This is a genomic window from Flavobacterium sp. (assembly GCF_041392085.1).
GTDB lineage: Bacteria > Bacteroidota > Bacteroidia > Flavobacteriales > Flavobacteriaceae > Flavobacterium.
This window is the reverse complement of the sequence record NZ_JAWKMW010000004.1, coordinates 461371-576713: the sequence shown is the minus strand read 5'-3', so window position 1 is coordinate 576713 and position 115343 is coordinate 461371. Positions and strand designations below refer to the sequence as shown.

Sequence of the window (115343 nt, the reverse complement as noted above, 5' to 3'; positions counted from 1 at the left end):
TCATAAAAATGGTTGGAGCTTGTTATTTACTTTGGATTGCTTATCAAGTATATAAAGCCCCGGCTTCCATTGATTTAAAATCTAATATCAACAATAAGAAATCGCTGCTTTCATTATTTAAACAAGGATTTGTAATGAATGTGCTTAACCCGAAAGTAACGTTGTTTTTCTTAGCTTTCTTTCCAGGTTTTGTTGATGAAAAATCGGAAAATGTAACGCAGCAAATTTATTTTCTTGGTTTTCTGTTTATGCTGCAAGCTTTTGTTATTTTTTCTTTGATCTGCTTTTTAGCAGACAAACTAACTGTTTTCCTAAGAAACAACAAGCATTTTGCTGTGTTTTTAAAATGGTTTCAAATCGTGGTTTTTATTTTTATCACAGTGCTGATTTTAATTTAAAAAAATCCTTTTCCGATTGTTATCAGAAAAGGAAATTTTGCAAACAAGTAACTTTCTTAAATTGCTTTCTTAATTATATCTAACCATTTTTCGGCCAATTGGTTGTCTCTAAAAAGTGTAATTTGAATTGGTTTTTCATATTCGAAATCATAGAATTTAATAGGAATTTTGGTTTTATCTGATTTTTTTTCTAAAACAACTTCTACTTTTGTTATCAACTCTTTTTTGGTAGAAGTTTGCGATTGTTCTATTTTTCGATGAATTTCACAATGACCAATTTCTTTTAAATCTGCAAAAGTTACTACTTCCGGTTTAGTATTTAAATCAATTAAGACAAACTTTTTGTTTCGTTCGTCAAGAGCTAAAACTTTGTTGTTGATGTTTTCTCGAATAGTGAAAGCTTTAGCATTTTCTTGATTGTATTGTTTCAATATTGTTTCAATTTTAGATGCATTGATATGCTGATTTCGTAATAAGAAAATGATGGGTAAGATAGTAATCAATACTAAACCTAACCCAATTATTGTGGTGGATGTTTCCATTTTTTGAGTTTAAAAATTGTACGTAAGCTGTAGATTTTGAGATACAGCAAAAATTTTGAATGAATAAAAAAGGATTATATCACCAAAAGAAATGATAAGGAAAGAGGAGTTTCGAAACTTTTTCACAACGATTGTGGTCTTGTCGCGATAAAAAAGAAGTAAATTTTGAAAGAAAAAATGTTCTATTTTCTTCACAAATAAAGGGTAAAAACGAAATTAAAAAAGAAGAGCTTTCTTTAACAACACTTTGAAACTGATGTTCTGCAATGGACTGCTTCGTACCAATCACTTTAATCGTTTCAATAGAATGAACGGTTTGCGAAGTAGAAGCGTTATTTTTTTCAAAAAAAGTACTGTCTTTCACACTCCAAAAAAAGAGTGCTAAAAGACTGGCTAACGCAATACTGTTTTTAAACCATTTCACGCTACAAATGTATCAATTACTTTGATTGAAAGTAATTGATATAATAAAAAAAACCATTCTGACTCAGAATGGTTTCAAGTAAAAATTTATGCTTTTTATTCTTGCGATAAATTTCGCAATTGTTTCAACTTGTCTTTCCACGTTTCCAATTCGTCTTTATGCTTTTCGATGTTTTTCAAAACTTCTTTCACAAGTGGATTGTCTTTTTTAGCATTGGTAAAAAACTGAATATTGTTTTCTAACTGAAAAATCTCAGATTGAATTTCATCAATTTTACGGATGATGAATATTTTTTCACTTTCTAATTTTCTGTTGTCATCAGCACCGGCTAATTGTTCAAGTTTGTTCGAGAAACGCATCATTTCACCTTCTTTTTTGCTCAAACTCAATTTTTCAAACAAAGCATCTAAAATTTTATTAAATTTTCCTTCAATATGTCTTCTTGAAAAAGGTACTTTTCCAAACGACTTCCATTGTTCTATATGAGCTTTAATAGCATCTAAATCGGTTTTATGATCACCAATCAATTCAAAGTCTTTCAAGGATTCTAAATATGCCTTTTTCTTGTCAAAAGCTTCAATCTCTTCCGAATTTGCTTCATTTCTGGATGCTTTCATTCGGTCAAAATAATGATTACAAGCGTCTTTGAATTCTTTCCAAACTTTATCGGAGTATTTACGGGGAACATGGCCAATGTGTTTCCACTCTTCCTGAATTTGTTTCATCAGTGGAGTAGTAGTAGCAAAATCCTCACTGGTACTCATTGTTTTAGCTTTTTCGACTAACGCTAATTTTTTTGTTAAGTTTTCGTTTTGCTCTTTTTTAATGTCTTTGTAAAAAGCATTTTTGTGAGCATTGAAATTGCGAACAGCGGTTTTAAATGCTGCCCATGTATCTTCATTCACTTCACTGGGGACTTTTCCTGCAGAAAAGAAATCGTTTCGTAATTTTTCAACTTTTTCAATATAACCTTGCCACTGAGCGTGTGCGGTTACCTCTACTTTGGCTAATTCTTCAATTTCTCCGATAATAGCTTTTTTGTTTTCTAAATTGGCTATTTCTTTTTCACGTTGATTGGCAAATAAACTTTCGCGTTTATCATGCATTTGTTTGGTTAATGCACTAAATTGATTCCAAATTTCCTCACGGTGTTCTCTGTCAACTGGACCAATTTCTTCTTTCCAAATACGGTGTAAATCCTGTAGTTCGCGGAAAGCTTTGGTTACATCTTCTTCGTTTACCAATTCTTCTACACGGGAAATGATTTTTTGTTTTTGCTCTAAATTGTGCTTAAAATCTAAATCCCTTGCTTCACGATCTAAATGCAAATAATCATAAAAATTTTCAACATGAAAATGATAATTGTTCCAAACATGGTTGTATTTGTCTCGCGGAATAGGTCCAATTGTTCTCCATTCATCACGCAATTCATTAAAGTGTTTTAAAGTATCTTTAATGTTTTCTTGCGGATTGATGAGGTTTTTAATTTCTTCAACAATGGCTAATCTTCTGTTCAAATTAGCTTGTAAATTGTTTTGTAAACTTTTAAAGTGAGCATTTTGCTTTCCTTTTATGAGTTTGTATAGCGAATCAAATTTTGACTTTAAGGGCAAATGGTATTCAAATTCTTCAGTAGAATCCGGATTTTCAGCTTCGAATTCATCTTTCTTTTCATCAATAAAATGATTGTATTTTGATAAAAATTCTTTCTTTATTTCTTCTACATGTTCCTTGATAGACATCACCTTTTCAACTACCGAAAGTTTTTCAAGTTCATCCACCAAAGTATCCATAGACATTGAGTGATAATCCAACATCGGAATAGAATGACGATCTTTTAAGGTTTCATCCTCGCTTTCTTCTGCATTGGTTTCATCAATTGCATTTAATGCTTTTTGATTTTCACTTTCTGTCACGGGGCTATCATCAGCCAATTCTTCATCCGAAATTTCTACAACAACTTCTTCCTCAACAGCATCTGGCGTTACCGTTTCAATTTCTTCCGAAACAGTTTGGGTTGTTTCATCACTTTCGTTTTGTAAAACGTTTTCTTGATTTCCATCTGTCTCTTGCTCCATTGGCGACAGGTTATCATTCTTTTCTTCTAACATCGAACAAATGTTTAAGGTTCATATAATAAAGGCGAAAGATAGTAAAGTGTTGGCAAAATTCAAAGAAATCATACTTTTAAAGTTATTTTAGTTTTTATGAAGTGAATGGTTCGGATTTTTTTCAGTAAGCAGTTATCGGTTGTCCGTTATCGGGTTACTGATAACTGACAACAGACAACGGTCACTTATTCCAAATTTTCCAACCTTTTTCTGCTTGTAATACCAACATTTGATAACCGTTTTTTGTTACCGCGTTATTTGTCTTGGCTCTTTTGAGAAATTCAGATTCTTCGGGGTTGTAAATCAAGTCGAATGCCAAGTGTTCACTAGTGAAAAACTCATAGGGTAGCGGTGGGCATTCTGCTAGGTTCGGATGCGTTCCCAAAGGAGTACAGTTGATAATGATTTGATAGTTGTCAAATGTAGTGGCATTGATGTATTTATAATCAAGAGCATCTTCTTTTCTGCTTCTTGAAACGAAAGTGTATAAAATACCCAATTTGTTCAATGCAAAGGCAATTGCTTTCGATGCTCCGCCGGTTCCTAATATCAACGCTTTTTGATGATGTGGTTGTAACAGTGGTTGTATAGATTTTTTAAAACCAAAATAATCAGTATTATATCCTTTTAGTTTACCTTTTTTGGTTAATTTTATACAATTTACAGCACCAATTTTTGAAGCATTTTTGTCTAATTGATCAAGATAAGGAATGATTTTTTCTTTATACGGAATGGTCACATTCAAACCTTTTAAATCCTTATTTTCTCTGTAAATTTTTGGAAATTGAGAGATGGTTTGAAGGTCAAAATTCTCATACGAACACTTTTCCAGCTTCTCTTTTTCAAATTTTTCCGTAAAGTATTTTTTTGAAAAGGAATAACTGATGTTTTTACCGATTAACCCAAAACGTTTATTTTTTTCTTGTTCGTTCTCCATACCATTCTAATCCTAGAACCAATAAAACGCCAACTAAAATATAAAATATTGCCCAAAAAGTGTCGGCTGTTAATTCGGGTAAATAACGTTTGTAGGTAGCCACGATATAATTACCGTTTCTATCCACAAGAAGGTTGCCATTCTGTGTGGCATAAATTTTATGTTTCCAAGGCCACACAACGCCTAATGAGCCGATAATAAACCCTAAAATGGAGGCGTAAGTAACTTTCTTAAAATGTTTAATCAGGTAACTCAGTAAGTTAGAAAATGTCACTAGACCCGTAACGGAGCCAAGTGTGAAGGAAGCTAATACTTTAAGCAAATGGATGCGAGCCGGATCATTTACAAAACCGAAGTCACCAACAAAAATATCCGCTATCGTATCATACAAAGAATTAACAGAATCTACTAAAAGTAGCACATAGTTTCCCATTAACATCATGATAAACGAACCGGATAAACCGGGTAAAGTCATCCCGGAAACACTGATGATGCCACACAGAAAGACAAAAAGCAGGTTTGAATTTTCGGTAGCCGGGTCAAAAAAGCTAATGCCAATGCCAAGTAAAGCTCCAATAATTAGAGCTGTTCGGGCAGTTTTACTCCAAGCTCCTTTAAAATCTTTGTTGATGTAGTAAATAGAACCAATAATCATTCCGAAAAAGCAAGCCCAAACTTGAATCTCGTATCGGGTGAGTAAAAAATCTAAAATTTTTGAAATACTGAAAAAACTGATGATGATTCCGAGAATCAATAAGGACAAAAACGGTCCGTTGATGTATCGGTATAAGCTTTTGAATCTTCCGGCGATTAAAAATTTAAAAGCCGTTTTGTTGACTCGTTTAAAAGAATAAATAAATTCTTCGTAAAAGCCTGCAACGAATGCGACAACGCCACCGGAAACACCCGGAATTTTATTAGCCAACCCCATTGCTATCCCTTTTAGGACAAGAAAAATTTTATCAGAAAGGGAACGTTGAACTCGCATTTATTTAGAGAATTTTACAGCTGCTTTTTCAAGAATAAAGATAGTTAAAAACCCAAAAACCATCAAAAGTATTGCCGTTATAAGTTGATTTTCACCTTCAAAATAATGAGGCAGAATACTTTTTTCCATAAAAGGTACTTCGTTTCCATGCGAGTCAATTCGGGTTGATAGCACTTTTTTCCAAGGCCATACTTTGTTTAAAGAGCCCAGCATAAAACCGGTGAGTAATGCCAATGTGGCATTTCTATGGTTGTCAAACATCCAATGCAATATTTTTGAAAACAACTTTAGTCCCAAAATAGCACCTATGGCAAATGTGCCTAAACGCAAAATAGCCTGCCCTAAAAGTTGCCAATTCAATGCCGTAATTGCTTCTCTAAATTGGTTTATTGTGCCAATTACAACAGCATAGGAGCCCATTAATAGCAAGATAAAAGCTCCGGAAACACCGGGTAAAATCATGGCAATAATGGCTATGAAACCGGAGACAAACAAATAGAAGTAACTTTCGGGTGAGGCAACCGGTTCGGCTATGGTGATGTAGTAGGAAATTATCGTTCCGATGATAAAAAAAAGCCAAGTAGTTAGGTTGAATTTTGTAATTTGTTTTCCAACAAAATAGATACTGGCAATGACTAACCCAAAGAAAAATGACCAAACTAAAATTGGTTGAGTTGCCAAGAGATGTGTAATTACTTTGGAAAGGGATAAAATACTAACGGCAATACCGGTTACAAGTGCAACCAGAAAGCTGCCATTAATTTGTTGCCAAGCGATTTTGAATCCGTTTTTTTTCCATGCAGAAAAAAAAGTTAAATCTACTTTGTTGATGGTATCTATTAACTCTTGATATATACCTGAAATAAAAGCAATTGTTCCGCCCGAAACACCCGGAACCACATCGGCAGCACCCATTGCCATCCCTTTGAGTGTAATCAGCAAATAATCAGGAAAAAGTTTTCTCATAAAAAAAATGCGTTCCGCTGTTGAAACGGAACGCAAATTAGGGAATTTTTTTATAATTGTATTCTTAATTAAACTAAGATTTTAAATATTTGGCAATTACATTTTGTACTATTTTTTTATCCCAAACCACCGGAAATAATTCTTCCAGTAATGTTCTGTTGTTGGCATTCAATTGCAAGCCGTTAGTAAGGTGAAATTTACCTTTTTCATTCTGTTGAAGCATATAGTACATCCCTGCCAATCGGTATTCTATTTGGTATTCGTCTGGAAAAAATGCTGCTGCTTGTTCTAACGTTTGGATAGCACTGTCAAATTCTCCCAAGAATTGAAGGATATCCACCCAAAACAGCCAAGTGTCTAAATGAGCATCGCCAAATTCAACGGCTTTTCGGTAGCCAAATTCAGCCTCTTCATAAAAATTCATGTTTCGATTAATGGTCGCATAGCGTTTCCAATACAATTGATTCTCATTGTCAATTGCTAGGGCTTTGTTAACGTAAAACAAGGCTTTTTGAAAGTTCTTTAACCGAATGTAAAAATCAGTAATGGCTATCCAACCTTTATCTAACAAAGGATCTTCGTGAACCGTTTGGTTGTAGAATTTAATGGCTTCTGCTTTGTTGCCCAACTTTTCATGGCATTTTCCAATCCGTAACAGAGCGTAGGAAGTAGGGTCTTCTAATTCAATGGTGCGTTCGTAGGCTTCAATTGCTTCTTCGTATCGTTTTAGTTTTTCCAAAGATTTGCCTTTTTCCATGAAAGCACCAATAAACTCTTCATCAATTAATGTGGCATAATCAAAGCATCGCAAGGCATTTTCATAGTTTTTGATACTATAGCTTAACCTTCCTTGTTGGTGCCAAGCGATTTCACTGTAAGGATTTTTTTCGATGTAATTTTCTAAGTAAGCAATTGCTTCTTGTTGCTGGTCTAAAAACTCAAAGCAATATACCACGTTATACAAAGCAGATTGGTCTTCAATATCTACTTCTAAACATTTGATAAAGTTGAGTTTAGCTAATTCTAAATTATCCATGAAGAGGTATTCCATCCCCATCAGATTATATACATCTGCATAATCATCTGTAAATTGTAATGCTTTTTCTAATTCTGTAATCGCTTTATCGTGTTGATCGCGTTTGGAATAGATGTTGGCTTTTTGGATGTAAATCTCTTCATTGTGGGGTTCAATGGCATACAACTCGTTGAGCATTTTTTCGGCTACATCAAGTTTGTCGTCATAAATCAACATTTCAATTTGAACCAGTTTTAATCCGGTAGACCTTGGATGTTGTTCGAGAGCTAATTTCAAGGCTTTTTTGGCCAGAGATGCTTTACCCATGTCAAGATAATGAAGAATAATTTCTTCAAACTCCTCTGAATCAAAAAAGAAAACTTTGTTGGTTTTCAGCATCGATTCAAACCTTGACAAGGATACGTTGTAATCGTCTTCTTCGTGACTTAAATGCATACTCGATTGTTTTAAAATTATCCTTCTCTAAATTAGGAAAGGATTGCTCTGATTCTATTTTGTTGACGAATTGTTGTAAACAATTTAATTAACAGGTTTTTAGTACTTAGTCCTTAGTGCCTAGTTCTTAGTTGTTAGTTCTTCTAAAGCCTCCAATAAAATGCTACAACCTTCTCTAATTTCTTCTTCAGAAATGGTTAAGGGCGGTGTAATTCGGATGGCTTTACCTTCAAACAGCAACCAAAAAAGAATTAATCCTTTGTCTTGGCATTTAAAAATTACTTCGTTTGTAATTTCAGGAGTTTCCACCATTGCGGCCAGCATTAAACCTTTTCCTCTTATTTCTTTTATCAAAGGATGTACCAAAAGTTGTCTGAACAGTTTTTCTTTTTCTAATGTTTGTGCCATGAGGTTGGTTTCAGTGACTTCCCGGAGGGTTGCCAGACAAGCGGCCGCTATGACAGGATGTCCGCCAAAAGTGGTAATATGGCCTAATTTTGGGTCGTGACTCAACAAGTCCATATACTCCGCTTTAGCTGTAAAAGCACCAACGGGCATTCCGCCACCCATTCCTTTTCCCATAATAACTACGTCAGGAACAACATTGTAGTTTTCAAAACCGAACATTTTACCGGTTCTGCCGAAACCGGGTTGAATTTCATCAATAATCAGCAACGCACCGACTTCTTCACAACGTTGCTTGATTTTAGTTAAAAAACCATTTTCAGGCTGAATAAAGCCTGCTCCACCTTGAATACTCTCTACGATTACTCCGGCGGTTTTGGTTGTAATTTTTTGAATGTCTTCTTCGTTGTTAAAGGTAATAAAATCAACGTCAGGAATAAGCGGTCTAAACACTTGTTTACGTTCTTCAAAACCCATGACGCTCATTGAACCCATGGTATTGCCATGGTAAGCATTGTAACAGGAAATCAATTGACTTCTGCCGGTTACTCTGCGGGCGAGTTTTAAAGCACCTTCGGTGGCTTCGGTTCCGGAGTTGACTAAATAGGTTTTGTTGAGGGTTTCCGGCATGTGGTGAGCCAACAATTTGCAAAATTCTACGGCAGGGTGTTGGGCATATTCGCCATACACCATCACGTGTGCATATTTGTCTAATTGGTCTTTGATGGCTTGATTTACTCTAGGGTGTTGATGGCCCAAACTGCAAGCCGAAACACCGGCCACAAAATCTAAGTATTTTTTGTTATTGGTATCGTAAATGTAACTTCCTTTGGCATACGAAACTTCCATCGCAAGTGGATAGGGGGAAGTTTGGGCTTGGTATTTAAGAAAATCTTGTTTCATGGTTTGTGATGAGATAGAAGATGGAAGATGGAAGTTTTTCAACCCGTAACTCGTAACTTTTCAACTCGCTATCCCTAACTATCTTTTTTATTTTCTTTTTCTTCTTCTTGACCTTCTAACGTTTCTTGTCGAACTTCCATAGGAACTGATTCTATTGCCTCTTCGGCTGCTTTTTCAATTTTCATTAGTTCGTCGTATTCGTTTTCTTCGGGTGGAAAAATATCGTCTTTGGATTTGATTCTTTCCTCGCCTCGCCAAATGAATCCCCTGAGTTTTCGGGCATTTTCCGGGAGTTCTGCTTCGGGATAAATTTCGCCTTCAATTTGTTTAAAGAATGTTATTGTATCAATTTGATTACCGTCTAGCGTCATGTTAATGCTGCTGCTTTTGCTCTTGTTGATGCCGATGAGTTCTTGGTTTTCATTTCGCATGTAGTAGATTACTTCGGTGTTTTTAACTACATCTACTTCATATAATTTGTTGTCTCTGAATTTACCGTAGAGATTTAATCCTTTTACCTGATTATACCCTGTGCCGATAGTGTCTTTTGAGGCAATGAATGTATTACCCAGTACTTTTAAAGAATCCAGTTTTTCGGTTTCTTTGTTGGAAATAAGATGCATAATATCGCCGGTCATTTGGTTGTCGTAATTCCACATGACCGGATTTTTGATGAGTTTGGTAAGGCCTGTTTTTTCATCGGAATGGAGTGAATCACATTTTCCGCTCATGTCAATTTTAAAAAAGCGAACGTTATTGAATGCTCTAACAACGCGGTTTTCCGGTTTTCCGGTGACGATTAGTTTTTTTCCGTGAATGTATAAAGTGTCTTGTTCCACTAAAGTCATGGCTACCGCTCTTTTGGTCATCATGAGTGAATCTTTTTCGCGGTAAACTTCGCCATAGTGGCCTTTTACGACGCTGTTGTTGATGGAGTCGGTTACTTTTACATTTCGGGTGGCCGAGGCAAATTCACGGTTTCTGTCGTAATACAAACTATCGCCTTCAATTAATCGGTTGTTGTATTTGATATAGGAGTTTTTGACAAAGTGTGAAAAGTTTTTCTTGGTGTCGTAAAACCCTTTTTCGGTATAGATATAATTTTCTTTGCTGGTGATGGTTGAAGGACCAAAGAGGTAGGCATGGCCTACTTTTTCGTAATAATCCAAATGATTGGTTTTGATGACATATTTGGGATTGGTAATGGTAACAGCATTGCGAAATTGATACATCTTTTTGGGAACCACATAAGTTCCGGCTTGGCTTACTAATGTATTTTCTTTGTCGGTAATTGTGCCACCTGTTCTGTAAAAAGCTACCTGTGCATCTCGGTCGAAATTAAGCACTTCTGTTTTTAAAGTAGAACTGGGCGAACTCATGATTACGTTTCCGGAAGCGTAGGCTTGTTTGTTTTCACCGTTGTATTCTGCATAGGTGCTGGTCATGGTGATGGTATCGCCTTGAATCATTCGCACATCGCCAAACGCTTTGATGTAATTTTCTTTTTTAAACAGATAAGCTTTGTTACAGTACAGTATTGCACCGTCGTGACTTACGCGAACTTTGCCGGTTAACAACACCGCATCGGGATATAATGCTTCGTCTACATCAAAAAAATCGGCATATTCAACAACTATTTCTTTGCTTTTCTGACTCCAACTTTGCTGTATACTAACCAAGCAGAAAAAAATAAACAGAATTGTTCTCAATTGTATTTTTTTGCCAAAATTACTAAAAATGAAGTAAGGACAAGAGGTGTTAAGAATTATTTAGGCTGAAAACAGCATTTTTATACTTTGGTCTCCTTTTTGTTTTCTAATAAAGGTTATTTTTGAAACAAGAATCAACTTTTTTATACATGCTTAGTTTACTGTTTATCTACTTTTTAGGAAGGCCTTTTTACACATTGGCTTTAAAACACAATCAAAAAGCTTGGCTTTTTTCCATTTTGGGTGTAGTGGTTTACTATGTGTCAAGTTTATTGTCAGGCGTTTTTCTTGGTGTTTTAAGTGTTTTGCTGTCGTTGGGATTAGAGCATATGTCTGATACTGTTTTAGGTCTTTTTACGATTCCGTTTGGACTATTAGGCTGTTGGGGATTTTATAAACTTTTGGAACACAAATGGAAGAATATGCTTCAAGTGGAAATTGAAACAATTGATGAAATTGGAAGAAATCCGGAGCAAGAATAAGGGTGCACTTTTTTAAGAGCGATTTTATAATTATCTAATCCAACCCTTATAAATTCACAAAGGGCATCATTTCGTCGCTAATTTGTTTGCGTAACGCATTTAATTTTATGGCATATTCTTCCATTTTCTTTTCCGAATCAGTTTTTGGAATCCATTTTTTTACTTCTACAGGTTTTCCGTTTTCGTCAACTGAGACAAACACAATGATGCAGTGGGTTTTTTTTTCAAATTTTTGAGTTGAAAAATTGCGTGAGAAGACATCCACCGCAATATGAATACTTGTTTTACGGGTATAGACTACAGTGGCTTCAATTTTAATGACTTCGCCAATACTGATGGGTTTATAAAAACGGATTCCGCCTACATAAACCGTTACGCAATAGGTTTCTGCCCAGCTTCTGGCACAGGTGTAGGCAGTTTGGTCAATCCATTTCATCACTACACCACCGTGCACTTTTCCACCAAAGTTTATATCTGTCGGTTCACTGATAAATTGAAAGGAAATTTTATTTGTCATAACAAGAAGTATTGAATGAAGGGTAACAACTATTGTCAAAATTACTAAAAACGCTTTAAACACAATGGTTCTTTGGATATATTTAAGGATATTATTTTGCCTGAAATGGATTGCTTAAAAAGACATCCTTTAATTTTATTCGGCAAGGTTTATGGATGAATTTAATTTTGGTATAGCATTGAAGTAGCTTGTTATGTTAAAAACAAAACACTATCATTGCTTTTATGAAGTGTTTTGACAGGATTTGACCACATTTGATAGGATTTGAATAGGTTTGAGTGCATTTGACGATTTCCTTGCGTTTTATAGGGGTTTTGTTCGATACTTGTTCGGGATTTGTTCGAACCGTGTTCGGAAAAAGGGGGTGTTTTCCGAACAAATACGGAAGCTCTTCCGAACAAATGTGGAAGAAAACCTAAAAATTACTGCTAACCTAGAGGCAATTACACAATTAAATAATAGAAACACAAAAAGGAGTCTTGTTCTTTTGAGAAATGAAAAAAGTTATATAAACTTGCGTATATTTACGAGTTGCCAACCATTTGAAAAACGAACTGAATTAAAAATGGAAATACAAAAAGACATTCAAAATATTATCGATTATTCACACAACTTTGCGGAAATAATGCTGAATAATGGAAAAGAATATTATCCTTTCGGAGCAAAAATTGACAATAACGGAGAATTAATAGCGGTTGGATACAATGACAACGAAACGGATTTTCCTGAAAGCCAAAAAATTATTAATGAACTGACAGCTGAATTTGAGCAAGAACTGAATAACGGACGAATAAGAGCATACGGATTGACTTATGATGTTAGAGTTCAAACAAATAGTTTAAAAGACAAAACAGACGCGATTCTGATTGACATTTATCATCGGAATTCAAATGATATACCGAAATACTATTTTACCTATTCTTGGAATGAAAAGAATGAATTGGTTTTTGGAGAAAGTTTTGGTATGAAAAAATAAAAACGGTTGGCAACAATGTATAACCGCAATTACGGCGGATTCGACTACGTCCGAATCCACTCGGAATTGTTAACTCTTGTGCATAAACTAAAAAATAGTAATTTTAAACCGTAACTGACGGTTATACTAATCCGTTACAAGCCATTATAAAACGACAGAGACCGAGCATAAAATGATAGACTATTTTGAATTACAATACGTTCTGACAAACCGAAAGATTAAGGAAGCTAGAATTAATCCTTTTCTGGGCTATGTTTTGGGTTTAACTGCATTTGTTTTGCTTTCAGAATACATTTTTCATAAGACAGAGTTTGCCAAATACTTAGTAATCTTAACTTGTCTAAGTTTACAACTTAAACTTTCTGAAAAGAACAGAACGGATTTTTTACTTTCAACTTTCGGAGATATAACAAAAATGAAAATAAGAATTATAGAGAACTTTATTTTTTGCATACCTTTTGTTTCCATTCTCATATACAAAAGTTTCTTCTTTGAAGCCAGTATCCTATTTTTGAGTTCGTCTATTCTTGCCTTGGTTTCTTTTCATACAAGTATTAATTTTACAATTCCAACGCCATTTTCCAAAAGTCCATTTGAATTTTCGACAGGTTTTCGAAAGACCGTTTTCTTAATGCCTGTTGCCTATGCTTTGACAGTTATTGCCATAAATGTTGACAATCTTAATTTGGGAATTTTCGCTTTTCTTTTGGTTTTCTTAACATCTTTAAGTTACTACCACAAGCCTGAACAAGAATATTATGTATGGATTTTCGCTGAAACACCAAAAAGGTTTTTAAAGAATAAAGTTTTTAACGCTATTAGAAACGCTTCTATTTTAGTAGCTCCAATTGTAATTAGTCTTTTGATATTTTACCCAAACGAGTTTGAATTAATTTTACTCTTTTTCATCATTGGACTTCTATTTCTTTGCACTATAATTTTGGCGAAATATTCAGCCTATCCAGGCGAGATGAACATACCCGAAGGAATTTTAATTGCGTTTAGCCTTTACTTTCCTCCTTTGTTATTAGCTAACATTCCTTTTTTTTACTCAAAGTCTATTAATAAGTTAAAATATTTATTGAATGATTAAAATTAATGGACTAAGCAAAAGTTACGGTAAAAACGAAGTTTTGAAAAATATTTCAATGGAGTTTTTAAATGGGAAAGCTTATGGAATTGTTGGCGAAAACGGAGCAGGAAAAACAACACTATTTAGATGTATTGCAGGTTTAGAAAGTTATAATGGAGAAATAATTTCCGACATTACCCCTCTAAAAAATCATTTAGGTTTGCTTCTGACAGACCCTTTCTTTTTCTCTAAGATAACCGGCAAAGAATACATCAGACTACTTTGTAATGCCCGAAGTAAGACAAATTTAGAAATTGACAGCAAGAATATTTTTGACTTGCCTCTCAATCAATACGCTTCAACTTACTCAACAGGGATGAAGAAGAAACTAGCAATCACCGCTATTCTCCTTCAAGAAAACGAATACTTTATCCTTGATGAACCTTTTAATGGTGTTGACATTCAGAGTAATATAATTTTGACTGAAATAATTTTAAAACTGAAAGAGCTTAATAAAGTAGTGCTAATTTCATCACATATTTTTTCAACTTTAAGCGATACTTGTGACGAAATACATCTTTTGAAGAAAGGAGAGCAAATCAAAACAGTTCAAAAACCAGAATTTAAAAATTTAGAACAAGAAATGAAAGAAATTACAATTGGAAATCGAATTGATAAACTTGAACTTAAATAAGAAAAACGGCTTGTAACAATGTATATAAAAAATAGGCGACAAATCAATAAAAACAAGAGTAATGGCTCACATAAAACTCTATGGTTAACCGAAAGTTAAGTGCTTATAAATCGCCTACTTTTCATATACTCACCGTTAAGCAAAATTGGCTACGCCTACGTGCGTTACGCAATGCTTCGCATCGCTCTCAACGCACTAAATTTTGCTTAACGTCAGACGTTTCACTTGAAAGGCGTTACGCCAACTTAGCTTAACAGCTTGTTTGCGTAATTCGCCTTTCGTGATTGCTCCTCGTTCTTTCATCAATAAATTGATGACGAACTACGCAAACACGCCTGACGTTAGCTGTGATATTATGACGACACTCACGACAAGAAACGAAATAGTTAAAACAAAGCGAATAATTGGCTCTGAACTGACTAAAATGCAGAAGGCGTTTTACGATGCAGAAATGTTACAATATTACAAGGACGACAATGAAGAACACCTTTATTGGGAACAATTTGACTGTATAATGAATGAAGAAATAGACTGTTCGACATTTAATAAAATAATCGGCATAGACCATTCAGACATTGACACTTTTACAAGTAAGTTAACAGAAAAACTAACGGAGTTGTTTAAGACAATAAATGTCACTGACTTCATCATAATATCGCATTTGAAACTTGATTTCTTTGGGAACAGAGACAACAATTTTAAACCATTAAAAGAAGCATATAAAAAGCTTGAAAAAATCGTTGGAGATAAAACTTTCAACGAAGCGTTTCAAATTCACATTGACAGTTTGCAAGACTTTATTGAGATTTTATTTTGGATAACACGTTGCGACCCAAGTGTAGCAGAATATATTTTCGTATTTGACAAAGACGAACAAATTCAGTTTCATTTATGCAAATATGGAAATCTACATTTGACAGAATTTAATAAAGAACAACTAACCGAAAACAAACTAAAAGAACTCGGATGGACAATTATTGAAGGACAGGAATTTGATAACTTTACTGAAAGCGGAAAAATTGAAGGACGGAGAATTAAACTATGACAAGAAATACCACAGCTAACACGGGTTTTGCGTCAGGCGGGCTGACGTGCAAACTTGGAGCTTAGTGCTTATAATGAACTTTAGTAATAAATTGAAACTTTGTGCTCCGAAACCCGCCCGAACGCAAAGCCCCAAACCGTTGTGTATAAATTAAAAGCAAATGAAAGAAAATTTACAATCAGAGTTAAGACCACATTTAGATATTGATGAATCATTATTATGGACCGGAAGACCTAAACAAGGTATCAAAGTAAAAGAAAGTGATGCTTTTATGATTCCATTTAGCCTAATGTGGGGTGGGTTTGCTATTTTTTGGGAGTCAACTGTGATTTTAACATCTGCCCCTTTCTTTTTTAAATTATGGGGAATCCCATTTGTTTTGGTTGGATTATATTTAATTATAGGTAGATTTTTCTTTGATGCAAAAAGACGTGAAAAAACAATTTATGGAATTACGGAAAACCGAATAATAATTAAATCAGGTGTTTTCAGAGAGTCTATAAAGTCTTTAAATATTAAAACTTTAAGTGATATTACTTTAAACGAAAAATCAGATAAAAGTGGAACTATCGTTTTAGGAAGTGAAAATGGATTTTCAGGAATGTTTAGAGGAACAGGCTGGCCCGGTGCAAATGGAAAAATGGCACCGGCTATTGAAATGATTGATAACGCCAGAAATGTCTATAAAAAAATCACTGAATTACAAAGGGAAAAATAACGTATGCTAACAATGGTAAACCTTGCAAAACTCTCTCTAAAAACTAAATTTATAACTAATTATAAAAATAAACCGCACATGCTCTGCGAATGTTTGTGACTTCGCAGCTAGTTTATTATCTAGAATATATAATCTTCTTCCACATTCTCTTATTTAATCAAAAACGCAATAAACAGTTGAATTGATTATTTGTTGCGAAGTCACTGGTATTCGCCTTTACTTGGTGTTGGAAAAAAAAGTAAATTTAAAATGATTATTCCGGTAACTATTTCTTGTTTTGTTTGTCAAATGAGTCAATCATTAATCAATCAACATCATGAATCAATCCATCAAAAAAATCTTAGATTTCCCGGTTACAAAAATAATTTTGGGAATTACTGTTTGCTTTACTCTTTTTGTAGTTGTACAAAATTTTGTATCGAAACCACTTTTTTATAGTATAATTGAAGATAAAAATACTGCCGACCCTTTCATACATCTGGTTTCTTTTTTAGTGTTACTGTCGAGCTACTATTTTTTATTCCGCTGGTATGATAAAAGAGAAGTTAAAGAGCTTTCAATCAAATATTTACCTAAAGAAATGTTTGGTGGCTTTGCAATTGGATTTTCTGCCATTTCATTATCTGTTTTTATATTATATCTGTTGGGATATTATCATATTATTAAAGTAGTTACTGAAGATTATTCCTTTAAACTATTTATGACGCTCGTTGTTGCAGCTCTCATTGAAGATCTCTTTACTAGAGGTTTAATATTACGCGAATTAGAAAACTGGTTAGGAACTAATATTGCAATTGTAATTATAATGGTAATTGAAACTTACCATATTTTTAATCCGAACACAACTCTGTTTAGCTTTTTTGTATCGCTCTGCTGGGGATTTACAATGTCAATGCTTTTTGTCTACACTAAAAGAATTTGGCTGCCTTTTTTCTTTCATCTGGGTTGGAATTTTGCACAACCTTTTTATGGCTCGAACCTCACAGGTTTAACTGATATGGGCAAGATTATTCATTCTAAATTTGAAGGCCCTGTTTTATTTACAGGGGGAGGAATTGGCATTGAAGATTCTATTATAACGGTGTTGATTTTGTTTTCAATTGGTGTTTTTTTATATTATCGTTCTGATAAAGAAGGCAAAATAATCAAAAGAAAAAAAGTATAAGGCTTGAGTTTAAAATAAATTATAAAAAACCACCTCGTTACATTAATTTTAATACCTTACATTTGAATACATTCAAACCCTATTTATGTTATTCACGACTTTTGTATTAAACTTGAAAAGCTATTTGACAATCAGTTGTATATTGGTTGTACAATTTTTGTATGCTCAAAACAGCAAAATTGATAGTTTAAAAGTAGTATTAGCAAATCATAAAGCAAAAGATACAACACGGGTTAATTTACTTAATCAATTAGCATTTCTTCATTACAGAAATGATCCGCCACAAGCTATAAAATATGTTCAAAATGCTCTGAAATTAGCTAAAGAAATTCGTTCTGAATCCGGAGAAGCGAGAAGTCATTATGTTTACGGAGCCATTAATATGGAGATGTCTAACTATACTGAAGCAATCCAAAATTATGATAAAGCAATTGCAATTTACAAAAGGAATAAAGATTTAAAAGGATTAGAGAAGAGTAATAATGCGATGGGAGTTTTATATTCTTATAAAGGCGATTTTGCACAATCGCTTAAATATTATGAGGAAGCAATAAAAATTGCTGAAAAAAGTAAGGATAGAAAAAGTATTCACAAGTATTTAAATAATATAGGCGTTATCTATTCGCATTATGGCCAATATGATAAAGCATTAAAAAACTATAAAGAAGCTTATGAGGTAAATAAAAAAAATAAAGATTCATTAGGCATGATTAATAACCTAAATTCCATTGCAAATGCCTATTATGAACAAGGAATTTATCCGTTGTCTTTAGAATTCCATAATAAAAGTTTACTAATAGCTAAAAAAAGTAAAGACTCTATTGGCATATTTCAATCTTATAATAATTTGGGGAATATTTACAGAATGAAAAATGATAATGACAAAGCGTTATATTATTATAATCTTGCCAGTGACATAGAAAGTGCTGGTTATAATGTTAAAAATGTAACTGCCATTAAAAATAATGTAGCCGGCATTTATTTTGAAAAAGAAGAGTATAAAAAAGCCATTACAACGTATACAGAATCTATTAAATTAAGTAAAGAAATTGGTGACGATTTAAATTTAGCAACTGCTCTTAATGGTTTGGGTTTTGTTTATTTTGAAACCAAGCAATATTCTAACGCATTGACTTATTTTGAACAAGCAAAAAACATAAATTTCGAGAATGATTTTTCCTATGAATTGTTAGATTCTTATCATGGTTTAGCCGATACATATTTGAGTTTAAATAAATCTGATTTAGCATTGGATTATACTAAGAAATTAGTTGATTTAGCCAATAAAAACCAATCATTATACCATAGTAAAATAGCTTACGGAATATTTTCTAAAATCTATAAAAACAAAGGCGATTATAAAAAAGCTTTTGAAAACCACGAAATGTTTAAAAAGATTAGCGACAGTATTTTAAACGAAGAAAATATCAAAAAGATAGCCGGAATAGAATATGAATACAAGTATAAAAAAGAACTGGACAATGCTGCATTAAGAGAAACCAAACTCACTAAAACGGTTGAAACTACCTCTTTAGATTTAGAGAAATCTAGGCGTAATTTATTACTTGGAATTATTACTTTTTTAGTGGTTGCCATGGCGTTGGGAAGTATTATTTTCTACTTGAAGTTGAGAAATTCCAAAGCAAAAACACAAAACATCATTACCGAACAAAAATTGTTGCGTACGCAAATGACACCGCATTTTATATTCAATTCGCTTTCGGTTTTACAAGGCATGATTTTGAACAAGGAAGAAGCAAAGTCGGTGACTTATTTGTCGAAATTTTCAAAACTGTTACGAATTACTTTAGAAAATTCCAGAGATAAAACGGTTTTACTTTCCAAAGAATTAGAAGCGGTTGAAAATTATCTTTCCCTTCAACATATTGAAAAAGAAGCGATAGAATTTAAATTAAATATCGATAATTCTATCGATGTGAATATTATAAAAGTGCCACCAATGCTCATTCAGCCTTTTGTTGAAAACGCTATTGAGCATGCATTTAAAAATCAAAAAGAAAACAATTTAATTGAAATAAACATTAATTTAGTCGATAATAAATTAACTTGTGTAATTTTAGACAACGGAATGGGTATCGATTCCAGTGAACGAAACGCTAACCAAAATAAAAAATCGTTGGCAACAAAAATCACATCGGAACGTTTACAATATTTGTCAAAAGATTTTAAAATGGATGCTTCAATTAGTATTGAAGATAGAAGTAAATTTAATGATCAAGGAACCAAAGTTACTTTATTAATTCCCTATAAAATAAATAAAAATTAAATGTATATAATAAATAAACATACATTCATTTTTTTATACATTCTTATGCTAACAAATAGTATTATTAGTCAAAATACTAAAATCGATAGCTTAAAAAATGAGTTAAAATTTCATCCGAAAAAAGACACTATACGAGTAAATCTCTTGAATAGTATTGCAGAACATTATTTAGAAAAGAATCATGATAAAGCCATCTCCTATTTAAATGAATCGGAATCAATTTCAGGTTCAATTGATTTTCTTAGTGGAAAGGCAAAATGTTTATTAATCAAAGGAAAAATAAAAGAAAAACTAGCCAATTTTGATGAAGCTTTAAATTTTATGCAAGAATCTTTAAATTTATATAGAAGGTTAAACCTAAATAATGGAGTCGCACAATGTTATTTTGATATAGGAGTTCTTTATTACAATCAGGGTAATATGGCATCTGCATTAGAAAACTATGCTGAGTCACTAAAGATTTTTCAAAAATTAAAAAATAAAAGTAAAATTTGTCAAATACATAATCTTTTTGGGAATGCTTACTCGAATTTAGGTAATTATCCTGATGCACTGACGGCATATAAAAAAGCTATAGCGATGAGTGCTGAAATGAAAGATGAAGAAAGAACCTCTGATTATTTAAATAACATTGGAAGCATCTATGGTGAACAAGGCAACTACCCTTTAGCACTTGAAAACTTTAATAAATCTTTATTAATTAAAAAAAAACTAAAAGATACTATTGGCATTTTAAGTGGATATTCTAATGTAGGTATTATCTATAAATTAATGAAGGACTATGATAAAGCAATTGTAAATTACAATGAAGCTTTAACAATCAACGAAAGGTTTAACGATAAAGTACAAAGAGCTAGGTTCTTAAACAATATCGGCTTAGCATATCAAGAAAAAAAAGATTACTCAACTGCACTTATGCACTTAAAAATAGCTGAAAATATTAGTAAAGAAACGAAAAATGTAATTTACCAAGGTATTTCTTTAAATAATATTGCAACCAACTATTTGTTACAAGATAATATTAATATAGCATATTCATTTTATAATGAAGCAAAAGAGTTACACCAAAAATCTAATTATAAATACGGTTTATGCTTCACACATATTGGTTTAACTAAAGTTTACATACGAAAGAAAAAATACGAGGAAGCCCTAAAAAACGCTTTAAAAATTAAAGAAATTTCTACAGAACTCAATCTGATTAAAGAGCAAAAAACAGCTTTTGAACTTCTTTCGACAATTTATCATAAAATAGGTAATTATAAAAAAGCATTTGAAAATCATGAACAATTTAAGAAGTTAAGTGATTGTCTTTTGAACGAAGAAAACATCAAAAAAATAGCCGCAATTGAGTATGAATATAAGTATAAAAAAGAACTGGATGAAGCAGCAGATAGAGAGGTAAAATTAAACAAAACAGTTGAAACCACTTCAAAAGACTTAGAAAAATCGCAACGTAAATTGTTATTAGGAATTATTTCTTTTTTAGTAACTGCAATGGTTTTAGGCAGTATAATTTTCTTTTTAAAATTAAGAAACTCCAAAGCGAAAACCCAAAACATCATTACCGAGCAAAAATTATTGCGAACGCAAATGACACCGCATTTTATATTTAATTCGCTATCGGTTTTGCAAGGTATGATTTTGAACAAAGAAGAAGCAAAGTCGGTGACTTATTTGTCGAAATTTTCAAAACTGTTACGAATTACTTTAGAAAATTCCAGAGATAAAACGGTTTTACTTTCCAAAGAATTAGAAGCGGTTGAAAATTATCTTTCCCTTCAACATATTGAAAAAGAAGCGATAGAATTTAAATTAAATATCGATAATTCTATCGATGTAAATATTATAAAAGTGCCACCAATGCTCATTCAACCTTTTGTGGAAAATGCTATTGAACACGCCTTTAAAATACAAAAAGAGAATTGTGTTATAGAAATAAAACTCACGTTAGTCGATTCAAAACTAATTTGTGTAATTTTGGATAACGGTATGGGAATTGATTCGAGTGAGCGAAATTCAAACCAAAATAAAAAATCATTGGCAACAAAAATTACGAAAGAACGTTTAGACTATTTGTCAAAAGATTTTAAAATGGAAGCTTCTATTACTATTGAAGATAGAAGTAAATACGATGCTCAAGGAACGCAAGTAACCATTCAAATTCCATATAGCAAAACAGAACAATGAAGTCAATTATAGTTGAAGATAAAGAATATATTAGAAAAGGATTATTAAATCTTCTTTCTTTGATTGATGCGAATGTTGAAGTTATTGGTGAATGCGAATCGGTGCAAGAAGCTCTAATTGTCACCAAAACCTGTAAACCGGAATTAGTTTTTCTAGATATCAATTTATCAGATGGCACTGCTTTTGATTTTTTAGACAAAATGGAAACCATCGATTTTAAAATCATTTTTATCACCGCCTACGAAGAATTTGCATTACGTGCTTTGAAAATAGGGGCGGTAGATTATTTATTAAAACCTGTTGATGTTGAAGAATTGAAAGTGGCACTTCAAAAAGTAAAAAAACTTACCACAGCCGATCAAAAAAATCAAATTACAAAAGCCAAACAAATTTTCAATAATGAAGGTAATCATATTATTTTATCGTTCCATGATAGTTACCAAGTCATCAATTTAGATGAACTCATTTATTGCGAATCGGATAAAGGATACACCACTTTTTATTGCAGCGATGGCAAGAAGCATTTGGTTTCTAAAACCCTTAAAGACTTTGAAGACCGTTTGCTGGAAGCCAATTTTCAACGTCCGCATCAATCGTTTATGATTAACATGAAGTTTGTGGATAAATACGATAAAGCGGGAGCCATTTATTTAAAAAACGGAACAAAAATTCCTGTTTCTTCCCGAAAGAAAGAATCTTTTCTTTCTTCTTTATTCAATTGGAATAAAAAATAACGCAATTTTCTAATTCAAATTTTTATTTAACGGTAACGAATATCGATTCAAAGGAATCGGATATTGGTTGGGTGTTTTATGTTGTAAAAACTGTACCTACATTTAGTTATAATTTTAAAACACCTACCATATGACAAAAATTTTCACTTTTTCATTATTACTTATTTCAACGTTAGTTTTTACCTCTTGTGGCGGTGGAAGTTCAAAACAAGAAGCCAATGCAACTGGTTTTTCGGTAATTGAAAGCCAAATTAAAGATAAATTTGGTGAAGAAGCTTATTATACGGATTTGTCGATTACTTACAATGAGTCAATTGGGAATATTGTTAGCGTAACCGTTACCGATAATCCGGAATCATTAAAAATGGCACAATGGAATCAAACGCAAGACAATTGGAACCAAACATCTGAGGTTACGATTGAAATTCCGGAAGGAACAAAAGCAGCTGATTTTATGTTTCAATTAAATGAAAGCCATAACTTAAAAAAATTAGGCGAATTGGTTGAAAAATCTAAAACGCAACTTACTGAAGAAAAAAAATTAGAAAAACCAAAATTGCATCTGGCAGCTGTAAAATATCCGGACACAGGTGAGGTTTCTAAGGCCGAATATGTGGTAATGTTACAACCTAAAAATGGAGGAACTACTTTTAGTTTTTCCTACACTTTAGCCGGAGAATTAATTAAAATGGATTATTAAAAAGAACTTATAAATTAACTCAAAAACCCCAATCATGAAAAAACAAGTACTTATTTTAATGACTTTTGTAATAGCCTCTATGAGCTATTCGCAGACTTTTACGGATAATTTTATTACTTACAATGTTACCTCTACGGCTAATCATACAGTTGAGATTACTGGTTATACAGGGTCAAGTGGTGTAGCTGTAACAATTCCTGACAGCGTAATAAATAATAATACCTCATATACTATAACAAGCATTGGTGATTTTGCTTTTGTTAACCAATCACTAACTTCTATTTCCATTGGGAGCAATGTAGAAAATATTGGTATGTTTGCGTTTAATAACAATCAACTATCAACACTAACTATTCCCGCTAGTGTTTTAACTTTGGGAATGCAATCTTTCTCATTTAACCCATTAACTTGTGTTATTTCTGAAGCTACCGCACCACCGGTAATCGTAACAGGAGGAATTAATGATTCTTTTGGCGAAAGCCGAAGCAATATCAACTTAACCATACCATCCGGAACCGCAAGTGACTATGCTACCGCAACATGGACAGGTTTTAATAATGTTGCAGAAGGATTAACAGGAAACTTCACAGTAAATCATATTACCTATGCAGTGACCTCTACAACAAATAACACCGTAAAGACTACCAATTATAATACCACAGGAGGAACCGTGGTTAATATACCTACAACTGTTTCAAGAGGTTGTGAAACATATAGTATTACTGAAATAGGAAATTTTTCTTTTCAAAGTAAAGGCTTAACAGCAGTTACAATCCCTAACACTATCGTAAATATTGGAGAAAAAGCTTTTTTTATAAACAATCTAACAACACTTACAATTCCAGATAGTGTTATTAATATTGACGAAGGAGCCTTTGCTCAAAACCAAAATATGACAAATCTTGTGTTAGGAAACAATCTTACAACAATTGGAGACTTTGCTTTTCGTTTTTGTGCTTTAAACAATATTACTATACCTGCGAGTGTTACCAATATAGGAGTAATTGCTTTTGGAGGAATGGGTGGAATAAATGCCATTACAGATATTTATTGCTTAGGTGTAGTGCCACCAACAATTACTACAAGTGGTTCAATCAATACAGATACTTTTAATCAGGCACGCAGCACGATCCATTTACACATTCCAGCAGGGACATTAGGAACCTACGTAACAGATTCAGGTGCACTATGGACTGGATTTAATCCGGTTACTGAAGATGCACTAAGCACGTCTAATTTTGAATTGGAAAATAAAATTCAGTTGATTACAACTGAAAATAGTATAAATATTCGAACAGATAATGGGTTACAAGTAAATCGTTATACTGTTTATAATCTATCCGGTCAAGAAATTACAAGCGGTACGGAGACAGCAATAGACTCGTCTTCATTTTCAAAAGGTATTTATATTATATCGCTGAATTTTAATGAGGGAACTGTAGTTAAAAAAGTGCTTATACAATAATCTACTTTTTGTTTTATAAATCATATAAAATTGAATAATTAATTCCATTATCGTATGAAAACATTCAAATATTTACTTTATTTTCCATTAATGATGGGAAATATTGTGTTTGCTCAGGATAATACTTTTTCTTCCCATGTAAAATCACAACTAGTGAATGAACAAGGAGTTGTTCAATTTGTAACCTTTGATGAATCTACACCCTTAAAAGTGGAGAACAGGTCTGATTTTTTGAAAGAATTTCTTAAAACATCTGAAAAAACTTCTTTTGTTAAAATAAGTTCTCAAAAAGACGAATTAAAAATCGTACACGAAACCTATCAACAGTATTTTAACACATTACCCGTTGAATTTGGAATTTACAAAACTCATTTGAAAAACGGAGTACTTCAAGCGATTAATGGTGATTATTTTCTAATGAATGAAATGGAAACAATTCCAACAATTTCAAAAGAAAATGCTATTTCAATTGCTAAACGCCACGTAAACGCAGAAAATTATTATGATTCTTCTGTTAAGGCAATAGGTTATGAAGGACCAAATCCAACTTTAGTAGTTTTTCCTAAATTGGAAAACATTAATACAAGAGATAGATTGGCTTACCGACTGGAAATTTATGCAGAAAAACCATTGTATCGAGCAGATGTTTATATAGATGCTCATACAGGAGAAGTAATTTTTGAAAAAAATAAAATTCATCAATCAAATATTGGTGCAATTGGTACAACGCTTTATAATGGTGTAAAGAACTTTAGAGCGGAACAATTTTCGGGTGGCTATCGGTTGCGTCAAACGGTTTCCGGTAATGGTATTCAAACCTTGAATGCTACAAATGGTAGTTTGCAAAATGCAACAGATTATATAAGCTCTACAAATAATTTCAATTTGAATCCCGAAGCGGTTCAAGTGCATTGGGGAGCAGAAAGAACGCATCAGTATTTTTTACAAAAGCATAATCGCAACTCTTTTGATGGAAATGGAGCTCTTATAAAATCTTACATAACACCACCAAGTGCAAATGCGAACGCTATTTGGACAGGCAGTGCTATGCTATTTTCTTTAGGAAATGGAACTAATATGGGACCGGTCACTTCTTTAGATGTTGTGGGTCATGAGTTTACCCATGCCGTTATTGATTATACTGCTGATTTAATATACTCTAATCAATCCGGTGCTATAAACGAATCGTTTGCTGATATTTTTGGCGAAATGGTAGAAAATTTTGGACAAGGAACTAATGATTGGTTGTGCGGTGCAGCTTTTACTCCTAATGGGATACGTTCATTAAGTAATCCTAAATCTAATGGGGATCCGGACACTTATCTTGGTCAATATTGGCAAACTACCCCAGATGATAATTATGGGGTGCATACCAATTCCGGTGTTCACAACAAATGGTTTTATCTATTAGCAGTTGGAGGAAGTGGTACTAATGATAATGGTTATAGCTATAATTTTAGTGGTATAGGAATAGAAAAAGCAGCGGCAATAGCTTACAGAAATCTAAAAGTATATTTAGTCCCAACAGCTAATTATCATTATACCTGTGAATCTTCCCTTTATGCTGCAAAGGTACTTTTTGGTACAAATTCACCAGAGCACATTGCAACTGCTCAAGCGTGGCGTGCCGTTGGGTTGTTAACTCCTCAAACAGATTATATCCCACCCACAACACCATTAAACCTAGTTGCGACTAATACAACTTCCAATAATATTATCTCTGCAACACTTTCTTGGGATGCTTCTACAGATAATGTTGGTGTTCTGGGTTATACCATTTATAGAAACTCCTCATTAATTGGTGTTTCTTCAACCACATCGTATAATGTTCCACAAGATATGGTTAGTGATGTAATATATGACTTTAGGGTACAAGCATTCGATGCAGCCGGTAATGTATCAGGATTAAGCAATATAGATAGTATTTGGGTTGATACTACTGCTCCTACTGCTCCAATCAATCTTGTTTCCTCTGATACGACTTCTTATTCAACAGTGCTAACTTGGGATGCGTCAACTGATGCTATTGGAGTTATAGGGTATAAGATTTATGATGGCTTGTCACCTTTTCAAACTGTCACTAATATAACATCAACTACATTAAACAATTTAATCCCAAATAATAATTATAACTTTCGTGTAACTGCAATAGATGCGGCTGGTCATGAATCTAATTCAAGCAATACAGTATCAGTAATTACACCTATGTTATGTACCGGTGGAAATGGTAATCTAATGTTGACAATAAATTTTGGTGATTTTCCACCTGGTGTTAATTGGAATATTAAAGATGCAACTAATAACATAGTAGCATCAGGGGGAAATTATTCTTTTTCATTAGCTGGTGGTACTTTAGTTGAACAAATAACATTAAGTCCAGGGTTTTATAGTTTCGATATTTTTGATGAATGGAGTTCTACACCCGGAGGTTTTATTTTAGAAAGTAATCAAGTAATCGCTTCTAATACAAACATATGGAGTTACTTACCAACCACTTTTTGTGTAAACACTTCGGTTAATAGAGAAGTTTCAAGCAACGTAAAATTAACTAATAGTGGCTCTGGTTTTATCTATCCTAATCCAGCTTCTGACAAATTATATATCAATAGTGTTGAGAAAGACAGTCATCCTTTTTTAATTGTGGATATAACAGGAAAAGTAATTATGGAAGGTGCACTTGATGCTGATAATTCTATAGATGTGAGTCAACTGCAATCAGGATTATATATGCTAGGAATCATGAATGAAGATAAAACTGAAAATTATAAATTTATTAAAAAGTAAATTTTAGATATTTTTTTGTTAGATATGAATATAAGATAAGTTTAAAATTGAAGAACAAAACCCATTGGTTAACAAATTGTTTATTAAGTAGTAATTAATTGTAGTTGAAATAGGTAATTAGTTTAATATTTTATTTTTTTCTTGCACCCAATTATCAATTGATGGTTGGGTGTATTTTTAAAAGTATGGAAGAAGATAATTGGGAAAATTATTTCATGTTAATAAGAGTTTCAGTACTTTTAGTAATTTCTAGTATTGTTAAAGTTTTTCATTGATTTTTTTGAAAAGTTATTATTATTTAGAGATTGTTTGTGTAAAGCTGTAATAAGGACCCATAAAATGGATTTTAAATTTAGAAAAGGAACAATAAAAGACAAGGTCAAGTTACAAGAATTAGGTATTCTTTCTTACAGTCAACATAAACACGCAATGACACCCGAGAATTGGAACAAATACAGTTCTTTTATGTCAAATCCAGAAACTTTTACATACTTAATGAAAACTTCTACATGTTTCTTATGTGAATACGAAAATGAAATTATTGGAATGGCATTTTTGGTTTCTAATGGGCATCCAACCGAAATGTTTGATGAACAATGGAGTTATATCAGAATGGTTGGAGTTAACCCAAACTTTGGAGGTAATGGAATTGCAAAAGCATTGACCCAAATGTGTATAAATTATGCTAAGGAAACAAACGAAAAGGTTGTGGCATTACATACCTCAGAATTTATGCATGCAGCAAGACATATTTATGAGGGATTCGGATTTAAAATAGTTCGAGAACTTACTCGATATGACAAGAAATATTGGATATATCTTTTAAAACTTACCACTAATGACAACAATTAATTATCAAATTGAAGAAAAAATTTCGATAGAAGAATTTAAAAATGTTTTAATTAATTCTACTTTAGGAGAAAGAAGACCTGTAGATAATGAAGAAACCTTATCCAAAATGATTGAACACGGTAATTTGATTGTTACTGCTAGAGAAAATGGGAGATTAATTGGTGTTGCTCGTTCATTGACAGATTTTAATTATTGTACCTATTTATCCGATTTGGCTGTGGACGAAAAATATCAAAAAATGGGAATTGGAAAAGAGTTAATACGACAAACAAAACTAGCTTCACCTAAAGCAAAATTGATTCTCTTATCAGCTCCAAAAGCAGTCAATTATTACCCAAAAATTGGTATGGCACACTGGGAACAATGTTATGTTTTGGATCAATTGGAAGACCTCAAATAAACATATATGATTGATTATAATAACAAACTATTCAGACCAGTCGTTAACACTGAAAACGGAGAGACTTCCAGCGAAACGGTTTTTATTTACAAGCAAGTGGGTAACATTTTGACATCAAAATACTCCGGTGGTAAAATAATAAAAGGACATTTGATTGGCCTGGTTAATGATAAAGGGGAAATTGATATGCGATACCATCAAGTAAACCAAAAAGGAGAACTGATGACAGGAGTCTGTCAATCAAAACCTGAAATGCTGGAAAACGGAAAAATTCGGCTACACGAAACGTGGCAATGGACTTCGGGTGATTATTCCAACGGAGAGTCCATTATTGAAGAACAAGGATGATGTCAATTATTCATGAACTTTTTTAGCTCAACAAATCTAAACCCAAAATATATGAAACAATACGCAATAATAATTCCTTTTTTAGTTTTTTCAAATTTTGTTTTTTCGCAAGACTTTGAGCAATCGTTTGTTTCTAAAGATATTGAAAATTTTTGGGAAGCATATGATAAAATTACAACTACAAAAGATTCTTTGCTTCAACAAAAATTCCTCAAAGAACTTTATTTAGATAAAGCCACTGAAGGACTAAAGAGTTTAATATTGGTTAGAAATTATTCGCAAAAAGAATTTTTGGATTACATCAACAATTGCCCCAATTTTTGGAACTCAATCAAGAATAACACTTTAAATGTAAGTGAGTTATATCCGGAAATAGAAAGTAATATTCAAAAATTAAAGGTGTATTATCCGGACTTAAAGCAAAGGCCTATTTATTTTTTAATAGGAGCTTTTCGAACCGGAGGAACCATACACGAAAATAAAGTATTAATTGGTTCAGAGATTTCACTAGCAGATGAAAAAACGGTTATAGACGAATTACCGGAATGGAGGAAACCGTTTTTTGTTGAGTATAAAAATCCAATAAAAGGAATAGGTTTATTATGTACACACGAATATATTCACACACAACAAAAAGAATTCGTAGACAATCTGTTGAGCTATTGCCTTTACGAAGGAGTTGCTGAATTTGTATCTTGCAAAGTTACCGAAAAAGCATCAAATGCTCCTGCCATAAAATTCGGAAAAGCCAATGAAAGTGAAGTTGTCAAACAATTTGTGAAAGACCTGTTTACGGGCGAGAATATTTACAATTGGTTGTGGGGTGAAAATTCAAATCATTTAAAAGTGAGAGATTTGGGTTATTACATTGGTTATGAAATTGCTGAACGACATTTCAACACATCCACTGATAAAAAGAAAGCAATAAAAGAATTAATTGAACTCGAATATACCAATGAAAACGAAGTAGAAAAAATTGTTGATGGAACTAATTTTTTGCCCAAAACACTAAAGGATTTATATACTGAGTATCAAAACAAACGTCCCAAAATTATTGCTATAAAACAATTCAAGAATGGGAGCCAAAAAGTAAATCCAAAAACTTCTCAAATCACCATTGACTTTTCTGAACCAATGGATGATTGTTGTCGTGGGTTTGATTTTGGAGATATGGGTCAAGAACATTCCATTCAAATTAAAAGTATCATGGGTTGGTCTGAAGATAAGAAAAGTTTGACGTTAGAAATAAACGAACTTAAACCCAATTGGAATTATCAATTAATAGTAAAAAATTTTAAAAGTTTAAATGGATTTAGACTAATAGACTATCAGTTAGCTTTTAAAACAAAGAAAAAATAATATCAGTATGAAAATGAAAAAATACATCTTTGTTTTAGGATTACTTATATCACTTATAATGGCCTGTGGTATTGGAGTACAAAACAACAAAAAATACATTTATTATTTACACGGCAGAATAATTGAAATTCAAGGGAAAAATGCAATCAGTGAAGAATATGGGAAATATGAATTTGACAGTATAGTTAAGGCATTTAGTGCACCCGATCATGTTGTAATTGCAGAAGTTAGAACTGAAAATGTTGATTATATCGACTATGCAAATAAGATTTCCAAAGAAATAGACAGTTTGATTACAACAGGAGTTCAACCGACAGATATCACCATAATTGGAGCTTCCAAAGGAGCAATTATCGCAAGTCATATTTCTAACAAAAATTTGAATCCTGTAAATTATGTTTTACTTGCCGGAAACAATGAGTACCAGGAGCAGAATAATGATTGGAAATTTCATGGACAAGTTTTATGTATTTATGATTTATCAGACAGTATTGCTGGGAAAAATTATAATTATTGGGAAAACAAAGAGAATCATACAAATAAATTTGAGCAAATAGAATTAAAAACCCATTTAGGTCATGGATTTCTCTACAAACCAATAAAGGATTGGATTGAACCAACTAAGAAATGGATATTGAAGCAAGAATTATAATGGATAAATAAGCATGATAGCAACTACACCAAAACCGCCATATTATGCGGTAATTTTCAGTTCAGTAAATACAGAAAATAATGAAGACTACTCAGAAATGGCAGAGCAAATGGTTGAATTGGCAAGTCAACAAGAAGGATTCCTTGGAATAGAAAGTGCCAGAAACGACATAGGAATTACCGTATCCTATTGGCAAGATTTAGAATCAATTAAAAAATGGAAAGAGAATACCGAGCATAAAATTGCTCAAGAAACCGGAAGAAAATATTGGTACAAATCTTACAAAACCAGAATAGCGAAAGTAGAAAGAGACTATGGATTTGAAAAAGAAATAAGTGAATGACAAACACAGTAGAGCATCTTGAATATTGGGTTTCCAAAGTTTCAAAATATGTTTTAGAGGCTTCTGAAGAAATTTTGTCCGAGAAAATTAATCCCGAAAAATGGTCAAAAAAAGAAATTTTGGGTCATTTAGTAGATTCCGGAATTTATAATCTACAACGATTTACTGAAATACAATTTAAAGAAAAACCATATCGATTACAAAATTACAATCAAGATGAATTAGTAAAAGCAAATAGTTATCAAAATTCATCTACAAATGATATTCTTGATTTATTATGTGCTTTAAACAAGAGAATAATTCAAATAATAAAGATTCAGGAGAATTCAACACTTAAAAATGAAATCATATTATCAAATGGAGAAATTATAAATTTCAAATTCTTAATTGAAGATTATGTGATTCATTTTGAACATCATACTAAGCAAATAGTAGATTGAAAAAATGAAGAAATATTTATCACTATTATTGTTTATTTTCTTTGTGAAATTTACTTGTCAAGCTCAGACTAATAGAGTTGAAGACTTCATTCCACAAGGTTATATTCTATATGAAAAAGTTTTTGGTGATTTTAACAAAGACAATCAAGAGGACTGCATTCTTATCATAAAAGGAACAAGTAAAGACAACTTTGAAATTAATCGTTTTGATGAAGTTGTAGATCGCAATCGAAGAGGAATAATCATTTTATTTAAAAACGAAAGCGACTATCAAAAAGTTACTGGAAACCTAAGTTGTTTTTCTTCAGAAAATGAAGATGGTGGCGTTTATTATGCTCCGGAACTTTCTTTTGATGTTAAAAAAGGAAACTTAATTATTCATTATAGTCATGGTCGTTATGGTTTTTGGAACTATACCTTTAGATATCAAGATTCAAAATTCAAATTAATTGGCTATGATTCAAGTAGTAATTTTGGCCCAGTTGTAAATAGTGAAACAAGCATTAATTTTTTAACCAAAAAGAAACTTGTTAGAGAAAATATTAATGAAAATGCAGAAGGAGGCGATGAGGTTTTCAAAGAAACTTGGAGTAAAATTAAAATAGACAAATTACTTAATCTATCAGAAATTAAGAATTTTGATGATTTAGATATGTATAATTATTAAAATTTAAACCCTTGCTAATACTACTTCTTTTGTTGCTTTTACTTCTTTTGTTCGCTTTACTTTTTGCGATTTTCAAGCTGGTAAAATGGACATTAAAAGAGAAAATAAGAATAAAATGGTTATTTACTTTACTATTTGCTTTGGGATTAGTAATAGCAATAAAAAAAGTCTTTTTTACGAGAATGGAATTTATTCAATCCAAAGTTTATTCTAATTTATACATTGTTGAAAACCCTGAAAAAGACAGTTTACTGGTAAAAAAAGCAATATTAGAAAAAATTAAAGAACATCTTAGAACGCAACATAAACAAAAAAATAAACTTTCTTACTCAAATGAAACAGATTGTATTTACTTTTATGAAGATGGTGGAAGAACATTAGGTTTTCTTGGTGAAGCAGGTACAAGTTATTTTATCGATAATGAAGAAGATTTAGGTGGATTTGTCTCAGAAGAATTAGGAATGTATCCAGAGTATAGATTGGCTGAATTTTATTATGCACCTTGCAACAATGATTCTTCAAAAATTTGTGGTGAAATTGGTTTTTATCATGAAGGTGAATTTGTAAATACCGATTCTGTAAAAATTCAAATAAAGAAATGAAAAATAAATGCTTAATAATAATCACTTTATCAATTGTTCTATTCTATGCATGTCATTCAAAAGTTGAAAAAAATGAGCATAATGAAACTCAAATTTCAACTATAGATTCCGAAGGTAAAGTAAATGCACATTTCACATTTCTAGACATTTGGAAAAAACTTCCATTGAAACAATTACCATTAGATGAAACCACGAATTTCGATAACGTAGCGAATGATAGATTCCTTACCGAAGAAGAAAAAGTAGTTTTAAAATTAGACAAAATTTTCACTGACTATTCCCAATACAAGGATGCTTATTCAATTCGATCAGCTTATAAATTAGAATTTTCAAAACGTTTTTATTCTATTGTAATCAATGCTTTCAAAGGCGAACACGAACTTGAAATAATTCTCATAAATTATAATGATTCCGAAGATATAATCGACTATAAAGTTATTGCCTATGATGAAATTGCCGAAAGCATTTCCCAAAAAACAGCAACCATCGAAAAGAATTTTGTGACCATAATCGACAAAACAGACTTAGAGGAAACCGTGATTGAAATTTCAAAATTCCATGTCAATGCTTCAGGGGAATTTAACATTGTAAAAGATGTTTTTACAAGTACTATTCGACCCAATGAAGCCATTTTGTTAAATAAAACTTATAAAGATACCATTCAATTCAATTCTTATAATGATGATGGTGATTACAGATTACTTTTCGGAAAAAAGGATTTTCAAGAAGTTATCCTAATACATAACTTCGATTGGGAACAAGAAAAAAAATATAATTTTTCAGAGAATGAAACCCTACAAATTACCTGGAAAATGGATAGCATTTGGATAGCAGGTGATGGTGAAACGTTAGATTTTAAAGAAACCATTATAGATGCAAAAAGAATTAAAAAATGAAAAATGAAAGTCAATATAATCTTTTCATATCAATCATAAATGGAATATTTTTTTTACTATTCCTTCTTTTTTGTATCGATAGTTTTACCAATGTAGATATTACGAATCAAGAATTAAAATCAGTAGTCTATTTTGGAATTTTGGTAAGCACACCTATTGTTTTGGTTGTCAATGGAATGTTTCATAAACAATTAAATCCTAAAATAAAAAGTATACTATTTCCCTTTTTGGTAATTGTCTTTATATTAATTATTGGTCCAACAAAAATTGTGTTTTCTTCACGTGTTTGGAAAACCAATAATGTACTATTTATAAATAAAGAAAATCAAAATCTTAAAGTTGAATTCCAAATGCAAGACATGGGAGCTTTAGGATATAATAAGCGTACAGTAGAAGTATTACATCATAATAAATGGTTTATGACTGTAAAATCTAAAAACAAAAATTTTGAACTCAATACTAATTGGATTAAAGTGAACAACTAATGAAAACATTTTTATTTTTTATTACACTATCAATCACACTATTATTTTCATGTAAAGAAAATACAAAAAATGAAAATGAAGAATCTCAAGTAAATGAAAATGCACTAGAATCTTTAGTAGAAGTAACGAGTGGCAATGCAACTTTTGAAGAAGCATTTCATAAATTACCAATAAAAAGTGTTCCAATACAAGCAATCATTTCTAAGAATGAAAAAATACTAACTGAAATGAATCCAGTTGCTTTCAATCTACCTTCTATTTATGAACTTTGGTATAATAAAAATTATAATTATCAATTAATATCGGGCTATCGATTAAATCTGTCAACCGAATTTTATACGGCAATTCTAAAAATTAAAATTGGGGAAATAGATCAAGAACACTGGTTAATCAATTATGATTTTGAGGGCAAAATTATTGATTCTATACAAGTAGCTATTTTTTCTGATGGTGAATATGAATACTCAACAACCAAATCAACCATTGACCAAAATGAAATTTTAATTACATCTAATTTTTTTGTTAAAGATGCTGATGAAAAAGAAGAAATGCAACGAATTATTAAAATATTACCCGATGGAAAATTAAAAGAAATTTCTGAAAAGGAATCCATTTTAGATTTTGTTGCTAAAGAGCTAAATATAGAAAATTCCAAACGAATTGAAGATTTAGAAGCGTTTAAATTGCAACCCAACAATCCTAAGGAAGCTATTGTAGTAATTCCCGAAATTGTGGAAGGAAGCGAAGAAGAAGAATTTTTTAAACTAAACTCACATATTGCCATTGTAGATTTAAAGTCCAAAACTATTACGCACCAATATTTTGAAAGTTGTAAAACTAACGATTGGGTTTCAGATGCCATTCGTTTAGACGAGATAAAAATCGACACAGCTCCTTATTTGGTAAATGAGTCTACAAGAGCTTTTGGTATAAGCGTTCACTATTTTGGTTCTTCAAGAGTAAATCCTTACCATAACCAAAAACTATCATTATTTGTAAAAGAAAAAGGAACTTTGAAAAATATTTTGCATAATTTTTCTATGGAAGAAAGCAGTGGTGAATGGAATGGAAATTGCGAAGGTGAATTTGAATCAGAAAAAAAGACACTTATTGTAAGTGATAAAAAAACGAATGGATATTTTGATTTTACTATTAAAAATACTATTGCAAAAACGAGAAATTTTGAAACAGAGGATGGAGACTGTAAAGAAGAAGAGGAAATCAAAAAAGAAGCAGGTGTTTTAAAATTTGATGGGAAAAAATATGCTGAATAAAAAAATAAATCCGATTAGAAACTAATCGGATTTATTGATACAATATATTAACTTAACTTTAGTTTTTTAAAATTTTAGACGTTTGTGTTGCACTTTCTTGATATATTTTAACAAAGTAAACACCACTAGCATAGGTACTCAAATCGATTTGAACTTGAGTCACATTTGTGATTATTTCCTCAATTTCCTGACCTAAACTGTTTGTAATAATTATTTTGTCAAAGGCTCTCTCTGCTTGTACAGTTATAATGTCTTTTGTTGGATTTGGATATATTTTCGCAAATGATTTTTCAAAACTAGGATTATCAAGGGTTGTTGTACATTTAATAATTTTTGTTCTATTTGAATTTGACACACCACAATCTGAATCAGTATGGAAATAATACCGCATAGTCCCGGAATTAGTCTCAGAATTCCATACCAACGGTGCTGTACCACTTGCGTAGATGATACTGGCATCTGCATTGGTTATGGTGATAAAATCTGTGGCAACAGAACTATCAAAAGTATATACTCTATCTGAAATAATAGTAATATTACTGTATTCACCGGCATAAGCATCCACAACGATGGTCTCATTTGTTTCTGTACAAGTAGGTGTAAAGACAGTTGGCGGATAAAGTCCATAAGGAGCTACTAAACAGCCTGATCCTGATGGGGTTGTTGTTGTAAAACTTGGTCCTGCTATCCAATCACTAACACCTGAATCGTCGCAATTGGAACGAATCCAGATATAATAGGTCGTAGATGGATTTAAATTGTTCAATTGACCACTTAAGGTAACAAAAAATAGTGATGGAATAGTGGCAGCAGATATTGAATTTATCGTGCTAAAATAGATTTCATAACCACCGGATGGGACCGAAGAGGCAGCTGACCATTGTAAAAGTGCTTCGGTAGATAATACATTAGAAACCGTTAAATTCGATGGAGGAATACATGGTGTAACAACATCTTGACATTGAATAAATTTTGTTCGATTAGTATTTGAAGTACCACATGCTGAATTCGTATGGAAATAATACCTTATTACGCCGGAAATAGTCTCAGAATTCCAGATTAACGGTGTTGTTCCACTGGCATAGATAATACTGGCATCTGAATTGGTTATGGTAATAAAATCGGTTGCTAGAGAACTAGTAAATGTGTATTGTTTATTGGCTATAATATTTACATTACTATATTCACCGGCATAAGCATCCACAACAATTGTTTCATTTGTTCCGGTACATAAAGGAGTAAAGGTTGCTGTTGGATAAAGTCCATAAATAGCTTCTGTACATCCATTGGCTGATGCAGTCGTGGTAAAACTTGGTCCTGCTATCCATTCACTAACATCAGAACCTCCACAATTGGAACGAATCCAGAAATAATAAGTCGTAGCCGAATTTAAATTGGTCAATTGACTATTCAAAGTTGTAACAGTTCCTGTTGGAATAGTTGCTGTGGTTATGGAGTTTGTTGTACTGAAATAGACATCATAACCAACTGATGGTGCCGGTGTTGCTGCTGACCAATTTAAAAGTGCTCCATTTGAAAGTAGGTTAGAAACCGTTAAATTCGATGGAGGAATACATGGGGTTGCTTCGTTTTGACATTGGATAGATTTTATCCTTTCAACGTCTGCACTACCACATGCTGAGTTCGTATGGAAATAATACCGTATTACACCGGCATTAGAACCGGAATTCCAGATTAAAGGTGTTGTACCACTAGCATAGATAATACTGGCATCTGCATTGGTTATCGTGATATAATCGGTTGCTACTGAACTGGTAAATGTATATTGTTTGTTGGAAACTATGTTAACATTACTGTATTCTCCGCCATAAGCATCCACAACAATTGTTTCATTTATTCCGGTACATGCCGGTGTAAAAGTTGCTGTTGGATAAAGTCCATAAGGAGCTGATATACAACCCGTTCCTGATGGAGTTGTTGTCGTAAAACTTGGTCCGGCTATCCATTCGCTAACATTAGATCCACCACAATTGGAACGAACCCAAAAATAATAAGTCGTAGCCGAATTTAAATTGGTCAATTGGCCATTCAACCCTGAAACAGTCCCAGTCGGAATAGTTGCAGCAGTGATTGTATTTGTGGTGCTTAAATAAACGTCATAACCAACAGATGGAATCGGAGATGCTGCATTCCAACTTAAAAATGCTTCTGTAGGAAGTATATTCGATACCGTCAGATTAGAGGGTGGATTACATGGGAATTGACATTTTATATATTTAATTCTATTAATCTCTTCACTACCACAAGCGGCATTTGTATGCAAATAATATCGTATTACTCCTGAATTGGTTTCAGAATCCCACATTAATGGAGATGTGCCACTAGCATAGGTGATACTGGCATCCTCATTGGTTATCGTGATAAAATCGGTTGCAACAGAACTGGAAAAAGTATAAAGTTTATCAGCAATAATATTGACATTACTGTATTCACCGGCATAAGCATCCGTAACAATGGTTTCATTTGTTCCAAGACATACCAAGGTAAAATTAAAAGACGGATAAAGCCCATAAGGAGCTACTACACATCCGGTTCCTGATGAATTTGTTGTTGAAAAATTTGGGCCTGCTATCCATTCACTAACATCAGATCCACCACAATTGGAACGAACCCAAAAATAATAAGTAGTTTCCGAACTTAAATTGGTCAATTGACCGTTTAAACCAGTAACGGTTCCGATTGGAATAGTTGCAGCAGTTATGGAGTTTGTGGTGCTTAAATAAATATCATAACCAACAGATGGTGCAGGAGAAGCTGCTGTCCAACTTAAAAGTGCTTCAGTTGGAAGTACGTTAGAAACCATTAAATTTGATGGTGGATTACAAGAGGTAACTACATCTTGGCATTGTATCGATTTTGTTCTAATAATTTCTGCACTACCACAAGCGGAATTAGTATGAATAAAATACCGTATTACTCCTGCATTAGTACCAGAATTCAATACCAATGGCGTTGTACCGCTGGCATAAATAACACTGGCATCTACGTTGGTTATTGTAATAAAATCGGTTGCTATAGAGCTGGAAAAAGTATATTGTTTGTTGGCAATAATAGTGACGTTACTATATTCACCTGCATAAGCATTGGAGGCGATTATTTCGGCTGTTCCTGAACAATTAGGTGTGAAAGTTGTACTTGGGAATAGACCATAGGGTGCAGTGATACATCCGGTTGGTGCAGAATTTAATGTAGTAAAACTAATACTATTTGACCAATTACTTTGCGTAGCACCACAATTAGATTGTACCCAAAAATAGTAGGTTGTATTCGGGTTTAAACTATTTAATACGATTGAAGTTCCACTGGCAAATCCTGAAGGTGCGGTAGATGTATTTGGAGCTGTATTAGTGGTACTTATATAATAATAGTAACCATTACTGGGAATAGGATTTGGTGCTGCCCAAGTTAAAGTAGCCCCGTTTGAGGTAATTGTTGAGCTGGCAAGTGAACTTGGGGTATTACAATTTGGTGTTGGCGTACATGAAATAGCTTTTATTCGGTTATTACCGTCTGAGCCACAAGCAAAATTACTATGTATATAAAATCGCATAATACCGGTATTTGTTCCGGAATTCCACACTAATGGAGTGGTACCCACGATATAGACTTGTGAAGCATCTTCATTGGTAATGGTGATATAATCACTAGGAGCATTTTGACTTCCGGTTAAATTAGATGTAAACGTATATTGCGTATTTGCTGTTAAAGTAACTTTGGAATATTGATTTGTACTAGCATTGGTTAAAATGGTTTCCGTATTTCCAAAACAACTCGGTGTAAAAGTTGTACTTGGTAACATTCCATTCTGTGAAGAAGTACAACCGGCAGGTGATGCACCAATCGTAGTGAAATTATTTCCAAATACCCAATCACTTGTAGAAGATCCACAGTTAGAGCGAATCCAAATATAATAAGTTGTATTTGCATTTAAATTGGATAAAAATAAATTGGTAATCAACGTTGATCCTGTTACTGCTGTAGTAGAAGTTGGCTCTGTAGTAGAAGTTGATAAATAATATTGATAACCATTGCTTGGAATATGATTTGCTCCGACAAAACTTAAATTGGCCGTTGAATTGGTTATAGCATTTATTGCAAAAGCATTGGGTGCATCACATGAAAGATTGGCATTTTTACATTTAATGGATTGTGTTCTACTGTTTAATTCATTACCACAGTTTATACTCGTTTTGATTAAAAACTTACAATTTCCACTATTGTCACCCGAAGACCAAACTAATGGTGTTGTGCCGGAAGCAATTAACCAACCATCAGGACTGAATAGCGAAATATGATCGGTAACAACAGAGCTATAAAAAGTAAATATTTTATTTTTCTGAATTTGAACAACATTATATTCTCCAGCATAACAGGAAGTTGAAATAATTTCTTGATTTCCAAAACAACCGGGAATATATGTACTAGATAAATCTTGACCAAGACCAAAATTATTACCAGTGGAGCATCCAATATACTCCGCTGCTTGCGTTGTAAAACTACCGCCGGAAAACCATTCTCCCCACAAATCATTAGCATTATCACAAACTCTTCTAATCCAAAAATGATAGGTTGTATTTGGCAGTAATCCGGTAGTTCTTATCTGAAATAGATTTGTATCACTATTAGGATCATTATTATTACCGGTAGGAGTTTGGTTTACAGTAGGAGTCGTACTATCGGTACTTATAAAATATTGTACATTACTTACGGAAGTATTCCAATTTAATACTGCACTCGTACTTTGAATACTGGTCGGATAGACTTCTGTAAATGGATTGTTACAGCCCGAAATACCTTGGCCTTTTATGGTTTTAATTCGCTCAATTTCTTGGTCATCACATGAGGCATTAGCCGATGTATAATAATTTATAACACTGTAATTATTTGGTGATGGAGAAATCCACGTAAGCGGTGCGGGTCCATGAGCCAAAATGGCTGTACCATCATTACTTGTTATGGTGATATAATCTGTTGCAACTGAACTATTAAAAATATATTCTCTATCACTTATGATATTAACTTTAGAATAATGACCGGCATAGGAATCGGTCGCAATTACATCCGGTGTACTCGAAAAGGTGGGTGTGAAAGTTTCAGTTGGGTATAAACCGTATGTTGCCGATTGACATCCTTGATTGGGCAGTAATGTTGCAAAAGTATATACTAAGTGTGTGCTAGAACCAGAAAAACAACTCGTTCTAATATAAAGATAATAAACATCTCCTTCAGGAAGTCCAAAAAACGTAACACTTGGTGTGCTGGTAAAATCCGGCCAAGATAAATTTGCTTGAGGAACATTAGTAAGGCGATAGTCATAGCCGTTTACAGTTGATGAATTAGCAGGAGGATCCCAAGCTATGGTAACAACATCCGGTGTTCTTTCTATTATTCTAAAGTTGGTTGGAGGGTCACACTGTGCTTTACTCGAAATGGAGCATCCAAGTACAAAGACTAAAATTATAAGATTTAAATTGAATAAAACATTATTGCGTAATTTTTCAAAAATGTAATTTTTTTTCATAACCAGGTATTAATGTTAATTAGCGGGCAATTATGTTATTCGTAATTGCTCCAATCTTCAAAAATACTTTATGCCAATAGAATACTAATAAGCTAATCAATATATGTTGGTAATGAATAAATATTAGAAACAGTTAGAAAAATATTCGTAGTGTAAATAGTTGATTTTTTATGAATTTTTGCAGGCTTTGATGTTGGAAGAACTTAATTTTTTTTCAAAGAATTTCATTGAGAGCTTTCAATAACAAAAAACCCTGTAAAATCAATGCTTTACAGGGTTTTTAGTGGAGTCGGAGAGAATCGAACTCTCGTCCAAACAAGCAACCAAAGAGCTTTCTACGCGTTTAGCCTTTGATTAGTTTTTCGACAAAAAGCAAGGCCAAAGGCAGCCACTTCTTGCTTAGCTTTATAGTTGTCAGAAGGGATTTAAAGCATTACCCGTCCTAGGTTTATTTTTACGGTTCCCCTGAATCAAACGCCACAAACCAAGGCTTTTGAGGAGAATCTAGCTTCTCGTCCTTGACGAGACTAGGCAAATCTTACTATGATTCAGATTAAGCAGCTAAAGCGTAATTATTTTCGCCGTTTATAAAGTGTGAACCTTGATATTTACGAGCCAAATGTCCAATGCTCGACGTGCTTACCGTTTAGTTCCACCTGCTGTCAAAACCGGTCGACCCCATTTTTTAGTTTTCAGTTTTCAGTTATCAGCAACTCATAACAAAAACCAGACCACAAATATACAATTATAAATCTCAAAAAATAAAACTTGTTGGTATAAACCAATAATGTTATATTTGAAACAATTTTAAAGATTTGCTATAAAAATATCACAAATGACATTCGGAATCATCAAAGAACGTAAAAATCCACCGGATAGAAGGGTTGTCTTTTCGCCGGAAGAACTGGTTCGGTTGCAACAACATTATCCTGAAGCAAAAGTTAAAGTGGAATCATCAGATATTCGATTTTTTTCGGATGCAGCCTATCAAGAGGTTGGTTTAAATGTAACAACGGATATGTCTGATTGTGATGTATTAATAGGAGTAAAAGAAGTGCCAATTGAAGCATTGATTCCATACAAAAAGTATTTTTTCTTCTCGCATACCATTAAAAAACAACCCTATAATCGAAAGTTATTACAGGCTGTTTTAGAAAAGAACATAGAACTGTATGACCATGAAACCATAGTAGATGCTGAAAACCGCCGTTTAATTGGTTTTGGACGTTATGCCGGAATTGTGGGAGCTTACAATGGTTTAAGAGGTTTTGGAATCAAATATGAATTGTTTTCACTTCCCAAAGCAGAAACTTTAACCGGAAAAGCTGAATTGATTGCAAAGTTAAAGCGTCAAGCTTTTCCACCCATTAAGATTGTTTTGACCGGCAGAGGAAAAGTAGGCATGGGAGCGAAAGAAATTTTAGATGGTATTAAGTTTAAAGAAGTTACCGTTGAAAATTTCCTGACCAAAAAGTATTCTGAACCCGTTTATGTGCACATTGATGTATTGGATTACAACAAACGAAAAGATGGGAAAGTCAAAGATAATCCGGATTTTTTTCAAAATCCTTCCGACTATATTTCCGATTTTGAACGATTTACCAAAGAGGCAGATGTATTTATGGCCGGTCATTTTTATGGCAATGGTTCACCCGAAATTTTAACTAATGATATGTTGAAAGCCGCGGATTGTTCCTTGAAAGTAGTGGCTGATATTTCGTGCGATGTTGACGGTCCAATTGCTTGTACCATCAAAGCCTCAACCATTGCCGATCCGTTTTTTGGATATTTACCTGCCACTGGAGAAGAAGTTCCTTACACACATCCGAGTTCAATTATGGTGATGAGTGTTGACAATTTACCTTGTGAGTTACCCAAAGATGCCAGTGAAGGTTTTGGCGAAATGTTTATGCAACATGTAATTCCGGCTTTTTTTAACGGTGACAAAGACGGTATTTTACAACGAGCCAAAATTACTGAAAATGGAAAACTAACGTCTCGATTCAGTTATCTTCAGGGTTACGTAGATGAACATTCTCCCATTTTAAAATAACTACATTAGTAGGCGGGTTGATTAATCCGAATTGTTTTTTACATTTGGGAAAAACCTGCTTTTCAAATGAAATTTGTATCCGCTATTGTATTTATTTTTCTTTTTTCAACTGGTTTGTTGGCTCAAAAGACTACAAAAAATAAACCAACGCTTTCTAAAACAGAATTTATTGCCGAACTAATGGCAAAAATGACACTTGACGAAAAAATTGGACAATTGAATTTACCAACTTCAGGTGATATAATAACCGGTCAAGCCCATAAAACTGATATCGCCAAAAATATCAAAGATGGGAAGGTAGGAGGATTGTTTAACATCAAATCGGCTACAAAAATCCGCGAAGTACAAAAAATTGCTGTCGAACAAAGTCGCTTAAAAATTCCTTTACTTTTTGGAATGGATGTCATTCATGGGTACGAAACGACTTTTCCGATACCGCTTGGTTTGTCTGCTACATGGAATTTACCATTGATAGAAAGAAGTGCTCAAATTGCAGCCAAAGAGGCCAGTGCAGATGGTATAAATTGGACTTTTTCGCCCATGGTAGATATTTCTCGCGATCCAAGATGGGGAAGAGTATCAGAAGGTTCAGGTGAAGATGCTTATTTGGGAAGTGAAATCGCCAAAGCTATGGTCAGAGGTTATCAAGGAAAAGATTTGTCACTCAATACTACTCTTTTAGCTTGTGTGAAGCATTTTGCTTTGTACGGTGCTCCTGAAGGAGGCAGAGATTACAATACGGTTGACATGAGTAGAATCCGAATGTATAATGAGTATTTTCCACCTTATAAAGCAGCAGTTGATGCCGGAGTGGGTTCTGTGATGGCTTCTTTCAATGAAGTTGACGGAATTCCCGCTACAGGAAACAAATGGTTAATGACCGATGTGCTTCGAAAGCAATGGAAATTCAATGGTTTTGTGGTAACTGATTATACAGGAATCCAAGAAATGATGGAACATGGAGTTGGTGATTTTCAAACCGTATCTGCAGCTGCACTTAATGCAGGTATAGAAATGGATATGGTAAGCGAAGGTTTTTTAAAAACGCTTCAAAAATCAGTTGCCGATGGAAAAGTTTCAATTGACAAAATTGACAATGCTGTGCGATTAATTTTGTCCGCAAAATATGATTTAGGTTTGTTTGATGACCCTTATCGATACTGCGACTTAAAACGAAATAAGACCGATATTTTTACAGCTACTCATCGTAATGAAGCTCGAAAAACGGCAGCAGAATCGTTTGTTTTATTAAAAAACGACAAGGGTTTATTGCCTTTAAGGAAATCAGGAACCGTTGCTGTAATTGGTCCATTAGGAAATAATGCTGTCAACATGCCCGGAACGTGGAGTGTGGCTACAAAGCATGAAAAGGCTATTCCTTTGGCTGATGGAATGAAATCAGTTTTGGGAAAATCTGTGAATGTACTCTATGCGAAAGGCAGTAATTTAGTGGCAGATGCCGCTTATGAAGAACGGGCGACGATGTTTGGTAAAACACTAAATAGAGACAACCGTTCAAAAGAAGAATTATTGAATGAAGCTTTGCAAGTAGCTTCAAAAGCAGATGTAATTGTAGCTGCATTAGGGGAATCTGCTGAAATGAGTGGAGAATCAAGCAGTAGAACAGAATTAGGCATCCCATCTGTTCAAAAAGAATTGTTAGATGCTCTTTTAAAAACAGGAAAACCTGTTGTTTTAGTTTTATTTACAGGAAGACCATTAGTTTTGGTGGAAGAAAGTCAAAAAGTTGCTGCTATTTTAAATGTTTGGTTTCCCGGAACAGAAGCCGGTTTAGCCATTACAGATGTATTGTTTGGTGATGAAAGCCCTTCCGGAAGATTAACGGCTACTTTCCCAAGAAGTGTTGGTCAAATTCCAATTTATTACAATGCTAAAAATACAGGAAGACCGCTTGGAAATACAGAAGGAAAATTTGAAAAATTCAAAACCAATTACATTGATGAACGTAACGAACCGCTTTATCCTTTCGGATTTGGGTTGAGTTATACGCAGTTTTCATATGCTAATCTTCAATTATCCGCTGATAAAATGAATTCGAATGGAAAAATTACTGCTTCGGTAGAGATAACAAACACCGGAAATTATGACGGAAAAGAAGTCGTTCAACTTTACATCAGAGATGTGGTGGGTTCGGTGACTCGTCCTATGAAAGAATTAAAAGGTTTCCAAAAAATAAACCTTACGAAAGGTCAAAAGCAAACAGTAACTTTTGAAATCACAGAAGAAGATTTAAAATTTTATAATTCAGAACTTAACTTTATTGCTGAACCCGGAACATTTCATGTTTTTATCGGCACAAATTCTGATGTAACCGAATATAAGCAGTTTGAGCTAGTTAAATAATTTGAGTTTTTATTGTTCACTAAGCCCTTTGAACTTTTCAAAGGGTTTTTTTCTAAAATCCAGACATGAAAAAAGTAGTATTTTTTATAGTTTTTTGTTGGGTAATTAGTCCTGTTTTTTCTCAACAAAAAACATACTGTAATCCCATCAATATCGATTATGGCTATTGTCCAATTGAACCTTTTGTCAAACAAGGAAAACATCGGGCAACAGCTGATCCGGTCATCACATTTTTCAAAGAGAAATATTATCTTTTTTCCACTAATCAGTGGGGATATTGGCATAGCGAAAACATGCTCGATTGGAAGTTCATTCCACGAAAATTTCTTCGACCCGAGCATAAAGTGTGGGATGAATTGTGTGCTCCTTCCTTATCTTTTGTCAATGATACATTATTGGTCATTGGTTCCACACACACCAAAGAATTTCCTTTGTGGATGAGTACCAATCCCGAAGTGGATGACTGGAAAGAATTGGTTCACAAACACCAAGCCGGTGCATGGGATCCTCAACTATTCTGGGATAAAGAAAAAGATGAATTGTATATGTATTATGGTTCTAGTAATTTATATCCGTTGTATGGTTTAAAATTAAACCGAAAAACCTTTCAGCCGGAAGGTGAACCTGTTCCCGTTTTAGCCTTAAACGATGATGAACACGGTTGGGAGCGATTTGGCGAAAATAACGACAATACCTTTTTGCAACCGTTTACCGAAGGTGCATTCATGACCAAGCACAATAACAAATATTATTTGCAATACGGTGCTCCCGGAACTGAATTCAGTGGTTACGCCGATGGAGTTTATGTTGGAAATCATCCACTCGGACCTTTTGATTATCAGCCGCATAATCCATTTTCGTATAAACCGGGGGGATTTGCAAGAGGAGCAGGGCATGGTGCAACGTATCAAGATGCCAATAATCAGTATTGGCACGTTTCCACGATAGGTATTTGTGTGAAGAATAATTTTGAACGACGCATCGGAATTTGGCCTTCGGGTTTTGATGATGATGGCGAAATGTTCAGCAATACGGCTTATGGTGATTATCCAACTTTTTTACCATCAGAACAAAAAAATCATTTAACGGAACATTTTTCAGGTTGGATGTTACTCAACTATAATAAACCAGTTCAGGTTTCTTCTACCTTAGGAGGATATCAAGCAAATTTTGCCGTAAATGAAGATATCAAAACCTATTGGAGTGCCAAAACCGGTAACAAAGGCGAGTATATCATTTCTGATTTAGGCGAAATGAGTACAGTGAATGCCATTCAAATTAATTATGCTGATCAAGATGTTGAATTCATGGGAAAACCGGATAAAACAAATGGTCATCAATATATTTTATATGCTTCCAACGATGGTAAGAATTGGAAAATTGTTGTAGATAAAAGTAAAAGTACCAAAGATGTTCCGCATGAGTACATCGAATTACAGGTACCAATAAAAGCAAGATTTTTAAAACTGGAAAATCATGGCATGCCCACCGGAAAATTTGCGATAAGTGGATTCAGGGTTTTTGGAAAAGGCTCCGGTGAAAAACCAAAAGCGGTTAAAAACTTTGTTCCTTTGCGTTCCGGTCCAAAAGTAAAAGGTGAACGTAGAAATGTTTGGTTCAAATGGCAGCAAGAACCCTCGGCAGATGGTTATGTCATTTATTTTGGAAAATCGGCGGACAAACTATACGGTTCCATTATGGTGTATGGGAAAAATGAATATTATTTCAATGGATTAGACCGTTCAGACGTGTATTATTTTCAAATTGAGGCTTTTAATAATAACGGGATTGGTCCGCTAAATGAAATTAAAAAGTCGGAATAATGTATATGTTAATGTAAACATAATTTCGTTGATAACTATTTTTTGTGAATCTTTATTATCTATTCGTTCTCTTTATATTTAAAAATAAAATTAGCATTACCTAACAAACCTTTAAAAACAATTTATGAGTGCAACTACTTCAACCAAATGGGCACAGTTTATTCCCCTAGTTACCGTTTTTTTCTTTTGGGGATTTGTAGCTGCCAGCAACGATATTTTAATTCCGGTATTTAAGAAAGCATTTGATTTAACGCAAGGACAAAGTCAGTTGGTTTCCGTAGCATTTTATGTTGCTTACACCGTAGGTTCTTTAATTTACATGGGTATTTCTTTTCTTACAAAAGGGGATATCATCAACCGAATCGGGTATAAAAATGCACTAGCATTAGGTTTAACCATTTCGGCTTTAGGGACGTTATTATTTTATCCTGCAGCCAACAATGGTTCATTTCCATTGATGCTTTCCGGATTGTTTATTGTTGGACTCGGATTTTCTTTGCAACAAACGGTTGCCAATCCGTTAGCCATTGCTTTGGGGCCTATTACAACCGGTTCACAACGATTAACCATGGCGGGTGGAATCAATAATTTTGGTACCACAATTGGGCCATTGATTGTAAGTTTTGCCATTTTTGGTTCTGCGGCTTCTACCAATACCGATGTGAGTATTGAAAGCGTAAAAATTCCCTATTTGATTTTGGGGGCTGCTTTTATTTTGGTTGCCATCTTTTTGAAATTTTCATCTTTACCGGATCAACCGGAAACCGTTGTTGAGGTAGCAGAAGATGTTAAGTCTTCAAAAAAATCAGCACTTCACTACCCACAGCTGATTTTAGGGATGATTGGGATTTTTGTATATGTTGGAGTAGAAGTTTCCACAGCGAGTAATTTACCGGCTTATATGGAAACCGGTTTAGGTTTTGAAACCAAAGATATTGCACCCTATATTTCGTTGTATTGGGCGAGTTTAATGATTGGCCGTTGGACAGGTGCTGTTGAAGCTTTCAATGCATCAGCTAGTACGGAAAAAATATTGAAATTTTTAGCTCCGTATTTAGCGTTTGGGGTTTTCTTGATGGTTAACGCGATTGCCAAACATGATTTGACTCCATTTTATGTGTATGCGTTAGTCATTGTAGTTTTAATCGCTGCGGATATTGCCAGCAAAGGAAATCCGGCCAGAATGTTGTTGATTTTCTCAAGTTTAGGAATAGTTGCTTTATTGATTGGAATGTTTACCACAGGCATGTTGAGCGTTTATGCTTTCACTAGTGTTGGTTTATTCTGTAGTACGTTGTGGCCGTGTATATTCACCTTAGCCATCAGTGGTTTGGGCAAAAACACCAATCAAGGTAGTAATTTCTTGATTATGATGATTATGGGTGGAGGAATTGTGAGTTGGTTGCAAGGAGTGGTAGCTGATGAAACCAACATTCATTTTAGTTATATAGTTGGGGTGGCTTGTTTTGCGTATCTCGCTTTCTATGCATGGAAAGTAAGCGGAATTTTAAAAGCACAAGGAATTGATTTTGACCAAAAAGTATCAGGAGGACATTAAAATAAACTTATTTTAAACAAGAACCCGACGAGTGATTGTCGGGTTTTTTTATTTATATCAATATAATTTACAAAATAAAAACCACCAAGAAATCAATCTCACCAAGCAAGCTTAATGAACCTTAATTTCCTAATGGTTTTAAAAACAAATTAATTTAATTCCCCGCTCCCCAATCAATCTTCCTAGAAAAATACATCACAGCGGCTAAAATCAAGAATAAACCGATGCTTCCTACCAATAATGCATAATCTTCCATTTGAATAATCACAAAAATAAACGTGTATAAAAACGTAAGCGAAATGCCAATAAATGCCGGAAATTTTTTGTTCTTTAAAATCGAGATGGAGTAGAGGGAAATCAACACAATTACAGAAGCTCCAGCAAGCAAATATGCCAACGTGAAACTACTGTGTTCGGTGATGGAAATCAGTAGTGTATAAAACATAATCAACGCCAAACCAATCATCGAATACTGAAAAATATGGATGTTTATTTTGCTAATGCTTTGAATGAGGAAAAAAATTAAAAACGTTAATCCAATCACCAAAAATCCGTACTTCGAAGCTCTATCGTTCTGTTGGTATTCATCAACCATGGTAATAAAATCGACACCAAATGCATGCGGTTTTACATTCGGTAATGTTTCAAATGCTTGTTGCGGAAAAGGTCGGTTGAGGTGCAACACTTCCCATTCGGCTTCAAAACCTTTGGCAGTAATTTTTTTGTTTTTATCGTTTGGTAAAAAATTACCTGAAAAACTCGGGGACGGCCAATTGGAAGTCATTTTTGCCGATGTCGTTTTGCCAATCGGAGCAAAGTGAATCATTTTACTTCCGTTGTAATTGATGTTGAACGTAAAATTTTGCTTTTTGTTCTCCCGAAGCGATTGCAAATTCACCAAACCGGTTTCTAACGTTGACATCGAATCATTTTGCTTGTTTTGAGTGGGTTCAAATCGGTAAACAGAATCGCCCATTTTAAGATTTACTTGGCTTTTAATACTTTTTAAATTAGTGGTTCGAATCTGAATTGTGGCTTTGTCCCAAAGGATATTTTCATCTGCTATTGAATTGATTTTAAAGTTGGGAAAAACATAACTTCCCGAAAAATCCATTTGAGCATTGAATACATTTGATTTATACAAACTGCGTTGCAAGGGTTTCACCATCGTGACATCGGTCGTGTTTTTCAGTTCTTCAGGAAAGAAATATGCCAAACGAATTTCTGTAGAAATTGTTTTCACATGCTGATTGGTTTTCGCTTCATATTGCATACTTTCGGTATGCACTTTGTACGGAATTTTCAAAATCGGACCATAAAAATAGATTGCTTCGCCCCATTTTTCGGAAGTTTCAGAAACGACTTCTTTTTGTCGGATAGAACGTTCTTCGATTAAGCTTCTTACAAATTGCAGCGGAATTAATAAAACGAGCGTTAAAAAGCCAACCATGATGATTTTTGCGGTGTTGGACTGAAAGAAATTGGTTTGTTTTTCCATGATTGAAATAGTTTAAAAGGTTAAAAGGTTAAAAGTTTAAAAGGGTAATGCGATTAATGGTTAAATAAAAGAAGACTGCTGCGATGGGAATATTGGCCAATACAATTAGAATTTTTACCCCAAAATACTCCCGGTGATTTTGAAAGAAAATAAAGTGATGAATGAGATTAAGTACTACTAAGCCATTAACAAGTAAGGCAATTAAGATATAAAAAAAGCCAAAGACATAAATTTCATCGATTTTTGGAAACAGTTGATTAAGCAAAAATAAAATGGTTCCCATTACAAATGATGAAATGGCGATTTGCGTTGAAAGTTTGCCGGTTACTTCGGTATAGCTTTGTTTAGTCATGATGATGAGTTTTTGATTAAATTATTTTCTTGTTGTATAAAGTACTTTGTATTTCAAAGTTAATAGATAAAAAAATAGGTTAACTTTTTTTGATTAATTTTTCAAGGGCTTCGATGTGTTCTTGAAAGGCTTTTTTTCCAAGTTTTGTTGCTTTGTAACTGGTATTAGGTTTTTTTCCGATGAATTGTTTTTCAATGGCAATGTATTCTTCTGCTTCTAATGCTTTTGCATGAGAGGCAAGGTTACCATCAGTAGCACCTAACAATTCTTTTAATGTATTAAAATCGGCACTTTCATTCACCATCAATATCGACATGATGCCCAGTCGGATGCGATGGTCAAAGGCTTTATTCATATTTTGGATAATATTTTTCATTTGGTTGGGATTTGCGTTTCTTCTCTACTAGAATAAGTTTTGATGAAACTTAGTTTTTTTATCATGCTAATCTCTTTCGTATTTAAAATACATGATACTACCATACAGAATATGACAAAAGCCAAAACCTAACGCCCAAAATAGTAAACCGTAGCCTAAAAACCATGTCGAAAGTAATCCTAAAAGAATAAAAGTTAGTCCTAAATAGCGAACGCCTCCAATGGTATATTTACTTGCATTCACACATGCTAATCCGTAAAAGATTAAAGTGAGCGGAGCAATTAAACCTAACATTTCTTTTTCGATAAGAAATATTATAAAGAAACCTCCTGTTGCTAAGGGAATTAAAAAATTGATTACTAGTCTTCTTGCCGTGCTATTCCAAATGGTTTCGTTGTTCTTTTGTGCTTTTCGTATGCTTAATGCTATTCCGGTTAGTAAAGAAAGTAGTGCCACCGATGACGCAATTACTAACAATCGCATAACAGCTTCTTCGGAAATCACCAAATTCTTGTAAGCTCCCAATGTTGAAGTGTCAAAGTAAATCGTTTTATAAGCCAAATAAGCACCAATTAACGCATATGTTCCGGCTAAAATTCCCGATAGTCCACTCAAAGATAAAAAGCGTGAGGATCGGTTCATCAAGTTTTTGATTTCAGAAAGGTCGTTGAGGTATTTCTCGTTTTTCATTTTAAAGTACTTTGAAATGCAAAGTAAAATATAAAATTTTTCACAACCAAATAAATTTTCATTTATTTTTGAAAAATGAAACCGGCCGAAGAATATATACTCAATCAACCTGAACCGTATCGTTCGATTTTACTGCATGTTCAGGCTGTAATTGAATTAAATGTACCGGAGATAAAGTTGTTTTACAAATATAAAATTCCGTTTTATTACTACAACAATAAACCGTTTATTTATTTAAATGCCAGTCATAAAAAACACTATGTTGATGTTGCATTTATAAGAGGTTATGAACTAACCTTACATCAAGATCAATTGACAGGTGAGGGCAGAACATTGGTAAAATCGTTACGGTATAAGCGTTTAGAAGAAATTGATAATGCTGTTTTGGAAGAATTAATTCAAGCTCAGATTCTTTTATTAAAAAAATAGATTTTAAATTTGTTTCTTAGTTATTTTTATCTGTTTTTGGAATCGAAATAAAAATTCAATGCTCTTAAAATGAAACTGCTACAAATATAAAAAGAGGTTGAACTTACGGGTTCAACCTCAACAAAAACTATTCATTTAAAGATTTGTCTTCAAAAATTTTATTACGATTAATGATTTTCTTCAAATTAGAACAGATGCTAATTTTGTTATTGACCTTGTCCTAACGAATAGGCTGGTTTACCGTCAAATGAATACAAGTTTTCAGTTTTAATTGTATCAATATCTTGCTCGATTGCATTTTTCAAAAGTTGATAAATATCCATTTTGTTGATGGATGTAGATTCAGTTGGTTTAAATCGACATCTCCAATGGTCGGTGCAAAAAGTTTCTTTGAAACCATCAGGCCAAACCTTGATTCCTCGGTTGGTAATCATGCTTAGCTGAATTCCGTTAAATTCTATTTTTTTTAATTTTTCTGCTAATTCATTTGGATTTGTTCCGATCCAATGAACAAAAATATCTACGCCTACCAATTCTTTTTTTGCGGCTGGTTTTCGAATGTATTTTGGAAGATTTAATGCAGAGCTATTGGCGTATGAAACTGATTTTAGTTTAGAGGGTTTGAAGCCAAGGTTTGCAATCACTGCTTGTGCAAATTCTTTAGTTCCTACTTTTTGTGTGCTTGTTCCTTCTTTAAATATATCATACGTATGAATTCCGTCTTCCAATGTTTTTAGCCAAGCGTTTTGCACTTTTTCGGCTACATCTGTTTGACCAATGTGATTTAACATCATGATAGCTCCTTGCAAAAGTCCTGATGGATTTGCTACATCTTGTCCAGCTCTTCTGGGAGCTGAACCATGAATTGCTTCAAACATTGCACATTCTTCACCTATATTTGCAGAACCTGCTAAACCAACTGAGCCAGTGATTTGAGCGGCTACATCACTTAGTACATCGCCATATAAATTGGGCATCACAATCACGTCAAAGGCTTCAGGTGTATCGGCCATTTTGGCGGCACCTATATCGATAATCCAATGTTCGTTTTCAATTTCAGGATATTCTTTTGCGATTTCATCAAATACTTGATGGAATAATCCATCCGTTTGTTTCATGATATTATCTTTTGTAAAGCAAGTAACTTTTTTTCGGTTTTGTTGTTTAGCATATTCAAATGCATAGCGAACAATCTTTTCGCAACCCGGTCTACTGATTAGTTTTAAGCATTGTACTACTTCATCCGTTTGTTGGTGTTCTATACCGGCATATAAATCTTCTTCATTTTCTCTAACAATCACAATATCCATAATAGGATGCTTTGTCTCCACAAAAGGATGTAAGCTCATACACGGTCTAACATTAGAATACAATCCAAGAAATTTTCGAGTGGTCACGTTCAAACTTTTATAACCTCCGCCTTGTGGTGTTGTTATTGGAGCTTTTAGAAAAATTTTATTTCTTCTAATGATATCCCAAGATTCATTTGAAATTCCTGAAGTGTTTCCGGCTAGGTAAACTTTTTCACCGACTTCAATTTCTTCAATTTCAATTTTGGCACCTGCAGCGAGAATAATTTCTAAAGTTGCATCCATAATTTCCGGACCGATACCGTCTCCTTTTGCTACTGTAACTTTTGTCATATTATAATTGGTTTAATGATTATTGATGCAAAGTTCAGTAATATAATTCATAATTTTTTATTTATATAATTAATGAAATACATAAATAATGTTTATGTTTATAGATTGTTTTAAATTGATGTTTTTGATTTAAATAATTGATATTTAGCTATTTGATTGTATTTTTGAGGTGGTTTTTTTAAGAAATATAGATATATAATTTCTTTAATATTAGAGTGATTTTTTTAGTTTATGGCTTTTTTTTAACTCTATGATTTTTAGAGTTTGAAGAAATATTAAAATAAAAATGCTTCTCTAAAGAAGCATTTTTATAACAGTAAATAAAGTTAACTGTTTTAAATCTTAAATACTCCCCCCACGACAAGAATTCGTTGAAAAAACCAAAAATTTTGTTCAGCACTGTCGGCTTTATCTTTTGTTGTGCGAATGTTATTCATGTCGATATAACCGCCTTTTAATTCACCTTGTATGAAAAAGTACTTTAAAAAAGTAATGTTTAAACCGGCTTTAGCAGAAAGTCCATATCCGGAAATATGAAATTCGTCATACCGGTCTTTCCCTAATAATGTTGTGTTGGTTCTAGGGTATAAAAAACCACCTCCAACTCCTTCTGTTAAATTTACCTGTAAAATATCCGTGTTCATAATTCCAAACCATTTTGAAATATCATCAACACGAGAAATTTCGGTATTCACATAGTTCAAGCCATCGGTATGTTCAAACTTTAAAAAATCTTTGGTGAGCAAAACTTGTCCGTTTGGTAAAGATTCTCCATAGCTACCTTCATTAGGATAATAGCCTGAATAATTTACTGCTCTGTCTTGATACATTACATATTTCATGTGGTCAAAACCCAGTGAAATGTTGTATTTATCTGTAATAAAATAACCGACTCTAAAATTTGTTTGCGGAATAGTCATACGAGTCGGATTAAAATAATCGATGTGAAATCCTTTCGATTTATCATGGGCGGAAACATTGTACAACGTAAAATCGTAATCATTTCCTTTGAAATGAATATCAGATTTCGAGTAGGTTTCTCTATTTCCTCCCCAATAAATGTAAAATTTTCCTTTGTTATGGGTTGTATATTTTTCTTTCCTAATTGGAGCTTCTTGGGCTGATACATGTAAGATAGCACAAAAAAAGGTTACAATCAGTAGTGATTGATTTTTCACGGTTATTGAGATAAAATTAAAATTGATTAATGGTTTTTCGTATGGCGACTAACTTAGTCATTAAGTTTTCAAAATAGTCAAGGTGAAGCATATTTGCTCCGTCACTTTTAGCGTTGGCCGGATCAAAATGGGTTTCAATGAAAATTCCATCAACTCCGGTTACTATTCCTGCCTTTGCGATGGTTTCTATCATATCTGGACGGCCACCGGTAACACCCGACATTTGATTGGGTTGCTGTAACGAATGGGTAACATCTAATATAGTGGTTGCAAATTGTTTCATAGTTGGAATCCCCCTAAAATCCACAATCATATCTTGGTAGCCGAACATGGTTCCGCGGTCGGTAACCATTATATTATCATTTTGACAATCCAGTACTTTTTGAACGGCATGTTTCATGCTTTCCGGACTCATAAATTGTCCTTTTTTTAAATTAACGGTTTTACCTGTTTTAGCGGCAGCCACCACTAAATCGGTTTGACGAACCAAAAAGGCCGGAATTTGTAGCACATCTACATATTCGGCGGCCATGGGAGCGTCTTCGTTAGTGTGAATATCAGTTACGGTAGGTATACCAAAAGTTTGTGATACTTTTTGTAAAATTTTTAAGGCTTTTTCGTCTCCAATACCTGAAAAACTATCGATTCTAGAGCGGTTTGCTTTTTTAAATGAACCTTTAAATACATAGGGTATTTGTAATTTATCAGTAATTTTTACCAAACGTTCCGCAATTTTAAGAGCCATTTCTTCACCTTCAATGGCACAAGGTCCCGCTAAAACAAAGAAGTTTCCACTGGCAGCATGCTTAATTTGAGGTATTTTTGTAATATCCATAGTGGGTTTTTAAAGTGCAAAAGTACGAATAATTTGATTTGATTTTGTAACTTAGGTTACTCATCTTTTTTGATAGTTAATCCTTTTGGTACCATTAATATACCTTTCTCATAAATATTAAAATGAAGCAGTAAAGGTTTTTTGCAGCCTACCCAATGTATTTGATAAACATCTAAAAATCCGGCACCAATTTCACTTCTTTTAGTAGGGAATGGACAACAACTTTCGATTTTTTTATAAAATAGCTTTTCGCCATTGGGTCCGGCCAAAGCTTTTAAAAAACGCTCTTGATTAATGCTGTCATTGGCTGTTGAACGATAATATATATTTATAGGATAATCAGGGTCATAACCGTATTTGGAGTCATCACTAAACGTTGTTATAACAAAAGAATTATCTTTTTTCAATAGGGGGGTTGGTGCAGAATCATCTATGTTTTTAATGGTGTTTTTGATTCCACCACATGAAATAGTAAAAATTGCTAATAAAAAAAGGGGTAGAAAGGTCGGTTTTTTCATTTGAACATATTCTATAGTTAGCCAAAGGTAAACGTTTTTTTGGACAACGTTGCTAATTTCATTTGTTAGAATACACTGTAAACTCTATTTTTGTAAAAAAATTATATGGAGATACTCTCACAAACTTGGCATTGGTCAATTTCCGGTTTTTTAATAGGGTTGGTCATGTTGTTTTTGACTTATTTTGGAAAGACATTTGGGATGTCTTCGAACCTTCGCTCATTATGTGCCATGACTGGTATTGGTAAAAAAGTTCCTTTTTTTGATTGGGATTGGAAAAGCCAACGTTGGAACTTAGTGGTGGTTGCGGGTGCGATGGTAGGAGGTTTTATTGCAGTTCATTTTTTGCATGATATTTCCAATGTAAGCCTTAATCCGAAAACGATACAGCAGTTAAGCAATATGGGAATTGATGAACCATACGGAAAGCTATTACCCCATTCATTATTTGAAAATTCTTCTCCCAAAATGATTATTATTTTGATTACAGGTGGAATTTTAATCGGTTTTGGTAGTCGCTATGCAGGTGGATGTACTTCCGGACACGCAATTTCAGGATTGAGTAACCTTCAAATGCCCTCATTAAAAGCCGTTATTGGGTTTTTTATCGGTGGATTAATCATGGCTCACATTCTTTTACCTTTAATTTTTTAAGACATGAAATTAGTGAAGTTTTTTTTAGTTGGCATTTTATTTGGGATTGTGTTGACCAAAACAGAAGCCGTTTCATGGTACAGAATTTATGAAATGTTTCATTTTCAATCGTTTCACATGTATGGTATTATCGGAACAGCTATAGCAACCGGTGTTGTAGGAATTCAAATTATTAAAAGGAATAAAGTAAAGGATATTGAGGGAATGCCAATTGAAATTTTGGATAAAGAAAAAGGAAATGCCCGCTATTGGATTGGAGGAATTTTATTTGGTTTAGGTTGGGCATTAGTTGGAGCTTGTCCAGGGCCCATTTTTATACTTTTAGGAGCTGGATTTTACAATGTTGCCTTTGTGCTTTTGGGAGCAATTTTCGGTACTTTTTTGTATGGATTAATTAAAGATAAATTACCTCATTGATACTATTTCTAGTATTTAATAGTCAGTTATATACTTTTTTTTAGATGTCCAAAAATTAAATGGATAAAATGTATTCCACAAGGCCTTGTTCATGTGATAATTCCATTTTTTTACGCAAGCGATACCGTTTTATTTCTACACTTCGCACGGATATATTCAATAATGGTGCAATTTCTTTAGACGATAAATTGAGTCTTAAAAAGGCACAAAGTCTTAAATCATTAGGAGTTAAACTTTGATGAGCGGCTTTAATTTTCTTGAGGAAATCTTTATCTGCATTATTAAAAGCATCTACAAAAACATTCCAACTTTCCTCTTCATTTATGTTTTTATTAATAGAGGTAATTACTGATTTGATTCTTTTATTAGGCAATGATTCTGGTGAATTCTTTAAATCTTCTTTAATCATGGAAAGTAATTCGTTTTTCTTAATTAGATTCATCGTTGATGCTGCCAATTCTCTATTTTTATTTTCAAAATCTTGCTCTAATTGTTGGTTCTTAACCCTCATTAATTCTTGTTCGTTTTCTAATTCTTTAATTTCAAGCAAACGATTATTTTCTTCAATTAATTTTTCTTGTTGTTTATGGTAATATTTTTGGTATGCTTTATTAATAAAATAGGCTAATATAAGTAATGATATGATATAAATAACTAAGGCGAGGTTAGTTGCATACCAAGGTTTTAGAATTGTGAATGAATACTTTTCGGCATTTTCACTGATTGCATTACCTATTTTTGATCTGACGATAAAGGTGTAATTTCCCGGTTGAAGGTTTTTAAAGTTAGCCGAAGATCTAGAACTCCATTCACTCCATTCATTCTGAAAACCTTCTAATTTGTATTGAAATTCAGCTAAAATGTATTTATTGTATTTAGGTACGGTGTAGGAAAAGGTGATGTTGTTATTATTTGAATCAAAAGCTCCCTTTTCATGGATTGATTCAAATGTTAACGTTTCATTATGTTTGTTAGTGGCAATAGCAGTGATGTATAAGTGATTGTTGTTAAAGAGTAATTCATCAATGTTTATAGTATAATAGCCATCTGTGGTTCCAACCAAATAAAGAGATTCAGAGAGTTGTGAGATATTTTCGTAACCCAACATTGAATTAGTTAGCGAAGAAGGAATCGGAATAACATTGTGCTTTAAAGAGGAACTCAGTTTTCCGTAAGAAAAATAATTAATGTAATTTTTGGAAAAAAACCAGAGCCGATTTGATTTGTCGGTCATTAATTTTCCGGACAGGTATTCATCATTATCAAAAACAGCACTTAGTTTTTTACTTTTTTCAAATTTTTTACTTTTATTGTTGAAGGCAAAAATTCCATCCTTTGAAGCATAATATACTGTTTTATTAAAATTTGCTATGCTGGCGTTTTTCCCTTTTTTTGGATTTTCATGATCTTCAAAAAGTGTTACTTTTGAATAAGTAGGATCAATTTTAATTCGAAATATTCCTTTGTACTCATGGCTAATTATTAATTCATTGGTGTCTGAAAACTCAAAATATTTTGAAGAATAATCAAAACCTTTGATTTTATTTTTAAACTGCCAAGTATTATTTATTTTTTCCAAAATAGAAATTCCATAATAATTTCCTTGTAAAATTATATTTTTATTGAAAGGACTGGGTTCAAATTTCCACGTTCCGGAACTATTATAAATGGACGTAGCTGTTTGATTTTCTACTAGAAATGTTCCGGAATCATGCCCGCAAAACAACGTGTTGTCAAATGAAAAAAGAGACCAAACTTGACCTTTTGTTCCGGTAACAAACTTAAAAGTATCCTGTCCTTCCTTGTTTTTATAGAATAAGCCTTGATTCGTACCTACATAGAGCTTATTTTCATGAATAATAGATGCATAAACAGTACCTAAAATTCCTGTATCATCATAAAAACTTCGGATAGGAGAGGTGATATTAATACAATTGATCCCGTTGTCTAAACCAATCCAAATATTTTTATCGGCATCTTCAAAAAGTGAAAGAGCAGTATTATTACTAATTCCTTTATTTTGGGTGATATGATAAAGAGTATTACCGTCGTCATTTATGATAAAAATCCCATTAGAAACGGTTCCGATTAAAAAACTTTCACCGGCATATTTTTGTCCGCAATAAACACTACTATTATTTAATTCAGAATCAGAATCAGTTTGCCATTTGGTGAGTTTATTATCTTTAAATTCATAAAATCCATCATTTTGCGTTAATAAAAGCAATCCATTGTTTCGCTTATAAATAGACACAACTTTATTGTTAATAAAAAAGGGATCCTTAGAAATGAGTTTACTTACACCATTTTCAATTTCATAAAGTCCATTTTTAACGGTTTGAAAATAAATTGATTTTGCTACTGAATAAGCTTTAAAAATTCCGGTTTCCGGTTTGATGATTTTGAATGTTTTATTTTTTGTATCGTAGGTAAAAATTTGATTTAATGATTGAAAAATAACCCAATGATCAAATTGCAAAATGTTCCAAAATTGCTCGTCATCGAGGATTCTAGATTTAATTTGTTCGCTTAAAGATTTGTATTTCAGTAATCCATTTTGATTGCGTTCCCAATAGCCAAATTCCATGTAGCAACCAGTATAAATTCTTTCGTCAATTACTTTTACCGATCGAATAATTGATTCGTTTGGTGAAGGATAAAGCAACCATTCGGAGCCATTAAATTCTAACAAACCATCATTATTTGCAAAATACATGATGTTTTGTTTGTTTTGAGAAATCATCCAGTTTTGATTTCCGCCTTTGTAGGCGTTAGGTGGGTATTTAATAATTGGTGGTAACTCTTGAGAATTGCCAAAAAAAGCAGAAAAAAGTAAAAAGCATCTTAAAACCTTAGTAAACATTTTTAGTGGACTGTTTATAAGATCAAAAAATCGGTAAAGCATAAGTAAATTTTCGTTTTTGAATGCATAAAAATACAACTTTAAACGAGTATTACCACATAAAATAGTTCTTATGTAACTCAGGTTACTTTTTTCTATTGAATATTGTATACTTTTATGTCAAATTATTATCAACAAAAATGGAAGCGACTATCAAAATACAAAATCTAAAATGTCATGGATGTGCTAATACAATTACTAAAAATCTTAGTGCATTAGAAAATATTTCAGAAGTACAAGTGGATAATGCTGAGCAGATTGTTTCGTTTCTTTATAAAAATCAAGTTGATTTTGAAATAGTTATAAAGACATTAAATCGATTGGGTTATCCTATGGAGGGTGATTCTAACACGTTTACTGAAAAAGCGAAATCATTTGTAAGTTGTGCAATTGGTAGAATTGGTTAATTCTCCTTGTTTGTCAAAATGCTTTTCACAATCAAAAATTGAGCCGCCAAATACGTACTCATTATCAATACCGCACTTATTGGTATAGGTTTGTAAAATTTGTTTATGGCTAAAACACTATCAGAAATAACAAACAATAAAGCACCAATTACAACCAAGAGGTTTGATGGTTTTTCCCATTCATAAAAAGCTTTTATACTCATTAAAAGCATAGTAGATATAACAACTGCATAAATGGTAACCGGAATTTTCATTTCGTTTAATGATGGCCATAATAGACTTAATATTCCAAAAAGATAGATTCCAACAAAAGGAATAAAACGCAAGTAAAAACGACTACTATTGATTTTGGGTTGTTTGAAAAACAAAAAAATATAAGCTAAATGAGCAAGTAAAAATGCAATTAATCCGAAAATAAAAAACAAAGTACTTTTATCAGCAAATAATAATAAAACATCGCCAATCCATGAAAAAAATAAAGCAGCTAAAAGAATCTTTTGCGTTTTAAATTTATCTGAAATAGCAACGAGACTTATTAAGAAAGGGATTAAGAGAGGTTTCAACCACCAAGCCATATCTTCTTTATTTGTTACTAGTAAGAGGAGATAACAAAAACAAATCACCACAAAATTCCGGGTATATTTACGTTCTCTCATTAGGAATCAATTGCGTTGACAGTTTTTTTATACTCAACAAACTCATGCGCAGAAAAATAGTAGGAAAATCCGAACGAGACGATAAAATAAATTCCTATGATATAGCTTGTGTAAGGTAAGATGGCATTCAATCCAAACCAATCTCCGTAAATAAATAGAATTCCAAGTCCAAGCAACATCCTGCATAACTCAAAAAAATAAGCCTTAGAATTTGTATCCATTAATTCAGTTTGACTGTAAATCGTGGTAAAAATAAATAATCCGTAAATAAATATCGAAGGTAAACCTATTACGCCAACATTAGCAAACAAATAGCTCACAAATCCCAACGTGATAAATAATTGAATAATAGAAAAATACTTCAAAAGCGAAGAATGTTTAGGGTTGTATTTTTCAAAAGTATACACATCATCAATTTTAAAAACAGGATATTTTTCCTCAAAACCATCAGGTCTCCATCCGGTTGGCATAAACCAAATTCTAATTTTGTCTTTCCAATTTTCTGTTCGCCAAGCGTCTTGGATTAGCAACCAGAGATGCTGAAAATTAATTTTAATAGGATTCCAAGTTTGAGCGGGTCTGGTTATGCCAAAAACGGCAGGTACATCCTTTAATTCTTGCTGAAACGTTCCAAACCACTTGTCCCAAAAAATAAAAATTTGTCCGTGATTTTTATCTAAATATTCTTTATTAATGGCATGGTGAACCCTATGGTGAGAAGGGGTTACAATAATTTTTTCTAAAAAACCCATCTTGCCAATGTGTTTAGTATGATACCAAAATTGCAAAAATAAGTGTAATGGAAGGACAATGGCAATTACAGTAGCCGGAACACCCAAAAAAGCTGCCGGAAGTAATAAAAAGGTAAATAAATTCACAAAAGATGATATGGATTGTCTTAATGCACAAGCCAAGTTAAATTCTTCACTACTGTGATGGATAGCATGTTTATTCCAAAAAAAATTAATTTGATGTGACCATCGGTGTGACCAATACCCATAAAAATCGATGACAAAAAAAGCAATTACATAGGTAAGAAATGTGTTTTCAATAGTGAAAAGAGCCATTTTGTTTACCATCCATTCGTATGTCAAAATCGAAACACTTATTCCCAATACATCTTTCACGGCATTGGTAATTCCGGAACTCAAACTGGAAACGGTATCCATCAAAGGAACTGTATCATTTCCTGTGAAGTAACCATAGGTTTTTTCAATTACAATAAGTAACAAAAATACCGGCATGGCAATAATGAGTATCTTTCCGTATTGTTCCATTTAGATGATTTCTGCACTCAAACCGGCTTCCAGTAATTGAGTACATTGAGGCTTCAGTTCGTCAAAAGGTCCCGTTTTTACCGTACATTTTCCTTTGTAGTGAACCAAAATAGCACATTGTTCAGCTTGTTCACTGGTATGGTTACAAACCCGAATTAACGTATCAATCACATGGTCAAAAGTATTGACATCGTCATTAAAAAGCACAATTTCGTTGTTGATGCCAACGGCTTCTTCTACTAAAACTTCTTCTTGTATTTTCTCTATCGTACTCATTCTATTTTAGTTAAAAAGTAATACTCAATTCTCAATTCTAATTTCTAAACTTCAAACTCACCCAATTATTCCGTTCAATCGTTTTTTCTAACGTTAAACCTAATTTTTGGCAACATTCATCAATAGCCGGAATATCTTCGGTATAAAATCCACTCAAAAATAATAAACCACTTTGATTTAAGCAATGCACATAGCGATGCATATCATTCAAAAGGATATTTCGGTTAATATTAGCAATAATCACATCGTATTTTTGATCCACTAATAAGGAAGCATCTCCTTCATAAACGCTAATGTGTTGACAATTATTTCGTTCGGCATTTTCAATCGAATTAAGATAGCACCAATTGTCAATGTCAATCGCATCAATTGGTTTTGCTCCCTTCATTTCTGCTAAGATGGCTAAAATGGCCGTTCCGCAACCCATGTCCAACGTTTTTTTATCAACCAAATCAGTCTCTAATAAATGTTGGATTACCATATGTGTTGTTTCATGATGTCCTGTGCCAAAACTCATCTTAGGTTCAATAATAATATCAAATTCGGCAGCTGTTTTTGGATGAAAAGGAGCTCGAACATGGCATTTTCCATCAACATCAATGGGTTCGAAATTTTTCTCCCATTCTTCATTCCAATTGACTTGTTCGATTTCTTCAATGTGATAGGAAATTACAAATTCAGGAGAGGTCAATATAAAAATGTCATCTAAAATACTATCCGACCACAGGTCTTTTTGTACATAAGCGGTTACGCCAAATTCAGTTTCAATGAAACTTTCAAAAGGCTTTTCACCTAATTCTGCTACTAAAATTTCACAACCTAATTCTTTCGGTTCAACCGTAAAATGATATCCTAAATAGATGTTTGACATTTTTATTTTTTTTACAAAGGTAACAAACCCTAAACAATACTCATATATAACAAAAATTAAACTAATTTTGCTCGGCAAACACAACTCCAACTAATGAAAACAAAATTCTTATTTTTATCCTTGCTAATGTGTCTAATTTCAAATGCTCAGGATATAAAATTTAGCACAAAAGACAACGATTTAAAATTAGCCACTCTGCCTTACTATAACTACGGTAGAGGATTAGGCTTAACGTCTCCGGACAGTATTTTTCAATTGAACATTAGGTTTAGAATGCAAAATAGATTAGGCTATTTGAATAACGAAGGCGAAGAAGATGCTTTTGATGGTCAAATTCGCCGATTGCGATTGCGTTTTGATGGTTATGTTGGAAATCCAAAATTTTTATACGCGATTCAATTGTCTTTTGCACCTGGTGATGTTGGTGCCATTGAAGAGGGAGAAAATATTAACATTATCCGTGATGCTGTGGTTTTTTACAGACCAAACAGACATTGGAGTTTGGCTTTTGGACAAACAAAATTACCGGGAAACAGACAACGTTTCAATTCGTCCGGAGCATTACAGTTAACCGATCGATCGATTAATAATGCTCGTTTTAATATTGATCGTGATTTTGGTTTTCAAGCTTATTTTCTGAATGAAAAAAAGGATAAGTTTTCTTATAATATAAAATCAGCTGTGAGTACCGGCAACGGAAGAAATGTAACCAAAAGTCCTGATGATGGATTTGCATTAACCGGTAGAATGGAACTTTTTCCTCTCGGAGCATTTAAAAAAGACGGAAGTAATTTTGAAGGAGATATAGCTAGAGAAGAAAAAATTAAAATTTTGTTATCCGGAACGTTTCATAGAAATGTCAAAGCAAGACAAACACAAGGGCAGTTAGGGTCGGATTTGTTTGAAAAAAGAACAATGGAGTCGTTATTACTTGATGCGATGCTAAAGTACAACGGATGGGCAGTGATGAGCTCCTATATGAATCGAACGGCTCAGAACCCAATTACTTACAATCCAGAGGATGTGACAGATTTCAACTATGTTTTCATTGGAGAAGGGTTTGATTATCAGCTTAGTTACTTGTTCAGTTCTAATTACGAAATTATTGGACGATTATCAACCCAAAAAGTTGATCAAGCAATTTATCTTTTTGCCCCTAACACAAAACAATACAGTCTTGGGGTAACCAAATATTTTTGGGAGCATGCATTTAAGTTACAATCTGAATTTACTGTAGATGATTTAACTTATTTTAACGGAAGTACAAAGACAAATTGGTATATCCGTTTTCAAATAGAAATTGGAATTTAATGAACTGTTTATTTAGTATCAAAATCCATTAATTAATCATAATTTATCTCGGAAACTGTTTTTCAGTTTCTTGAATATAGCTATTTTTGCCCATGCAACACAACGTACTTATATTAGATTTTGGTTCGCAATACACTCAACTTATTGCGAGAAGAGTTCGAGAATTAAATATTTTCTGCGAAATTTTTCCTTATAACAATGTACCGGAAGATTTATCAAGCTTTAAAGCTACAATTCTTTCCGGAAGCCCTTTTTCAGTTCGAGCTGACGATGCTCCACACCCTGATTTGTCCAATATTAGAGGCAAAATGCCATTATTAGCCGTTTGTTATGGGGCTCAATATTTGGCTCATTTTGACGGAGGTGAAGTAGCTCCATCCAACACACGCGAATATGGTAGAGCTAATTTGAGTTATGTAGACGATCACGACCCATTTTTTGAAGAAGTGGCTCTCAATAGTCAAGTTTGGATGAGTCACAGCGATACAATAAAAAAATTACCGACTAATGGTGTCCGTTTAGCGAGTACCAAAGACGTAGAAAATGCGGCCTATCGTATCGAGGGAGAAAATACCTATGCAATACAGTTTCATCCCGAGGTATATCATTCTACGGATGGAAAGCAAATGTTGGAAAACTTTTTAGTACGAGTGGCAAAAGTACCGCAAAATTTTACTCCTAATGCTTTTGTGGAAGATATTGTAGCCGAATTAAAAGAAAAAATAAAAGGAGATAAAGTTGTTTTAGGACTTTCAGGAGGAGTAGATTCTACTGTTGCGGCTGTGTTGCTTAACAAAGCCATTGGTGAAAATCTGTATTGTATTTTTGTGAATAATGGTTTGTTGCGTAAAAATGAATTCCAAAATGTGTTAGACCAATACAAAGGGATGGGGCTAAATGTAAAAGGGGTTGATGCAGCCGATCGTTTTTTGGATCAGTTAGCAGGTATTGAAGAACCCGAAGCAAAACGTAAAACAATTGGTCGAGTTTTTATTGAGGTTTTTGATGATGAAGCCCATCAAATTGAAGATGTGAAATGGTTGGCACAAGGAACCATTTATCCTGATGTAATTGAATCTGTCTCGGTAAAAGGACCTTCTGCGACAATTAAATCGCACCATAACGTAGGTGGGTTGCCTGACTTTATGAAGTTAAAAATTGTAGAGCCATTGCGAATGTTGTTTAAAGATGAAGTAAGAAGGGTAGGAGCCACTTTAGGAATTGATCCTGAATTACTTGGAAGACATCCTTTTCCGGGACCGGGTTTGTCTATTCGAATTTTAGGCGATATAACAAAAGAAAAAGTTCGTATATTGCAAGATGTTGATGCAATCTTTATTGAAGGACTAAAAGCAAATGGTCTGTATGATAAAGTTTGGCAAGCAGGAGCTATTTTGCTTCCCGTGAATAGTGTGGGAGTAATGGGTGACGAGCGAACATATGAAAAAGTTGTTGCTTTGAGAGCTGTAGAATCAACCGATGGAATGACTGCTGATTGGGTTCATTTACCTTATGAATTTTTGATGAAAATATCCAATGAAATCATCAATAAGGTTAAAGGTGTGAATCGTGTAGTGTATGATATCAGCTCAAAACCTCCTGCTACGATTGAATGGGAATAATTTTAAGTTATAAAAAATGAAGAAGTTTTTATTTGGTGCAATGGTATTGCTAAGCCCCCAAATCACTTTTTCACAAACCGTAGTAAAACCCGGTATGGATCCTGTAAAACACACAGTTACATCCGGAGAAACAGTTTTAGACATTTCAAAAAAATACGTAGTTGACCCTGCTGAAATATACAGGGCTAATCGTTTTGCCATTGATGGTGTTGAAGAAGGAATGGTGTTGGAGTTTTATGCTCCACAAAAAAAGCCGGATATTGTGCTTCCAACAGATAATTATCAAGCAAAACCACTTGAAAAAGTTGTGGAATCAATTCCAAAGCCAATTGAACAACCCGAAACAAAGATTGTTCAAAAAAATAATAGTACTACTAAAACGCATAAAGTAAAACCAGGGGAAACGTTGTATGGACTCTCAAAACTTTACCATGTTTCGGTTGATGAAATTAAAAATGCGAATACAATTTTGATGAAAAACATTTTACAAGCCGGACAAACATTAAAAATTCCGGATGGCACAATTGTTGGTGAGAAAAATAACAGCATTGTAAAAAGTGACCAAAATATACCTCAATCATCAGAGTATATAAATAGTGGAGAAATAATCAAACACACTGTTGCTCCAAAAGAAACATTATATGGATTAGCAAAAAAATACAATGTTTCTGTTGATGCTATTATTAGTCAAAATGAGCGTAAATTGAAAAATGGATTACAAGCCGGACAAGTGTTAACAATTAAAGCCAATTAATACCGTTTAAATGCAGCAACCTACAAGTATGAATGTAGTATATAAAACTTTAATCATTTTTTTGAGTGTTACCAGTTTTTTGATAGCACAGACTTCTGCTTATAAACAGCATACTGTTGCCAAAGGAGAAACTATTACACAAATTGCTCAAAAATATAGAGTTACTCCTTATGACATCTATCGGTTGAATCCGGATGCTCAAAATGGGATTCAAGAAAATGCAGTACTACTTATTCCTACCTCTGCTCTTACTAAGGAGGAAAACGGAGTTTCTAAAACTCATGAAGTGCAGCCAAAAGAAACATTGTTTGGAATTGCAAAGCAATATAACACTACAGTTGAAGAGCTTGAACAAATGAATCCTGAGGTAAAAACTGAAGGACTCAAAATTGGTCAGACCATACAGGTTTCGCGTAAAAAAGCAGAAGTTATCACAAAAGAGAATAGTGATACTAAAACTGTTTATCACGAAGTGCAACCGAAAGAAACCATGTATGGAATTTCTAAACAATATAACGTATCGGTTGAAGAGTTAGAGTTGTTGAATCCAGAGGCAAAGTTAGGTCTAACGATTGGTCAAAAGTTAATTGTCAAGAGAGGAAAAAACGTTGAAATAACTTCGGGTAATCCAACAAAAAAGATTGAAATTCCCAATAATGGTAAATATTTAAACTACGAAGTAAAACCAAAAGAAACGTTATTTGGCTTGGCTAAAATGTTTCGTTTGAGTCAAGAGGAGTTGATTGTTTTGAATCCGGAATTAAAGGATGGAGTCAGAGAAGGGATGCTTTTAAAAGTTCCATCAGATGTTACTTTTAACACAGGAATTGTTCGAGAAGTGAAAGATTTAAGTAAATCCATTTCTACAAAAGAAAAAAAGGAAATAGTTCTGTTAATTCCATTCAATATCTCCAATATTGAAAGTGACACAACCCTTTCTACTCAAGCAAGATTAAAACGGGATGGGTTTTTAAACATGACATTGGATTATTATTCCGGAGTTTTGATGGCGATAGATTCGGCCAAGCGAATCGGACTGAATTTTAATGTTAAAATTTTTGATTCTCAAGAAACAAAAAGTTCATCCAATGTGATTCCAATTCTTCGAAATAACAACATTGATCAAGCTGATGTTGTAATTGGCCCATTTTATCCTCAATATGTAGAAAAAGCGGCAGAACTTTTAAACCCTAATAATATTCCTATTATTTCGCCCTTACGGGAGACAGCAAAGTCGTACAGTAATTTGTATCAATCCTTACCCTCAGGCGATTTTGTAAAGAATGTAATGTTTGATTACATACGTTCTAAGAAAGGAAACATGATAGCCTTAGTAGATAAAAAGAAAGGTTCTTCTAAACAGTTTATTGAAGAAAATCACAAGGATATTTTTATTGCTCCATTAGGTGAAAAAGGCGGAGTAATTGGCGATAGCATTACCCCGAGGCTTTTAAGGGATAAGGTTAATTATTTCATTCTAGAGACCGCTTCAACAGGTATGGTTCTGAATGCTTTGACACATTATGTAAATGCAAAATCTGCCGGTTTTCAAACGGAGTTGGTTATTTTAGATATCAATCCAACCTTTGAAACAGATGAGGTTTTCAGGAGAATTATCAAGCATAATATTATTTTTCCTTCCTTAACCAAATTTCAAGAAACCCCAGAGTCGCTCAGTTTTGCAACAAGTTATAAAAAGAAAAATAATATTTTTCCTAACCAGTATGCAATACGAGGTTTTGATTTAGTTTTTGATACAATGCTACGGCTTTCCCAAGAAGAAGATTTTGAAACCACTATTCAATCATATGCGACCGAAGGGATTGAAAATAAATTTGATTATGAGAAAAAATTAGCTTCCGGATATTCGAATAAAGGGGTTTATATTTTACGTTATCAGGAAGATTTAACGGTAATACCAGTTGAAAAATGACTTCTAAAGTAACATATATTGGTGATTTAAGAACTAAATCGATTCATCTTCAATCGGGAACCGAAATTTTGTCTGACGCACCCAAAGACAACCATGGAAAAGGAGAAGCGTTTTCGCCAACTGATTTAGTTGCCAATTCCCTTGCGACTTGTATGATTTCCATTATGGGAATAAAATCAAGAGATTTAAATGTGGATTTGACAGGTTCAACCGTTGAAGTTACCAAAATTATGCAAGCAGAACCTCGAAAAATTGCTAAAATCATTACGGTTTTAAACATGAATCTTCAAGCAGATGATAAAATTAAAACAATCTTAGAAAGAGCCGCTATGACTTGCCCGGTAATGCTTAGTTTACATCCGGATATCGAAAAAGAAGTTACGTTTAATTGGAAATAGTCTTCGTTATCTGTTGTCCGTTATCGCTTTTCAGACAACAGATAACAGATGACAGACAACGGATAACAGACAACGGATAACAGCTTTGAATCACCAAAAAATAGTCATCAAATTAGCCCACACCAAAATGCCCTATGGTAAATACGAAGGTCGGTTTTTGATTGACTTGCCCGAATATTATATCGTTTGGTATCACAACAAAGGTTTTCCGAAGGGAGAATTAGGACAACAACTTCAATTGATTTATGAACTCAAATTAAACGGATTGGAACATTTAGTTCGTAACATTAAAGATAAATTTCCAAAGCCCTAGTATTTGAATATCAAATAATTAATTTGACAGCCCAATATTGTTAAACAATCTACATATTTCATTTTTACATTGATGAATTAAATCGTACTTTTGCACCGTTTTGGAGTAAAGTTATATTCCATTTCGCACAACTACAACAACAAACAACAACACAATGAATCAGACGAAGTATATTTTTGTAACCGGCGGCGTAACTTCCTCCTTAGGAAAAGGAATTATAGCGGCTTCGTTAGCAAAATTATTGCAAGCCAGAGGTTATCGGACGACCATTCAAAAGTTCGACCCTTATATCAATGTTGATCCGGGGACATTAAATCCGTATGAGCACGGCGAATGTTATGTTACGGATGATGGTGCAGAAACCGATTTGGACTTAGGTCATTACGAGCGATTTTTAAATGTACCTACTTCGCAAGCGAATAACGTAACGACCGGAAGAGTGTATCTTTCTGTAATTGAAAAAGAAAGAAGAGGTGAGTTTTTAGGTAAAACGGTGCAAGTAGTGCCGCACATTACCAACGAAATCAAAGAAAGAATGCAATTATTGGGTAATTCAGGAAACTTTGATATTGTGATTACTGAAATTGGTGGAACAGTTGGTGATATTGAGTCATTGCCTTACATCGAGTCTGTTCGTCAATTGCTATGGGAATTAGGTGAAGAAAATGCCATCGTAATTCATTTAACGTTGATTCCTTATTTGGCTGCTGCCGGTGAGCTGAAAACAAAACCGACACAACATTCCGTAAAAACCTTGATGGAAAGTGGAATTCAAGCCGATATTTTGGTCTGTCGAACAGAGCATGAATTATCCGATGAGCTGCGTCAAAAATTGGCTTTGTTTTGTAATGTTAAAAGAGAAGCGGTCATTCAATCAATTGATGCTTCTACAATTTATGATGTGCCTAATTTAATGTTGGAAGAAGGTTTAGATAGAGTGGCTTTAAAAAAGTTGAATTTACCCGAAAAATCTTCCCCTGATTTGAAACAATGGAACGAGTTTTTATACAAATTGAAAAACCCGAAACATACGGTGAATATTGGTTTAGTTGGAAAATATGTAGAATTACAAGATTCTTATAAATCAATTTTAGAGGCGTTTATTCATGCTGGGGCAGCGAACGAGACAAAAGTGAATATCGTTAGTGTGCATTCAGAATATATAGACAAATGTAATGTAGCTGAAAAAATAGGTAGTTTTGATGGTATTTTAGTAGCACCCGGTTTCGGTGAACGAGGGATTGAAGGAAAAATTGAAACCGTTCGTTATGTTCGTGAAAATAATATTCCTTTTTTTGGAATTTGCTTAGGTATGCAAATGGCAGTGATAGAATATGCCAGAAATAAGGTAGGGTTAAAAGATGCTAATTCAACAGAAATGAATGAACAAACATCCTATCCGGTTATTGATTTGATGGAAGAACAAAAAACAATTACAGATAAAGGGGGAACTATGCGTTTGGGAAGTTGGAAATGTAATTTGGAAGAAGGTAGTTTAGCCTATCAAATTTATGGAAAAGAACAAATTGAAGAACGTCATCGTCACCGATTTGAATTTAATGGAAAATTCAAAGAAGAACTAGAAAATGCAGGATTAAAGGCAAGTGGAATCAATCCCGATACTGGCTTAGTTGAAATTATCGAAATCGAAAACCATCCTTTTTTTATCGGAGTGCAGTACCACCCGGAATACAAAAGTACAGTGGCTAATCCACATCCAATTTTTGTTGGGTTTGTAAAAGCTGCCGTTCAACATAAAGTCGTTTCTGTTTAAGTTAGAAACGCAGAAATTGTAATAATTTAAGTAAATGGAAGAAAAAAAATTAGATGTAAACTCAATTATCGGATTCGGATTAATATTCCTGATTTTGATTTGGGTGATGTACAACAGTCAACAAAACGAAGCGAAAGAAAAGGTTAAGCAAGCTCAACAAGAACAAATTGATTCGAAAGCAGACGCAACTCCAACCAAAGTTACCGAAAAAGAGACAGCCAAAATAGTTGCTCCAATTTCTGATTCTATACAGGAAGCTCAATTGCAAAGCAGTTTAGGTTCGTTTGCTTATTCGGCAACACTTCCATCTGCAAAAGAAGTATTTACCACAATTGAAAATGAAGTTGTTCGTTTAAAAATTGCGAACAAAGGAGGTTATATCGTTGAAGCCGAAATGAAAGAATTTGAGCAATTTCGTAAAGGCTCCGGAAAAAAAGTACATCTGATTAAAGACGGAAATGCTGATTTTAACATCGAATTAAAAACCAATGACAACCGTACCTTAAACACTAAAGATTTGTTTTTTGAACCAACGGTTACAAAAGAGGGTAAAAATCAAGTGGTTTCTTTAAAATTGAAAGCAGGAAACAATAAATTCTTAGAATACCGCTACGTGTTGAAACCTAACGAATATATGCTCGATTTTGCTATTCGTTCACAAGGATTAAATACGGTTTTAAATGCATCTGATCCGTTAAATTTAGATTGGAAAATTAAAACCTATCGCAATGAGAAAAGTGTAACATACGAAAACCGTTATACCGAGTTGATTTTTGAATACGAAGGTGGTAAAGATGATTATTTAGGACAAGGTTCTTCTACTTCTGATGAGCCGGTAGATGTCTCTTATATTGCTTTTAAACAACATTTTTTTACTTCTGTGTTATTGACAGACACTCCTTTTGAAAAAGCGGTAGTTGTTTCTGAAAATTTGGTAAAAGATGAAGAAAAAGATACCTTGTTTACCAAACAATTTAAAGCTTCGGTTCCGTTAGCTTTTAAAAATGGCGAAGTAAATTACAATATGAATTGGTATTATGGTCCGGCGGATTATCATATTTTAAATGAGTATGATAAGAACTTAGACGAAATTGTTCCGTTAGGATGGGGAATTTTTGGTTGGATAAACAGATACATTTTTATACCAACTTTTGATTTTCTAATCCTGTTTTTACCATACGGAATTGCCATTATTGTTTTAACTATTTTGGTTAGAATTGTCATGTCACCTGTTACCTATAAATCGTATTTATCACAAGCCAAGATGAAGGTTTTGCGTCCTGAAATTCAAGAATTAGGAGCAAAATTTGCAAAAGATCCTATGAAGAAACAACAAGAAACCATGAAATTGTATTCCAAAGCAGGAGTAAACCCAATGGCGGGTTGTTTACCCGCTTTACTGCAAATACCGGTTTTCTATGCTTTGTTTAGCTTTTTCCCTTCTGCAATTGATTTAAGACAAAAAAGTTTCCTATGGGCAGATGATTTATCTTCATTTGATTCCATTATTAATTTGCCCTTTTATATTCCTTTTTATGGGAGTCACGTGAGTTTGTTCCCGATTTTAGCTTCTATTGCTATTTTCTTTTACATGCGTATGACAACTGGAGACCAGGCGATGAGTACTCCGCCGCAAGAAGGTATGCCGGACATGGGTAAAATCATGAAGATTATGATTTACATTTCCCCGTTAATGATGTTGTTTTTCTTTAATAATTTTGCTTCCGGATTGAGTTTGTATTATTTTATATCCAATACCATTACCATCGGCATTATGTTGGTGATAAAAAACTATATCATCAATGAAGATAAAATTCATGCTCAAATTCAAGAAAACAAAACAAAGCCCAAAACCATGAACCGTTTCCAACGCAAAATGCAGGAAATGATGGAAGAAGCTGAAAAGCAAAAGAATTTGAAAAAATAGGACATAAAAAAAGCTCCGAATTATCGGAGCTTTTCTTTTTCATAGCAAATTATAATCAATCAAAAGTTGGTAATAATACGTTGTCTAATACATGTATTACTCCATTAGCTGCTTGAACATCTACAGCAACAATATTAGTAACTCTGCCTCTTTCATCGGTCAATTTAGCTCCGCCTGTTAGACCAACTGTTAAAGTTCCTGTTTCAAAAGTTGTAACCATTTGTCCCTCTGTTAAAGTAGAAGATAAAACATTTGCCCCAGCTACAACATGGTAAGTTAGTACAGCAGTTAACTGATCTGAGGTCAGTGAACCAACTACTCCCGGGAATTCGGCATCCAACGCAGCAAAAGCGGCATTTTTTGGAGCAAAAACGGTAAAAGGTGAACTTGCAGTACCGTTCAGAGTGGATACAAGACCTTGTGCGGTTAAAGCACCTGCTAAAGCTGTAAAATTAGTATCTGCCGCGGCAAAAGTTACTACAGTCGGTAATCCAATTACAGTATCTACAACGTGTACAACACCATTGGAGGCTATTATATTAGGTGTTACAACATTAGATACTCCATTCAATCTAACGCCTGCAGAAGTATTTACATACATGTTTAAATTGTTGCCGGTTTCCGTACCGCCGAAAGTCGCTAGTGTTTCAATGTAACCGGTTGTTAATTGAGACGATTGTACGCTACCGGTAACAACATGGTTCAATAATACTTGTCTTAATACGTCAACTGGAACAGCCTCTAGATTAGCAAATCCATTGTCGTTTAAAAAGTCTTGAAAAGCATCGTTAGTCGGTGCAAAAACTGTAAGTTGTGTGGTTCCGTCTACAGCTGCTACTAACCCGGCACGATCTAAAGCTTCGACCAAAATACTCAAATCAGGAGTACGAGAAGCTATGGCAGCAATCGTGTTGCTTTGAGGTGGGTTTGAATCATCATCGCTACAGGAAAGTGTAGCTATTGCTAAGAAAGCAATGAAAACTGATTTTAAAATTTTTTCTTTTTTCATAGTTATTGAGTTTTTTATTGTTTGACAAATATAAATAATATTTTTAATATTGTTTAATCATTATAAAAAAAAGATAAACAAAAAATATAGAACATCCATCTTGTGAATTTTTATTAAATAGCTAAATTACTTAAAAATAAAGGGTGTGAGCTACAATTGGCATGGATATTTATTTTAATGTATTTGTTTAATTTTAATAAAAATTTAACAAACAATATTTTCATTTAAAAAAAAAACAAAATCATCTCGTTAAAGGTATTGGTTCAACTTTATTAAAATGTAAAAAGCATAAAACTATATATTGCATTGGAAGTCTTCATCCGTTTGAAAGCACTTTTGTTATAGATTACAACAGAATCAATAGCAAATCAATCTAAGAAATATACTATTTTTGTTTTTTTGTAGTTTACAAATAAAAAAAATATGGAAAGACAAATGTTTAAAAAATTAATTTTTATTTTTCTTTATTTCTCTTCATCTCTATTGGCACAGGAAAAAATTAATCAATTGGATAAAGAAGGAAACAAACACGGCATTTGGAAAGGTTATTATGATGATACCAAAAATCTTAAATACGAAGGTGAGTTTGATCACGGGAAAGAAAGAGGTGTTTTTACCTTTTATGACAATACAAAAGTAAAGAAAATTGTTGCCACAAGGGATTTTTCTGCTAATGACGGAACATGCTATACCATTATTTTTAATGGTAAATACAAAGTCAGCGAGGGTAAGTTAGTCAATAAGATGCATGAAGGTGAATGGAAATTTTATCACCTTCGATCGGACACTATTATGAATTTAGAAAATTATAAAAATGGTCAATTACATGGTGTAAAAAAAGTATTTTACAATACCGGATTAATTGCTGAAGAATCATATTATGAAAACGGAATAAAGGAAGGACCTTATAAAAAAGTGGCAGAAAATGGTGTGATTTTAGAAGAATCGTTTTTTAAGAACGGGCAATATCATGGGCAAGCTATTTTTAGAGAAGCAGCAGGCGATAAATATTCTACAGGCGAATACAAAAAAGGAAAATCGGTAGGAATTTGGAAATTTTATGAAAAAGGAAAATTAGTTAAAGAAGAAAACCGAAGCGAAAAGAAAAAAGCCAAACCCAAAACTGCACTTGGCGAAGCTAAAAGAAAAGTTAAAGCACAGAAACAGTAATTTCAGAAATAATTACCTTTGCAAAAAAAGAAATGAAAAGAGTAGTAGTCGGACTTTCCGGCGGTGTAGATTCCAGCGTAGCGGCCTATTTGTTAAAAGAACAAGGTTACGAAGTCATCGGTTTGTTTATGAAAAATTGGCACGATGATTCGGTGACAATTTCTAATGAATGTCCGTGGTTAGAAGATTCCAACGATGCTCTTTTAGTTGCGGAAAAACTTGGAATTCCATTTCAAACGGTCGATTTAAGTGAGGAATACAAAGACCGTATTGTAGATTACATGTTCAAAGAATATGAAAACGGGCGAACACCAAATCCCGATGTACTTTGCAATCGTGAAATCAAGTTCGATGTATTCATGAAAATAGCTCTCTCTTTAGGAGCAGACTTTGTTGCAACCGGACATTATTGTCGCAAAGGAATTCTTGAGAAGGATGGAAAAGAAATCTATCAATTGCTTGCAGGTATTGACAACAACAAAGATCAATCCTATTTTTTATGTCAATTATCGCAAGAGCAATTGGCAAAATCGTTATTTCCCATTGGAGAATTAACCAAGCCACAAGTGCGTGAGATTGCTTCTAAACTAGACTTAATCACCGCAGAAAAAAAAGACTCACAAGGATTGTGTTTTATTGGAAAGGTAAGATTACCGGAATTTTTACAACAACAACTGCAACCCAAAGAAGGAATAATAGTTGAAATTGATAAAAGCGATTCAATTTATAATGCAGAAAGGCCAATTTTTGAAACAGTTGAATCACAATTGAGTCATGATGCTCAATCAATTCAGTATTTGCAGACTATGGGAAAACAAGTGGGCAAACATCAAGGTGCACATTATTTTACTATTGGTCAACGAAAAGGATTGAATGTGGGAGGAACAAAGGAAGCTTTATTCATCATTGCAACTGATATTATGACAAATACTATTTATACCGGACAAGGACAATCTCATCCCGGATTATTTCGTAATACTTTAAAAGTTCAGCCTCAAGAGATTCATTGGATTAGAGAAGATTTACGTTTAAATAATGGTGAAACAATGGAAGTGATGGCAAGGATTCGCTACCGTCAAGTATTGCAAAAAGCAACGTTATATCAATTTGAAAGTGGACTCTATGTCGTTTTTAGAGAGCCACAATCTGCCATCACTGAAGGACAATTTGTAGCTTGGAATGTGGGTGATGAATTAGTAGGTTCAGGAGTAATTTCGTAAATTGCTACTTTATTATAAATTAAATTTTATGAATAGAATTACTTCTCTTTTCAATATACAATATCCAATTATTCAAGGTGGAATGATTTGGAACAGTGGTTACAAATTAGCAAGTGCCGTCAGTAATGCCGGTGGTTTAGGTTTAATAGGTGCCGGTTCGATGTATCCGGACGTTTTGCGTAATCACATTCAAAAATGCAAAAAGGAGACGAATAAACCTTTTGGTGTAAATGTGCCGATGTTGTATCCGAATATTGAAGAAATCATGCAAATTATTGTGGAAGAAGGGGTGAAAATTGTTTTTACTTCTGCCGGTAACCCAAAAACATGGACTTCTTTCCTAAAAGAAAAAGGAATAATTGTAGTGCATGTAGTGAGTAGTTCAAAATTTGCACTAAAAGCACAAGAGGCTGGGGTAGATGCCGTTGTAGCCGAAGGTTTTGAAGCCGGAGGACACAATGGAAGAGAAGAAACCACCACCTTAACATTAATTCCGATGGTCAAAGAAAATATTTCTATTCCGCTAATTGCAGCGGGAGGAATTGCTACCGGTAGAGGAATGTTGGCCACTATGATTTTAGGTGCTGATGGCGTACAGATGGGAAGCCGCTTTGCCGCATCTGAAGAAAGTTCGGCACATGTAAACTTTAAACAAACTATTATTGACACGAAAGAAGGCGATACGTTGGTTACATTGAAAGAACTAGCTCCCGTTCGATTAATAAAGAATAAGTTTTACAATGACCTTCAGGAATTGTATTCGTCATGTCCATCCACCGAAGAATTAAAAGAATTGTTAGGTCGAGCGAGAGCTAAACGCGGAATGTTTGAAGGTGATTTAGAGGAAGGCGAATTAGAAATCGGTCAAATTGCCGGATTAATTCACGATATCAAACCGGTAAAAGAAATTATTGATTCGGTTATGGAAGAATTTGAATTGGCGAAGAAGGAGGCTTCTTTACTTTAATTTATTCAATAATAAAAAAACCGCTCAGCTTTTTAAGTTGAACGGTTTTGTACTTTATTATTATTTCTACAAGTGAATCACTTCACCATAGGCATCGGCCACAGCTTCCATTACCGCTTCACTCATCGTTGGGTGCGGGTGAATAGCTTTTAGAATTTCGTGTCCTGTTGTTTCTAATTTTCGAGCTACCACGGCTTCGGCAATCATATCGGTTACGCCGGCACCAATCATGTGACAGCCCAACCATTCACCGTATTTAGCATCAAAAATAACTTTTACAAATCCGTCTGGAGTTCCGGCCGCTTTAGCTTTTCCGGAAGCTGTAAACGGAAATTTACCAACCTTTAATTCATATCCTTTTTCTTTTGCCTGCTTTTCTGTTAACCCAACAGAAGCAATTTCAGGTGTAGCATAGGTACAACCCGGAACGTTTCCATAATCAATAGGTTCTACGTGATGACCTGCAATTTTTTCTACACACAAAATTCCTTCTGCAGAAGCCACGTGAGCCAAAGCTTGTCCGGGTGTAACATCACCAATGGCATAATAACCCGGAATATTGGTTTGATAATAATCGTTTACTAAAATTTTATCACGGTCAACGGCAATACCAACATCTTCTAAACCAATGTTTTCTATATTCGTTTTGATTCCTACTGCTGAAAGCAAAATATCGGCTTCTAAGACTTCTTCACCTTTGGCTGTTTTTACAAATGCTTTAACACCATTTCCGCTTGTGTCAATTCGTTCTACAGAAGAATTTGTCATCACATTAATACCTGATTTTTTGAGAGAACGTTCAAATTGTTTTGAAATATCTTCATCTTCTACCGGTACTACATTCGGCATAAATTCTACAATAGTTACTTCAGTTCCCATCGCATTATAAAAACTGGCAAATTCAACCCCAATGGCACCGGAACCAACTACTATCATCTTTTTTGGTTGTTCCGAAAGTGTCATAGCCTGACGGTAGCCAATTACTTTTTTTCCATCTTGAGGAAGATTAGGTAACTCTCGTGAACGAGCTCCGGTGGCAATAATGATATGCTCTGCGGAGTATTCGGTCACTTTGCCATCTGCAGCAGTGACGTCAATTTTTTTGCCTGGTTTTATTTTGCCGTAACCTTCAATGACATCAATTTTATTTTTCTTCATTAAAAATTGTACACCTTTACTCATTCCATCTGCCACTCCACGACTACGGTTGATAACTGCTCCAAAATCTTTATCGAATTCTTTTACAGTAAGACCATAGTCTGAAGCATGTTTCAGGTATTCAAACACTTGAGCAGATTTCAAAAGTGCTTTGGTGGGAATACATCCCCAATTTAAACATACACCGCCTAAGTTTTCTTTTTCTATAACGGCTACTTTAAAGCCCAATTGTGAGGCACGGATTGCTGTTACATAGCCACCGGGACCACTACCTAAAACAATAACATCGTATTTCATTATCTATGTTTTTTCGTAATTACAGAGTGCGAATTTAATGATTTAATATGTTTTTAAAAAGTTTTTAAGGACAGTTTTCTGTTGTCTGTTGTTGGTTATCTGAAACTGATAGCAGAAAAAGAATAACTTTTTATTGTTCAACTATAAATTGAGAATCGTATAAGTTTTTATAAAAACCTTTTTCGTTCAGTAAAAGTTCGGCGTGTTTACCTTGTTCTACAATTTTTCCTTTATCCATTACAATAATTTTATCTGCATTCACAACAGTTGCTAAACGGTGAGCTATCACAATAGAGGTTCTTCCTTTGGTTATTTTTTCTGTTGCTTGTTGAATTAATTCCTCCGAATAGGTATCAATCGAAGAAGTGGCTTCATCCAAAATTAATATACTTGGATTACTAACATAAGCTCTCAAAAAAGCAATCAATTGGCGTTGACCAGAAGAGAGCATCACACCTCGTTCTTTTACATTGTAATCGTAACCATTGGGTAAAGACATGATGAACTCGTGAACGCCAATTTTTTTTGCTGCTTCAATTACATCTTCTCTTGTAATCTTTGGGTTATCAAGTGTGATATTACACAGAATTGTGTCGGCAAACAAAAAAACATCTTGCAAAACCACGGCAATTTGTTTTCGGAGGCTTTTTAGATCGAATTCGTTGATGTTTTTTCCATCGATTGAAATGGTTCCGCTTTGAATTTCGTAAAATCGATTTAATAAATTAATTATCGTTGATTTGCCTGCTCCTGTAGAGCCAACAATAGCTATTGTTTCTCCAGGATTAACCTCTAGATTTATGCCTTTAATTACTTCTTCATCTTCAATGTAACCAAAACGGACATCTTGAAAAGATAATTTCCCAACAAAGTGAGGAGCTTCAACCAAACCGTTTTCTTGTACTTGGTCTTGAATATCCAAAATAGCAAAGACCCTATTAGCGGCAATCATACCCATTTGCATCTCGTTGAATTTATCTGCGATTTGTCGGAGAGGGTTAAATAACATTCCAATCAACATCGTATAGGTAAATAAATCACCAAAAGTGGTAGTAGTTTCTCCTTCAATTAACGATAATCCACCAAAATAAATGACAAAAGCCAACGTGAAATAAGTGACTAAATCTGCAATTGGAAAGAAAATAGAGTTATACCAAACCGTTTTAATCCAAGCTTTCTTGTGTTTATCATTGATGATTTTAAACTTCTCATATTCTATTTGTTCTCTCGAAAAGAGTTGAACAATTTTCATTCCGGTCACTCTTTCTTGTACAAAAGTGTTAATGTTTGCTACTTGAGTTCGAACTTCTTCAAATGCTGACTTCATTTTTAACTGAAAAATGCGGGTTGCATAGAGCAAAATAGGCATGGCCAGTATGGCAATCCAAGAAAGTTTCCAATTCATATAAAACATAACAAAAATAACAGCAATCATCTTCATTAAGTCACTGATAATCATGAATAAACCTTGGCTGAATATTCTTGCAATTGCTTCGATGTCAGAAACAGAACGAGTAACCAATTGACCCACCGGAGAATTATCGTAATATTTCATTTTGAACCGTAGCATATAATCAAAAAGCTTTACACGAATATCCCGTACAATGTCTTGTCCTAACCAATTGGCCCAATAGACAAAATAAAATTGCGATAGTACTTCGAGAATTAAAACGACTCCCATCAAAAGAATATAGAACATCAAGCCATGATTGTCATGTGTTTTGATATAATCGTCCACTGTATTTTTCAATAAATAGGGGCGAAGGGCAGCAAAGACAGAAAGTCCAATTGCCCAAAAAATTACTCCTCTAAATCGCCATTGATAAGGTTTAGTATAGAATAAAATTCGTTTGAATAAATGAGTGTCAAAAGCTTTCATTCTGTGCTGTAGGGATAAGAAATTTGGGTTAAATAAAGGCCGTGTGCCGGAGCAGAAAATCCTGCCTGACTACGGTTTTTACTTTCGATAATGGTTCGTAACTGTTCGGGGTCAATTTTTTCTTGGCCAATGTTTATCATTGTACCAACAATTGCTCGCACCATGTTACGCAAGAAACGATCAGCAGTAATAGTAAAGACTAAATTGTTTTCGTTTTGTTGCCAAATGGCATTTTTTATTGTGCAATTAAAAGTGAAAACATCAGTATTAACTTTTGAAAAACATTCAAAATCAGTATAATCTAATAAAATTTTGGCTGCTTGATTCATTTTTTCCAATTTCAACGGATAAAAATGATACCAACTTAACTCGTTTATAAATGCATCTTTGGCAGAATGAATATGGTATTCATAGGTACGTTCAATAGCATCAAAACGGGCATGAGCTTCTGCATCTACTTTGAAAATGGAATAGATTACTATATCTTTTGGAAGAAAGGAATTGAGTTTTGGTACCCAAAAAGAGCTACTAATTTCATCATTATAGTCAAAATGAGCAAACATTTCTCTCGCATGAACACCTGCATCTGTACGACCGGCAGCTACAATTTCGATTTTATTTTTAAATAAAAGAGAAAGAGCTTTTTCTAAAGTTTCTTGAATAGTTACAGCATTAGGTTGTGATTGCCACCCGTGATAATTTGTTCCGTTGTAAGCTAGTTTGATAAAGTATCTCATAATTCAATTAACAAAGATAATTGAATTGAAATTGTGACAAATTTAGAATAGGTATAATTTTACGTTAAACTTTGTGAAAGAAGGAAGGAGTTGTGAAAAATGAGTTTTTTGGTTTGAATTATAACTAATTTGTATGTTTGTGTATAGTCTACAAATAGTTTAAATATTGAAAAAAATCCTTCTTCTTTCGGATACACATAGTTACATTGACGAAAAAATTTTAAAATATGTTCGTTTAGCTGATGAAGTTTGGCACGCCGGTGATATTGGTGATTTGTCGGTAACAGACCAAATTAAAAAACTCAAACCGCTACGGGCTGTTTATGGTAATATTGATAATGACAAAGCTCGAATGGAGTTTCCTTTGAACAATCGTTTTTTTTGTGAAGGAGTTGAGGTCTTAATCACGCATATTGGCGGTTATCCCGGAAAATATAATCAAGCTATTTGGGAAAAACTAAGAATTAATCCCCCAAAATTATTCATTTGCGGTCATTCGCATATTTTGAAAGTTCAGTATGATAAGGTGTTGAATTTGCTACACATGAATCCGGGAGCAGCAGGGATACATGGATTTCACCAAGTACGTACCATGCTTCGATTTGAAATTGACGGAGAGCAAATAAAGGGGTTAGAAATTATAGAAATGGATAAAAAAGTTTAATGTGGAATATGTAGTTTGATATAAACCAAAGTCCCGGCATTAATTTTAGAAGTAATGGTAATTTTTCCTTTTAAGTTTTTTACACGTGCCTTAATTTGAGTTATCCCAAAACCATCACTAGTATATGTTTTAGAACTGTCAAAACCTTTTCCGTTGTCTTCTACATTGATAATGATGCAATCGTTCTTTTCTTCCAAAGTAATGTAACCACTTTTTGCTTTACTGTGTTTTACGATATTATTAACTAATTCAGTAATGATAAAGTAGACTTTAATTTCAAAATCTTCGTTGTACCTTTTTTGGTTGGAACCAAAAAAGTTGAATGTAAAATGTATCACTGAATTAGAATTTTTTTCACACAAATCTTGTACAGCATAATACAAACCTAGTTTGGCTAATACAGGCGGAACCAATTCATGTGATAAGTCCCGAACCTGATCGTGAGCTTCTTTTAAAAGTGAACGAGCTTTTACAATCTCTTCCGGAATTTCACCTTTATGTCCCACTAAATAAGCTGATAAATGCAAACCGGCTGATGAAAGTAAAGCACTAATATTATCGTGGAGTACTTCAGAAAGTTTTTTTCGTTCAATTTCTTGTCCGTCTATGGATGCGTTGATAATGTTTTCCTGAATTTCACTATCTAATTCCTTAATTTTATTGCGTTGTTTTAATTGTAAGTTTTGATAAAAGAAGTAAAATAACACCAAACTAAATCCGAATAAGGCTACAAAAATAAATATGATTTTTTTGTTTCGGCTTTGCCTTTCTTCCAGTTGTTTGGATTTCTCCTTAAATTCGTCTTCAACTTTTGCGATGTTGTATTTGGTTTCTATTTCCCGGATTTTATCACTAAGGTTTTCGTTGTATAACTTTTGACTGTACTCATAAGCTAAAGAGCTGTAAAAGTTTGCTTTTTTATAATCACCTATTTGTTCATAAGCATAAACTAAGTTTAAATATAATTCTACATAATAAAATGTAGTTAAATCATCTTTGTATTCGTTTTTGATTTTTTCATATGTCTCGGCTCCTTTTTTAAAATTATTTTCATATTGCATATAGTAATATCCGTAGTTGCTTAAAGTGCCTATAATTGAACTTTTAATATTGTTTTTTACTGCGAAATTATATGAGCTATCTAAATAAGATTTCGCATTTTCCTTTTCATTTATTAAAGTATAGTATACAAAATGATTATTATAACTGAATGATAGTCCAGAAATTGAATTTGTCAATTTGTCTAATACAAACTTTTTTTTCATGTAATAATATGAGCTGTCTATTCGTTTTGTTGTATGAAGCCGAAATAGATTATGATAAACATGAATTAGAGAAGCTGTATCTTTCTCTGTTAAAGCAATTTTTTTTGCTTTATAATAATTTTTAAAAGCTCTATTGGTATCACTGATAATCGAGTAACGAGTTGCAATTTGTTCAATTATTTCTGCACGACCTTTCAATTTATTTTTTTCTGAAACAGATAGTGCTTTGTATAATGTGTTTAATGCCTTTTCATGATCATTCAACGTGCCGAAAAGTTTTGATTTCCGGACAGAAATTCTACAAAAATCAAAATATTTTTTTTGTGCTAAAAAATCATCTGATTTCTTTTTCGCATAGTTTATAGCTTTAATTAGTTCTTTTTTTTCTGAATAATAATCAATTGAGTCAACTTTTGGTTGGCTGAAAGAAATAGTACCTAAAAAAAGTAAAAAAAAAATTATTATAAAAATTCTATCCATTGACGAATATTTTTACTTTAGGTTTTGAAGCTGTTCCAGCCCCCCAATTATTTTCGATAGAATTGTAACTTTGTTGAATAAATATAATTTCAATTTCACTATTGTATTGTTTACAATTTATTTCGGCAGAAATAAATTTAGCTGATGGTTGGGTTTGCCCATTTTGCAGATCTATTGTAATCGAATAAACACCATCTTTTTCAGTTACTCCGGTTGTACAATTGTCGGGATAGAAATAGGTTAATTTATAGTTGTCTGTATCAATTCTCTCAGTTGAATAAGTCCCTAAAAGTTCCATAGTTATTGTTTAATTAAGTTGTTTTTAATAGCAAATTTCACAATTCCGATTGTGTTTTTAACATTCAGTTTTTTGATTAAATTTTTACGATGAGTTTCTACCGTATTTAAACTTATTGACAGTTCTTCACCAATTTCTTTACCACTGTATTCTAGAGATATGAGTTTTAAAATCTCCAATTCTCTATCCGTTAAAAGTGATTTTACAGTGGCTTCATTAATAGTTGTTTCTGAAGAATTACCAGAAAAAGAATTAAAAATTTTTTCTTGAATATTTTGTGAAAAATAATCTTTTCCACTAGCCACACTTTCAATGGCTTCAATTATGCTATCTCCGGCACATTGCTTGGATAAATAACCATTTGCTCCCAATTTTAGCACTTCCTTAATCAATTTAATATCATCATAACTTGACAATATTATGACTCGGCAACCAATGTTTTGTTCTGTAAGTTCTTTAAGTACTTCAATTCCGTCTTTGTGGGGCATGTTTATATCCATTATCAAAATATCTGCCCCATTTGAACTAAGTTTACTTACTAAGTCTATTCCATTTAAAGAATGCCCTACAACTTCAAATTTTGAATTAGTTTTGAGCACAGCAAGCATTCCGTCAATTAAGACTTGATGATCGTCGGCCAAATGAATTTTTATTTTATCAGACATACAAAAGAATAGATTTTCTAATAGAAATTATGATTACCAAATGTAAAAAAAATAACTTTCATTAAATGATTAATCGTTTAAATAAAAAATCCGAATCAAAAGATTCGGATTTTAACGCACTAAAATAAACTAAGTTTACAGTATTATTTACGTAGCCTGCCCGACGATTTTACGAGCTTTTCGTCCTTTTGAATAGCGATATTGGCTAACGCTAAAAATACGATAGAAAGTAAAGGAAGAACCAGCCCAATACCCTTCTTAGACACATAGGGGTCTCCAGATAATTTTGGGGCATACAACACAAATAATAACAATAAAATTACATTTAATATGATATTCAATCTGCACAAAACAAATTGATGTTGTCTTTTTCGGTAAGAAATAATAGCCAATGTTGCCAATAAAGCACTGAAACCAAATAAAATGGAAATAGGCAAATCTCCTTGAAAATAAAAAGGAAAACCATTTTCATCATACCATAAAGGTAAAAGAAAAGGTAAAATCCCGGAACACAAGATAGCACCCAATAAATAAACAGATTGTATTCTTTGTAACATTTTTTATTATTAACTCAGCAAAAATATATTTTTCTTTTTTAATAATTACTATTGTTTATTAAAAAATATTTGTAATATTGCACTGTTAATCTGTTTTTTCTTCATTACAACAGATAAGATATTTATAGTGTACCTCATTACATTTTCCGACTAAATTTAACATTTAAGAACATTCATGTTTGATATTTCTGTATTAAAAGAAATGAAGCTTTCTGAGCTTCAAGAAATTGCGAAAGCCGCTAAAACAATAAAATTCAACGGAGTAAAAAAAGACGATTTAATTCAAAGAATTATTGAAAAACAAAATAGTACTTTGAATACTGAAAATGAGTCTCCTGTAGAATCAAAATCAAATACAAAGCGAGCAAGAATTGTTACTCCAAAAGAGGGTAATAAGCAAGTTTCTAATTTATTTTCTGAAACCTCAGCTACTTCCGAGCAAAAAACAAATCAATTTGATGCGAAGAAAATTAAACCAAATCCTGAGGAAACGAATCAAGAAGCTAAAATTGATGATAGACCTGTTAAATTCTCCAAATCAAAATTTGAGAAGAAAGTATTTAAAGAGAAAAGTGACCAACCGGAAACAACTGATTCAGCAGAAATTAAAGCTTCTACTATAACAGATGATAACCAGGTTTCAAATACAGAAAATCAGCCTCAACGTCAGCAAAACCAATCTTTTCAAAAGCACCAAAATGGTAATGGGAACGGAAACCATAATCCAAATTTTAAAAATAAAAAGACGAACTATCGCGATGCCGATTATGAGTTCGATGGAATCATCGAAAGTGAAGGCGTTTTAGAAATGATGCCTGATGGATACGGATTTTTACGTTCATCTGATTATAATTATTTGGCTTCACCTGATGATATATATTTATCAACTTCACAAATTCGTCTTTTTGGTCTTAAAACCGGAGATACGGTAAAAGGTGTGGTTCGACCACCAAAAGAAGGAGAGAAGTTTTTTCCTTTGGTAAAAGTCTTAAAAATTAACGGACATGATCCGCAAGTGGTTCGCGATAGAGTTTCCTTTGAACATTTGACACCGATTTTTCCACAAGAAAAATTCAAATTAGCCGAAAAGCAAGCTACCGTTTCAACCCGTATTATCGATTTGTTTTCTCCGATAGGAAAAGGACAACGAGGTATGATTGTGGCTCAACCTAAAACCGGTAAAACCATGTTGTTGAAAGACATCGCCAACACCATCGCTGCGAATCATCCGGAGGTGTATTTGCTTGTTTTGTTAATAGATGAACGCCCGGAAGAGGTAACCGACATGCAACGTAATGTTCGCGGTGAGGTAATTGCTTCGACATTTGATGAACCTGCTGATCGCCACGTAAAAGTTGCTAATATCGTCTTAGAAAAAGCAAAACGTTTAGTAGAATGTGGACACGATGTGGTGGTGCTTTTAGACTCCATTACACGTTTAGCGAGAGCTTACAATACGGTACAACCTGCCTCAGGAAAAGTATTAAGTGGTGGGGTGGATGCCAATGCGTTACAAAAACCAAAACGCTTCTTTGGAGCTGCTCGAAACATTGAAAATGGTGGGTCGTTAAGTATTATTGCCACAGCTCTTACTGAAACAGGCTCAAAAATGGATGAAGTTATTTTTGAAGAATTCAAAGGAACCGGTAATATGGAACTTCAGTTAGACAGAAAAATTGCCAACAAACGTATATTTCCTGCAATTGATTTAACTTCTTCAAGCACACGTCGTGATGATTTATTATTGGATGAAAATACCATTCAACGTATGTGGATTATGCGAAAATATTTAGCTGACATGAATCCTGTTGAAGCAATGGATTTTATCAACGACCGATTCAAGAAAACCAGAAACAACGAAGAGTTTTTGATTTCTATGAATGATTAATCGAAAATGAATTATATAAAAAAAGTCGTCCGAAATTAATTTTTGGACGACTTTTTGTTTTCAAACTATTTATTTTTTCTTAATAATTTTAATGCTTTCTTTTTCTCCAGAAATTGTTGTTAGAGTTAAAAAATAAATACCATTTAATCCCTCTAATCTAAAAGATGCTTCTTTTGAATCAGAAATAGTCAAACTCTTGACTTCTTTACCCAAAATATCTGTTTGAGTTATCATACCTGTGAAGTTAGTAGATAATTTGATGTTAACCAATTCTGTAGTTGGATTAGGATAAATTTTTAAACTAGATAGAATAGGATTCGTAAATGACAAGCTATTGTTTTCCAGTTTTAAAACCCAATAATCAGATTGTCCTCTGCTTATTTCAGTTTTTTCTCCGGATATTCCTGACAATGAACTTCCAGCTACAAAATAACCTCCATCGGGAGTTTCAATAATGTTTGTAAGGCCTTCACTTTCAGAACCACCAATTGTCTTTTGTCCAATTATATTTCCTTCCGAATCGATTAAAACAATCCAATAATCATTTGAACCTCTTGAATTACTTGTCTTGTCTCCTGAAATAGAAGAGCTAGAACTACCGCTTAAAAGATAATTGCCATCAATTGTGAGTGTCATTCGATTAAGCGACTCTTGGTCATTGCCACCAATCGACTTTTGCCATACAATTTCTCCTAAATTAGTTAATTTGAGTACCCAAAAATCTGACAAACCATTTGATTCAACTGTTTTATCACCTGAAATTAAGCCTGCCGAAGTACCGCCAATCAAAATATCATTTTCTGGTGTGATTAGCATATCTGAGAGTAAATCGGTATCTGTACTTCCAATTGTTTTTTGCCATTCAATATCGCCTTGAGGGTTTAATTTAAGAATCCAAAAATCATGACTATTGCCTCGACTGTTTTCACTTTTTTCAAACCCAATGTTTGATCTGGAACGACCACCAAGTAAAAAACCACCATCATTGGTTTGGCAAACGGTTTTAAAAAGGTCTTCATCCTCACCGCCAATGGTTCGTTGCCATTCAATGTTTCTATTTTCGTCTAACTTTAATACCCAAAAATCAGCATTTAAAGAGGAAAAACCTCTGAAATTTTCTGTTTTTTCTCCAGAAATAGGCGATCTGGAGCTACCTCCAACAAAATAACCACCATCCGAGCATGGTATAGCCATCACATCAAACTCTGAACCACTTCCTCCAATGGTTTTTTGCCATTCAATATTACCAAGTTCATCTGTTTTTACAAGCCAATAATCTCCCTCACCTCTTGAATTTTCAGTTTTGTTGCCTGATATATTAGAACTGGATCTATTAGATATCAGAAATCCATTATCATCTGTTTTTAAAACATCATAATTTGTCTCTCCACCAGTTCCACCGTAAGCCTTTTGCCATACTATGATTCCATTCAAATTTGTTTTTACAATCCATCCATGACTAACACCCCCAAAACCGTCTACAGTTTTATCCCCGGAAATATTCGAATGTGATTGTCCTGATAATAAATAACCATCAGATAACAGTATAGCTTTTTTAAAAGCATCTATATTATTCCCGCCAATGGTTTTCTGCCATTCAATGCCGGGTTGAGCAAAAGTAATAGATGAAGTTATTATTAATATTAATATAAGCTTCATATTATTATTCTTTGTAAATTACTGTTTGTTTTATAGCACCGCTTTCAGTTTCCTTAGTAATAATATGATAGTATTCGCTCATTAATTTGTCATAGAGTTCTGGATCTTTTACTTGTATCTCATTTAACTCCTCTAAAGTCAAATTCATTGAACCTAACACTTTTGTAGAAATGACACGTCCTTGCACAAAATCTTCAATTTGACAAAAAGGTTGTCGATTACAATCTACAAAAAAATCATTTGTAATTGTTGGGTCTACTTGATTAATTTGAACACCAAATGTATATGTAGTATTAATGATTTCCGGTAAATCATTTATAGTTGCAAAAGTAGGGTCAGACGGATTTACATTGGTAAAAACATAATCAAAACTTTTTTGAAAACGATGTCTTAACAATGTGTTTCTACACACTTCTGCTGTCCCATCATTGTTATCAGTAACACTCCTGATAATTGTTCCTGCATAAGGAATTATTTCAAAAGGTTCGTATAAACTTTCAATTGTATTAAATGTTTGTAAAATATGAGGCATTGGAGGATTCTGTAAGTGTGTTCTCATTCGCACGGCCTGACCGGTTGTAAAATGATAGCCACAAGTTGAATCTGAATCATATCCTAAATAATTAGCAGGGACAACATCTACATAAGGTTCTCCTGTACAGTCTGTACTATTGGGATTATAAATATATTCACAGCCATTAAACCATGATTGAAAGGATTGAGCAGGTGTGTCATGAACAAAGTCTCCTGCAACATTTGCATTATAAAGAGGAGAGTTTACGTCTCTCGTTACATGTTCACATTGACTAGAATTATAATTATTGAAAACATGTAGTAAATTAAAACAATGGCCTAATTCATGTCCTAATACTTGTACTCTGATTATATCACTCATTGTACTAAACGAAAAAACCGCTCTGGTATTTCCTTGAGTCGCATAAGCAGAACCAATATGTGTATAGTTTACAAAATAAATATTGTAAGCATTATTGTCGGTCACTCCTAGTGAGGATATTGATGATCCGTTTTGTAGTCCATTCGTAACGTCTGAATTATAGGATACGTCAAAACCTTTGTATTTAAAGAAAATATTATGTGGATTAAATGTAACATTCATGTCTTTTAGAATTTCCATGATTTCAGCTTCTCCAAATTGGTTAACTTGTTGGCTATTTACAATTATTTCGTCTGGAAATACTGGATTTTCTTCGTTTTCATACACAATATGAAACTTCACATTTAAAACATACTTTGTGTCAGCATCATAACTAAAATTGGGAGGGGGTAGCATTAGTAGAGTTGTTAACGGGTTCGTCACCATTACCACAAACAAAAGATTGAGCATATCCAACTGAAATGCCAATCAAAAAAATAGCAAGTAGAAGTTTTTTCATAAATTATTGGTTTTAAAGATTATATACTAATGCTAAAATAACAAAATAAATTTAAATACTATCTTTCTTATAAAAAAAATCATAAAAAAAGTCGTCGTTGAAAACTCAAAGACGACTTTTTTATTTACTAAAGTAACTTATACCGCTAATACAATTTTTGTAAAATCATCGCTTTTTAAAGCGGCTCCACCAATTAAACCACCATCTACATCGGGTTTTGAGAAAATTTCGGCCGCATTTTCAGGTTTTACGCTTCCGCCATAAAGAATGGAAACATCTTCTGAAACAGCATTTCCATATTTTTTATTGATGGTATCTCTAATGAAATCGTGCATTTCTTGTGCTTGATCCGGAGAAGCAGTTTCTCCTGTTCCAATGGCCCAAACCGGTTCGTAAGCTAAAATAATATTTTTCCAAGCCGAGGCTTCTAAATGAAACAAACCATCTTTCAATTGATTTTCAACTACATTAAAATGTTGTCCCGATTGACGATCTTTTAATTCTTCGCCAAAACAGAAAATTACTTCCATTTCATGTTTCAAAGCTGTGTCAACTTTGTTGGCTAACAAGGCATCTGTTTCATGAAAATAAGCTCTTCGTTCAGAATGACCTAAAATCACGATATTAATCCCAACACTTTTTAACATGGATGCCGAAATTTCTCCGGTAAAAGCTCCGCCCTCTGCTTGATGCATATTTTGTGCTGCCACTTCAATATTGGTGAATTCCAAATGATCGGCTGCGGCTGATAAATTCACAAATGTTGGAGCAACAATGACTCTTTGTTCTAAATCAGTCGGAATTTTGTCAATTAGTTCATTTAATAAATCTTCGGTTTCTTCTGCATTTTTATGCATTTTCCAGTTTCCTGCAACAATTTTTTGTCTCATTAGTTTAGGTTTTTTATGGTCGATATCAATTTTTCATCATCCGCTTCAATGGCTTTATATAAAGCAATTTTTCCTTTTTTATCCAGTACAATGTAACGCGGAATCCAATCTAAATCAATTGAATTACTGAACGTACCGCCTTTCCATTTGGATAAAATCAAATAATGTTCGCCATTCACAGCATATTTTTCAATTCCTTTTGCCCAACTTTCAGGGGTTTTATCATACGATAAAAACAAATAAACTGCTTCAGGAAATTGTTTTTGCAACGCTTCTACTTTTGGCATTCCTTTGATACAATCCGGACACCAAGAGGCCCAAACATCAATGACAACGGTTTTGCCTTCGTATTTTTTTAAGATATCTGAAAAAGCTAATTCAGTTCCGTCAACAGACAGCATTTTGTCAGCCAAAGCTTCTTTTGAGAATTCCGTTTTTTGAGCATTTGAACAAGAAATCAGACCTAACGCAACAAAAAAAGACAATATTATTTTTTTCATAATTTAATTTTTTATCACACAAATTTACAATAACTCAGGAAATGAAATCCCAAAAAAGTCCTAATTAAAACCGAAATCGTTTTAGCTTAACCTAATTTTTGGATCTAAATAGGCATAAACCAAATCGACTAAAATATTGATTATTACAAAAGTGGTAGCAATAACGATAACGGAGCCCATGATAACGGGCAAATCCAAGTTGTTCAATGCTTCTACGATTTCTTTTCCAAGTCCGTTCCAACCGAAAATATATTCTACAAAAACAGCTCCGGCCAACATCGAAGCAAACCAACCGGAAATAGCGGTAACCACAGGATTGAGTGAATTTTTTAACGCATGGTTTTTAATAATTTGGTAGGAATTTAATCCTTTGGCTTTGGCTGTTCTGATGTAATCTTGTCCAAATGTTTCCAATAATGAATTTCGCATCAACTGGATTACAACCCCTAGTGGACGAATTCCTAAGACAATTGCCGGAAGAATGATGTTTTTCCATTGGATATAACTACCTTCTCCAAAATCATCCACTTCATAGAGACTTCCTGTCATGTTGAGTCCGGTGTAATGATGCCATACAAACCCAAACAACCATGCAAATAAAATGGCACTAAAAAACGAGGGAACACTCATTCCTAATGTACTAATTAAAGCAATAATTCGGTCTAACAACGTGTCTTTATAAAGAGCAGAAATAATTCCTAAAAAAACACCAAAAACAATGGCAATGATAATGGCAAAAATGGCTAGGATGAAGGTGTTTGGTAGTGTGTTTCCAATTACAACAGTTACTTTTTTACCGCTTTTTTGAAAACTTTCTCTCAAATAAGGTGTTTTTAAAACAGTTGTTGTATTTACAAACTTCACTAATTCAAAGGCATTGTATTTTCCTTTCGATAAAAAAGTATAATCTTCCGGATTAGAACTATGAAAAGAAATGGGCGACAAATCATTCAAATAATATAGATATTGAGTTGAAATCGGTTTGTCAAAACCATATTTTTTCTTCACTATTGCTAGTTGTTCCGAATTTTCATTTTGATCCAACATCATGCGGGCCGGATCTCCCGGAAGTATTGTAAATAATATAAAAATGACCGTAATTACACCAAATAGTGTAAGTAAAGCATAACCAATTTTATTTAGGAAATAGCGAACCAACTTATTTTAAAGTTACTTGATCAATATCATTAAAATGCTTTTTCTCCACTATTGTCCCTTTCTCTAAAACAACAATGCTTGGATTAGCTCTTTCAATGGTTTTTAAAGTAGTTGCATCACAAAAATAATAGTCGAAACTCAATTTGTATTCCGCTTTGATTTGTTCAATAATCGATTTGTCTGAAGAAGTCATACCGATTACTTTGTAGCCTTTTTCAGTAGCTTTTTGATAAAAATCTTCTAATTCATTCAATCCATCGTTTTCTGCTTTTGTTAAATCATACGAAATTAGCATGATTAATTTTGGCTCGTTCAACATGTCTTCAGTATAATCACTTCCTTCCAATTCTATGGTAAAATCATGAATAGGTGGCACATATCCTTGTTTGATTAATTTATCTTTTCGATCTACAAATTCAGCAGTTTCCGGTACTTTGTTTGCCATAACATCGGCTTGAGAAAATTCTGTATCAATACCATTTACTTTGTAAATAAAAATCATTTCATACTCTGACATGGGTGCACCGACCGGAATTTCCATTCCTTTTTGAATGTTGGTTCCCACAGCATAGGCTCTAAAATCAATAAACGGCAAATGCATTAATACGGCGTAAGCCATCCACAAACAAAAAATATAAGCAGCTAAAACGGTGATGTTTAAAGCTAATCGTCCCAATAGCGGTTGAATATATTTTAAATTAATCAACAAAATCAATATTAAAATCAAAAGAATAACATCTTTTGTAAACGATTCCCAAGGTGTTAATTTTAAAGCATCGCCAAAGCAACCACAATCGGTGACTTTATTAAAATAGGCAGAATAGAAGGTGAGGAAAGTGAAAAATACAATCATTAAAAACAAACTCCAAACGGTAAATTTGGGTTTAAAACCGATGAGCAACATTACACCTAAAACCACCTCAAAAATAACCACAAAAACAGCTATCATCAAAGCAATCGGAATTAGAAACGGGAGGTTTAATACACCTTCAGAAAAATATTCTTCGAGTTTAAAAGAAAACCCAACCGGATCGTTTAATTTGATTAATCCGGAAATAATGAACAATAATCCGACTAGAATTCTGGAAATATGTGTGATAATTTTCATGCTGATAATGTGTCTATAAGTTAATTTGGCAATGTGTTATATTTGGTTATTTTTCGTGAAATCCCAGATGAATTAAGGCAAAAACAGCATAATTAATCATATCTTGGTAATTGGCATCAATTCCTTCAGAGACTAATGTTTTCCCTTTATTATCTTCAATTTGCTTTACACGAAGTAGTTTTTGTAAAATCAAATCGGTTAACGAACTTACCCGCATATCCCGCCACGCTTCACCATAATCATGATTTTTATTCTCCATAAGCGATTTGGTTTCGGCAATTTTTTCATCATATAAACGAGTGGCTTCCTCTAAGCCTAAATCCGGTTGCTCAACCACACCTTTTTCAAGCTGAATCAAAGCCATGATAGAATAATTGATTATACCTATAAACTCTCCGGTTTCATCTTCTTCTACTTTTCTTACTTCATTTTCCTGAAGACTTCGAATACGTTGGGCTTTGATAAAAATTTGATCGGTAAGTGAAGGTAGTCGAAGAATTCGCCACGCACTGCCATAATCTTTCATTTTATTGCAATATAACTGTCTGCAAATCGCAATGACTTTATCATATTGTTGTGAGGTACTATTCATTATTCCGTTATATTTGTATAAGATTTTCAAAAATACAATTTTCAATACAAGTAGAAACTACTTTTTAAATCCTTTTTTTAAACGACATGTTAATAAACTGTTTAGGAAATTTAATCGATTTAACTAGACCTAAAGTAATGGGTATTTTAAATATCACGCCCAATTCTTTTTACGACGGTGGAAAATACCAACAAGAAACCGAAATTCTAAAAAGGATAGAAGTGATATTGAACGAAGGGGCTGATTTTATTGATATTGGTGCCTATTCCAGCAAACCCAATGCTGATTTTGTTTCTGAAGTAGAAGAAGCAAACCGATTACTGCCTATTTTAAAATTGGTTGTAAAAGAATTTCCTAATGCGATTATTTCGGTGGATACTTTTAGAAGTGAAATTGCGAAACTTTCTATTGAAAACGGTGCGGCTATAATTAACGATATTTCAGCCGGAGGTTTGGATAATAATATGATGAATATCGTGGCAAAATTTCAGGTTCCTTATATCATGATGCATATGAGAGGAACACCACAAACTATGATGAATTTGACTCAATATGATGATATTGTCAAAGAAATGTTATTTTATTTCTCTGAGAAAGTGACTCAGGCGAGGAGTTTCGGAATAAATGATGTGATAATCGATCCCGGTTTCGGATTTGCCAAAACAACCGAACAGAATTACGAAATTATGCAAAAATTAGATTTGTTTCAGAATTTGGAATTACCAATCTTGTCGGGAGTTTCAAGGAAGTCAATGATTTATAAACCACTTGAGTCGTCTCCTGAACTCGCCCTAAACGGTACAACAGCACTCAACATGATTGCGTTGACCAAAGGAACTTCCATACTGCGAGTGCATGACGTGAAAGAAGCCGTAGAATGTGTAAAATTATTTTCTTTAATGCGTTTATAGAATGAAACAATTGATTTTTCTTTTTTCTGTATGCTTTCTGATTTCCTGTCAAAAAGAAATGGAATTGGTGAAAGCAAATCGAACCATTGATTCTACTCTTGTAGATCATTCTCCTGTATATATTTTTTTAGAAACAAAGGGAAAAGATACCCTAGCTGAAGTGAATCGCAAAAACACAATTGGCACAACTAATTGGATTTTTAATGTAGATAAGCGACTCCCATTAAAGATCGCTATACCCGAAATTATTCAATTGCAAGAGAGAAGGGAGAAGGCTCAATTTCACAAAAATGAAGCAGCCGGAAATTTTTATTCTTATACCGATAGTGTTAAGAAAACATTAGCTTTTATGCCTTTTAAAGAAGTGAAATACACCTATAACAGTTATTATTCAACCATTTATGTGAAAGAAAATCCGGATTATCATCTTCATTTTCAGACTTTTTCAGTCAATTTTAAACCAAAAAATAAGGTTTCGGTCGATGGCAACGAAGTAGAAATTGGCGAATTGTTTTCTTTTTTGAAAGACTATACAACCTTTGCCGGTGACGGAAAAAGAGTGTTGATTTACCTTAATTTTGATGAACGAATAACGTTTAACCAGTATTTATCGAAAGTAATTGAATTAAAAGCATTGGAAAATGACATGGTTACTATTTCTCCAATTCATTTTATTTATGATAAAAAGAATTTGCCGGATTGCGATTGTGGAATGTAGAAAGTTTCAAGTTTCAGGTTTTTGGACGCAAAGTTGTCATCCTAACGACGGAAGGGGTTCATAAGGTTGAGCTACAACCTCCTGGCTACGTGTTTTATTGATGATGATAAGGTTCATTCCTCAAAATCGTCAATCCACGATAAACCTGCTCTATAAAAAATAATCGCACCATTTGATGTGAAAAAGTCATCTTTGATAGCGATATCTTTTGCTGTGCTTTTTGATAAATTGTTTCCGAAAAGCCATATGGCCCACCAATAACAAAAACCAATGTTTTTGTTCCGGCATTCATTTTCTTTTGCAATTCATTAGCAAATTCAACACTGTTAAACGTTTTTCCGTTTTCATCCAGTAGAACTAAAAAATCAGTGGTAGCAAGTTTGCTCATAATTAATTCGCCTTCTCTTTCTTTTTGTTGTGTTTCGGAAAGGTTTTTGGCGTTTTTGATATCCGGAATAATTTCCATATCAAATTTGATATAAAATGACAATCGCTTTAGGTATTCTTCTATTAAAAGTTGAAGATTTTTATTATCTGTTTTGCCAATAGCGATTAATCTGATGTTCATTTTCAAACATTTTTTCAAATGTACAAAGTTATTTTTTTTTAAATTCGTTAAAAAAAAGATATGAATTGTAAAAACTGTGAAAAACCATTACAACAAGATGATAAATTTTGTTCGCTCTGTGGTGCACAAGTTGTTGCTGAAAAATTAACGGTTGGTAAAGTTGTTCGTGAATTTTCTGAACGTTATTTGAGTTTTGACAATAAGTTTTTGTCCACATTTAAAACCTTGTTTACACATCCGGAATGGGTGGTTAATGGATATTTGAATGGTTTGCGTGTTCGCTATGTTAATCCGATAACTTATCTAATTATTGCCGTTACATTGAGCGGGCTAAATGTATATCTGACAAAGAATGGTTATTTTGGTGATATTGATTATGCCGGAATGGGCGGAAATCAAAAAACACCAATTGATATGAAAGAATACATGAATTCTATTTATGATTTTAATAGTGTTATTATTTTTATGGCTATTCCAATGTTGGCCTTTATTTCAAAAATTGTTTTTTATAATTTTAAGCAAGTTAATTTTGCCGAGCACAATTTGATTTATTTTTATACCTATTCGCAGACTTCTATTTTAAACGTTTTGTTTTTACCGCTTGTATTGCTGTTGAAAATTGAATACTTGCACTATGCCTTATTTACGTTTGTTCTGATGATTGGTTACCATTTTTTTGCTCTACAACGAATATTCAACTTGACGGTTAAAAAAATGGTCTACAAAACATTGCTTTTCATTCCGATTATTTCATTGTTCTATTTTATTTTTTCTATGGTTGTAGCTGTAATTTATGTGCTTTATCTCATTTCATCTGGAAAAATTAATCCACAAGATTTTGCCCAATAATAATGAATTAAGTTACATTTGCAACGCAGACCGCCTTATCGCTTTATGTTGAACTTGTTTCAACGTCTATTTATAGATTCTGAATCAAGTTCAGAATAAAGAGGAAAGTCCGGACACCACAGAGTAGCATAACGGGTAACACCCGTCGCTCGTTTTTATAACGAGAAGGACTAGTGCAACAGAAAGGATGTACAGTTCGGCTGTAGTGAAATCAGGTAAACTCTATGCGGTGAAATGCCATGTATATCAACGTTCTGCTTTGACGGATAAGGGCTACTCGTTCGATGTTGAAGGGTAGGCAGCTCGATTCAATGGGTAACTGTTGAACCAGATAAATGATAAGGAGATATTGAATGTAATTCAGTATTAACAGAATCCGGCTTACAGGTCTGCTTTTTTACTTCTATTTATTCCTTTTTTATTTTTTTAAATTTTTGAAGTGGCGTTCACTTGCCCTCTGTATTAACTTTATTTTTTTTAAAATGAAGGTTTTTAAAAACAGTTCTTTTTTTAAAAAGTATTAAATAATTAATTTTTTTTATCATTAAAAAAATTAATATCATAAAAAAATATTGCTATTTAAATTATTTTGCTAATTGTACGTAATCGATTACATTAATGGTTTAAGATGTACTATCCCAATAGAATATAAATAAACCGATTATTTATTTATTTATTAAACAGTCTTATTACGAATGCAATGTTTTAGAATTATGAAATACCCGGTTAAGTTATTCATAAAAACAACAACCTATTTATTTTTATTACCATTCTTTATTCAAGCAAGTAACACTTTAAATGAAGTAGATGAATTAAAATCCACCTATAATTTATTGATTACGCCTGCACCAACCGGTGAAAGTTTTCAAGTTATTTGTTATAGTAGTTCTCCAACAGTGGCTGATTTAGATGCTACCGGATCTCAAATTTTATGGTATGATTCAGCTGTTGGCGGTGTGGCTTTACCATCGACTACTGTACTTATGGATTGTCAAGTTTATTTTGCATCCCAAACTATTGCCGGACTTGAGAGTAGCGAAAGACTTGCTGTAACAGTTGTTTTGATTCAGTCTACAATCACAGCAAGTCAAACCGTAATTTGTCCTAATGAATCAGTGCAATTATCTGTTCCCGTAAACAACATTTCAACAGATCCGTTTACTGTTTTGGATTTTTCTTCCAGTTATAATTCAAATCAATCTAGTTCGGTTTTCAATGGTAACGCACTTTTAACCCAGGCTCAAGCCGGTAATATCGTTTTTAATGGCGTTCCTTTTTTTATAGAACCGTGGTCAACAACACTTAATGCATGGAGTGCCCGTTTTGCTACCGGATCAAATCCAAGATCATTGGTTCTTCCAACAAGTTGTAGAATTATTACAGACTTTAGTTTGTTTGCTAATACTTATTGGGGTGTTTCAGGAACACCTGCTTTATTGAATGTTGAATTTTATAATAACAATCAATTGGTTTATGTTAAAGATTTAGTTGGTGATGACGATATACGTGATTTTAATAATAGTGCTTCCTATACAAGTACAATAAATAATGTTAATACGGTTAACTATTGGACTAGTGCAAATTTGAATCGTAGATTAGACAGAATCAATATACCTTTGCCGGCACCAACAGCTGTAGATCGTATTGTTATAAATGATTTTGGTAATAATTCGGTACAACGAGTTTTTGTTTTGGCGACTACACTTCATAATTTTCAATATGTAACATCTTATTTATGGTCAACAGGAGATACCGCTCCAACAATTACAGTTAATCCATCTGAAACAACAGAATATTGGGTTGACATCACGGTGAATGGACAAACATGCAGGGAATTAATAACAATCACAGTTTCTGGAACGCCTCCTGTGTTTAATCAAGTATCACCAATTTGTTCAGGGGATTCTTTATCACCACTACCTTTAACTTCTATAAATGGGATAAGCGGAAGCTGGACACCACCAATCAGTAACACGGCAACTACAACATATACATTTACTCCTGCCCTTAATCAATGTGCATTATCAGCAACAATGACTATTGATGTAAACACTTCTGTTACACCTGATTTCCCAACGACTTTGAGTTTGTGTAGTGGAGATACACCGCCGTCACTAAATACTTCGTCCCCCAACGGTATTTTAGGAAGTTGGAGTCCAAGTGTTATTAATACAACATCAAGCGGAAGTTATGTTTTTACTCCCAATTCGGGTCAATGTGCCACAACAACAACTTTAACAGTTTCAGTAAGTAGTTCCGTTACACCTGATTTTCCTACGACTCTAAGTTTGTGCAGTGGAGACACACCACCATCACTAAATACTACATCACCCAACGGTATTTCGGGAAGTTGGAATCCAAGTGTTATTAATGCAACATCAAGTGGGAGCTATGTTTTTACTCCCAATTCGGGTCAATGTGCCTCAACAACAACTTTAACAGTTTCAGTAAGTAGTTCCGTTATACCTGATTTTCCTACGACTCTAAGTTTGTGCAGTGGAGACACACCGCCGTCACTAAATACTACCTCTCCCAACGGTATTTTAGGAAGTTGGAGTCCAAGTGTTATTAATACAACATCAAGTGGGAGCTATGTTTTTACTCCCAATTCGGGTCAATGTGCCACAACAACAACTTTAACAGTTTCAGTAAGTAGTTCCGTTACTCCTGATTTTCCTACGACTTTGAGTTTGTGCAGTGGAGACACACCGCCGTCACTAAATACTTCGTCCCCCAACGGTATTTCGGGAAGTTGGAGTCCAAGTGTTATTAATACAACATCAAGCGGAAGCTATGTTTTTACTCCCAATTCGGGTCAATGTGCCTCTAATGTTGTTTTAAATGTTGCAATACAAGTGATTAATGGAACTATTTTAGGTGAAAGCACATTATGTCAAGGAGCTACATCTGTTATGTCTTCAGGTATAACAGGAGGAGTTTGGTCATCACAAGATGAGTCGGTTTTATCGATAGATCAAAATGGAGTTGTAACCGGAATTCAAACAGGTACAGCTATTATAGAGTATAGCATACAAAATTCATGTACATTTGTTTTAACGAAAAACATTACTGTTATAGCGTTGCCAAATCCACAAATAAACAATCAGTTTATTTGTGTAGATCCTCAAACCAATGTTGTTTTGGCTCCGGTTGTTTTAGATAGTGGTTTAAATAGCGCAACTCATAGTTTTGCTTGGAATTTAAACGGACAACCACTTTCCACAACTGACTCATTTCATTTGGCTTCTCAAGAAGGGGTGTATACCGTTACGGCGATGAATCTTGCTACAGGTTGTGTAGGTTCTTCAACTGCTACAGTAGAAGTATCCTCTACAGCGATAGCTACTTCAGTTGTTTCTGGAGATTTTCAGCAAAATCAAACTGTTACGATTACTCTTATAGGCGGCAGTGGAGATTATGTATACATACTGAATGATGGACATCAGCAAGACAGCCCCGTTTTTACATCTATTCCTTCAGGTGAAAATATTATAATTATTAGAGATCTTAATGGCTGTGACGATTTGATTCTGAAGGTAAATTCTTTGCAATACCCTCTCTTTTTCACACCTAATGGAGACAATATTAATGATACTTGGAATATTAATGGTTTAGAAAATCAATCGGATTCGAGATTATATATTTTTGATCGCTATGGTAAGTTGATAAAAAATTTAAGACCTTCTTTAGGAGAGGGTTGGGATGGTACTTTTTTAGGATTTCCTTTACCTGCTTCTGATTATTGGTTTGTTTTACAATATAGAGATCAAGAAGGAAATCAAAAAAAGTTTAATTCACATTTTAGTTTAAAAAGATAATTTTTGTTTTGTTGTATAAATCGTAAATTTTTATCAAAATAATAAAATATTGTGCAAAAAATAAGGGTTAATAAAATTAATTTATTAAATTTACGTAATCGATTACAATTTAAATATTTATAGTATGAATAAAAAAATGCTTTTTAGTTTATTGGTGCTTTTGTCTGTGATGACTTCGAATGCCCAATCAAAAGTCTGGAATTTCTTGACAAATATGACTATTTTACCGGATGATTTTCCCGGTGTACCGGGAGGAACGGAAGATATTGTTGATGATTTGGGTAGGTTTGCCCATATTACATCAGATAATTTTTCAAAGCAGTCTACCGGATCGTCTACTTTTCCTGATGGATTTCAATCTGGAAGAAGAGCCAATATGAATGGAGGTTCTGTTGCTGAAGGAGCATTACCGACAATGCGATTTTTCTTTTTTGATGTTTCAGATAATTGTAATATTAAAGTTTGGGCTAGAGAGCAAAATACATCCAGTCGTACATTGTTGATAAGTGACGGAGAAAACGTACTTGCAAGTGCTTCAAACGCAAGTAATCCTGGAGCATTTATCTTAGAAGCAAATAATACAAATGGGGCAAGAAGAATATTTATTTATACCGAAACAAATGGTTTTGGAATTTATAAAATTGAAGTTGATGGAGTAACAGTTAACACAACAATACCTATGTCTGAATGGTTGTTGAATGTACAAGATACAAAGTTGTCAAATATAAATTATTACGTTAAAGACAGTCGGGTTTACCTTAAAAATATTGATTCGCAAGTAGAAGTTTCCGTTTACACAATTACAGGTCAATTAGTAAAATCGTTAAAAACTACATCCTCAGATTTTTCATTTGATGTTGATCAAGGGTTTTATATTCTTAAATTGAATAGTAGTGAGAGACAAAAGACAATTAAATTAGTAGTGAATTAAAGATTTTCAATATAATTTAGGTTAGATAATTGGTTACAGTGGCGGTTAGAACAGACGATTTATGTTTTGCTATTTACAACCGCCATTTTTCTTTAATGCTTTCAATTCTTTTTGTAAACATTTTTTCAAAATGGTTTGAACCGATTTTCCAAAAACAACATCATGACTGTTGTTTTCTATTTCTATACTTCCTTTTGTTTTATGCGAATAAATTAGGCTTCCTTTATTAACATCAAAAACCTGAATAGCAATTGAGACAGAAGATTGTTCCTTATTATTCGTTGTTTTGATGTTAATTACGGAAATATCATCGGCAATAGCATTTCCAACAACTTGAATAACAAAATCTACACTGTTTGTCGCTTTTAAAATACTTAACTGTTCTTTGTGATTTTTTTCTGTTAGAATGGGAACAACGTAGGCAACTTTCCGTTTTCCATAACTAAGATAAAGCGAATCGTTTAAACAATTTGAAAGATTTTCTTCAGTAAGAGTAGAAAAGTCTTCCCACGCTTTTCCGTTTACGGTTACATGGTTTAAAAACCATTTTCCTTTTGAGAAATTAACATCATATATACTTGATTCTGCGATTGAATTATAATGCGGAAAATAGCAGGAGTTAAAAACAAAAAGCAAACAAAATAAACCAAAATAGGCCAATTTATTCTTCATAATCGTCATCTTCATCATTTTCAGATTCAATTTTCCATTCAAAAAATGAAAAAGTAGAGCCGCCATAATTTTTTTGAAACGAAAAATGAGCTAAATGTTCTAATTTAGTGTGTTTAGAATGCTCTACAATCATCATGCCTTCTTCATTCATTAACTCATTTTCAAAAACCAATTGAACAATTTTTTCAAAGTCTTTTTGTTCTATCCCGTAAGGTGGGTCGGCAAAAATAATATCAAAGTCGCCTTTAGTTTTTTCTAGAAATTTAAAAACATCACTTTTGATAGCATTGATATTAAATTCAAATTCATTAGCTGTTTTTTTGATGAAAGAAATACAGCCAAAATCAGCATCAACCGAAACAATGGGTTCACTACCTCTGGAAGCAAATTCAAAACTTATGTTTCCGGTGCCTGCAAATAAATCCAAAACAGAAAGTTCAACAAAGTTAAAATGATTATTCAAAATATTGAACAATGCCTCTTTACTCATATCGGTCGTTGGGCGAACAGGAAGATTTTTGGGAGGGTTTATTCTTCTTCCTTTGTATTTTCCGGATATAATTCTCAAGTGTTGAATAGTATAAAATGAGTTCTATTTTCTTGTGCAGAAAAAGAGTTTGATTTTTGCAAATCAGTTACATCCAATAAAGATGTATTTCTAACATATTGATAGGCCTTTTGATACAATGGATTTTGTTCAGAACAATCGCCTAAAATATATAGTTTGAAAGATTCCGGGTTTAAATGTAACTGTTCAGCCGTAAATAAGAGATAATAGAGAAAATCTTCGGGCGTTTGATAATCAAACGAATTAAAGAGCATAAGTTTCTGGTTTTGTATGATTACGATTTCAAAATGTGATTGGCAAATATGCACGTACATATTTTGCGAAACATCATTTTTAGACAAATCCAATAGTTTAGAAACTAAAACACCAGTATAATGTTGGTAGTCAAAAGTACCAAATTGATCAATTAAATAATTGTTTATGTTTACATAAGGTACATACACGTTCATCATTTCATACTTTTCTATTTCATCTACAGCAAAGTAATCTGTATCAAACACTTTGGTGTTGTATTGTAAATAACTTCCTTTATAATCTTCGTCATACAAGGGTTTTGGTACAAAAGTACTTAAGTTATTTTCATGTAAAACCGTAATTTGATCATATAATTTTGTTAAATCAGAATTATCCAAAATAGTTTTCCATAGACAATTTTCTACAGTAAAATTTTTAGGAAATTTTTTAAAATCAACTGATTCAAAAGAGGTGATTTGGCCAGTGATAGTATCTTTGCAACAAAAAGAAAGCCCATCCAGAGATACCTGAATGGACAACTTTTTATAATTTTTTTGTATGACTGAATTATTCGTTATTTCCATATTTTTTTGGCCAGTTTCCTGACAAACTAACTTCTTCCATGGAACCTAATAAAATGTATTCACCATTAATTCCATCAACAGAAACAACTTTCTTTTCTTTCTCCACTAAAGAAGGGTCTTGGTCAGTTAGTAATTTCGCTTTTTCCAGTTTAGCTTCAAAAACAGGTACTTTTAAATCATTTTTAGATATATATCCTGATTTTAGTTCAATTTCAGCTTCAATATCACCTATTTTTACAACATTCAATCTTTTGTAGCGATCAGAATCTTTGAATAATGAATCTTTGATACTTACTTTACCTAATTCTTTGGTCACAACTATATCTTTAAAATATCCACCGGTTCCATCCGGTCCAACCGTTAATCGATAAGCTGCATTTTTTTCAACATCAATAATGGAAGTATCTCTTCTTTCTATAATGGTAAATTTTTCATTTTCAATAAAAGAGATTAATGTATCTAAGTTATCAGTGTATTTTCCGTTAATAGACTTGTAGGCTTGTTGTACAGCTTTAATATCCAGCATTTTATTCACCGCAACTTGAAAACGCTTTTCTTTTAATTTATCAAAACGAATCGGATCTTGAATTGATTCGTAAATTAAATAACCAAATACGAAAGTAATCAACCATAAAACGATAGATATAATCGACTTTAGCTTAGAATTGGTGTTTTTATCAAGTAATTTTACAATTCCAAAAATGGCGAATGCAAGTACAATAACAATTATAACTAATTTAATCATCTTGATTTTTTTTAATTTCTGTTTAAGGCAAATCTACAATTTTTTTTTTTTCTCAAAAGCATTTCTCACAAAATTCATCAGTATATTTGAATTTTAATATTTTCCTAACTTTTCATAAATGAATTCGTCTCTGTTTTACAGTATTTTACAAAAATCATTCCCTTACAACCCTACATTAAAACAAACAATTTTTTTTGAAAAGGTAGCTCATTTTGTAACCAATTCAGATTCAAATGAACTCTTTGTTTTAAAAGGGTATGCCGGAACAGGTAAAACGACACTGATTTCTACTTTGGTAGAAAATTTAATCTCTGTAAATAAAAAGTATGTATTATTAGCTCCCACCGGACGAGCAGCCAAAGTAATAGCTAATTATTCGGGAAAACCGGCTTATACTATTCATAAAAAAATATATTATTCAAAAAAAAATGCTTCGGGTGGTATTTCATTTACCAGACAAAATAATAAACACAAAAACACCATTTTTATTGTAGATGAAAGTTCTATGATTTCCGATGTAAATACGGATTCAAAATCAATGGATACCAATTCACTTTTAGATGATTTAATACACTATGTGTATTCGGGTGAAAATTGTAAAATGCTGTTGTTGGGAGATACAGCTCAGTTACCACCGGTGCACTTAGAAGTGAGTCCGGCTTTGGATATTGAAACTTTACAACGAAGTTATCATAAAGAACTATTTCAAATTGAATTGGACGAAGTTATGCGTCAGGAAGAAAACTCAGGAATTTTATATAATGCTACGCTACTCAGAGAAATTTTAAAGGAACACTTTATCGATTCGTTTCAGTTTACTTTGAACGGATTCAAAGATATAGTGCGTTTAACCGATGGATATGATATTCAGGATGCCATTAATACTGCTTATAGTAAGGATGGTATGGAGGAAACAGCATTTATAGTTCGAACCAATAAAAGAGCTAATCAATACAATCAACAAATTAGAAAGGCGATTCTTTTCCGCGAAAGCGATTTATCAGTGGGCGATTTTATGATGGTGGTTAAAAACAATTACTTCTGGTTAAAAGATACAGACGAAGCTGGGTTTATTGCTAACGGTGATGTAATTGAAATTCTTGAAATACATAAAATCCTAGACCTTTATGGATTCAAATTTGCCAAAGTGAAGATTAGAATGGTGGACTACCCAAACCAAAGGTCTTTTGAAACTATTTTGTTGCTAGATACGGTGACGAGCGTATCACCCTCTTTAACCTATGAAGAATCTAACCGCTTATATCATGAAGTTTTAAAAGATTATGAGAATGAACGGTCCAAGTACAAACAAATACAAAAGGTAAAAGAAAATGAATACTTCAATGCTTTACAGGTTAAGTTTTCGTATGCCATTACTTGTCATAAATCACAAGGCGGTCAGTGGAATACGGTTTTTGTTGAACAACCATTTTTACCCGACGGTATAGACAGAGATTATATTCGATGGTTGTATACAGCCGTTACACGAGCTAAAGAAAAATTGTATTTGATTGGCTATAAAGACGAAAATTTTAAATAAATTTGAAAGATGATATCCATTGAAACTATTATCAGCATCTGTCTCGGTATAGGGCTTGCCGCATCTGCCGGATTTAGAGTTTTTGTGCCACTTTTTATATTGAGTCTGGCCTCTTATTTCAATTGGATACCCGTGAACGAATCTTGGAGTTGGTTGAGTGAAACCCCGGCTATAATTGCACTGGGAATGGCTATGGTTTTTGAAGTTTTAGCCTATTACATTCCATTTGTGGATTCCATTTTAGATTCAATCGCAATTCCGTTAGCAACCATTGCCGGTACGGCTGTGATGGCTTCCACTTTGATAGATTTAAGTCCGCTTTTCACATGGGGACTGGCTATTATTGCTGGCGGTGGAACGGCTGCGGCAATTAATTCAGCTACCGCAGCTACACGTTTAACTTCAACAGCCACAACAGGTGGATTAGGAAACCCTATTGTTTCTACTGTAGAAACCGGAACTGCCACAGTCATGTCGTTTGCCTCTATTTTTATTCCGGTAATCGCTTTTGTTCTGGTACTTTTTATTTTCTTTGTGGGAATTAAATTATTTAGAAAAATTATAAAATAACTTAGAAACTCAGCTTCTCAGCCACTTTAACTATGAAAATCATCGCCGTTATACCAGCTCGTTATGCTTCTACACGATTTCCAGCCAAATTAATGCAGGATTTAGGTGGGAAAAAAGTTATTACCCGAACGTATCAAGCCGCAGTGAATACTCAGTTATTTGATGATGTTTTTGTAGTGACAGACTCAGATTTAATTTTCAACGAAATTATTTCACAAGGAGGAAAAGCCATTATGAGTATAAAAGAACATGAAAGTGGAAGTGACCGAATAGCAGAGGCGGTAGAAAATTTAGATGTAGATGTGGTGGTTAATGTACAGGGAGACGAACCTTTTATCAATAAAGAACCACTTGAAAAGGTAATTGAAGTCTTTAAACAGGATAAAGATCAAAAAATTGATTTAGCCTCGCTAATGAGAGAAATTACTGATTGGGAGGCAATTGAAAACCCTAACAATGTTAAAGTAATTGTTGATCAAAGCGGAATGGCGTTATATTTCTCTCGTTCGGTAATACCGTATCCTAGAGAGCAGAATGTAGGTGTTCGTTATTTTCAACACATCGGGATTTATGCTTTTCGTAAACAAGCGTTGTTAGATTTTTATCATTTACCAATGAAATCGTTAGAAGCTTCTGAAAAGTTGGAGCAACTCCGCTATTTAGAATACGGCAAAAAAATCAAAATGGTAGAAACCAATCATGTTGGTATAGGAATTGATACACCCGAAGATTTAGAAAAAGCTAAACTTCTGCTTTAGTTGTACAAAGCATAATAGGCTTCAACATTATCTAAAAACACTCCGTCAAATCCGGCATCTATTATTTTTTTTGTATAGGAATTGTCATTGCCAAATATTATTTTTTGCCAAGTAGGTTCCCAGAACTCTACGTATATCTCATTGTCGTAACCTTTGTAATTCTTTTTGAGCCATTTAGGATTGCCTTTTTTCCAATCAGGTTGCCAATAGCTTCGCCAGTTTTCGGCCGCACCAATGTTAAGGTAACAAATCACCAATCGTTTTCCTCCGTTTTTCTTAACTTTTAGTTTTTCTAAATCAGTTTTGGTGTAGGGAAAACTTAAGTAGTATAAATCAATTAAAATAAGGTCAAAATTTGTCTCCGCAACTCTATCAATCAAATCTTTTTTCGTATCAAAATCATCGGCATTGATGAGGTATAAAAAATTTTGAACGTCTGGTAGTTTGGTTATATTATTCGAATTTTCATTCAAAATTTTTTCGGGAATAATGTGATAATGATAATTGTCTGCGGTTCTGATAAAAGGAACAAATGTAGCTTCTCGATTCAGTTTAACAATTCTATCTTCGTCATTTTTCTCTTTTACAAATTCAGAAACAATTACTTTTTTGTCTTTTGGTATTTTTTTTAAGTTATTAATGCGATAATCGTCAGCTTTCCCGTTTTCGTCATAAAACAATTCTTCAATGGCTATACCGTCGATGGCATTGATGTAGTCATTACACAGAGGCTTTTCAGGGTTAACATTTTGAAAAGCCAATTCAGACCCGTTTTGAGGAATGATAATAAAATCAGGATTAAATTTCCGTGCATATTTTGAAATGTCAACCACCATTTCCTGCATTTTTTTACCTGCTTTAAGGGTGTTTTTGTCTTTGTTATCCATCTCAAAACCCAACAGAAGAAGTAGAGGTAAAGCGATGCATAGAAAAAAAAATAATTTCTTCATGGTACTGTTTTCTAGAGTCAAAAATACTAATTTATTTAGCAAACACTTTATTATGGTACAATTAACATACCAAGATTATTTTTTTCTGTTTATTAATATTAATTCGTTGTGCTCTTCAACTCTGGGAAGTGTCCATACATTATATTTTTCAGGTTTAAAAAAGGAGATGTATGCTTTGTTTCGAGCATTATCATGATCATTCAAAATCATTGTGTTAAAAAGAATGTAGCCATTTGCGGTTACTATTTCAGTCAACCGATGCTGAAAAAAATTTTCGAATAAAAAACCGGGCATAGCGGTATCTTGAAAAATATCGACAATGATTAAATCATATTTTAATTTTGTTTTTAAAACAAATTCAAAGGCTTCGTGATGAATGATGTTCAGGTTTTTAATTTTATTGAGTTGAAAATGCTTATTGGCTAAATCGATCACTTTTTCATCTAATTCAATTCCGGTTATTTTACCGGTGTATCCAATTTCATCGACTAGTGTTTTGATAACACTGCCTCCTGCAACACCTAAAACCAAAATATGTTGTAGCGACTTAATGTTTTCAAAACCAATGCTCTGGAGTCCTTTGCGGAGAATTCGTTGTAAACTCCCATAAGAGTAATTGGTATTTAAACTATCCAACACTATTTGTCCGTTTACCAAAGTAATTTCCAGTGTTTTGCTTATTTCTGAAGTTGTCTTGTATAACTGAATTGGATAAAAGTAACTGATTATCTTTTTGAACATCGCCCTATTTTTTCCAAAAATAAGTTATATATCGTATTTTTACTAAAATATTTTGGATTATGAAGCAGTGGTTTTATAAATTGATTTTTTTCAAATTGATGGGATGGGAAATTTCAGGAACTATTGAAGCTAATGTAAGAAAATGTGTGATGATTGTTGTGCCTCACACCAGTTGGCATGATTTCTATATCGGACTTTTCACGAGAGGAATTATGGGATTGGAAATGAATTTTGTAGGTAAAAAAGAGTTATTTCGATTTCCCTTTGGCTATTATTTCAAATGGATGGGAGGAGAGCCATTAGACAGATCCGGAGGTTTAAACAAAGTAGAAGCCATTGCAGAAGTTTTTAAAAAAAGAGAAATTTTCAGATTAGCCATCGCACCCGAAGGAACCCGAAAGAAAGTAACCGAATGGAGAACAGGGTTTTATTATATTTCTCTCCAAGCCAATGTGCCCATAATACCCGTTGCTTTTGATTATTCTAAAAAACAAGTTAAACTCGGCAAACCTTTTTATCCAACCGGAAAAATAGAAGAAGATTTATTGTTATTACAAAAATTTTATGTTGGCGTAATCGGTAAAATACCTGAAAATAGTTTTTAAAGAAAAAAATTAATTATTTAAAAACCAATTGTAATTTGTTTTCGTATATGCCTGTATAAACACTTAAAATTACACAGCATGAAAAACAAAAATTTATTTACAGCGGTTATCTTGAGTTCAATCTTATTTATGTCATGTAGTGATGACGATGGTAACCAGCAAACAGTTAGTGAGGTAAAGCTATTTACATCTAGTAATACTTCAGGTATGGTTTCTATAACAGATTTAGTTCCTGCTACGCCAATTACTCAAAGTTATTCGGTAAATTCTACTGATGCAGACGGCATTCATTATTATCCGTCTAGCGATGAAATTATTTTAGCTTCACGATCTAATAATCGGTTAGAAGCTTATGGAAATGTTAAACAAGCAATGATGGATAACAGTTCTAATTTATCTTTATCTTACAGTAGTACTTCAGATTTTAATAATGCCAGAGAAATTGCAGTATCAGGAAATACAGTAATTGTTACGCAAGATCAAGCAACATCTAACGGAAATCAAAACAAACTATTTGTCTATGAGAAGTCAGCGTCCGGCTTTACATTACAACGCACGTTTGATGTAGATATTAAGTTGTGGGGAATTCATTTTGATGGTAATACTTTGTATGCAATTGCTGATCTTACAAGTGATTTAGTAGCGTATAATAACTTTTTAAGTAATTCTTCCGGACCACTTTCGCCTAGTAAACGAGTAACAATTGAAGGTTTAGTAAGAACACACGGAATTACGTATTCAAGTATTGAAAACACTATGGTTTTAACCGATGTCGCAGCAGCTACTTCAGATGCTGATGGAGGTGTTATTGTGATAAAAAATTTCTCTTCTGTTTTCTCTTCTACGGCAAACAACGGTACAATAGGATTAGCAAATCAAATTAGGATATATGGGCCCAATTCATTGTTAGGAAATCCGGTAGATGTAGCCTATGATAATGTAAACAAAATGATATATGTAGCTGAAAGAGCAAATGGAGGAGGAAGAGTGCTTGCTTTTTCAGTACCTATGGCAAGCGGAGATTATGCTCCGGTGATGAATAGATTAGAACCGGGCTGTGCAGCTGTATTCCTACTTAGAAGATAGTTAGTTTTTGTGTTTGTTTTATTGGTTTTGGTTAGCCTTGACTCTATTTGAGTTGAGGCTTCCTTTATTTCGGTAAATACGTTTTAAAAGTTCCGTTTTTATAGAAAACAACTATTTTTTCAACATCTTCAGAGTTTTGAAGTCCTATTTTATCTATTCTATTAGTTTCAGCTTTTCTACTTTCCTCGGTTTTTTTTATTGAATCATCCGCTTTTTTTTGGGTAGTATCCGTAGTATTTGATTTCGGAAAAGTTCCCTTGTTAAATAAGAACCAATATAAATCTACCTCAGGAAAAGATTCTGAGATTTTAATAACAAATTCTAAACTCGGTTTATTTCTTCCCGAGAGTAGGTGAGATAGGCTTGATCGCTGCACGCCAATTTTATCAGCAAAAGCTGACGCACTCAGTTGATAATAAGAAAGGATTTTTTCTAACTTTTGAACAAAATCGGTTGTACTATGCATAATGATAAATGTAAATAAAAACAATGTTACAAATGTAAATAATTGTAAATAATAAATATGATTTACAAATGTAATTTAACTTTTACAAGCAGTATTTGTGTAATTTTTTAGTTTATATAATTGTTTTTAAATAATTGGTAAATAGTTGTTTATGTTATAAATTTAAATTTGTTAATTTTATCAGTAAACAAATGTTTACATTATTAAATTTTTATTCATTTTTTTGTAGTTTACAAATGTTATTGTAAAGATGTTTACCTTTGTTTAGCTAAATTTCATTCCTATGAACTACCTCGAAGTTTTTAATAGAAATAAAGAAACTCAATTGTTTGGGCGTTACATTACACTCAAAAATATTGAGTCGATTTTAGGGAAGCACTTTGCTAAAAATGAAATTAAAGTAATCGGTAAATCGGTGTTGGGAAAATCAATTTATAGTTATCAAACCGGATTTGGAGATTTTAAAATTTTGCTTTGGTCTCAAATGCATGGAAATGAAAGCACAACCACAAAAGCACTTTTTGACCTTTTTAATTTTTTAGATTCCGATGCTGAGGAAGTCATAAAATGGAAAAGTAAATTTACATTACACTTTATTCCGATGCTCAATCCGGATGGAGCGGAATTTTACACAAGAGAAAACGCGAATCAAATTGATTTGAATCGTGATTTTATAGCACTATCTCAACCCGAGAGTCAATTGTTGATGCGTGTTTTTAATGAAATTCAACCTGATTTTTGTTTTAACTTACACGATCAACGGACTATTTTTGGAGCAGGTCAGACAAAAAACCCGGCAACTGTATCCTTTTTGGCACCTTCTTATAATGATAAAAAGGAAATTAACGAAGTGCGTTTGAAGGCAATCAACTTAATTGCTTCTCTAAATGAAAAGTTAAGCGAGTTTATCCCTAATCAAATAGGGAGATTTGATGATGGATTTAATCGGAATTGTGTCGGCGATACTTTTCAGCAATTGGGAGTGCCAACTATTTTAATTGAAGCAGGTCATTTTCAGAATGATTATGCAAGAGAAGAGACCAGAAAATTTATTTTTATTAGTTTGTTGCACGGTATGCAAACACTTTACGAAAACGATATAGTTGATAACAAAATCGATGATTATTTGAAAATTCCTCAAAATAATGTTTGTTTTTTCGATATTGTTTATAGAAATATCAAAATTAATTATGATAATTCAAATTTAATAACGAATTTTGCTGCACAATTTAAGGAGGAAATTGTCCAAAATCAGCTAACGTTTAAAGCTTATATTTCAAGTATAGGCGATTTAGAAGGTTTTCACGGCCATATTGAATACGATGCTCAGGAAGCTTTGTTTAAAGATGACGAAGGTCATTTTCCGAAAATTAATAAAAAAGCAGATTTTATATTAGAAAATGGTAAGGTATTTGTTAATGGTTTATTAAAAAAATAACAAAATCATTTTTTTATTGAATTAATTGTATTTCTTTTGCAGAAAAATAAATCAACCCTAAAATTAGAAAAAAAACATGAGTAAATTTCGTTTAGATGAAGTAGATCACCAAATTCTTGATATGTTAATCGATAACACAAGAGTTCCTTTTACGGATATCGCAAAAAAACTATTAATATCTGCCGGTACCGTTCACGTAAGAGTAAAAAAGATGGAAGATGCCGGAATTATCATGGGTTCATCATTGACATTGGATTATGAAAAGTTAGGCTATTCATTTATAGCTTATGTAGGTGTTTTTTTGAATAATACTTCGCAAACTAAATTTGTTTTAGAGCGAATTAATGAAATTCCTTTTGTAACGGTTGCTCATGTAACAACCGGAAAATTCAATATTTTCTGTAAAATAAGAGCTAAAGATACAAAGCATGCCAAAGACGTTATTTTTATGATTGATGATATTGATGGGGTATACCGTACTGAAACAATGATTTCGTTAGAGGAAAGTATCAATGATAAAAAACGCTTGATGCACACAATTTTTAAGAATATGTAAGGTTTACTTATAGTAATACAAACCCTCTCAAGTTCTATTGTGAGGGTTTTTTTTATGATCGTAAAACATTAATTTTTAAAATAAGTAGTAAATTAGTAAGCAAAATAGTTAGACCATGTATACGCTTC

108 protein-coding genes and 2 other RNA genes (2 of these 110 only partly in view) are annotated in these 115343 nt (G+C 33.3%); 61 read left to right on the top strand and 49 right to left on the bottom strand.

What is annotated here, in order from left to right:
• Positions 1-398 carry the 3' portion of a LysE family translocator gene (locus tag R2782_RS02695; RefSeq protein WP_371266525.1) on the top strand. It extends 208 nt beyond the left edge of the window, so the window shows 398 of its 606 coding nt (coding positions 209-606); its start codon lies beyond the left edge, outside the window; the stop codon is at positions 396-398.
• Positions 399-454: 56 nt separating this feature from the next.
• Here the strand turns inward: R2782_RS02695 and R2782_RS02690 are convergent, their stop codons facing one another.
• The 9 genes from R2782_RS02690 to R2782_RS02650 form a co-directional block, all read right to left on the bottom strand.
• Positions 455-940: a hypothetical protein gene (locus R2782_RS02690; protein WP_371266524.1), complete on the bottom strand. Its 486-nt coding sequence runs from the start codon at positions 938-940 to the stop codon at positions 455-457.
• A gap of 79 nt (positions 941-1019) precedes the next feature.
• Positions 1020-1364 carry a hypothetical protein gene (locus R2782_RS02685; protein ID WP_371266523.1) on the bottom strand — a complete coding sequence of 115 codons (345 nt, stop codon included), beginning with the start codon at positions 1362-1364 and terminating at the stop codon, positions 1020-1022.
• Between the two features lie 95 nt (positions 1365-1459).
• On the bottom strand, positions 1460-3475 hold the full coding sequence (locus R2782_RS02680) for a DUF349 domain-containing protein (protein WP_371266522.1): 2016 nt from the start codon (positions 3473-3475) through the stop codon (positions 1460-1462).
• Positions 3476-3656: 181 nt separating this feature from the next.
• Positions 3657-4412: a shikimate dehydrogenase gene (locus tag R2782_RS02675; RefSeq protein ID WP_371266521.1), complete on the bottom strand. Its 756-nt coding sequence runs from the start codon at positions 4410-4412 to the stop codon at positions 3657-3659.
• Positions 4387-5400, bottom strand: coding sequence for a DUF368 domain-containing protein (locus tag R2782_RS02670; RefSeq protein WP_371266520.1), 1014 nt, complete (start codon positions 5398-5400; stop codon positions 4387-4389). The genes R2782_RS02675 and R2782_RS02670 overlap by 26 nt, the downstream gene beginning before the upstream one ends.
• On the bottom strand, positions 5401-6366 hold the full coding sequence (locus R2782_RS02665; protein ID WP_371266519.1) for a DUF368 domain-containing protein: 966 nt from the start codon (positions 6364-6366) through the stop codon (positions 5401-5403).
• A gap of 73 nt (positions 6367-6439) precedes the next feature.
• Positions 6440-7837 (bottom strand): tetratricopeptide repeat protein, encoded by a 1398-nt coding sequence (locus R2782_RS02660; RefSeq protein ID WP_371266518.1) that lies wholly within the window; start codon positions 7835-7837, stop codon positions 6440-6442.
• Between the two features lie 120 nt (positions 7838-7957).
• Positions 7958-9145: an aspartate aminotransferase family protein gene (locus R2782_RS02655; protein WP_371266517.1), complete on the bottom strand. Its 1188-nt coding sequence runs from the start codon at positions 9143-9145 to the stop codon at positions 7958-7960.
• A gap of 74 nt (positions 9146-9219) precedes the next feature.
• Entirely contained in the window at positions 9220-10854 is a 1635-nt protein-coding gene (locus R2782_RS02650) for an OstA-like protein (RefSeq protein WP_371266516.1), read from the bottom strand.
• Positions 10855-10976: 122 nt separating this feature from the next.
• Between R2782_RS02650 and R2782_RS02645 the strand changes: the two genes are divergently transcribed.
• Positions 10977-11336: a hypothetical protein gene (locus tag R2782_RS02645; RefSeq protein ID WP_371266515.1), complete on the top strand. Its 360-nt coding sequence runs from the start codon at positions 10977-10979 to the stop codon at positions 11334-11336.
• Positions 11337-11382: 46 nt separating this feature from the next.
• Here the strand turns inward: R2782_RS02645 and R2782_RS02640 are convergent, their stop codons facing one another.
• Positions 11383-11853, bottom strand: coding sequence for an acyl-CoA thioesterase (locus R2782_RS02640; protein WP_371266514.1), 471 nt, complete (start codon positions 11851-11853; stop codon positions 11383-11385).
• Between the two features lie 565 nt (positions 11854-12418).
• Here R2782_RS02640 and R2782_RS02635 point away from each other — a divergent pair.
• From R2782_RS02635 to R2782_RS02520, 24 genes are all read left to right on the top strand, one after another.
• Complete coding sequence (locus R2782_RS02635) at positions 12419-12829, top strand: hypothetical protein (RefSeq protein ID WP_371266513.1); 411 nt, start codon at positions 12419-12421, stop codon at positions 12827-12829.
• A 172-nt stretch (positions 12830-13001) separates the two neighbouring features.
• Positions 13002-13922 carry an ABC transporter permease gene (locus tag R2782_RS02630; RefSeq protein ID WP_371266512.1) on the top strand — a complete coding sequence of 307 codons (921 nt, stop codon included), beginning with the start codon at positions 13002-13004 and terminating at the stop codon, positions 13920-13922.
• Complete coding sequence (locus R2782_RS02625; protein ID WP_371266511.1) at positions 13915-14595, top strand: ATP-binding cassette domain-containing protein; 681 nt, start codon at positions 13915-13917, stop codon at positions 14593-14595. Before R2782_RS02630 ends, R2782_RS02625 begins: the two co-directional genes overlap by 8 nt.
• A 313-nt stretch (positions 14596-14908) precedes the next feature.
• A complete protein-coding gene (locus R2782_RS02620) occupies positions 14909-15640 on the top strand; it encodes a hypothetical protein (protein ID WP_371266510.1) in 732 nt (243 codons plus the stop codon).
• 160 nt (positions 15641-15800) lie between these two features.
• Positions 15801-16358, top strand: coding sequence for a hypothetical protein (locus R2782_RS02615; protein ID WP_371266509.1), 558 nt, complete (start codon positions 15801-15803; stop codon positions 16356-16358).
• A 316-nt stretch (positions 16359-16674) separates the two neighbouring features.
• Positions 16675-17523 carry a lysostaphin resistance A-like protein gene (locus R2782_RS02610; RefSeq protein ID WP_371266508.1) on the top strand — a complete coding sequence of 283 codons (849 nt, stop codon included), beginning with the start codon at positions 16675-16677 and terminating at the stop codon, positions 17521-17523.
• Between the two features lie 112 nt (positions 17524-17635).
• Positions 17636-19810 (top strand): tetratricopeptide repeat protein, encoded by a 2175-nt coding sequence (locus R2782_RS02605; protein WP_371266507.1) that lies wholly within the window; start codon positions 17636-17638, stop codon positions 19808-19810.
• A complete protein-coding gene (locus R2782_RS02600) occupies positions 19811-22000 on the top strand; it encodes a tetratricopeptide repeat protein (protein ID WP_371266506.1) in 2190 nt (729 codons plus the stop codon).
• Positions 21997-22734 carry a LytR/AlgR family response regulator transcription factor gene (locus R2782_RS02595; protein ID WP_371266505.1) on the top strand — a complete coding sequence of 246 codons (738 nt, stop codon included), beginning with the start codon at positions 21997-21999 and terminating at the stop codon, positions 22732-22734. The genes R2782_RS02600 and R2782_RS02595 overlap by 4 nt, the downstream gene beginning before the upstream one ends.
• Before the next feature lie 130 nt (positions 22735-22864).
• A complete protein-coding gene (locus R2782_RS02590; protein WP_371266504.1) occupies positions 22865-23434 on the top strand; it encodes a hypothetical protein in 570 nt (189 codons plus the stop codon).
• Between the two features lie 34 nt (positions 23435-23468).
• The gene (locus tag R2782_RS02585) at positions 23469-24899 is read left to right on the top strand and encodes a leucine-rich repeat protein (RefSeq protein WP_371266503.1); all 1431 of its coding nucleotides are present in this window, start codon (positions 23469-23471) and stop codon (positions 24897-24899) included.
• A gap of 54 nt (positions 24900-24953) precedes the next feature.
• Positions 24954-27683 (top strand): M4 family metallopeptidase, encoded by a 2730-nt coding sequence (locus tag R2782_RS02580; RefSeq protein ID WP_371266502.1) that lies wholly within the window; start codon positions 24954-24956, stop codon positions 27681-27683.
• 339 nt (positions 27684-28022) lie between these two features.
• On the top strand, positions 28023-28535 hold the full coding sequence (locus tag R2782_RS02575) for a GNAT family N-acetyltransferase (protein ID WP_371266501.1): 513 nt from the start codon (positions 28023-28025) through the stop codon (positions 28533-28535).
• Entirely contained in the window at positions 28522-28935 is a 414-nt protein-coding gene (locus R2782_RS02570) for a GNAT family N-acetyltransferase (RefSeq protein ID WP_371266500.1), read from the top strand. The genes R2782_RS02575 and R2782_RS02570 overlap by 14 nt, the downstream gene beginning before the upstream one ends.
• A gap of 6 nt (positions 28936-28941) precedes the next feature.
• The gene (locus R2782_RS02565) at positions 28942-29283 is read left to right on the top strand and encodes a n-acetylglutamate synthase (protein WP_371266499.1); all 342 of its coding nucleotides are present in this window, start codon (positions 28942-28944) and stop codon (positions 29281-29283) included.
• Positions 29284-29334: 51 nt separating this feature from the next.
• A complete protein-coding gene (locus tag R2782_RS02560) occupies positions 29335-30642 on the top strand; it encodes a DUF2268 domain-containing putative Zn-dependent protease (RefSeq protein WP_371266498.1) in 1308 nt (435 codons plus the stop codon).
• A 7-nt stretch (positions 30643-30649) separates the two neighbouring features.
• Positions 30650-31294, top strand: coding sequence for a hypothetical protein (locus R2782_RS02555; RefSeq protein ID WP_371266497.1), 645 nt, complete (start codon positions 30650-30652; stop codon positions 31292-31294).
• A gap of 13 nt (positions 31295-31307) precedes the next feature.
• Entirely contained in the window at positions 31308-31637 is a 330-nt protein-coding gene (locus R2782_RS02550) for an antibiotic biosynthesis monooxygenase (protein WP_371266496.1), read from the top strand.
• Complete coding sequence (locus R2782_RS02545; protein WP_371266495.1) at positions 31634-32077, top strand: DinB family protein; 444 nt, start codon at positions 31634-31636, stop codon at positions 32075-32077. The genes R2782_RS02550 and R2782_RS02545 overlap by 4 nt, the downstream gene beginning before the upstream one ends.
• A gap of 4 nt (positions 32078-32081) precedes the next feature.
• Complete coding sequence (locus tag R2782_RS02540) at positions 32082-32744, top strand: hypothetical protein (RefSeq protein WP_371266494.1); 663 nt, start codon at positions 32082-32084, stop codon at positions 32742-32744.
• Between the two features lie 182 nt (positions 32745-32926).
• Entirely contained in the window at positions 32927-33346 is a 420-nt protein-coding gene (locus tag R2782_RS02535) for a hypothetical protein (protein ID WP_371266493.1), read from the top strand.
• On the top strand, positions 33343-34242 hold the full coding sequence (locus R2782_RS02530; protein ID WP_371266492.1) for a hypothetical protein: 900 nt from the start codon (positions 33343-33345) through the stop codon (positions 34240-34242). The genes R2782_RS02535 and R2782_RS02530 overlap by 4 nt, the downstream gene beginning before the upstream one ends.
• Positions 34239-34727 (top strand): hypothetical protein, encoded by a 489-nt coding sequence (locus tag R2782_RS02525; RefSeq protein WP_371266491.1) that lies wholly within the window; start codon positions 34239-34241, stop codon positions 34725-34727. Before R2782_RS02530 ends, R2782_RS02525 begins: the two co-directional genes overlap by 4 nt.
• Entirely contained in the window at positions 34727-36001 is a 1275-nt protein-coding gene (locus tag R2782_RS02520) for a hypothetical protein (protein WP_371266490.1), read from the top strand. Before R2782_RS02525 ends, R2782_RS02520 begins: the two co-directional genes overlap by 1 nt.
• Positions 36002-36059: 58 nt before the next feature.
• Here the strand turns inward: R2782_RS02520 and R2782_RS02515 are convergent, their stop codons facing one another.
• Together R2782_RS02515 and ssrA are read right to left on the bottom strand one after the other, a co-directional pair.
• Positions 36060-41543 (bottom strand): fibronectin type III domain-containing protein, encoded by a 5484-nt coding sequence (locus R2782_RS02515; protein ID WP_371266489.1) that lies wholly within the window; start codon positions 41541-41543, stop codon positions 36060-36062.
• A gap of 281 nt (positions 41544-41824) precedes the next feature.
• Positions 41825-42223: a transfer-messenger RNA gene (gene ssrA / locus R2782_RS02510) on the bottom strand.
• A 155-nt stretch (positions 42224-42378) separates the two neighbouring features.
• Here ssrA and R2782_RS02505 point away from each other — a divergent pair.
• The 4 genes from R2782_RS02505 (at position 42379) to R2782_RS02490 (ending at position 49341) form a co-directional block, all read left to right on the top strand.
• Entirely contained in the window at positions 42379-43596 is a 1218-nt protein-coding gene (locus tag R2782_RS02505; protein WP_371266488.1) for an NAD(P)-dependent oxidoreductase, read from the top strand.
• A 66-nt stretch (positions 43597-43662) separates the two neighbouring features.
• The gene (bglX, locus tag R2782_RS02500) at positions 43663-45960 is read left to right on the top strand and encodes a beta-glucosidase BglX (protein WP_371266487.1); all 2298 of its coding nucleotides are present in this window, start codon (positions 43663-43665) and stop codon (positions 45958-45960) included.
• A gap of 65 nt (positions 45961-46025) precedes the next feature.
• On the top strand, positions 46026-47783 hold the full coding sequence (locus R2782_RS02495) for a family 43 glycosylhydrolase (RefSeq protein WP_371266486.1): 1758 nt from the start codon (positions 46026-46028) through the stop codon (positions 47781-47783).
• 124 nt (positions 47784-47907) lie between these two features.
• Positions 47908-49341: an MFS transporter gene (locus R2782_RS02490; protein WP_371266485.1), complete on the top strand. Its 1434-nt coding sequence runs from the start codon at positions 47908-47910 to the stop codon at positions 49339-49341.
• Positions 49342-49495: 154 nt separating this feature from the next.
• Here R2782_RS02490 and creD read toward each other — a convergent pair whose 3' ends face one another.
• The 4 genes from creD to R2782_RS02470 form a co-directional block, all read right to left on the bottom strand.
• Positions 49496-50839 carry a cell envelope integrity protein CreD gene (gene creD / locus R2782_RS02485; protein WP_371266484.1) on the bottom strand — a complete coding sequence of 448 codons (1344 nt, stop codon included), beginning with the start codon at positions 50837-50839 and terminating at the stop codon, positions 49496-49498.
• A gap of 28 nt (positions 50840-50867) precedes the next feature.
• Complete coding sequence (locus R2782_RS02480; protein WP_371266483.1) at positions 50868-51191, bottom strand: hypothetical protein; 324 nt, start codon at positions 51189-51191, stop codon at positions 50868-50870.
• A gap of 79 nt (positions 51192-51270) precedes the next feature.
• Entirely contained in the window at positions 51271-51567 is a 297-nt protein-coding gene (locus R2782_RS02475; RefSeq protein ID WP_371266481.1) for a winged helix-turn-helix domain-containing protein, read from the bottom strand.
• Between the two features lie 66 nt (positions 51568-51633).
• The gene (locus R2782_RS02470; RefSeq protein ID WP_371266480.1) at positions 51634-52257 is read right to left on the bottom strand and encodes a hypothetical protein; all 624 of its coding nucleotides are present in this window, start codon (positions 52255-52257) and stop codon (positions 51634-51636) included.
• 75 nt (positions 52258-52332) lie between these two features.
• On the opposite strand from R2782_RS02470, the gene R2782_RS02465 reads away from it, so the two are divergent.
• A complete protein-coding gene (locus tag R2782_RS02465) occupies positions 52333-52686 on the top strand; it encodes a DUF1801 domain-containing protein (RefSeq protein ID WP_371266479.1) in 354 nt (117 codons plus the stop codon).
• A 206-nt stretch (positions 52687-52892) separates the two neighbouring features.
• Here R2782_RS02465 and R2782_RS02460 read toward each other — a convergent pair whose 3' ends face one another.
• The 4 genes from R2782_RS02460 to R2782_RS02445 form a co-directional block, all read right to left on the bottom strand.
• Positions 52893-54329 (bottom strand): NADP-dependent isocitrate dehydrogenase, encoded by a 1437-nt coding sequence (locus tag R2782_RS02460; protein WP_371266478.1) that lies wholly within the window; start codon positions 54327-54329, stop codon positions 52893-52895.
• Between the two features lie 335 nt (positions 54330-54664).
• Complete coding sequence (locus tag R2782_RS02455) at positions 54665-55507, bottom strand: hypothetical protein (RefSeq protein WP_371266477.1); 843 nt, start codon at positions 55505-55507, stop codon at positions 54665-54667.
• A 16-nt stretch (positions 55508-55523) separates the two neighbouring features.
• Positions 55524-56342: a 3-deoxy-8-phosphooctulonate synthase gene (kdsA, locus tag R2782_RS02450; RefSeq protein WP_371266476.1), complete on the bottom strand. Its 819-nt coding sequence runs from the start codon at positions 56340-56342 to the stop codon at positions 55524-55526.
• A gap of 56 nt (positions 56343-56398) precedes the next feature.
• The gene (locus R2782_RS02445) at positions 56399-56860 is read right to left on the bottom strand and encodes a 2-dehydro-3-deoxyphosphooctonate aldolase (protein ID WP_371266475.1); all 462 of its coding nucleotides are present in this window, start codon (positions 56858-56860) and stop codon (positions 56399-56401) included.
• A 105-nt stretch (positions 56861-56965) separates the two neighbouring features.
• On the opposite strand from R2782_RS02445, the gene R2782_RS02440 reads away from it, so the two are divergent.
• Both R2782_RS02440 and R2782_RS02435 read left to right on the top strand, forming a co-directional pair.
• Complete coding sequence (locus tag R2782_RS02440) at positions 56966-57514, top strand: YeeE/YedE family protein (RefSeq protein WP_371266474.1); 549 nt, start codon at positions 56966-56968, stop codon at positions 57512-57514.
• Positions 57515-57517: 3 nt separating this feature from the next.
• A complete protein-coding gene (locus tag R2782_RS02435; protein WP_371266473.1) occupies positions 57518-57931 on the top strand; it encodes a DUF6691 family protein in 414 nt (137 codons plus the stop codon).
• Between the two features lie 55 nt (positions 57932-57986).
• On the opposite strand, the gene R2782_RS02430 is transcribed toward R2782_RS02435, so the two are convergent.
• Entirely contained in the window at positions 57987-60794 is a 2808-nt protein-coding gene (locus R2782_RS02430; RefSeq protein WP_371266472.1) for a triple tyrosine motif-containing protein, read from the bottom strand.
• A 179-nt stretch (positions 60795-60973) separates the two neighbouring features.
• Here R2782_RS02430 and R2782_RS02425 point away from each other — a divergent pair, with 179 nt between their 5' ends.
• Positions 60974-61240 (top strand): heavy-metal-associated domain-containing protein, encoded by a 267-nt coding sequence (locus R2782_RS02425; protein ID WP_371266470.1) that lies wholly within the window; start codon positions 60974-60976, stop codon positions 61238-61240.
• Here the strand turns inward: R2782_RS02425 and R2782_RS02420 are convergent.
• The 4 genes from R2782_RS02420 to prmA all read right to left on the bottom strand — a co-directional run bounded on the left by R2782_RS02420 (position 61237) and on the right by prmA (position 64320).
• Positions 61237-61815 (bottom strand): lysoplasmalogenase, encoded by a 579-nt coding sequence (locus R2782_RS02420; protein ID WP_371266469.1) that lies wholly within the window; start codon positions 61813-61815, stop codon positions 61237-61239. The genes R2782_RS02425 and R2782_RS02420 overlap by 4 nt on opposite strands.
• Positions 61816-61895: 80 nt before the next feature.
• Positions 61896-63173: a sterol desaturase family protein gene (locus R2782_RS02415; protein ID WP_371266468.1), complete on the bottom strand. Its 1278-nt coding sequence runs from the start codon at positions 63171-63173 to the stop codon at positions 61896-61898.
• A complete protein-coding gene (locus tag R2782_RS02410; RefSeq protein ID WP_371266467.1) occupies positions 63174-63449 on the bottom strand; it encodes an ATP-dependent Clp protease adaptor ClpS in 276 nt (91 codons plus the stop codon).
• Positions 63450-63486: 37 nt separating this feature from the next.
• A complete protein-coding gene (gene prmA / locus R2782_RS02405) occupies positions 63487-64320 on the bottom strand; it encodes a 50S ribosomal protein L11 methyltransferase (protein ID WP_371266466.1) in 834 nt (277 codons plus the stop codon).
• 93 nt (positions 64321-64413) lie between these two features.
• On the opposite strand from prmA, the gene R2782_RS02400 reads away from it, so the two are divergent.
• The 8 genes from R2782_RS02400 to yidC all read left to right on the top strand — a co-directional run bounded on the left by R2782_RS02400 (position 64414) and on the right by yidC (position 74352).
• A complete protein-coding gene (locus R2782_RS02400) occupies positions 64414-65631 on the top strand; it encodes a porin (protein WP_371266465.1) in 1218 nt (405 codons plus the stop codon).
• Positions 65632-65723: 92 nt separating this feature from the next.
• Positions 65724-67253: a glutamine-hydrolyzing GMP synthase gene (gene guaA / locus R2782_RS02395; RefSeq protein WP_371266464.1), complete on the top strand. Its 1530-nt coding sequence runs from the start codon at positions 65724-65726 to the stop codon at positions 67251-67253.
• Between the two features lie 16 nt (positions 67254-67269).
• Positions 67270-68007, top strand: coding sequence for a LysM peptidoglycan-binding domain-containing protein (locus R2782_RS02390; protein ID WP_371266463.1), 738 nt, complete (start codon positions 67270-67272; stop codon positions 68005-68007).
• Between the two features lie 10 nt (positions 68008-68017).
• Positions 68018-69940, top strand: coding sequence for a LysM peptidoglycan-binding domain-containing protein (locus R2782_RS02385; protein ID WP_371266462.1), 1923 nt, complete (start codon positions 68018-68020; stop codon positions 69938-69940).
• Positions 69937-70338 (top strand): OsmC family protein, encoded by a 402-nt coding sequence (locus tag R2782_RS02380; RefSeq protein WP_371266461.1) that lies wholly within the window; start codon positions 69937-69939, stop codon positions 70336-70338. The genes R2782_RS02385 and R2782_RS02380 overlap by 4 nt, the downstream gene beginning before the upstream one ends.
• Before the next feature lie 85 nt (positions 70339-70423).
• Positions 70424-70651: a DUF3820 family protein gene (locus R2782_RS02375; protein ID WP_371266460.1), complete on the top strand. Its 228-nt coding sequence runs from the start codon at positions 70424-70426 to the stop codon at positions 70649-70651.
• 154 nt (positions 70652-70805) lie between these two features.
• Complete coding sequence (locus R2782_RS02370) at positions 70806-72425, top strand: CTP synthase (protein WP_371266459.1); 1620 nt, start codon at positions 70806-70808, stop codon at positions 72423-72425.
• A 34-nt stretch (positions 72426-72459) separates the two neighbouring features.
• On the top strand, positions 72460-74352 hold the full coding sequence (gene yidC / locus R2782_RS02365; protein ID WP_371266458.1) for a membrane protein insertase YidC: 1893 nt from the start codon (positions 72460-72462) through the stop codon (positions 74350-74352).
• 55 nt (positions 74353-74407) lie between these two features.
• Here the strand turns inward: yidC and R2782_RS02360 are convergent, their stop codons facing one another.
• Positions 74408-75361, bottom strand: a complete 954-nt coding sequence (locus tag R2782_RS02360; protein WP_371266457.1) for a fasciclin domain-containing protein — start codon at positions 75359-75361, stop codon at positions 74408-74410.
• Between the two features lie 423 nt (positions 75362-75784).
• Here R2782_RS02360 and R2782_RS02355 point away from each other — a divergent pair, with 423 nt between their 5' ends.
• The 3 genes from R2782_RS02355 to R2782_RS02345 are packed head-to-tail and all read left to right on the top strand — an operon-like array spanning position 75785 to position 78718.
• The gene (locus R2782_RS02355) at positions 75785-76531 is read left to right on the top strand and encodes a toxin-antitoxin system YwqK family antitoxin (protein WP_371266456.1); all 747 of its coding nucleotides are present in this window, start codon (positions 75785-75787) and stop codon (positions 76529-76531) included.
• A 32-nt stretch (positions 76532-76563) separates the two neighbouring features.
• On the top strand, positions 76564-77751 hold the full coding sequence (gene mnmA, locus R2782_RS02350) for a tRNA 2-thiouridine(34) synthase MnmA (protein WP_371266455.1): 1188 nt from the start codon (positions 76564-76566) through the stop codon (positions 77749-77751).
• Between the two features lie 28 nt (positions 77752-77779).
• Entirely contained in the window at positions 77780-78718 is a 939-nt protein-coding gene (locus R2782_RS02345) for an NAD(P)H-dependent flavin oxidoreductase (protein WP_371266454.1), read from the top strand.
• 66 nt (positions 78719-78784) lie between these two features.
• On the opposite strand, the gene lpdA is transcribed toward R2782_RS02345, so the two are convergent.
• From lpdA to truA, 3 genes are all read right to left on the bottom strand, one after another.
• Positions 78785-80173, bottom strand: coding sequence for a dihydrolipoyl dehydrogenase (gene lpdA / locus R2782_RS02340; RefSeq protein WP_371266453.1), 1389 nt, complete (start codon positions 80171-80173; stop codon positions 78785-78787).
• A gap of 130 nt (positions 80174-80303) precedes the next feature.
• A complete protein-coding gene (locus tag R2782_RS02335; protein ID WP_371266452.1) occupies positions 80304-82052 on the bottom strand; it encodes an ABC transporter ATP-binding protein in 1749 nt (582 codons plus the stop codon).
• Positions 82049-82789 carry a tRNA pseudouridine(38-40) synthase TruA gene (truA, locus tag R2782_RS02330; RefSeq protein WP_371266451.1) on the bottom strand — a complete coding sequence of 247 codons (741 nt, stop codon included), beginning with the start codon at positions 82787-82789 and terminating at the stop codon, positions 82049-82051. The genes R2782_RS02335 and truA overlap by 4 nt, the downstream gene beginning before the upstream one ends.
• A gap of 166 nt (positions 82790-82955) precedes the next feature.
• Here truA and R2782_RS02325 point away from each other — a divergent pair, with 166 nt between their 5' ends.
• Positions 82956-83453 (top strand): metallophosphoesterase, encoded by a 498-nt coding sequence (locus R2782_RS02325; RefSeq protein ID WP_371266449.1) that lies wholly within the window; start codon positions 82956-82958, stop codon positions 83451-83453.
• On the opposite strand, the gene R2782_RS02320 is transcribed toward R2782_RS02325, so the two are convergent.
• From R2782_RS02320 to R2782_RS02305, 4 genes are all read right to left on the bottom strand, one after another.
• Positions 83450-85198, bottom strand: a complete 1749-nt coding sequence (locus R2782_RS02320) for a sensor histidine kinase (protein ID WP_371266448.1) — start codon at positions 85196-85198, stop codon at positions 83450-83452. The genes R2782_RS02325 and R2782_RS02320 overlap by 4 nt on opposite strands.
• Positions 85191-85496: a hypothetical protein gene (locus tag R2782_RS02315; RefSeq protein ID WP_371266447.1), complete on the bottom strand. Its 306-nt coding sequence runs from the start codon at positions 85494-85496 to the stop codon at positions 85191-85193. Before R2782_RS02315 ends, R2782_RS02320 begins: the two co-directional genes overlap by 8 nt.
• 2 nt (positions 85497-85498) lie before the next feature.
• Positions 85499-86161, bottom strand: a complete 663-nt coding sequence (locus R2782_RS02310) for a response regulator (RefSeq protein ID WP_371266446.1) — start codon at positions 86159-86161, stop codon at positions 85499-85501.
• Positions 86162-86304: 143 nt separating this feature from the next.
• Positions 86305-86718 carry a DUF4293 family protein gene (locus R2782_RS02305; RefSeq protein WP_371266445.1) on the bottom strand — a complete coding sequence of 138 codons (414 nt, stop codon included), beginning with the start codon at positions 86716-86718 and terminating at the stop codon, positions 86305-86307.
• Between the two features lie 175 nt (positions 86719-86893).
• Between R2782_RS02305 and rho the strand changes: the two genes are divergently transcribed.
• Positions 86894-88606: a transcription termination factor Rho gene (gene rho / locus R2782_RS02300; protein ID WP_371266444.1), complete on the top strand. Its 1713-nt coding sequence runs from the start codon at positions 86894-86896 to the stop codon at positions 88604-88606.
• Between the two features lie 69 nt (positions 88607-88675).
• On the opposite strand, the gene R2782_RS02295 is transcribed toward rho, so the two are convergent.
• The 8 genes from R2782_RS02295 to R2782_RS02260 form a co-directional block, all read right to left on the bottom strand.
• Entirely contained in the window at positions 88676-90265 is a 1590-nt protein-coding gene (locus R2782_RS02295; RefSeq protein WP_371266443.1) for a T9SS type A sorting domain-containing protein, read from the bottom strand.
• Positions 90266-90269: 4 nt separating this feature from the next.
• Complete coding sequence (locus R2782_RS02290) at positions 90270-91556, bottom strand: M43 family zinc metalloprotease (protein WP_371266442.1); 1287 nt, start codon at positions 91554-91556, stop codon at positions 90270-90272.
• Positions 91534-91659 carry a hypothetical protein gene (locus R2782_RS02285; RefSeq protein ID WP_371266441.1) on the bottom strand — a complete coding sequence of 42 codons (126 nt, stop codon included), beginning with the start codon at positions 91657-91659 and terminating at the stop codon, positions 91534-91536. Before R2782_RS02285 ends, R2782_RS02290 begins: the two co-directional genes overlap by 23 nt.
• A 137-nt stretch (positions 91660-91796) precedes the next feature.
• Positions 91797-92549: a triose-phosphate isomerase gene (gene tpiA / locus R2782_RS02280; protein ID WP_371266440.1), complete on the bottom strand. Its 753-nt coding sequence runs from the start codon at positions 92547-92549 to the stop codon at positions 91797-91799.
• A complete protein-coding gene (locus R2782_RS02275) occupies positions 92549-93049 on the bottom strand; it encodes a TlpA family protein disulfide reductase (protein WP_371266439.1) in 501 nt (166 codons plus the stop codon). Before R2782_RS02275 ends, tpiA begins: the two co-directional genes overlap by 1 nt.
• A gap of 81 nt (positions 93050-93130) precedes the next feature.
• Positions 93131-94207, bottom strand: a complete 1077-nt coding sequence (locus R2782_RS02270; RefSeq protein ID WP_371266438.1) for an ABC transporter permease — start codon at positions 94205-94207, stop codon at positions 93131-93133.
• A 1-nt stretch (position 94208) separates the two neighbouring features.
• Positions 94209-95315 (bottom strand): BT_3928 family protein, encoded by a 1107-nt coding sequence (locus R2782_RS02265; RefSeq protein ID WP_371266437.1) that lies wholly within the window; start codon positions 95313-95315, stop codon positions 94209-94211.
• Between the two features lie 46 nt (positions 95316-95361).
• Positions 95362-95907, bottom strand: coding sequence for a DUF1599 domain-containing protein (locus R2782_RS02260; RefSeq protein WP_371266436.1), 546 nt, complete (start codon positions 95905-95907; stop codon positions 95362-95364).
• Positions 95908-95993: 86 nt separating this feature from the next.
• Between R2782_RS02260 and folP the strand changes: the two genes are divergently transcribed.
• The gene (gene folP, locus R2782_RS02255; protein WP_371266435.1) at positions 95994-96818 is read left to right on the top strand and encodes a dihydropteroate synthase; all 825 of its coding nucleotides are present in this window, start codon (positions 95994-95996) and stop codon (positions 96816-96818) included.
• A gap of 1 nt (position 96819) precedes the next feature.
• On the top strand, positions 96820-97536 hold the full coding sequence (locus R2782_RS02250) for a hypothetical protein (protein WP_371266434.1): 717 nt from the start codon (positions 96820-96822) through the stop codon (positions 97534-97536).
• A 94-nt stretch (positions 97537-97630) separates the two neighbouring features.
• On the opposite strand, the gene rlmH is transcribed toward R2782_RS02250, so the two are convergent.
• On the bottom strand, positions 97631-98104 hold the full coding sequence (gene rlmH, locus R2782_RS02245) for a 23S rRNA (pseudouridine(1915)-N(3))-methyltransferase RlmH (RefSeq protein ID WP_371266433.1): 474 nt from the start codon (positions 98102-98104) through the stop codon (positions 97631-97633).
• A gap of 60 nt (positions 98105-98164) precedes the next feature.
• On the opposite strand from rlmH, the gene R2782_RS02240 reads away from it, so the two are divergent.
• From R2782_RS02240 to R2782_RS02225, 4 genes are all read left to right on the top strand, one after another.
• Complete coding sequence (locus R2782_RS02240) at positions 98165-98953, top strand: DUF3667 domain-containing protein (RefSeq protein WP_371266432.1); 789 nt, start codon at positions 98165-98167, stop codon at positions 98951-98953.
• A gap of 22 nt (positions 98954-98975) precedes the next feature.
• An RNA gene (gene rnpB / locus R2782_RS02235) (RNase P RNA component class A) lies at positions 98976-99353 on the top strand.
• Positions 99354-99666: 313 nt separating this feature from the next.
• A complete protein-coding gene (locus R2782_RS02230; RefSeq protein ID WP_371266431.1) occupies positions 99667-102771 on the top strand; it encodes a T9SS type B sorting domain-containing protein in 3105 nt (1034 codons plus the stop codon).
• A gap of 124 nt (positions 102772-102895) precedes the next feature.
• Entirely contained in the window at positions 102896-103702 is an 807-nt protein-coding gene (locus R2782_RS02225) for a T9SS type A sorting domain-containing protein (protein WP_371266430.1), read from the top strand.
• Between the two features lie 69 nt (positions 103703-103771).
• On the opposite strand, the gene R2782_RS02220 is transcribed toward R2782_RS02225, so the two are convergent.
• Genes R2782_RS02220 through R2782_RS02205 form a run of 4 tightly spaced genes read right to left on the bottom strand, consistent with a single transcriptional unit; the run spans position 103772 to position 106505 of the window.
• The gene (locus R2782_RS02220) at positions 103772-104374 is read right to left on the bottom strand and encodes a hypothetical protein (protein WP_371266429.1); all 603 of its coding nucleotides are present in this window, start codon (positions 104372-104374) and stop codon (positions 103772-103774) included.
• Positions 104364-104942 (bottom strand): 16S rRNA (guanine(966)-N(2))-methyltransferase RsmD, encoded by a 579-nt coding sequence (rsmD, locus tag R2782_RS02215; protein WP_371266428.1) that lies wholly within the window; start codon positions 104940-104942, stop codon positions 104364-104366. The genes R2782_RS02220 and rsmD overlap by 11 nt, the downstream gene beginning before the upstream one ends.
• Positions 104939-105760 (bottom strand): DUF3822 family protein, encoded by an 822-nt coding sequence (locus R2782_RS02210; protein ID WP_371266427.1) that lies wholly within the window; start codon positions 105758-105760, stop codon positions 104939-104941. Before R2782_RS02210 ends, rsmD begins: the two co-directional genes overlap by 4 nt.
• Positions 105744-106505 carry a hypothetical protein gene (locus tag R2782_RS02205; RefSeq protein WP_371266426.1) on the bottom strand — a complete coding sequence of 254 codons (762 nt, stop codon included), beginning with the start codon at positions 106503-106505 and terminating at the stop codon, positions 105744-105746. Before R2782_RS02205 ends, R2782_RS02210 begins: the two co-directional genes overlap by 17 nt.
• Before the next feature lie 118 nt (positions 106506-106623).
• Here R2782_RS02205 and R2782_RS02200 point away from each other — a divergent pair, with 118 nt between their 5' ends.
• From R2782_RS02200 to kdsB, 3 genes are read left to right on the top strand one after another with little or no spacing between them, the layout of a single operon-like run.
• Positions 106624-108045, top strand: a complete 1422-nt coding sequence (locus tag R2782_RS02200; protein WP_371266425.1) for an ATP-dependent RecD-like DNA helicase — start codon at positions 106624-106626, stop codon at positions 108043-108045.
• Positions 108046-108057: 12 nt separating this feature from the next.
• Positions 108058-108615 carry a DUF4126 domain-containing protein gene (locus tag R2782_RS02195; RefSeq protein ID WP_371266590.1) on the top strand — a complete coding sequence of 186 codons (558 nt, stop codon included), beginning with the start codon at positions 108058-108060 and terminating at the stop codon, positions 108613-108615.
• Positions 108616-108647: 32 nt separating this feature from the next.
• On the top strand, positions 108648-109373 hold the full coding sequence (gene kdsB, locus R2782_RS02190; RefSeq protein WP_371266424.1) for a 3-deoxy-manno-octulosonate cytidylyltransferase: 726 nt from the start codon (positions 108648-108650) through the stop codon (positions 109371-109373).
• Here kdsB and R2782_RS02185 read toward each other — a convergent pair.
• Both R2782_RS02185 and R2782_RS02180 read right to left on the bottom strand, forming a co-directional pair.
• Positions 109370-110323: an endo alpha-1,4 polygalactosaminidase gene (locus R2782_RS02185; protein ID WP_371266423.1), complete on the bottom strand. Its 954-nt coding sequence runs from the start codon at positions 110321-110323 to the stop codon at positions 109370-109372. The two genes, kdsB and R2782_RS02185, sit on opposite strands and share 4 nt — an antisense overlap.
• Positions 110324-110398: 75 nt before the next feature.
• Entirely contained in the window at positions 110399-111064 is a 666-nt protein-coding gene (locus tag R2782_RS02180; protein ID WP_371266422.1) for a spermidine synthase, read from the bottom strand.
• A 59-nt stretch (positions 111065-111123) separates the two neighbouring features.
• Here R2782_RS02180 and R2782_RS02175 point away from each other — a divergent pair, with 59 nt between their 5' ends.
• Positions 111124-111669 carry a 1-acyl-sn-glycerol-3-phosphate acyltransferase gene (locus R2782_RS02175; protein ID WP_371266421.1) on the top strand — a complete coding sequence of 182 codons (546 nt, stop codon included), beginning with the start codon at positions 111124-111126 and terminating at the stop codon, positions 111667-111669.
• 78 nt (positions 111670-111747) lie between these two features.
• Complete coding sequence (locus R2782_RS02170; protein ID WP_371266420.1) at positions 111748-112755, top strand: hypothetical protein; 1008 nt, start codon at positions 111748-111750, stop codon at positions 112753-112755.
• Between the two features lie 64 nt (positions 112756-112819).
• Here R2782_RS02170 and R2782_RS02165 read toward each other — a convergent pair whose 3' ends face one another.
• Positions 112820-113221, bottom strand: a complete 402-nt coding sequence (locus R2782_RS02165; RefSeq protein WP_371266419.1) for a helix-turn-helix domain-containing protein — start codon at positions 113219-113221, stop codon at positions 112820-112822.
• Between the two features lie 283 nt (positions 113222-113504).
• Here R2782_RS02165 and R2782_RS02160 point away from each other — a divergent pair, with 283 nt between their 5' ends.
• The 3 genes from R2782_RS02160 to R2782_RS02150 form a co-directional block, all read left to right on the top strand.
• Positions 113505-114659 (top strand): M14 metallopeptidase family protein, encoded by a 1155-nt coding sequence (locus tag R2782_RS02160; RefSeq protein WP_371266418.1) that lies wholly within the window; start codon positions 113505-113507, stop codon positions 114657-114659.
• A gap of 76 nt (positions 114660-114735) precedes the next feature.
• Positions 114736-115215 carry an Lrp/AsnC family transcriptional regulator gene (locus R2782_RS02155; protein WP_091399129.1) on the top strand — a complete coding sequence of 160 codons (480 nt, stop codon included), beginning with the start codon at positions 114736-114738 and terminating at the stop codon, positions 115213-115215.
• Positions 115216-115330: 115 nt separating this feature from the next.
• Positions 115331-115343, top strand: partial view of a phosphoenolpyruvate carboxylase gene (locus tag R2782_RS02150; RefSeq protein ID WP_371266417.1) — the 5' end (the start) only. The gene runs 2561 nt beyond the window's last position; the window shows 13 of its 2574 coding nt (coding positions 1-13); it begins with the start codon at positions 115331-115333; the stop codon falls past the right edge of the window.

Bases quoted from the DNA above. Each gene is read 5' to 3' on its own strand.
- folP (WP_371266435.1), top strand. From the start codon at position 95,994: ATGTTAATAAACTGTTTAGGAAATTTAATCGATTTAACTAGACCTAAA.
- R2782_RS02495 (WP_371266486.1), top strand. From the start codon at position 46,026: ATGAAAAAAGTAGTATTTTTTATAGTTTTTTGTTGGGTAATTAGTCCT.
- R2782_RS02540 (WP_371266494.1), top strand. From the start codon at position 32,082: ATGAAGAAATATTTATCACTATTATTGTTTATTTTCTTTGTGAAATTT.
- R2782_RS02470 (WP_371266480.1), bottom strand. From the start codon at position 52,257: ATGAAAAACGAGAAATACCTCAACGACCTTTCTGAAATCAAAAACTTG.
- R2782_RS02185 (WP_371266423.1), bottom strand. From the start codon at position 110,323: ATGAAGAAATTATTTTTTTTTCTATGCATCGCTTTACCTCTACTTCTT.
- R2782_RS02180 (WP_371266422.1), bottom strand. From the start codon at position 111,064: ATGTTCAAAAAGATAATCAGTTACTTTTATCCAATTCAGTTATACAAG.
- mnmA (WP_371266455.1), top strand. From the start codon at position 76,564: ATGAAAAGAGTAGTAGTCGGACTTTCCGGCGGTGTAGATTCCAGCGTA.
- R2782_RS02220 (WP_371266429.1), bottom strand. From the start codon at position 104,374: ATGAAGAATAAATTGGCCTATTTTGGTTTATTTTGTTTGCTTTTTGTT.
- R2782_RS02290 (WP_371266442.1), bottom strand. From the start codon at position 91,556: ATGCTACCCCCTCCCAATTTTAGTTATGATGCTGACACAAAGTATGTT.
- rho (WP_371266444.1), top strand. From the start codon at position 86,894: ATGTTTGATATTTCTGTATTAAAAGAAATGAAGCTTTCTGAGCTTCAA.
- R2782_RS02355 (WP_371266456.1), top strand. From the start codon at position 75,785: ATGGAAAGACAAATGTTTAAAAAATTAATTTTTATTTTTCTTTATTTC.
- R2782_RS02660 (WP_371266518.1), bottom strand. From the start codon at position 7,837: ATGCATTTAAGTCACGAAGAAGACGATTACAACGTATCCTTGTCAAGG.
- R2782_RS02345 (WP_371266454.1), top strand. From the start codon at position 77,780: ATGAATAGAATTACTTCTCTTTTCAATATACAATATCCAATTATTCAA.
- tpiA (WP_371266440.1), bottom strand. From the start codon at position 92,549: ATGAGACAAAAAATTGTTGCAGGAAACTGGAAAATGCATAAAAATGCA.
- R2782_RS02275 (WP_371266439.1), bottom strand. From the start codon at position 93,049: ATGAAAAAAATAATATTGTCTTTTTTTGTTGCGTTAGGTCTGATTTCT.
- R2782_RS02555 (WP_371266497.1), top strand. From the start codon at position 30,650: ATGAAAATGAAAAAATACATCTTTGTTTTAGGATTACTTATATCACTT.
- R2782_RS02230 (WP_371266431.1), top strand. From the start codon at position 99,667: ATGAAATACCCGGTTAAGTTATTCATAAAAACAACAACCTATTTATTT.
- R2782_RS02515 (WP_371266489.1), bottom strand. From the start codon at position 41,543: ATGAAAAAAAATTACATTTTTGAAAAATTACGCAATAATGTTTTATTC.
- R2782_RS02560 (WP_371266498.1), top strand. From the start codon at position 29,335: ATGAAACAATACGCAATAATAATTCCTTTTTTAGTTTTTTCAAATTTT.
- R2782_RS02630 (WP_371266512.1), top strand. From the start codon at position 13,002: ATGATAGACTATTTTGAATTACAATACGTTCTGACAAACCGAAAGATT.
- R2782_RS02295 (WP_371266443.1), bottom strand. From the start codon at position 90,265: ATGAAGCTTATATTAATATTAATAATAACTTCATCTATTACTTTTGCT.
- R2782_RS02435 (WP_371266473.1), top strand. From the start codon at position 57,518: ATGAAATTAGTGAAGTTTTTTTTAGTTGGCATTTTATTTGGGATTGTG.
- R2782_RS02460 (WP_371266478.1), bottom strand. From the start codon at position 54,329: ATGACAAAAGTTACAGTAGCAAAAGGAGACGGTATCGGTCCGGAAATT.
- R2782_RS02250 (WP_371266434.1), top strand. From the start codon at position 96,820: ATGAAACAATTGATTTTTCTTTTTTCTGTATGCTTTCTGATTTCCTGT.
- R2782_RS02665 (WP_371266519.1), bottom strand. From the start codon at position 6,366: ATGAGAAAACTTTTTCCTGATTATTTGCTGATTACACTCAAAGGGATG.
- R2782_RS02260 (WP_371266436.1), bottom strand. From the start codon at position 95,907: ATGAATAGTACCTCACAACAATATGATAAAGTCATTGCGATTTGCAGA.
- bglX (WP_371266487.1), top strand. From the start codon at position 43,663: ATGAAATTTGTATCCGCTATTGTATTTATTTTTCTTTTTTCAACTGGT.
- R2782_RS02525 (WP_371266491.1), top strand. From the start codon at position 34,239: ATGAAAAATGAAAGTCAATATAATCTTTTCATATCAATCATAAATGGA.
- R2782_RS02205 (WP_371266426.1), bottom strand. From the start codon at position 106,505: ATGATTAAATTAGTTATAATTGTTATTGTACTTGCATTCGCCATTTTT.
- R2782_RS02360 (WP_371266457.1), bottom strand. From the start codon at position 75,361: ATGAAAAAAGAAAAAATTTTAAAATCAGTTTTCATTGCTTTCTTAGCA.
- R2782_RS02635 (WP_371266513.1), top strand. From the start codon at position 12,419: ATGGAAATACAAAAAGACATTCAAAATATTATCGATTATTCACACAAC.
- R2782_RS02570 (WP_371266500.1), top strand. From the start codon at position 28,522: ATGACAACAATTAATTATCAAATTGAAGAAAAAATTTCGATAGAAGAA.
- R2782_RS02505 (WP_371266488.1), top strand. From the start codon at position 42,379: ATGACATTCGGAATCATCAAAGAACGTAAAAATCCACCGGATAGAAGG.
- R2782_RS02385 (WP_371266462.1), top strand. From the start codon at position 68,018: ATGCAGCAACCTACAAGTATGAATGTAGTATATAAAACTTTAATCATT.
- R2782_RS02640 (WP_371266514.1), bottom strand. From the start codon at position 11,853: ATGACAAATAAAATTTCCTTTCAATTTATCAGTGAACCGACAGATATA.
- R2782_RS02655 (WP_371266517.1), bottom strand. From the start codon at position 9,145: ATGAAACAAGATTTTCTTAAATACCAAGCCCAAACTTCCCCCTATCCA.
- rlmH (WP_371266433.1), bottom strand. From the start codon at position 98,104: ATGAACATCAGATTAATCGCTATTGGCAAAACAGATAATAAAAATCTT.
- R2782_RS02415 (WP_371266468.1), bottom strand. From the start codon at position 63,173: ATGGAACAATACGGAAAGATACTCATTATTGCCATGCCGGTATTTTTG.
- guaA (WP_371266464.1), top strand. From the start codon at position 65,724: ATGCAACACAACGTACTTATATTAGATTTTGGTTCGCAATACACTCAA.
- R2782_RS02425 (WP_371266470.1), top strand. From the start codon at position 60,974: ATGGAAGCGACTATCAAAATACAAAATCTAAAATGTCATGGATGTGCT.
- R2782_RS02335 (WP_371266452.1), bottom strand. From the start codon at position 82,052: ATGAAAGCTTTTGACACTCATTTATTCAAACGAATTTTATTCTATACT.
- R2782_RS02285 (WP_371266441.1), bottom strand. From the start codon at position 91,659: ATGAAAAAACTTCTACTTGCTATTTTTTTGATTGGCATTTCAGTTGGA.
- R2782_RS02165 (WP_371266419.1), bottom strand. From the start codon at position 113,221: ATGCATAGTACAACCGATTTTGTTCAAAAGTTAGAAAAAATCCTTTCT.
- R2782_RS02545 (WP_371266495.1), top strand. From the start codon at position 31,634: ATGACAAACACAGTAGAGCATCTTGAATATTGGGTTTCCAAAGTTTCA.
- R2782_RS02175 (WP_371266421.1), top strand. From the start codon at position 111,124: ATGAAGCAGTGGTTTTATAAATTGATTTTTTTCAAATTGATGGGATGG.
- R2782_RS02675 (WP_371266521.1), bottom strand. From the start codon at position 4,412: ATGGAGAACGAACAAGAAAAAAATAAACGTTTTGGGTTAATCGGTAAA.
- R2782_RS02400 (WP_371266465.1), top strand. From the start codon at position 64,414: ATGAAAACAAAATTCTTATTTTTATCCTTGCTAATGTGTCTAATTTCA.
- R2782_RS02370 (WP_371266459.1), top strand. From the start codon at position 70,806: ATGAATCAGACGAAGTATATTTTTGTAACCGGCGGCGTAACTTCCTCC.
- R2782_RS02240 (WP_371266432.1), top strand. From the start codon at position 98,165: ATGAATTGTAAAAACTGTGAAAAACCATTACAACAAGATGATAAATTT.
- R2782_RS02440 (WP_371266474.1), top strand. From the start codon at position 56,966: ATGGAGATACTCTCACAAACTTGGCATTGGTCAATTTCCGGTTTTTTA.
- R2782_RS02265 (WP_371266437.1), bottom strand. From the start codon at position 95,315: ATGAAAATTATCACACATATTTCCAGAATTCTAGTCGGATTATTGTTC.
- yidC (WP_371266458.1), top strand. From the start codon at position 72,460: ATGGAAGAAAAAAAATTAGATGTAAACTCAATTATCGGATTCGGATTA.
- R2782_RS02170 (WP_371266420.1), top strand. From the start codon at position 111,748: ATGAAAAACAAAAATTTATTTACAGCGGTTATCTTGAGTTCAATCTTA.
- kdsB (WP_371266424.1), top strand. From the start codon at position 108,648: ATGAAAATCATCGCCGTTATACCAGCTCGTTATGCTTCTACACGATTT.
- lpdA (WP_371266453.1), bottom strand. From the start codon at position 80,173: ATGAAATACGATGTTATTGTTTTAGGTAGTGGTCCCGGTGGCTATGTA.
- R2782_RS02210 (WP_371266427.1), bottom strand. From the start codon at position 105,760: ATGGAAATAACGAATAATTCAGTCATACAAAAAAATTATAAAAAGTTG.
- creD (WP_371266484.1), bottom strand. From the start codon at position 50,839: ATGGAAAAACAAACCAATTTCTTTCAGTCCAACACCGCAAAAATCATC.
- R2782_RS02430 (WP_371266472.1), bottom strand. From the start codon at position 60,794: ATGTTTACTAAGGTTTTAAGATGCTTTTTACTTTTTTCTGCTTTTTTT.
- R2782_RS02590 (WP_371266504.1), top strand. From the start codon at position 22,865: ATGACAAAAATTTTCACTTTTTCATTATTACTTATTTCAACGTTAGTT.
- R2782_RS02565 (WP_371266499.1), top strand. From the start codon at position 28,942: ATGATTGATTATAATAACAAACTATTCAGACCAGTCGTTAACACTGAA.
- prmA (WP_371266466.1), bottom strand. From the start codon at position 64,320: ATGTCAAACATCTATTTAGGATATCATTTTACGGTTGAACCGAAAGAA.
- R2782_RS02615 (WP_371266509.1), top strand. From the start codon at position 15,801: ATGAAAGAAAATTTACAATCAGAGTTAAGACCACATTTAGATATTGAT.
- R2782_RS02610 (WP_371266508.1), top strand. From the start codon at position 16,675: ATGAATCAATCCATCAAAAAAATCTTAGATTTCCCGGTTACAAAAATA.
- R2782_RS02480 (WP_371266483.1), bottom strand. From the start codon at position 51,191: ATGACTAAACAAAGCTATACCGAAGTAACCGGCAAACTTTCAACGCAA.
- R2782_RS02160 (WP_371266418.1), top strand. From the start codon at position 113,505: ATGAACTACCTCGAAGTTTTTAATAGAAATAAAGAAACTCAATTGTTT.
- R2782_RS02535 (WP_371266493.1), top strand. From the start codon at position 32,927: ATGGAATTTATTCAATCCAAAGTTTATTCTAATTTATACATTGTTGAA.
- R2782_RS02625 (WP_371266511.1), top strand. From the start codon at position 13,915: ATGATTAAAATTAATGGACTAAGCAAAAGTTACGGTAAAAACGAAGTT.
- R2782_RS02575 (WP_371266501.1), top strand. From the start codon at position 28,023: ATGGATTTTAAATTTAGAAAAGGAACAATAAAAGACAAGGTCAAGTTA.
- R2782_RS02315 (WP_371266447.1), bottom strand. From the start codon at position 85,496: ATGGAACTTTTAGGGACTTATTCAACTGAGAGAATTGATACAGACAAC.
- R2782_RS02445 (WP_371266475.1), bottom strand. From the start codon at position 56,860: ATGAAAAAACCGACCTTTCTACCCCTTTTTTTATTAGCAATTTTTACT.
- R2782_RS02200 (WP_371266425.1), top strand. From the start codon at position 106,624: ATGAATTCGTCTCTGTTTTACAGTATTTTACAAAAATCATTCCCTTAC.
- R2782_RS02585 (WP_371266503.1), top strand. From the start codon at position 23,469: ATGAAAAAACAAGTACTTATTTTAATGACTTTTGTAATAGCCTCTATG.
- R2782_RS02550 (WP_371266496.1), top strand. From the start codon at position 31,308: ATGATAGCAACTACACCAAAACCGCCATATTATGCGGTAATTTTCAGT.
- R2782_RS02530 (WP_371266492.1), top strand. From the start codon at position 33,343: ATGAAAAATAAATGCTTAATAATAATCACTTTATCAATTGTTCTATTC.
- R2782_RS02390 (WP_371266463.1), top strand. From the start codon at position 67,270: ATGAAGAAGTTTTTATTTGGTGCAATGGTATTGCTAAGCCCCCAAATC.
- R2782_RS02305 (WP_371266445.1), bottom strand. From the start codon at position 86,718: ATGTTACAAAGAATACAATCTGTTTATTTATTGGGTGCTATCTTGTGT.
- R2782_RS02620 (WP_371266510.1), top strand. From the start codon at position 14,909: ATGACGAACTACGCAAACACGCCTGACGTTAGCTGTGATATTATGACG.
- R2782_RS02410 (WP_371266467.1), bottom strand. From the start codon at position 63,449: ATGAGTACGATAGAGAAAATACAAGAAGAAGTTTTAGTAGAAGAAGCC.
- R2782_RS02670 (WP_371266520.1), bottom strand. From the start codon at position 5,400: ATGCGAGTTCAACGTTCCCTTTCTGATAAAATTTTTCTTGTCCTAAAA.
- R2782_RS02580 (WP_371266502.1), top strand. From the start codon at position 24,954: ATGAAAACATTCAAATATTTACTTTATTTTCCATTAATGATGGGAAAT.
- R2782_RS02520 (WP_371266490.1), top strand. From the start codon at position 34,727: ATGAAAACATTTTTATTTTTTATTACACTATCAATCACACTATTATTT.
- R2782_RS02475 (WP_371266481.1), bottom strand. From the start codon at position 51,567: ATGAAAAATATTATCCAAAATATGAATAAAGCCTTTGACCATCGCATC.
- R2782_RS02320 (WP_371266448.1), bottom strand. From the start codon at position 85,198: ATGGATAGAATTTTTATAATAATTTTTTTTTTACTTTTTTTAGGTACT.
- R2782_RS02420 (WP_371266469.1), bottom strand. From the start codon at position 61,815: ATGGCTTGGTGGTTGAAACCTCTCTTAATCCCTTTCTTAATAAGTCTC.
- R2782_RS02690 (WP_371266524.1), bottom strand. From the start codon at position 940: ATGGAAACATCCACCACAATAATTGGGTTAGGTTTAGTATTGATTACT.
- truA (WP_371266451.1), bottom strand. From the start codon at position 82,789: ATGAGATACTTTATCAAACTAGCTTACAACGGAACAAATTATCACGGG.
- R2782_RS02310 (WP_371266446.1), bottom strand. From the start codon at position 86,161: ATGTCTGATAAAATAAAAATTCATTTGGCCGACGATCATCAAGTCTTA.
- R2782_RS02155 (WP_091399129.1), top strand. From the start codon at position 114,736: ATGAGTAAATTTCGTTTAGATGAAGTAGATCACCAAATTCTTGATATG.
- R2782_RS02465 (WP_371266479.1), top strand. From the start codon at position 52,333: ATGAAACCGGCCGAAGAATATATACTCAATCAACCTGAACCGTATCGT.
- R2782_RS02595 (WP_371266505.1), top strand. From the start codon at position 21,997: ATGAAGTCAATTATAGTTGAAGATAAAGAATATATTAGAAAAGGATTA.
- R2782_RS02600 (WP_371266506.1), top strand. From the start codon at position 19,811: ATGTATATAATAAATAAACATACATTCATTTTTTTATACATTCTTATG.
- kdsA (WP_371266476.1), bottom strand. From the start codon at position 56,342: ATGGATATTACAAAAATACCTCAAATTAAGCATGCTGCCAGTGGAAAC.
- R2782_RS02225 (WP_371266430.1), top strand. From the start codon at position 102,896: ATGAATAAAAAAATGCTTTTTAGTTTATTGGTGCTTTTGTCTGTGATG.
- R2782_RS02380 (WP_371266461.1), top strand. From the start codon at position 69,937: ATGACTTCTAAAGTAACATATATTGGTGATTTAAGAACTAAATCGATT.
- R2782_RS02490 (WP_371266485.1), top strand. From the start codon at position 47,908: ATGAGTGCAACTACTTCAACCAAATGGGCACAGTTTATTCCCCTAGTT.
- R2782_RS02680 (WP_371266522.1), bottom strand. From the start codon at position 3,475: ATGTTAGAAGAAAAGAATGATAACCTGTCGCCAATGGAGCAAGAGACA.